Source organism: Flavobacterium sp. MMLR14_040 (genome assembly GCF_033657265.1).
Lineage (GTDB): Bacteria > Bacteroidota > Bacteroidia > Flavobacteriales > Flavobacteriaceae > Flavobacterium.
Genome location: NZ_JAWVWO010000008.1, coordinates 1 through 115,343, shown reverse-complemented (window position 1 = coordinate 115,343; position 115,343 = coordinate 1). Strand labels below are relative to the sequence as shown.

Below are 115,343 nucleotides of genomic sequence, written 5' to 3'. Positions count from 1 at the left end.
ATTTTAATTAAATCCTTAAAATTAACAATACATAAATGAAGTGTTATAAAAATCCGGATACAGCTGATTTTCAAAAAATTATTAATTTATAAATTTAGCATAAAAAAAACCATTATAAAAATGGTTTTAAAAAAGTTAACAGTTCACAGACTAATAATCGTTATCGTCCGGAATATATCCCTGATTATTTCCTGGCTGCGTCTTTGGTTTTTCTTCGTCTTTTTTATTCGGTTTCTTTTTATCCTTCTCTTTTTCTTTTGAACTTGAAAAATTCATATAATCGGGATTTACATAAGAATCCGGCAAATCATCAGGAGAAGTTTTTAAGGCTTTCTCTAATTTATGGTTTTTGAAAATTTTATTGACCAGTTCACTAAAAGTATCAAAATCTACTTCATACGAAATACCAACTCCTTGCGTGTATCCAATTCCCTGCCCTACATAATTAATATCATTTTCTTTATTGAATAAACGAAGGTTCATAGATCCGTCTTCATTTACGCGATAAAGAATTTCAATATCTCCCACAATTGCAGATTCGTTTACACCTCCAACCGGAACTCCAAGTTTTCCGTTTATGGATATTTTTTCATTAATCTGAGAAGATATATTAGCAACAAACTGACCGTCGGCTTCCTGACCAATTCGTTTGTCTGCAGATACAAAATTCAAATCAATATTAAATTTATCATTATCTGATTTAATAATTCCGCCCAGTAAACTTGCGGCAGTTTCTGCAAATGTTCCGGATAAATCACTTTGATTAAATCCATCCGGGCTCATAAACGAACCTGTTGACAATAGATACAATGCCTGCGTTTGGCGCACATCTTTATCGTCTAACTTATATTGTATTTCTGATTTTAAAACATTACTTACAGATGGAAACTGAATATCAAAATTAGGTTCCGGGCTTGTTAAATCTCCTCTTAAACCAATAACAACTTCTACCGGCACTTTTTTATTAAAAGAGGAATTATCCAGTAATACAGCCGGATTTGCCGTGGTTCTATAAACGGCTTCTAAATTCAACTGGGCTTTCATCGGGTTACCTTCCCAAATAATAGATCCACCTTTTTTAACGGCGAATTTTTTATCGATTAAACCTCCGTACTTAAAGTTATAAGTTCCTTCGTATGCCTGGAAATCTCCCCACATATTAAATTTACCCAAGGTATTGATCTTAAACAATAACGAACCGTATCCTTTTCCTTTCATACCATGACCGGAATTTCGATCCAGGATTACTTCTACTTCGGCATCGGGCGTGATATCAAAATCAAATTCCAGTTCAAGTCCGTTATAATTACGGGTTCGCTCAACAATACCATTTGCTAGATTATATTTTTCTTTTGGCGTCACGAAATGTATCCAACTGCTCTCTCCTACACTTTGTACATTATTAATAGGTATCTTAACTTCTGTTCCTTTTTCAGATTTAGCATCTACCTTAATAAATAAACTTTCTGTTGGTCCTTTTATACTTGCTGTACCATTAATAAATGCTGTACCAAAATAAGCGGCATCGTCACTGTCTTTTGTATCAAGTGCCAATAATCTTTTGGAAGTTATGGTTAAATCTAGTTTCCAATCACCAAAATTATGATGCTCAATACTTCCGTTCAGTAATCCTTTTGTACCGTATTTAGTATCTGTTAACTGATTATTTCTAAACAAAAACTTTTCATCGGTTAAATCAATAACTGTTCGGTCACTTAATTCATAATCTGTATTAAGGTACGGAATTGTCATTCCTGCTTTTTCTACATATAATCTACCATTGATTTCTGGTTTTTTAAGATTCCCTACAACTGCAGCATTTCCAGATACACTTCCTCTAACATTCGACAAAACATCTCCTCCTACCGTTCCTAAAGTTGCCAGATTAAATCCTTCGAGTTTTAGCTTTAAATCAAGAAAAGTCTCTTTGTTTTCGATCGCAAAATTTCCGTTGGCACTAAACGATTCCGTAAAACCATTTTGTATCGACGAACTTATGGTGAATTTTTTTAGGCTCTCATCTCCGGAAATATCGAAATTCAATGTTCCTAATTCCGTTTTATTTAAGTTAAGATGATCAATAACAATAGACGCCGTGGGCTGATAAACATCTTTGTTCTGTTTAAAATTGACTCTTCCGTTCAAATTACCATTAAACACAAACTTCGAGGTGAGCGGCGTAATTTTATTGATATCAACATCTTCAAAATTCAGCACCAAATCTTTATAATCGGTGCCTTTTATAACTCCGTTTAAGTCAATTTTCTGATCTTCGTGCGACAGAACAATATTGTCTATATTAAAATTCCTGAAGTTTTTATCAAAAACAATCTGATTATCCGATCCGTCTTCTTCATTTAAATACCATAAATAATCTTTAAATTTCATCTCCGATTTTTTGATACCCACAATATTATTTTTGTTTTTATCAATGGTATGGTACAAGTTCATATTAAAATAATCGTTGCCCTTTTCGCCTCCTTTAAACTCGGAGCGAACAAATAACGTATCTTTTGAAGTTACGTTGATTAAATTAAAATCACGGATTTTATAATAAGGCGTTTTAATACTATCCAACTCTATAAATGCATTATAAAGCGGATTTTTATTATCGATATTGATTCTGATATTATCAAAAGTATTTTTTGCCGCCGTAATTTTTTGCGATTTAAATCTAAACTTAAATTCATTTAAATCGGCATCAATTCGTCCGCGCACCACAGTTGATGAATCGATATTAATTTCAGGATAAAGCATTTCGACAACTTTATCATAAACATGAAAATTGAAACGCAAAAACTGTCCTTTTTTAATTTTATAAGGCTTATAATTGGTATAAAGACTTCCTACTGAATTCATCACCAATTTATCTAACTGAGCAAACTGAAATTTACCTACAATTTTACCGTTTACTACATCCGTAGAATTTATGGTTATGGTACGCAATTTATCAGCGTCAAAACTAGAATTGATTGTTACTTCATCAAAAGCATAAGTAGACTTTGGATTTTGATATACAGCATCTTTTATATAAATATTTCCCTGAAGATTTTCGATAGAATTTCCTGTAACTTCAACAACTGCATCACCTTGAAAATGAGAAATAGAGTCGTTTACAAACTTCAGTTTTTTCAAATCAGCGTTTTCAACATTGATGTGGAAATCATATTTACTTTCACGCTTGCTCAAATCGACTAAACCATCAAATGTTAAAGTCAAATTAGGGTCGTTTACAGAAATTTGTCCTTTATAATAAGGCAATTTAAAATTACCATTTACTACAATATTATTATAAGTGTATTTATTATAATCCAGTTTTGCAATATCACCTTTTATGATTGTGTTTAGATATTTCTCTGTAAAACCAACACCATCAACATCTAAATTTAAAGTAGTTTTACCCAGATCCTTTCGCTGTAATAATGCGCCAACATCGAAATTATCCAAAATAATGTTTCCCGAATAAGAAGCTTTATCAATAAAATCCATGTTGTTCAGATGCAAATCTACCTGACCATTTCCTAAATCTGTCGCAATTTTAAAATCACTTTCCAATTCTGTTGTCGAAACATTTGCTTTTCCAACAATATTAAATTTACCAATTCGCTTAAGCTCTTTAGGAAGTTTTTTTCCTAAAACAATTGGCATCAAAACCACTAAATTATCATAGCTGGAAGTTAATCTGTCAAACTTTCCCTCCATGGCAAACTTTTGCTCTTTTGTACCTAAAAGATTTCTGAAATTAATGTTTCCGATAATTCTTGAACCGTTTGTGTCCGAAAGTCTAAGCTTTTTTAAATTAAGATTATTAAGCGTTCCTTTTATCTTAGATCTAAGTTTAAAATGTTGGTTTTTACCTAATCCGTCATAAAAGTAACGAATATCATTGGTAGCAATCGAGGCCGAATCGACCGCAACATCAAACTTAACTTTATCTGTAAAAGCAAGAAAATCTCCTGGCTTGTAATTTAAAATTGCTTTACCATAAATTGATGATCTTTTGGTTTTTATGGCTAAATTTTCAAGCTTAATCTGTTTTTTGGTATAACTGAACTTCGCCGCCAGATTAGAAACATACAAACCTCGATGATCCAGAAAAGAAAACCTGTGAATGGTCGTATTTACATCCGGACCATATAATTTGAAATCACTGATGTAAGCATTAAGCTTTTTAAAATCAAGAAAATGTGGGTTTTTCTTATTTTCATCCACAACCGAGAAAGTACCTTTTGAGATATAGGCATTTTTGGCTGTTAGTAAAAAATGCTTATTGGTTTTTGAAGGCTTATCAGAATCAAATAAGCGAATAAATTTATTGATATTGTTTTCGTTTTCGCCTTTGTAGGTTTTCAAATTAAAAATCAAACCTGTTAAACGAAGATCGCCGAAAATCAAATCACCATCAAGAAGTCTTTTAATACTTAAGATATCAGTACTGATAATGTCCGAATAAATTAAAGTCTTTTTGTGATGATCGCGAATCAGGACCGTTTTTAGCTTAACTCCGCCAAAAATATTGATAGCAACTTTATCTACCGTAATATCTGTTTTAAAATCTTCGTTCAAAGAATTTGTAACATATCGTGCAATTTTAGTTTGCACAATAGGCAATGAGAGTGTTATAGCCAATGCCAACAAAAGTAAAATTAACCCAATTAGGGTTCGTGATATTATTTTCTTTACTTTTTTGATAGCTCTTTAATTTTAGTTTTCTTTTAAATTTACTTTGAACAGACAAAGAACGACTGTTTTTGATAAAAATTCTTTAATTTTGGCTTCTACTTCAATCAAAGAAATTTAAAAATTTGATTTGTCAAATATAATCCAAAATTCGTGCCTTTATATGCAAAATTCAGAGGTTTTTATTCTTGCCATCGAAAGTTCTTGCGATGATACTGCGGCTGCAGTTTTACATAACGATAAAGTACTTTCAAATGTTGTGGCTAATCAGCTAATTCATAACCAATACGGAGGCGTTGTTCCTGAGTTGGCTTCGAGAGCACATCAGCAAAATATCGTTCCTGTAATTGATGCTGCACTTCGCAAAGCAAATGTACAAAAAGAACAATTAACTGCCATTGCCTTTACACAAGGACCAGGATTGATGGGTTCTTTATTGGTAGGAAGTTCTTTTAGCAAATCACTTTCATTAGCATTGAACATTCCGCTAATTGCTGTAAATCATATGCATGCCCATATTTTAGCCCATTTTATTGATGAAGAAGGTTTTGATAAGCCCGAATTTCCGTTTTTGGCCCTGACCATTAGCGGCGGCCACACGCAAATTGTAAAAGTGAATGGTTTTTTTGATATGGAAATTATTGGTGAAACCACTGATGATGCTGTTGGAGAAGCTTTTGACAAGAGCGCTAAAATTCTCGGACTTCCTTATCCCGGCGGACCTTTGATCGATAAGTATGCCAAAGAAGGAAATCCAAAAGCTTTTGCTTTTACAAAACCAAAAGTGCCCGGACTGGATTTTAGTTTTTCTGGTTTAAAAACAGCCATTTTATATTTTATTCAGAAGAAAAAATTAGAAAACCCAAATTTCATCGAAGAAAACCTGAATGATATTTGTGCTTCTATTCAACATACAATTATCGAAATTTTGATGGACAAATTAAAATTAGCGGTAAAAGAAACGGGAATTACACAAATTGCCATTGGCGGCGGTGTTTCGGCAAATTCGGGAATCAGAACGCGTTTGAAAGAAAGCGAAAGCAAATACGGCTGGAAAACTTTTGTTCCGAAATTTGAATACACTACAGATAATGCTGCCATGATTGGAATTGTAGGATATCAAAAATATTTATCAAATCGCTTTGAAACTCAGGCAGTAGTTTCAAAAGCACGAATTCAATTTTAATTATGCAATTATTTTACAATCCCGATATAGATGAAACGACTGAAACTTTTTCTTTTGATAAAGAAGAAAGCCGTCACATAATAAAAGTTTTACGCAAAAAAGACTCTGATATTCTTCACGTTACAAACGGCTTAGGTTTAGTGTTTGAAACTGAAATTACACTGGCTTCAGACAATAAATGTATCGTTGAAGTACTTTCAATAAAAAAATCTCCGGAGCCAAAATTCCGTTTGCACCTTGCGGTCGCGCCAACCAAAATGAACGATCGCTTTGAATGGTTCTTAGAAAAAGCTACAGAAATTGGCATTCAGGAAATCACTCCTGTTTTTTGCGATCGATCTGAAAGAAAAGTAGTTAATAAAGAACGTTTCGAAAAAATCATCCTTTCGGCGATGAAACAATCTAATGAAACTTATTTGCCGAAATTAAACGAGGCAATTTCATTTAAGGAATTCATCAAACAAAAAAATGAAGGTTTACAATTGATCGCACATTGCGAAGAAACTGATAAAAAATCATTGAAAGAAGTTTTAAAACCAAACGAAAACGTAACAGTATTAATTGGTCCCGAAGGTGATTTTTCTGAAAAAGAAATTGCATTGGCCATAGAAAATAATTTTCAGCCGGTAATGTTAGGAAATACACGTTTACGTACTGAAACGGCTGCTGTCGTGGCGTGTCATAGTGTGGTGTTTTTTAATGAAGTTCCTAATTAAATCGTTACTAATCGTATAGCTTTGTCATTTCGAGAAACGAGAAATCACACACGTGGCTCGACAAAGATTGAACACAATCTTGTCATTTCGACGAAGGAGAAATCTCCGCAAGTAGCTCCGTTTCAAATATTTCCAATCTTTGTCGAGTTTCTAACGGAGATTTCTCCTCCGTCGAAATGACAAAAATGTCGTAAATCATTTATAATTTATAATTACATGAAAAAAATATTTTACTTATTATTCCTTATTTCCCTTCCCTCGTTTTCACAGGAAATTGCTTTGCTAAAATACAGCGGCGGAGGCGATTGGTATGCAAACCCAACCTCTTTGCCTAACTTAATTCAGTTTTGTAATTCAAACATCAATACAAGAATAAAAGCGAAACCATCAACGGTTGAACCTGGAAATCCTGATTTGCTTTCGTATCCTTTTGTACACATGACGGGTCACGGAAATGTGGTTTTTAGCGATGCTGATGTCGAAAACTTAAGAAATTATCTCACGGGAGGAGGTTTTCTTCATATTGATGATAATTACGGAATGGATCAATATATTCGAAAAGAAATCAAAAAGATATTCCCAAATAATAATTTGATTGAGATTCCTGCCAATCATCCTATTTTTCAAAAACCATTTCCTTTCCCGAATGGTTTGCCAAAAATTCACGAACACGATGGGACACGTTCTCAGGCTTTTGGCATTTTTATCGAAAACAAACTGGTTTTATTATATACTTATGAATGTGATTTGGGTGATGGCTGGGAAGATGCAGAAGTACACAATGATCCGCTCGCAGCAAGAGACAAAGCGCTAAAAATGGGCGCCAATATTATCAATTATATTTTTACCAATTAATAGATAAAATGCAGCTTACTCCCATGGCTAGCACGGTTTCACATTTTTAATTCTCAATTTTTAATTTTTAATTCTTATAAAGTGCAGCTTACTCACGAAGAAAATCAATTTGAGCGAAAAACATTTCCCATAACTTTGGTTTGTGATCATATTTATTTTCAACAAAATATTGGTTCTCTTTTTAGAATTGCCGAAGCTTTTGGCGTAGAAAATATTATTTTTTTAGGAAAAGATATTCCGCTGACTCCGCGAAAAATCAATAAAACATCAAGAAGCACACATCTTCATGTACCGCATACTGTAATCGAACAAACAACGGATGTTGTTGATTATTTAACTTCAAATAACTTCGAAATTATTGCCCTCGAAATTGCAAGCAACAGCAAACCTCTTAAAGAAGTTACAATTCTTGACAATCAGAAAATTGCATTGATTGTAGGAAGTGAAATTGACGGAATTTCGAATGAACTTTTAAAAATTTCGAATCAAATTGTACACATAAATATGTTCGGAAAGAACAGTTCGATGAATGTTGTGCAAGCCGCAAGTATAGCTTTGTACGAAATTACTTCTTAATATTTTTTGTTAAATTTTTGTAAGAACTAGATTATATAAGGGATTGTAAAATTCTCACAAATAATTATTTGTAAATATTTTGCTACGTAAAACTTTTGTTATAAAATTGTGATATTGTTTAACTAATCAACAATATTATAACAAAAACCCCTATTATTATGAAAAAAGTTTTTTTATCCGCAGTTACAGCCCTGTTGCTGTTTTCTTGTCAAAATGACCAAACAGAATCAGGAGATTCAAATGTAAGTGCAATTGCCCACAGAGGATGTGCAACTCAGGAAGTTTTAGAAGCACAATTAAAAGCTGATCCTACATTAGCTATTAGAATGAATGAAATTGAAGCTTTTACAAACACAGCTTTGCTTACAGGCAAACTTGTAAATGGTAAAGTTCAAATTCCGGTTGTTGTAAATGTTTTATACAGAACTACTGCTGAAAACATTTCGAATGCACAAATTCAAACACAAATCGATGTATTAAACAAAGATTTTAATGCCTTAAACTCTGATTACGGAAGTGTTCCTACATTATTTGCTGGTGTTAAAGCAAATGTTGGTATTTCATTTGTTTTAGATCAGGTAATCAGAAAATCGACTACAAAAACATCTTGGGGAACAAATGATGCCATGAAAAAAACGGCTCAGGGAGGTCTTGCACCAACTTCTCCAACTACAAAACTTAACTTATGGTCTTGTACTATTGGTGGAGGAATTTTAGGTTATGCACAATTTCCTGGCGGATCTTCTGCTACAGACGGAGTTGTAATTGATTCTAAATATTTTGGATTGTCTGGTTCTGCAAATGCTCCTTACAATTTAGGTAGAACTGGTACTCACGAAGTGGGTCACTGGATGAATTTACGTCACATTTGGGGAGATGCAACTTGCGGAAGCGATTTAGTATCTGATACTCCAACGCACAATACTGCAAACTATGGTGTACCTGCTTACCCTCATTACAGTACTTGTTCTGGAACTCCTGTAGAAATGACTATGAACTACATGGATTATACAGATGATAATGCAATGTATATGTTCTCTAACGGACAAAAAAGCAGAATGGCTGCGATCTTCGTAACAGGAGGTCCAAGAGCTGCATTTGGAATCTAAAAATATATCCTTACGGTATAATTAAAGCGAGATAGACACTATCTCGCTTTTTTTGTTTTACCGGCAAAATCCCAAAGCTTTTTCCTATATTTATAATCTAAAACTGAATCATGATCACATCAAAAATTATTTCTAACGGGATATTACGCGCTTTAACCACTATCTTAGTTGTTGGTATAATTTTATATTTTTTATACGAAATTCAAACTGTAATTGTCTACTTATGTATTTCACTGATATTGTGCTTGATTGCAAATCCGTTAGTACAATTTTTAAAAAATAAACTAAAATTTGGCAACTCGTTGGCGGCAGCAGTAACCATTATTGTTTTTATTTTAATGATGGTGGGCTTTATCTTTTTATTTGTGCCGTTAATAATTGCTCAAGCCAATAATTTATCTCTTCTGGATACCAATCATTTACAAGCACAATTTCTGGAAGCTGAACAAAGCATTGAAGCTTATTTTAATATTCCACATGTAGATTTAAACAAGGTTTTGAAAGATTCTAAAATAACATCCCTGTTTAGCTTTAGTTATTTTACAGGATTTATTAATTCTATTTTAGGCTTTTTGGCCGATATGGGAATGGGATTAGTTTCTGTATTTTTTATTACTTTTTTCTTTATTAAAGATCAGGATGATTTTAAAGCGACAGCCAGAAAAATTTTACCAGATAATAATGAAGATAAAATCATCAACTCTGTTACTAAAATCAATCACTTTTTAACCCGTTATTTTATTGGTTTACTGCTTCAGTTAACGGTTGTTTTTATTTTGTATTTGATTGTATTAATGATTTTTGGAAACAAAAATGCCTTTGTAATTGCTTTTCTGTGTGCTATTCTAAATATCATTCCCTACATAGGACCAATTATTGGAACTGTTTTGGCAGGACTTTTAACGATGATAAGCATGATTGGAAGCGATTTTCAAACAGAGATTTTACCAAGAACAATTTATGTAATTATAGGATTTTTGATTGTTCAGGCAATTGATAATAATATTAGTCAGCCGATAATTTCGTCAAAAAGTGTAAATTCGCATCCGTTAGAAATATTCCTGATTACTTTAATTAGCGGAATTACTTTTGGAATAGTGGGAATGATTATCGCTATTCCGGTTTTTACAATGGTGAAAGTAATTTTGAAAGAATTTTTTCCTGACAACAAAATTGTCTCTGTATTAACTGAAAGAATTTAGAATTGAACACTTCTATTTTACAACTCAATATTCAAGAATTTATTACCCAAAATAGTGGTGTATCGATTACAAAATTAGCGCTTCAAAAAAACCCTTTTCCTGAAGTAGAATGGATTTCAATTTTAAATCAAATTGAAGCCAAATCAAAAGCAAAAGACAAATTACCAACTTGGTTTTCAACAGAAAATATAATTTATCCGAGCAAAATTTCGGTAGAACAAACCTCATCTGAAAAAACTGCGGCTTACAAAGCTTCTTTAATTTCGGGTGAAAGTTTAATTGATCTTACGGGAGGTTTTGGTGTTGATGATTATTATTTTTCTAAGAACTTTAAAACGGTTGCACATTGCGAAATAAACGAAGATTTATCTGAGATTGTAAAACATAATTTTGAGCAGTTACAAGTAAATAATTGTACATTTTATGCTGATGATTCTTCAACTATTTTAAAAAATTCAGAACAAAAATGGGATTGGATTTATATTGATCCATCACGAAGAAATGATGCAAAAGGTAAAGTTTTTATGCTGAAAGACTGTTTACCAAATGTTCCGGAATCTTTACATTTTTACTTCGAAAAAAGTGATTCAATTTTAATTAAAACAGCACCTCTATTAGATATTTCGGCAGGTTTATCTGAGTTGAAATTCGTAAAAACCATTCATATTATTGCTTTGGAAAATGAAGTAAAAGAATTGCTTTTTGAAATTCACAATCATTATTTTGGGGAAATAAGGATAAAAACAGCGAACATTTTAAAAGATAAAACTGAAACTTTTGAATTTGTTTTGGGCGATCAGTTAGATTTGCCTTTTTATCATTTACCACAAAAATTTCTGTACGAACCCAATTCGGCCATTATGAAATCTGGTGGTTTTGATGAAGTTAGTACTTCTTTCGAAATAAATAAATTGCATAAACATTCTCATTTATATACTTCTGATGAATTGATAGATTTTCCGGGAAGAGCTTTTGAAATCGAAAAAGTAATTTCATACAGCAAAACTGACATGAAAACAGAACTCTTAAATCAGCAGGCCAATATTACCACGAGAAATTTTCCGGACACAGTAGAAAACATCAGAAAAAAATGGAAAATAAAAAATGGAGGAAATTTGTATTGTTTTTTTACAACAGATAAAAATGATAACAAAATAGTTTTAATTTGCAGAAAAATAACTGAAAAATGAAACAACTAATTACATTAACTTTTTTTCTATTAACCTTTACTGCTTTTGCCCAAAAACCATGTGAATACAGTGCAAATGTATCTGATTCTATTGGTACTTACAAAGTTACAAACGAATACATGATTAGCGAGAAAAACTTTGGAGGAACTTCAAATTATGTATTTTTTTCTCTGGCGCAAACTGATGGTTTGCCAACCTTAAACCTGCAATTGATTCAAAAAAGCAAAGATTTTGTAAAAGCAAATTGTTTTGACAAAAACTCAAAAGTATTTTTACAATTACAAAACGGTAAAATTGTAACGCTAATTCATATCGATCAGGAAAACTGCGGAACTCTTATTCGAGATAAAGAATATAACAACAGGGTAACTACCGGAATTTTTATGTTTATGAAAGATAATTTTGAAGAACTAAAAAAATCTCCTGTTACGATTATGCGAATCAAATATTTAACTGATATCGAAGATTATATCGTAAGAAGCGAATTAACTTCTGAAATGAACAAAAAAGTATATCATCCGGATACGTACTTCATGGAAAACATTAGATGTGTTGAATAACTATTCGCTATTTCTTATAAAAAAACCATTCCGCAAAACGGAATGGTTTTTCAATTTTAGCCTGAATTTAATTTAATAACTTACTTTTTTTGTCTCAGTTCGATTATTATCTAAAACAACTTTCACTATCAAAATCTGATGACGGTTACTCAAATTATCTATAACCAATTTTGAATTGCCAATTTTCTCTTTTTTGTAGAGTAAACTGCCAGACATATCATAAACAAGAACCTCATCGATATTTTCATTCAACGTTTCAACGTTAATCACTTTGTTTTTAGAAGCTATTGAAATTGTATTGTCTGCCGATATAGTGCCTTCTGGTGCAAAAAATTGATAAGGAACTCCAACTGTTATTACCTGTGAACAACCTAGATCTGAAGTTACAGTAAAAGTATAAGTCCCGGATGACAGATTATTAGTAACTAAAAAATCATCTGATCCGTAAACTGTTGTGCCGGGATTAATTGCCACTGACCAATTACCTGCAGGTAAGTTTTCTAGAAGAACAGTTCCCATAAATTCAGATGTTTGCGGTTTAACATACGTAACTGTAGCTGCCGGCACTGCATTAATTGTAACAGCAAAAAGTGAGCCCGTACTTATACCTCCATTCGCATTTTTCACAGTCAATGTTCCGTTATAGGTACCGGCAGCAGCTCCTGCAGGAATAAGAATCTTGATTGGATTGACAGGTAATGCTGCATCTGTAACAGCTGCAAAACTATTTGCTGGAGAAGAATCCCAAACAATACTATAAGAGACAGGAGATCCCGTTGTTGCACTGTAGCTTAGCGGTGTTCCTTGCTCATCACCACTCGAACAAACAGTATTTGCTGATTCTGCAAGCGTTATTGTTGGTTGTTCAACATCATTAACTACTATTGATACAGCCCTAGATACTATACAAGCGCCGCTATAAATCGTAATTAGTCCGATATAAGTTCCTGGCGGTACATTTGGAGCTACTTCGATTGTATTTATTACACCTCCGCCTGGAGCAGAAATGAATGGAGTTATACCCTGATTTTGCATTGGACTGTTACTTGAAAGAATTTTCCAATTAATAGAATAGTCTGTAGGATTTCCTGTCACTGCAGTATATGCTAATGATGTTGTTTGCGAGCTGGTACTTGTAAAAACCGGAGTGATTTCTCCATTTGTTATAAATACAGGAGGTGTATTTACAATAACAGTAAAAGTTGAACCTGTACTTGCAACACCGTTCGTATCTTTCACAGTCAATGTTCCGTTATAAGTTCCGGCAGCAGCTCCCGCAGGTACAGTAATCGTGATTGGACTGGGTGGTAATATTGCATCAATAACATCTACAAAGGTATTTCCAGGGAAATAATCCCAAGCAATACTATAAGAGACTGGAGATCCAGTTGTTTCAGTGTAATCTAAAGTTGTGAATTGCTCATTAGCACTTCTACAAACCGATGGTGCTGATTCTGCTACTGTTATTGTTGGTAATACAGGGTTAATAACGATTGATATTGAATGAGCGTCAATACAATCTCCACTATCAATATATAATTCACCAAAGTAAGTTCCCGCTGGTACATTTGCAGGTATCTCTATATTATTTATAACACCACCGCCTGGTGATGAAGTAAATAAAGTAAGGGGCTGATTTGTTAATAGTGCAGCATTAGCTGTCGAATCCCATTCAATGAAATATTTTGTGGGATTTTCTATACTTGAAGAATAGGCTAATGTAGCATTTTGTACGGTAGTACTTGTAGTTACCGGATCAATTACACCTGTTGTAACAATAGCAGCTTTTCTGCTAACACTTACAGTGAAAACTGAACCTGGACTACTAACAGCACCGCTAGCATTTTTTACAGTCAGCGTTCCTGAATAAATTCCGGTTGCTGTTGTGTTTGGTAATCCAATATTAATATTAACATTAGCGAATAAATCTGCATCGACAACCGGAGCAAAACTATTTGCCGGAGAGGAATCCCAAACTATACTGTAAGTTAAAGGCGATCCCGTAGTTCCTGAATATCCTATTATTGTGTATTGTATAGGGCTATTATTAATTTCAGGATCTAAACAGAGGCCAAATGCGCTCGAATCTAACGCTATTGTTGGCAAGTCCTCTACAGTTACAGTTGTTGGCTCTGAATTTACAACCGCACAGCTGCCATTTTGTACAACCGCTCTAAATTGTGTAGTTTCTGTTAATGCATCTGAAATATAAGCGGGACCTATATTTGGGATATCAACCCATGTTGTAAACGGACTTACAGAAGACTGCCACTTAACAACGAATCCCGTGTGATCGTGTAAAGTCAATAAACCACTTGTTTCCCCTGAATTAATTGTTGTTCCTCCGTAAACTGTACCACCAACAGTCTCCTGAAATATTGTTATGGTTACCGGATATTCAGCACTGCAAAGTCCGTTATCTATTGTAAATGATCCATTATAGGTTCCCGGCAAAACATTTCCTGGTATTGTGATTTGGATTTTTCCTCCATCTGGATCAAAAAAAGGAAATGAAGTATCAGGAATATCAGCTAAGAAAGCTGCATTTGCTGTGTTATCCCAATCAATGGCATAACTCGTAGGATTTCCAGAAGAAGCTGTATAAAATAAAGTTGATATTTGCGAAGAACCGTTTGCACAAATTATAGAAAATTCTCCATCTGTTGTAATTGTTGGAGTTTGATTTACGGTTACAGTAAAAACTGAACCAGTACTTACACCACCGTTTGAATTTTTTACTGTCAATGTTCCGGTATAAGTTCCCGGAGCGGTTCCGGCGGGAACAGTAATATTAATTGGACTAGGTGGTAACGCTGCATCTGTAACAGCTGCAAAACTATTTGCAGGAGAAGAATTCCATACTATGCTATAGGTAACTGGAGATCCACTTACTACACTATAAAATAATGTGGTAGATTTTTCATTAGCACTTGAACAGAGACTAAATGCATTTACTGACTCTAAAACAGGTAACGGTACTACTGTTACGGTGGTCGAAGCAGAATTTGCTTCCGCACAAGCCCCACTTTGAACAACTGCTCTAAATTGTGTAGTTGCAGTTAATACCCCTGAAGTGTAAGTTGTATTTGTATTGGCAATATCTACCCATGTTGTAAACGGACTCACAGCCGACTGCCACTTTACAACAGATCCTGTATGACCAGATAAAGTTAGTAAACCACTTGTGTCTCCTTCGTTAATTGTTGTTCCGCCAGTTACTGTTCCTGCAACTGTTGCAGGCGAAATAGTTACTATGGCTGTATTATTAGAACTAATATTGGTAGAACAAGTCTGAGAAGTTATTTTGGTTACTGTTATTGTACTAGAACCTACAGTATTTAATCCTACTGCTGTAAAGACACCGGTTCCTGCTGTACTCACTGTTAAATTTGCTGTTAATGCTGTAGCACTGGGATTGCTTCTGTTATACGTCACTACATAATTACCAACCGGTAGTGAAGCTGCACCAGAAGTTAAGGTTACTGTTGATGTTGTACCACTAGCAGCACAAACATTAGTGGCTGTTGTACTGGTAACGTTATAAGTTGGGCACGTATAAGTAATAGTTAACTGACCTGCCGCACCAGTTCCTCCAATTTGAGGCGCACCTAATGCTGAATTTATTGCCCCACCGCCACCGCCACCTGGAGATGAACCAGGATTTCCGGGCGCAGTACCCAAAATTATACTCGATAACGCGGCACCTCCAGTGCCTCCTGCGTTAGCCCCCGCACCACCAGGTCCTGAAGAAAGCAATAATGATAGTAGTGCTGAACTACCATTGCCGCCCGATAAACCAGCAAAACGAACTGTTCCTTTAGAATTGGCAACTGTTCCTCCAATTCCTCCAACAGGTGTTCCGCCCGCATTGTTTGCTGCTCCACCTGAACCACCAGAGGCCAAAAATAAAGATTCATAACCTGTAATAGTAGAATTGCCTCCTGCTGACCCATTGGCTCCGGAAGCTCCCAAAGTTTGACCTGCCACCACTACATTTAAAGTAGCTCCGGGAGTAACTGTAAGTGTTGAGCTTGCAAAGGCACCTCCGCCTCCACCGGCAGCGCCTCTTCCTAAAAGCAATCCGGCACCGCTCGCACCTCCGCCGGATCCGCCTCCGCCCCATGCACTTACATTAATAGAAGTTACACCATTCGGGACAGAAAATGTTCCGTTGGTGACAAATGTTTTCGTGGTCTGCGCCCAGGAAAAAGTAATAATAAAAACGAGCAATAAACATAATTTTAGTCTCATAATAATAATTTTTTAATGGTTAAAAAAAAACTTTGTTAATAATGAGGCTTGTACAAAAACAGAAGCGTATCTGACTACAAGGAATTAGTCAACGGCATTCTTACAATGGGGTATAATAAATATAACTAACTAATAGATAACTAGTTACAAAAACAGAATGATGAAATTAACCAAAAAAAACTTATCGATAAAACATAATTCGGTATATTATTATGCACTTCGACAGATAAACTAAGATTATTCTTTCTTTTTTAACATTTTCAATAATAATTTATTAGAATTAACTTTTTCTACATCTCTAATATATAGGTTTTATCTTATATAAATAAAGATCAAGTTATTACATTTTCAAGTTTTGTAAAGAGATGTGTACCATGACAAAGAATACAAAAAAGAGAAATACAGGAATTGTATGGAAAACAATTTTAAAGAAACTAAAAATTGCTGCTACGATTATGCGAGTTGTATATCATAATAACAATTACATCTAAGAGAAATAACTTCTTAAATACATAACAAAAGTAATTTAGGGAAATTGGATATTTGAATAGTTATTCGCAATCCCATTTTTGATTGGAGACCTTGTCTTTTAGACCGGTTTTTAAATTATAATGCCACCATTCTGAATCGAACGAGTTAAAGCCATTGGCAATCATTACTTTTTTAAGATAAGCACGATTTGATTTTATTTTACCCGAAAGCTTGGTATAATTATGGCTCGCTTTAATTCCGAAGAAATCAAAAGGAGTTCCCATATCAACTTCTTTTCCATTAGCGTCAACTATAGAAATATCAACCGCTCCTCCTCTATTATGGATAGAACCTTTTTTGGGATCTGCAACATACTCCGGATTTGATACAATTTCCCACATCCTTTTTTGTATAAATAAAGGTCTGTAACAATCGTACAGTTTTATTTTATAGCCTTTTTTCATAAAATCTTTATTGGCAGCAACTAGCGCCTGCACAGTTTTTAAGCGTAAAACACATTCGGCGCAATCATATACTTTGGCTTTCAGAAAATTATCTTCGGTTGCATATTTCATGTCGTAGATAAAATCTTTGCTGTAATCTTTTAAATTCACAAAAGTCGTATCTGCAACATTCTGTTGTACCGGACTTGAATAAGTTTCATTTTGAGCATTTATAGCAATTGCAGAGAAAAAAAATCCAAAAATGAATGAGAATTGAGTATTTAGAAGATTTATTTTCATTGCGAAGATTTTTATTGTGCGAAGTAAATATAGTCAAAACAGCTTAGAACAAAAAAACTGACTCTAAAATCAAAATTAATTAAGCTTGAGCTTTAATTGTAACACTTTTCAATAATTGTTGTCTCTTAATTAAAATTCATTTATCTTTCAAATTATGTGCAACAAAACAATCCTATTATTTATAAGTTTATTTTTAGCGGTTATCAATTTATCGGCCCAGCAAACAAAAGCTACAAAATTAGCCAGCCAAACAAGCGATTATGATATTCAGGACAGCATCTCGGTAAAAACCCGTGATGGGGCCATTTTATCAGCCATAATTGTTCGCAAAAAAGAAGATAATACTCCGAAACCGGTAATTCTTCAATCTACTATTTATGTCAGAGACAAAGGCAGGGATTTAAAAACCTTAAAAGAAGCTGCAGATCATGGTTATGTTGGTGTTATCGTATACAGCAGAGGAAAACGGTTTAGCCCAAATGAAATAAATCCGTACGAGAATGAAAGCAGCGATGTTTATGACGCCATCGACTGGATTAGTAAACAAAAATGGTGCAACGGAAGTGTCGGAATGTTTGGCGGCAGTTACAATGGCTTTACACAATGGGCGGCTTGTAAAACAGTTCATCCGGCCTTAAAAACAATTGTTCCTTATGTCGCTAACAGACCCGGAATGGGTTTACCAATGGAAAATAATATTTTTATTAATCCAAATTACGAATGGGCTTTTTACGTGAGCAACAACAAATATTTAGATACGGTTTCGGGAAATAACAGACAGCGTTTTAGAACAATGCAATCGAAATGGTGGGAATCCGGTGCAGCCTACAAAAAACTGGACAGCATTGATGGAGAGCCAAACCGATTGTTTCAAAAATGGATAAGTCATCCTGCATTCGACAATTACTGGCAAAAAATTGCTCCGTATAAATTAGATTTTGCACAAATAAATATTCCCGTTTTAGCTTTTGATGGCTATTATAATGATTCTCAAAATTCAAGTTTATATTATTTACGAGAACTTCAAAAATACAATCCCAACACTCCGTCTTATTTAATTATTGGTCCATACGGGCATTTTGGAACTCAAATTGGCGGTGAAGCGGTTATAAATGATTATAAAGTGGATTCGTCGGCATTAATCGATATCAAAAAAATCACGTATCAATGGTTTGATTTTATTCTGAAGAACGGAACTAAACCTGAAGTTTTAAAAGATAAAATCAATTATGAAGTTATGGGCGCAAACTCATGGCGAAGTGCTCCTTCTATAGATAAAATGCACAACGGCTTTCTTACTTTTTATTTAACAAATACCAAGTCTGGAAATTTTTATACAGCAAGCTCTAAAAAATCCGGTAAAAAAGATTTTCTATTACAACAAATAGATTTTGCTGACAGACAAAAAAGCAACAATAATGATTATTATCCGGATCCGATAATTAAAAAAGAAATGGATACAACGAGTGGATTTCGTTTTATAAGTGATCCATTAAAAGAACCTGTAATTGTAAACGGTTCTTTTTTAGGAGAATTAAAAATAAGTATCAACAAAAGAGATATTGATTTGGGAGTAACTGTTTATGAAGTATTACCAAATGGCGAATATTTTCATTTGTCTTATTACATCGGCCGCGCCAGTTATGCCAAAAATATTGAAATAAGACAATTACTCAACCCTGACACCATTGAAACAATTTCTTTTTCGAATACGCATTTAATAAGCAAGCAATTAAGCAAAGGAAGCAGATTGCTTATTGTTGTTGATGTAAATAAAAATTCGTTTTCTCAATTAAATTACGGAACCGGTAAAGAAGTAAGCGATGAAACTATTAAAGATGCAAAAGTGCCTTTGCAAATAAAATGGTATACCGATAGTTTTGTAAAAATTCCTGTTTTGAGATAACAAACTCAAATCATTTTATGGCGGATTTCCTTGTATTTAGATCGGCCTACAGGCAAAAGTTCGGCGTTTTTAAGTAACATACTGTATTTTCCTCCGGGTTCTACAATGAGTTTATCGGCTTCATGCCAACAGACAATAAACGATTTATGTATTCGCTCAAAAGTTGAGGGAAGTAATTTTTCCAGTGATTCTAAAGATTTATCATGAAGTTCAATATGATTATCAGATAAATGCAATTCGGTATAAATTCCCGCGCCTTTTATATATCTTATATCTTTGATTCTTATTAATCTAACTGCTTTTCCTTTTTTTACGGCCAAAAAACTAATATCCTCATTTAATTGTTTTCCTGGTGTTGTAAAGCGCATAAAAGCCTGTGTGAGTCTGTTTTCGTCAAATGGTTTCGGAACAAAATCCAATACTCCGTAAGCAAATGCCGTAATTGCCTTATCTGTATAAGCAGAAATAATTATGGTATGAAAAGACCTTGCCACAAAAGCCTGCAGAATCTCAAATCCATCTTCGCCATTTAAATTCAAATCCAGCAACAGCAAATCTATCTCATGCTGATCGATAGTGATTAGTCCGTTTTCAAGTGAATCGGCAAGTAAAATCTGTACCTCTTTATCAAAGAAATTTCGGGTCATTCTCTCTATTCGCTTAGCAATTCGCGCTTCGTCTTCTATGATTAAAATCTTCATCTTTTATCAAAAATTTTAATAGTGGTTTGCCAGCCTTCTTCTACAGCAACAGAATCAAAAGACCAATTATCGCCATAACTTTCATTTAATCTGGCTTTTATATACTTAAAACCTGTTCCGTGCCCTCGATCTTTCCTTGTCTTTCTGTTTTTTGCAAGCGTTAATAAAGTATATTCTTTATAATGTTCGTTTTGTGCAAAACTTAGACAAAAACGAATGCATCCTTCTTTTGGCGGCAGGCTATGGGTAATTCCGTTTTCTACAATGGTGTGTAGAATTGCGGGCGGAATATTTTCATTTTCATCTATAGTACTTTCCTCCCAGTCGTAGCAAATTTCTTTTCGAAAAGACATTACCTGCAAATGTTTTTTGCACAATTCTATCTCTTGTCTTATCGGAATAAGGGTATCTTCGGAAATGGAATTCATAATGTCAAATTCATCTGCCAGTGCGCGAATAAATACAACGCCTTGCTGTGGTGATTCTTCAACCCAATCGATCAGTGAGGTTAAAGTATTACGAAGGAAATGCGGCTGAATATTTTTCTTGATCAGTTCTAACTGCAATCTTGACGAAAGTAATAAGGATGCGTTATGAGCTTCTTCAATAGCTTTTGCCCGAATGGTATGCAAATAAAGCATAGAAAGTACGATGATGGTAAAAGCAATAAACAATCCAAAATCATAGAAAATATAACGATTTACAACGACACTTGCCAGTAAGCCCGCGACAACAATCGATCCGCCTTTGATTTTTCGGAATGTGGCATTTGCGGCTATAATAATAGAAACAAGACACATGGCATAACTAAAATAAATGGCCGTTCTATCATAATGTCCGTAATTAGTAATATAGATCACAATAAGACTGGTAAACAAAAGAAACAAGAATAATCGCTTTTTTTTGAAGTCAAACTGCAACATAAAATACCACGGAACCAGAATTGAAATAGCAAAGGTAAGCAAGCCTACGATTTGTAAACGCGTATAAAATTGGGTATACGGAATGTCTATATAAAATTTGACATATTCTATAATTAGCAAACAAAAGAAAAGCAGACAAATTATACCAAAAACCAAAACAGTTGTTTCTTTACGAGTGCTGTTTATGTATAGAAAAAAATAATAAATAGCAGCAATAAGAAAAGCTCCCGCCATGAGATTCATAAAAGACATTACAATAAGCGGTGCGCGATGAAGTCTTAAAAAGCTTTCGAGTCTTATATCAATTCCCCGTTTTGCTTCTCGCAATTGGGTTTGTGTTCCAATAATAGTGATCATGTGCTTTCCAATATTGCCTCTTTTTTCTGGGATTTCGTAATACGTCGTTTCAGTGCCAGCTACTTCGGGCTGACCAGATTTGACCATTTTACCGTTGCTTCCCACAAAAATACCATCCCAATAAACATCAAAAGCACCAAAACCATTGATCTGTAAACCTAATGGTCCGGCATTATTATCACGTTTAATCAGCTTTACCGGTATTTGAACTTTAAAAACATCTTCTGCCGATTTACCCAGATAATCTTGTACACGATCTTCATTAACATAGTAGGAATAAGATGCATCCGATTTCACATAATCAGTATACTGTTTACACGAGGTAAACAAAAGCAGAACAAAAGCGGTAAAAAAGGTCCATCGATACATAAGATAAAGATAAAATAAATATCGAATTGAGAAATGCATTTCAAAAGCTCTTGGAGCCGTTTGCATGTTTTAAAAGGTCTTATTTTATTTTATCAACTAATCTTGTACTATAATAATCAATCAACATGAAAACCTTAATAACCAGTATTTTAATTTTGTTATTTCATTTTTTAGCGAATGCGCAGCAAACGACTGTTTCCGGCAAAGTTCAGGACAATAGCACCAAAGAAGTATTGCCGTATGTAACAATAGCGATAAAAGACAGCACCCAAAAAACAGTACTAATTGGAGTTACAGATGAACATGGCATTTTTAGTTTAGAAAAATTACCAACAGGAAAAATGACCATTTCGTTTAGTTTCATGGGATATCAAAATTATACCCAGTCATTGGAGATTATTTCGGGTAAACCAAAAATGGATTTAGGAACTATTGGTTTATCTGGTGATGCAGTTCAATTGAATGCCGTCGAAATTAAAGGACAAAAACCAAACATTAGTTTAAAACTGGATAAAAAGGTTTTTGAAGTTGGCAAAGATGTGCTTTCGCAAAATGGCTCGGCCAATGATGTTTTAAATGGAGTACCTTCTGTAGCGGTTAGTCCAACTGGCGGAGTTAGCCTTCGTGGCAACAGCAGTGTATTGGTACTTATTAATGGACGACAATCCGGTCTTACCCAAACCAACGCACTTGATCAAATTGCTGCCGATCAAATTGATCGTATAGAAGTAATTACAAATCCTTCTTCAAGATATGACGCTTCCGGTTCTGCAGGTATTATTAATATTATATTGAAAAAAAACAAAAAAAGTGGTTTTAATGGTCAGGTACGACTGGTAGCCGGCTCCCCAAATGATAGTCGGCTTAATCCAAGTATCAACTACAAATCAGATAAAATCAATATTTTTTCAAACTTCAGCATTCGTTCCTCTGATTATGTTGGTTTGTACACAACAAATCAGTCTACTATTAATAATGGTATACCAAGTTTAACGAACCGTGTGCAAAATGAAGACCGCCACGACGATGGAAAACTGATGTATTTGGGCGCTGATTACTTTTTTGACGATCACCACACTATTACCGCAGCTTTTTTAAAGAATGCCACACATGACAATGATAAAACTCATTTAAAATATGATTACAGCAACGATACAAGCTTGGACAGCACTTTAATAAGAGAAGGTAAATCACTGGAAAAAAGAGATTATAATCAATTGGAATTTAACTATACACAAACATTTAAACAAGAAGCAAAAAAATGGACTATTAATGTGCAATACGATTGGTGGAACAGCGATAAAAACTGGAATCTTTCAACACAGCGTTTATTTCCAAGTCTTGTGAATTATCCTGGCATTAGAACAAAATCAATTGGAAATAGTAAAGATTTACTTATCCAGAGTGATTTTATACAACCTATTGATAGTGTTTCGGTTTTTGAATTTGGCATAAAAAGTGAGATTCGCAAAGTCTCCAGTGATTTTTTGGCCGAACAGCAACAAGAAAATGATTGGGAAATTTATCAAAACATTCATAATAATCTGAAATATACCGAGAACATTTCCAGCGCTTATGCTCAATTTAGTGACAAAGCAGGCCAATTCAATTACATGCTGGGTTTACGTACAGAACTAACCCAAATTTCGATTACAGATATTAAAAACACCTACGACGACAAGAAAAATTACGCAAAACTATTCCCTACCGTGAATATGAGTTATAAGTTTGAAGCTTCGACTTTGCAGCTTAATTACAGCAAACGCATTAACCGTCCGGCTTTGTACGCTTTATATCCGTTTAATGAACTGACTGATTTAAATGCGCAATATATTGGAAACCCGGATCTTAATCCGTCTTATACCGATGCATTTGAACTGGGTTTTCTTAAAACCTGGAAAAAACTAACCCTGAATCCTTCTGTTTATTATCAGAGAGAAAAAAATTATATTCAGGATTTTACTTACCGTGAGAATGATATATTTTATACAACACCAATTAATATTGATTACGAAACGCGCACTGGTTTTGAACTTTCTACATTATACAATCCATTAAAATGGTTACAGATAAATCTGGAAATGAACTTTTACAGTTTTGTACAAAAGGGAGATTATCAGGAAAAAAACCTTGATTATAAGGGCGAAACTTTTACGGGACGTTTAAGTACGCAGATTAAATTGCCGGCCAAATTTAGTTTTCAGGGACGCTATAACTTTCGTGGAGAACAGCAAAATGCGCAAACCACAAATGCAACACTACAATCAATTGATTTTGGTTTGAGCAAAACTTTATTAAAAGACAAAGCAACAATTGTATTTGATGTAAGCAACGCTTTTAATTTACGCCAAAACAAAAACACCACAACTGGAACCGATTATTTATTTAAAGAAGTGAGCATACCTAACGCGGCCCGATACCGACTGAGTTTTGTTTATCGTTTTAACCTGACCGATCCAAAAGTAATCAGACAAGCTAATAGCGCTAATCGTAATTAAACACGAATTTCACTAATTTACACTAATTCTATAGTTGGCTTAGTTTGTGAAATTAATTTCACAAACTGAATTAGTGTAAATTAGTGAAATTCGTGTTTATCTATTAAATTTAAGCTGCTGGTTAATCAAATGAAATCCGAATGGTTGTAAAAAACATAAAACACAAAACCACTCGATCTGAGTGGTTTTTCATAAAATGCAACCTTATATCACATTATCCTTTTTTCAATGCAAACCAGCCAAAGGCCCGGATTCTTATTTTAAAAAATGAATCTTCTACTACTTCATCTACTTTTTTCCAGGCCTCCTCTACAAGCTCTTCTGCTTCCTGCCTACAGGCGGCAATGGCACCACAATTTTGTAATGTAACAATTACAGATTCTATAATCACTCTGTCTGTAGGCATTGTTTGAATTATTTCCCAAACATATTCACGTTTATCCAAAGGCAATAAACCCATTGCTTTGGCAACAGGCATGGTTATTTTTCCCGCTGTAATATCTTCTCCTTTATCTCTGTTATTGTCGTACCCCTGCAAATTCAATACATCATCCATTATTTGATAGGCGACACCAATGGCTTCAAAAAAAACACCAAGCGCATTTATTTCTTCCGGTTTGCCTCCTCCTAACAGTGCTCCCATTTTGGCCAATGTACATGAAGAGGCTGCTGTTTTTAACCGGTGTATCGTATAAATCCTCTTTTCCAATAATGTGTTATCGCCACTATTTACTGCATCTGGCATGAGATAATGAAGCCCGCTAATATCCATTGCCTGGCCTGCATGCCCAGCACGCATCATTCCAAAATAAAATTCATATACCTGCAGCCGGATATGTTCTGGAAGCTTCGGACTATGCATCATCAATTCTCCAATAAAATAACAGGCATTGCCCGCATTAATTGCAAGTGCTTCTCCGTACATCAAATGCAAAGCGGTGCCTCCTCTGCGTGTATCAGACTTGTCCTGCACGTCATCTACAATTAATGATCCTGTATGTATGATCTCTAGCATGGCGAGCCAGTCGACAAACGGCTGGGAGTTTCCGCCAACAACGTCTATACAAGCTAAAAACACATAAGACCGCCAGGATTTTTTATTACGATCAACAACTTCCCTGATTGGTTTGATAACAGTCGAAACATATTGTTCTTTATCAGCAGTGTTAAAAAAAGAAGTTCCCAGCGAACTGTTTACCAATCTGTAAAACTCATCGTCAGTAGGGTCAAAAGGCAGTAATGATTCTATCGCCTTTTGCGTTGCCTTACCAACATTTTTTAAGAAATTTTCAATATTTATAGTAGTATTAAATCCGTTTATTTCAATATATCCAGGGCCGGAAACTTCTGCTGCCATAAAACTTCCTGTAGCATTTACACATCCTTCCCAAATTGCCGGCGGAGAGAGAATCGTAATAAACTCTTGTTCCGGAAATTCAGCTTTAACAGAAAGAGAAATATTAAATTCTGGGATTTCCAATCTCCAGGAAACCGGATACGAAATAAAAGTTTGAACGCTTGTCCAGTAATCTTCAGGAGTAAATGAAAAATCTTCTGTTCTGTTTATTTCACCATCCGGAGCTATCATAATTACTATACCTCCAGCATGTGCACCATTAATTTTATTATCAAAAAGATTATATCCGGATATCTGGCAGCCATTATCCAGCTGGAGTGCTATCCAGTTCCAGGCCAGATCATGCTCAAGGTCAAAGTTTGGGTTTTCATCTACAGACCTGCCGAATTCATGATCATACCAACCACTGCCCTCTACATTGTAAACTGTATTATCGATCAGGATCTCCCCGCTTACGTCACATTTTGGAATAAAATAATAAAACAGATCTTCTCTTCCTATACTGCTCCCCACTCCATTGTTTCCATGTCTTACCGGATTTGTTAATGGAACAAAATCAAGCCTGCAAGTGATTCCTTTCGATGGGTTTTCCAGATTTAAATGATAGTTGCCCTGTTCCTCTTTCTTAAAAGAATTCTCATCATATTCAAGTGAAAGATTCTTCGTCCCTACAGTAACAGTTTTTTTAAGAAATCTGTCAGGCAGCGGCACATTTCCTTTCTCATACACCTCTTTTAATGCACGGCGAATCCATTTGGTTCCCACATTTTTTTCGTCGTATTTCTTAATCATTTTTAATGCTTCACTTGGTAAACTTCTATCTACAAGAGAGTCCGTATAATACTTTTTCCCGTCGATGTCTGATAAGGACCAGATTACAGAATGTGTATGGCTTAAATTTCCTGTATACTCGTCTCTTTTTGCCGCCCTGAAAAAGGAAGCGAATAAAGAAAGCCGTTTACCATCTTTAGAAGTCAAATGACAATTTTGATACCACCATTCGATTCCGGATGCATCGTGTGGAAGGTCATGAATATCTAAATCGATCGGGCCATCAGCGGGCCATGTGGAATCATAATCAGGTAAAATAATTTTTAAATCTTTTTGTTGAGCGTCGGTTTCTTGTTTCATAGTCTTAGACATATTAGTTATTAGTTATTATTAAATAATATATTTACCTCCGCTCTCCAAAGTCTCTTCTCGATAGCGAAAATAGTATTAGAAATTAAATGCTGTGCATCTCAATACAGTCTAAAACTGAAAACAGGAATAATGAATTCAGAAAATAATATAATTGGAGAGGTATAATCAATCATTTTGTTAATGTAAAATACTTAACATTTCTATCTTCTCTCATAAATTTCTAATACTGTAAATGAGTCTAATTCTATAAAATATGGCTTGTAGTTTAAAGGCAGAATATGCCTTCTTTGGATATATTCTCTGACTGGACCCAAACCGCCAGCGCTCTTTATTTATGCGTTATCTGTTTCTGTAGTATACAAATTCCTGGAAAATCAGGATTATATAAAAGTAAATTTTATAAGAATAAAGATACTAAAATTAATTTATCAACCAAATAGTATATAACATATTTAACTGACTTATAACCACTTATACATTAAAGCAATTGCAAATCAGTAAAAAAAGATATTTTGTATTTTTGTTGTTGTAAGATGAAAAAACTGGATAATACCTGAAATGCTTTTATTGCAAACAAGGAATATCTTTGTACTTCGTTGGTTAAAATAAAAAGTACAGTGAAATATAAAGTAATTTAGAAAATGCCCATATTTTCAGGTTTGATTGTAAATCCCAAACGAATCATGCTTTTGTGTTCCTGATAATCAATCAAACTTTCTGTGTAGCCCACAAACCACTGTAATGTGAGATAATAATTTTCATTTTTGTAGGGTCTCCAGTTTACCTGTGTCTGTAGCGATCCGTAATTGATAAGGCCGCTTCCTTTTCTAAAAAGAACATCTGCGCTCCATCGTCCCGGCTTTATCTGGTAAGTTGCACTTGCTTCGCCATAGCCTACATATTTGGTAAGTCCGGGATTATCTTCCTTATCGACAAGCGGAATCCATCCTCGCAACCCAACTGTCCATCGTGGGGAAATTTGTGATTTTAATGAAAAGGCCAGCATATTCCATGTTCTGGAATAAATAGAATCCCTTCCATTTGATTCGTGTTCTAATGAAATTGTTCCGTAAGTTAGTCTTCCTCCCTTTAAATAAAACGGTCGAACAATAGCCACACCGGGATTAAAATTAATTTCAGCAAATGGTTTTGAGTTGGCATAAATATCCCAAAACGCTTTTTGAGTATATAATAAATAGGGATAAAAACCTGCGAATACAGGTTTTGAGTACAATCGTAACTTAAAACTAACCTGATATTTTACATCGGCAGAATTTTTAGTTATTGGAGCATTTATTGGCACACCCGTTAAAAAATAATTATCTCTATGAACAGAAAAACTATTTTCCTTTAATAAGGAATCTGCTGCGCGAAAATTTTTTTTATCTTCTACAATTTGTGAATTTGCATTTAGTGAAAACAAAATGAAAAAGATCAATAGGTATTTGAAATGCATTTATACGGATTAAATTGAGGTAATTTATTAATTTCTATAAATATCCATGATTTTAATAAGCTCTATTAACTCAATAAAAACGAGAGTTAACTCAAAAAATGCAAAAGTATATTTTGTTTAAAATTCTTTTAGGTATAAAGAACTTATAATTTTTCAAAATAAAGATAATTGGTGCTGTCAGTTACATCACGTAACCTTATTTGGGAATTATTAAATTCAAACAATTTCCAATTACAACTTAATTTACCTAGTAATTCTGAACTGAAATTTATTTTTAATTCCGTAACATTATTCACCACCGTACTTTCCCATGTTCCTGTTTCTGAAACTGCTCCTTTTGTAGCAATTACCGATTTGTCATTTTTAAACATAAACCAATAACCGTTATAAGCAAGAGTTTTTTCTGAATCATCAAAATAATAAGGTATTTTCCAGTAACCGTTTGTTAGTGCGGTTGTAAAATCAATTGTTACAACGTTATTTTCCGGGCAGTAATCAATCGCATATTTTATAGCATTTTCGAACTCTAAATTATTAGTAATCCCCTTTACCTGATTATGATAATCTACTACAGAAATTGGATAATTTAATGAAATATACTGACCGTCATTCAGGTTTTTTATAAAATTAAAAAAGGCCTCATCACTTATAATTGACTGAGAACTGGCGTATTGACTGGCGCTGTTATAGCTATTAATCGTGATAGGATAATTAATATTTAACCCATTAATTTTAGATAAAAGATCAGGGTAAAGATTCCAATAATCAATTAAAGCATTAAAATCATTTTCATTCTCAATTAGTTTTTGTACGTAATTGTAGTAAACCATGGTTACCGGAAAATCTATTTTTACAATATCATCATCGTAAGTACTTGCGTTGATATTATCTATTACTTTTTGATAATCAGCAGTTGTATTAACCGCAATTTGCTCATTATTAACAGTAACAGTATAAGGAAGTTTTATAGTACAGTAAGTAGATCCGTCGATTACATTATCCTGAACCGTTGGTACCATTGCCACTCTTTGCAAATAAGTAGTAAGAGGAGAAACACTTGTAATTGTTCCCTGCCCATTATTTCCCTGCTCATCTCTGTCGTTTTGACAAGACAATAAGACTAAAAGGACTGCTATTGATAAATATTTTTTGAAAGAGAACATACTTATATTTTTACAAAGGTAATAAAATTTAAGAAACTGTTTTTTAATAAATCCGGCATTAATGGTTTCTGTTTCACTTTTTTAAATCGTTAATTATCATAAGAAAATTATATTTCTTACTCTATAAAACAATCAGCTTTACTTTTACCCTACTTAAAGTAAAAACAAATACTTTTGCTACTACAAATTGAAAAATCCAAATGCCAAATAAAACCGAATCAAATACTTGTGATGAAATAATCTTTTCGTCTTTTTTTAAAAGTCACGTAAAAGCACTTCGAAATTTTCTTTTTTACAAATTTGGCAATGTAGATCAGGCAGAAGATATAACACAGGAAGCATTTGTGAAACTTTGGCAAAACTGCGCTTCGGTACCTTTGGAAAAAGCAAAATCGTACATCTATACGATTGCAAACAATAGCAGTCTTAACGAAATTGCGCACCAGAAAGTGGTGTTGAAATATGAAAAAAACTTCACAGGCTTAGACAAAACAAATGAAAACCCGGAATATATTTTAGAAGAAAAACAGTTTCAGTCTAAACTTTTGAAAGCTATCGAAAACTTAAACGAAAAACAGCGTGTTGCCTTTTTAATGCATCGAATTGATGGAAAAAAATACAGCGAAATTGCCATTGAATTAAACATTAGCGTAAAAGCTGTCGAAAAACGTATTCATCTGGCATTGTTGAGTCTTCGTAAAGAAATTGATCTATAAAAGTAGGGTAAATTAAGTTACAATTGTTTTAATATATAATAGTAGTACAATGAAAAAGAATCGCTTATTAGCAAAATGGCTCAACAATGATTTGTCGGAAGATGAATTAGCTGAATTTAAAGCAAGTCCCGATTTTGAAAAATACCAAAAAATAAAAAACTATACAGAACATTTGGAGATAAGTGATTTTGATGAGAATGCTATGCTGTCGAACATTCTTAATCAGAAAAAAGAAACTCCAAAAGAGATTTCTTTATACAAAAACTGGATGTTTAGAGCTGCAGCTATTTTTGTTCTGGCACTTGGAATAACATTTTTGCTGAAATTTTTTGTACCACAAACGGAAACGGCAAGTTTTGGAGAAAAAACAACTTTTTCATTACCTGATAATTCTGAAGTTGTATTAAACTCAGGTTCTGAAATAAATTATAAAAAATGGAACTGGGACAATAACAGACGTCTTGAATTAAAAGGAGAAGCTTATTTCAGGGTTGCCAAAGGCCGACGTTTTGAAGTACAGACCAATTTGGGAAAAGTATCGGTTTTGGGAACTCAGTTTAACGTAAAAGCCAGAAAAAACAGGTTTGATGTAGTGTGTTACGAAGGTCGTGTAAAAGTAAATTACGCAAACTTTCAAATTTTATTAACGCACGGTCAAAGCGTTAGTTTCGAAAACGGAAAACAAACCAAATTGACAGTACGTTCCTTAAAACCGGAATGGACAGAAAATCAAATATGTTTTTATAAAGAAAACATCAGAACGGTATTAGACGAAGTTGAAAGGCAATATAATATTAAGATCGAATTAAACACAAAAGATACAGTTTCCTTATTTACAGGAAAATTACCCGCTAAAAACCTTGATATCGCTTTGCAGATTATTAGTACAACGTATCATTTGGAGGCTAAAAAAGTCTCAAAAAATAAAATAATTTTTGACGAAAAATAAATGTTCTTCCCCAAACAATTTCATTTTTTGTTTTTTCTTTTTTTCCTTGTCCTGAATCTTTTTGCTCAGGACAAAGGGAAAGTTATGCCTTTTAAAAAAATCATAATTGATATTGAAAAACAGCATGAGGTTAGTTTTAATTATACGGAAGACAATATTGACAACCTGCAATTAGTTCCGCCAAAGAGATCACTTTCCTTAGATCAAAAATTGCACTATTTAGCCAAAAACACCCATTTATCTTTTGAAAATATAGGAAACAAATTCATTAATATTTATAAAAAAGAGATTGAATCTCAAATAATCTGCGGCTATATTTTTTCTAAATACGATAAAAAGCCTATTGAAAACGCTAATATTAGTTTAGCTAATAAAAACCAAATTACAACTGATTCAAACGGTTATTTTGAATTTAACGGAGAAGATAAAAATGCTGTCCTGATTAGTCACATTGGCTTTATACCCAAAAGATTTGTGTTAACTAATTCCGATTCTAAAAATTGTATTCAAATACTATTAGATCCTGAAATTACAGAACTTGCAGAAATTAAAACGAGTGCAATTCTGGCTTCGGGAATTTCAAAAAACACGGATGGATCGTTTGAAATTAAACCCAAGAAATTTGGAATTTTGCCAGGACTTATCGAACCGGACGCCTTGCAGACCATGCAGCAAATTCCCGGTGTAAACAGCATCGACGAAAGTGTATCGAGCATCAATGTTCGCGGCGGTACACACGATCAGAATTTATTTTTGTGGAACGGAATACGAATGTACCAAACGGGACATTTTTTTGGTTTAATATCGGTTTTCAATCCCAATTTGGCTCATACGATTTCTATTTATAAAAATGGAAGTTCTGCCTTTTTTGGAGAAAGTGTTTCGAGTGTCGTAGCGATTTCTTCTACTCCAGAAATAGCAGAAAAAAATGCTTTTAGCGCAGGAATAAATATGATTAATGCCGATGTTTATGCAAAGTACAATCTTTCGAAAAAGAGTTCTATCGAAATTTCAGCACGTAAATCCATTACCGATTTTGTAGAAACACCAACTTATAAGGAATATTTCAATAAAGTATTTCAAAACACAACGATTACCGATTTTTCACAAAACCAAAATATAGATTATCAAAGTGACAAAAAATTTGGCTTCTATGATGCCACGCTCAAATATGCTCAGAAAATTGGAAGTAAAGATCAGATTATATTGGACTTAATTACCATTAAGGACAATCTGGAGGTTTTTCAAAGTGCGATGGTGTATGATATCAACAGATCTGAAAACAACATTTTACGACAACAAAATTACGGCGGAAATTTATCCTGGAAAAGAAACTGGAACCGTTTCAATACTACTAAAATGAATGTTTATAACTCTGCTTATGAACTTTTGGCCAATCAAAGAACTACTATTGGAAACCAAGTCGTTATTCAGGAAAATACGGTTAACAATAACGGAATTAATTTAGAGAACAATCATATTATTACCTCCAGATTTAGTTTTAATGAGGGCTATCAGTTTAATGAAGTTGGTATTTCTAATTTAGAAAAGGTAACCAATCCTGATTTCTATCGTAATGTAAAAGACGTTCTGAGAACTCACGCCCTGATTCTGGAAGGAAAATTCAATGATACAATTTCCAGAATATATTTTAAGGCTGGAACCCGAATTAATTATATAGAAAAATTTAAAAAATTTATTGTAGAACCGAGAATGCAATTTGGTTATAGCATCAATAAAAATCTAAATTTAGAATTGCTTGGAGAATTAAAAAGTCAAAATTCGCAACAAATCATTGATTTGCAAAAAGATTATTTTGGTATCGAAAAAAGACGTTGGATTGTATCGAATAACACCACAATTCCTATTCAAAGAAGCAAACAAATCTCTTTAAATTTATTCTATAAAAAGAATGACTGGTTGCTGGATATAGAAAATTTTTATAAAAAAGTAAACGGAATTACGACTTCCAGCCAGGGTTTTCAAAACCAGTTAGAGTTTGTTAGAACGACTGGAGATTATGAAATTTGGGGAGCAGAGATGCTAATTCAGAAAAAAATGAGTCACTTTCTGACTTGGCTAAGCTATACGTATAATCATAATAATTACCATTTTGCTAATTATGAGTACCCAACTTTCCCTAACAATTTTCAGTTAATGCACACGATTTCATGGGCGGGAATTTATGAGAAAAACAATTTTAAAATTGCTTTGGGTACAAAATGGTCTTCCGGCAGGCCAAAAACTTCTCCTGATTTTTCTCAAATTGACCTTTCAAATCCTCAATTGGTTTACAACAAACCTAACAATACCAACCTGCATATTTTTTCGCAGGTTAATATTTCCTCTACTTACAAGTGGGAAACCGCAAACGGAATTCAGTACAAATTAGGAATTTCAATCTTAAATATCCTCAACAGAAAAAATGAAATCAGCGAATATTATAGAATAAGTTCCTTAACAAATTCTATTGAAGAAGTTGAAACATTCTCATTGCAAAGAACTCCAAATGTGAGTTTTAGAGTTTCACTCTAACCTTTTTTCCTTCAAGATTTGTAACCTCTTTCTGTCTCTTTTTTTTATTTTTTAATAAAATTACAATTCTTTGGTAGGGTAATCTGCATTAAAGCTGTTTTACTTCTGAATCTATCAGAAGAAGAAAAATGGCTCCCCTACAAAACGTAATACTGAATTTTAATGACAGTTCGTAACAATAACCAATCTGGTTATTGAACGAAATGTTCATGAACTACAATCAAACAACAAAATGCTTTACTGTTTTTGTAAAGTAGCTTTTCCCCCTTTTTCTATAATTAATCAAATACAAGAAACAATGAAATTAAAACAAATTAAATTCGCTTTAGTTGCTTTTGCAGCAACAACATTTTTCCTAAGCTGTAGTAGTGATAATAACAACGATGAGACTCCTACTACGCCGGAAGTAAAGACAGAAGTTAAACTTTCTACAAGTACAACATTAGGCTCATACCTTTCTGATAAGGATGGAAAATCTTTATACTTTTTTTCAACAGATGCCAACGGTCAAGTTTCTTGTACAGGAGGTTGTGAAGCTGTATGGCCACCTTTTATAGTAGATAATTTAACTGCAGAAAAAATAGGTACAGGATTAACATTCTCTGATTTTGGTACTGTAACTACTGCCTCTGGTAAAAAACAAGTAACCTATAAAGGATGGCCTTTATATTACTATGCACCAAGTGTAAACGGAACCAACACAGCAGAAGCTGCCGGTGCAACAACGGGCGACGGAGTTGGCGGTGTTTGGTTTATTGCAAAACCGGATTATTCGATTATGATCGTAAGAAGCCAGCTTGTAGGCCATGATGGTAAAAACTACAAATCAGATTATACTGTTGGAGATGGACAGACTACTTATTTTACAGATGCTAAAGGATTGACGCTGTATGTTTTCAAAAACGATAATTTCAATAAAAACAATTTTACCAAGGCTGATTTTTCAAACAATGCTGTTTGGCCAATATATGAAACTGATAAAATTGTTGTGCCTTCGACACTTGACAAAACTAAATTTGGTGTTATCACAGTATTTGGTAAATCTCAATTGACTTACAATGGCTGGCCTTTGTATTATTTTGGACAAGATGCAAGCGTAAGAGGTGCCAATAAAGGAATCAGTTTCCCAAGCCCTGGAGTTTGGCCTGTACCGGTAAAAGATTTGCCACTTGCTATATAAACTATCGTTTTTGTAAATCATACCATTTCAAATTAGTCCAATACAAATTGGGCTAATTTGAAATAAATTGAAATGAAAATTCTGGTATTCTACTTCAAAATACCTGGACAAAATGCATTTAAACTCCATCTATGAAAAGAAAAAGAATAACATTAGTCATTGTGGTCTTGCTGTTGCTGATTTCTGGGGGCATTTATTTTTATTACGGATTTCTTTTTAAGGAAGCGCGCAATATAGAATCAGAAATGCCTGAATACACTCTGACAGCAGCAAAAATGAGTGAAGATTATAACTCAAATCCACAAAAAGCAGATTCCCTTTATCTCAATAAAACAATTGAAATAGTGGGTCTGGTAACAAAAGAAACAGACTCTGTTGTCATACTTGAAAACACTATTTTTTGTCTGTTTACACAAAAAGTAAAAGAAAAACTTATCAATAATAAGGTAACAGTAAAAGGCAAATGCATTGGTTATGATGAGCTTTTTCAGGAAATAAAACTAGACCAATGCAGCATTAATAAACAAATCAATTAATTCAATTTTATGAAGAAATTTTTAATCTCAATCTGCCTTTTTTTGGCTACTATGGCATATTCGCAAGACGATTTGCTTAAGGATCTGGATTCGACTCAGGTAGAAGAAAGTTATTCTACAGCAACTTTTAAAGCATTACAGCTGGTAACCCTGCAGACAACAAAAATGCCTGCAAAAAAAGAGTTCTATTTTGTAGTCTCGCATCGTTTTGGTACTGTTAAAGACGGTTTTGACAGTTTTTTTGGTCTCGATAATGCGACTACAAAACTGGGAGGTATTTATGGTGTTACAGACTGGTTATCGGTAAGTCTTTCCAGACATACATTGAATAAAATGTATGAGACCGGATTGAAATACAGACTGGCAAGACAAAGCGCCAATTTTCCTGTTGATGTTGTAGGATATAGTGTGGCCGATATTAATACTTTTTTAGAAAAAGAGCAATATCCAGGCTTAGAATTTAAGCACCGCATGACTTATGTACAGCAATTATTGGTATCAAGAAAAATTAGCGAGAGGCTTTCTCTTGAGCTTGTACCGTCTTTTTTGCATAAAAACCTTTATAATCCTGCTATCGAAAATGATAATCAATTTTCATTTGGCGGCGGCGGGCGCTATAAAATCACCAAAAGATTATCGGTCAATCTAGAATACATGCACAATTTTGATACGCCGGGCTTTTATGAAAATCCTCTCTCTGTAGGTCTTGATGTAGAAACCGGAGGACACGTTTTTCAATTGATATTTACCAATTCACAATCGATGAGCGAGAGCGGATACCTTACCAATGCTACAGGCAACTGGGGCAAAGGAGACTTCTTTTTCGGATTTAACCTTTACAGAGTATTTTAAAAACTATAAAAAAAACAAACTATGAAGAAATTAATAATAATGACAATTTTAGTAGCTGCCGCATTTACAAGCTGTAGTGATTCTGATACCTATCAGGATATCGAAACACCACCTGTAACAGGAACTCCTGATCCAGATCCTGTTGTTGCGGCGACTTATTCAAAAAACGTAAAATCAATTATTGATGCCAATTGTATAGGCTGCCATCAGACAGGAAGATCTGCAGGTTTCAGACCTTTAACTACTTACGCTGAAGTAAAAAATGCTGTTGAAAATGCCGGTCTTTTGAACCGTATTCAATTGCAAACCGGACAGCAGGGTATTATGCCTCAAGCAGGAAGAATGTCTCAGGCAAATATTGATGCAATTGTAAAATGGAATACTGATGGACTAAAAGAAAATTAATAATTATGAAAAAAATACATCTAAATTTCTTTGTACTACTGCTCCTTATTGCTGCGGGTACAAATGGATTTGCGCAAAAACTAATCACAAAAACAGGAAGCATCAAGTTTCAGGCTTCAATGCCTTCTTATGAAGAGGTTGCTGCCGAAAATAAAAGTGTATCTGCTGTTTTAGAGCAATCAACCGGAGATTTTGCTGCTTTGGTTCTAATAAAAGGTTTTCGTTTTAAGGTATCCCTTATGGAAGAACATTTTAATGAAAACTACATGGAATCTGAAAAATTTTCAAAAGCAACTTTAAAAGGTAAAATAGAAGATTTTGATAGTGCTAAAATCACAAACACAGCTAAAAATTTTACTTTAAAAGGAGATCTTACCATTCACGGAAAAACAAAACCAATAAATGTAATCGTGAAAGTTTCTAAAGCAGCCAACGGAGTCAATGCTGTTGGTTCATTTGAAGTAAAACCAGAAGATTTTGATATAGAAATCCCAGGCATGGTCAGAAAAAAAATTGCTGATAAAATAAAAATCAATTATAATTTTTTATTGGTGAAATAAGACTTTAAGCGAATTTAATATTTAGCTGCTAAATTACCCATTGCATTTTAGCGAATAAAATTTTTTGATTTGGAAGATCATTAAACATGACTACTATTTGAGGTCAGTTGCATATCAGGCTGGCCTCTTTTTTAATAACCTTAACTAAACTTAAATGATCTGCAAAAATTATGTTGTCGCCGGAGAAGATGTAGATGATGTTATGGTAATGGAAAGCAATGCTTACATTTCATACACTCTTAGATTATTACATCATTTTTTGTTTAATAATGGATTTTCAAAAGAGAAACTCAATGCTTTGCATTTGGGTCTACAAGAAGGAAGTCATGTTTTAGTTTGTTACAAAAATCTAATGTTTACCGAACCTTTTTTTGTTGAGATGCAACATTGTTCCATAGAGGACAAAATCAACATTAAAAGTTCTTTCTTCAATTCAAAAAAAGAATGCTGCGCAGAGGTTACCAAAGAAATGGAATGGTTCGATCCTATTCGAAGAGAAGTTATAGCAGCACCTAAGCAAATACTAAAGCATTTTAACTCAAATATTAGATCGTAAAAAATCACATACTTCCAATTCAAAATAAGCATTCGGTTTTGGTTTAAATCAGTTAAATCCCATTTCCGAATTAAATCATAATTGATTCTCTTTTAAAATACATTATAGGGCCTCAATGAATGAAATCAAAAAATCTCATTTATAACTATTCTGTAAGTTAGATGCTCATTTCAAATTGAAAATAAGTGACATTTTATAAGAAGATTATTTTATTCTAATAATTACTTTTCCCTTCGCACGTCCGCTTTCTACGTAAGACAATGCTTCGTTTGTTTTGTCAAAAGGAAAAACTTTATCTAAAATTGGTTCAATTATTCCGGCCTCAATAAGTTTGGTAATTTCATTTAACTGTTCGCCATCAGCTTTCATCCATAAAAAAGAATAATCCACATTTTTAGCCTTTGCTTTTTTGCGAATGCCTGAGCTTATTAAAGAAAGAATTATTTTTACAAACCAGGGCGCTTTGATTTCTTTGGCAAAATCCGGAGTTGGCGGCCCTGAAATAGAAATTAGTTTTCCGCCTGATTTTAGTATTCGTAACGATTTTTCAAGCGTTTTTGGATCTTGGCTATTCAATACAGCATCATAATTACTCAGCCTGTTTTCAAAATCGCTATTCTTATAATCAATAACAATATCAGCTCCAAGTTTTTCAAGTAAATCAAAACTTTTGGCACTTGCTGTTGTAGCAACTGTAGCCCCAAAATGTTTTGCTAGCTGAATTGCAATTGTTCCAACACCTCCGGAACCTGCCTGAATAAATGCTTTTTGTCCTTTTTGGATTTTTGCTTTTTCAACCAAAACCTGCCAAGCCGTTAGCGCTACTAACGGAATAGATGCTGCTTCTTCCATAGAAAGATTTTTAGGTTTAAGTGCGGCATCCGCTTCATTTATGGCAATAAATTCGGCAAAAGTACCAATGCGTTGATCTCTTACTCTGGCATACACCTCATCACCAACTTTAAACTTTGTTACATTTTTTCCGACTTTAGTGATGACACCAGCAACATCATGTCCTAAAATTAACGGAAGCTTATAAGGCAAAATGAGTTTAAACTCTCCCGTTTTTATTTTAGAATCCAAAAGATTAACCCCTGCTGCGTGTATAGCAACCAAAACATCCTGGTCTTTTACTTCCGGAACATTCACTTCGGCAAGCTGTAAACTTCCGTTTTTACTATATTTATTAATTACAAATGCTTTCATTTTATAAATTTTAGAATTTTAGTTATTGTTTCAGGCTTGCGTAAATCTTTTTAGGATTTACTAAATTGAAAGCCAATTGCGGAAAAAACCTGTTTACTATATTAAGTAATTTTGCATCGCCTACCCTAATCGTGAACTTATCTTTTTTAATTCCCGAAATAAGCTCTTTTACCAACTGTTCCGGGGTCATTTTTTTATCATTTCTGTTCGCTGTCATTTCTGTTGCCACAACAGGCGGAAGCAGTTCAAATACTTTTACTTTGCTGCCTAAAATTTCTAAATTTTTTCTAAGAGTTCTGGTATAAAAACTTAAAGCTGTTTTTGTTGCTGCATAAGTTGGTTCTTCTAAAGCAGGTACAATGCTCAAAATAGAAGTTGTATTGATGATAGCCGCTTCTTTTCTTGATTTCAGCATTTCTATAAAAAGGTTGTTTAACCTTATAACACCAAAATAATTAATATTCATTTCGTAAATCGCATTGTTCAAAATTTGGTCATTTGCAATTCCCAGATTAAGTGCCGGACTTCCCACCCCAGCATTATTATATAAAATATCGATCCCGCCCAAAGAAACTACCTGATCAAAAAGTGCAATGGCATCTTCCTGATTTTCGACATCACTTTTTATAATAGTTATTGATGGAAGCAGCTTTTTTGCAGCCTCTAATTTTGCCTGATTTCTACCCGTAATGATGACTTTGGCCCCTTGTTCTAAAAATTGTTTTGCAGATTCTAAACCAATTCCGGAGCCTCCACCGGTAATCAATATCGTTTTACCTTTTATATTCATTGTCTGGTTTATTTAAAGAGTTTAGTTGTTTTCATTATATATTTTTTGAATTTTCTATTGTTTTTTATTTAATAAATCATTTCATTTTAGACTTTTTAGTTTATTTTAAAATATACTTTTTAGTTTATTTTAAAATAAAAAAAATTTAGATGACGTATTGTTCCAATTCAGACTTTAAGCTTTTAATCAGTCCTTGCATTGGTTTTGCGGTATCCATAACCCGGCACATTACAATCCCGCCTTCTACAGAAGCTACTAATTTGAAAGCAAAAACAACAGGATCAAGAGATTTGGAAAACTCACCATTATTGATTCCTTCCTGAAGCAATGCTGTTAATTCCTGCTGGCCAATTCTGACTACTTTAGCCACTTTTTCTTTTATAAAAGGATAATTATCATCTGCTTCTACAGCTGTATTGAATATCGGACATCCACCGGAAACATACGTTTCAATAGGGTTTTTATAAAAATCTAAAAATGCAAATATTTTACCTTTTATCGTTTTTCCTTTATAAACTGCGGCCCTGATTTTCTCAGAAACCATCTTAAGCGATAAGTCAATTACTTGTGCAGACAAATCTTCTTTGTTTTCAAAATGTCCATACAAACATCCCTTCGTAAGTTTTGTAGCTTCAAGGATATCATCAATATTAACTCCCGAAATACCTTTCTCATTATAAAGAGGTATTGCAGTTTCAAGTATAAATTGTTTGGTTCTTTCTGCCTTTGTAAGCATGGTACTTTTTAAATTAGACGACAAATATACTAAAAAGTATATTTTAAAATACAGAAATATTGAAATATTTTGTTTTTATATCTAATTACAGGTCCAATCAGCAATTTGGCAAAATTGTAGTTACTGTTTAATTCAAATTACAAACTAAACAAATTCAAAAAGACTTCATTTGTAATGATGTCTTTTTGAATTTTTCCAAATAAATATTTAGCGAATCAATTTGTTAATCATTCCATTAAAAATAAAACCGTGAAAAGGCAAAACCGAATACCAATATAATTTTCCCCATATTCCCTGAGGTCTAAAAGTCGCAGCCTGATACAAAGTATTGTGAATGATTTTAAATTCAAGCCAGGCTTCACCGGGTAATTTCATTTCGGCATATAAAATCAGTTTTCCCTGTTTTTTATCAGCGTAAACAACTCTCCAAAAATCTAAAACATCACCAGGAAAAATCGTTTTTTTATGCGTTCTTCCTCTTCTTGCTCCTACTCCGCCAAAAATTTTATCCATAAAGCCGCGCATACTCCAAAGCCAGTCTGCATAATACCAGCCTGTTTCTCCGCCAATCGACCAGATTTTTTCAATTGTAAATTCCCGATCTAAAATTTCTCTTTTTCTTCGGTCTATAAAACAGTCTTTTTTAGGAACTTTTAGATAATGTGCCAGATTTCCTTTAAATCTTCCGCTTATTAAAGAATCCTTCCAGCTCGAAACAATATTATCTTCATTTATTTTGATCAAAGCCCTGTCGAGTGCCTGTTTGTAGCTTATGGGTTTTACGTTTAAAAGATTATTAATTCTATTATCCTTGCAAACGACTTCTACTTTCATGCTGCTAACCAATGCCGATGCCAGTTTAAAAGAAGTTGATGTAACAAAATAAAGCCAGTATGAAGATAATTTTGGTGTCATGACCGGAATTGTAAAAATATATCTTTTCAGTTTTTTTGCTTCTGCAAATTGAAGCAGCATTTCTTTATAAGTCAGTACATCCGGCCCTCCAATATCAAAACTCTGATTATACGTTGCCGGATTCAGTAATGATTTTGTCAAAAATTCTAAAACATCCGTAATAGCAATGGGCTGGCATTTGGTATTGAGCCATTTAGGGGTAATCATTACAGGCAGTTTGTCAACCAAATCCCGAATTATTTCAAAAGAAGCACTTCCGGATCCGACGATTATTCCGGCTCTTAAAGTCGTAGACGGAATTGTTCCTGCCATCAGAACATCTTCTACGGCTTTTCTCGAAGATAAATGTTTAGATAAAGATTTGTCATTTACAATTCCGCTTAAATAGATGATTTGTTTAGCCGTTGTTTCGTTCATTCTTTCGACAAAATAATTCGCCGAAATACTTTCGAGTTCATTGTAATTGGCTGCTGCGCCAGACATCGAATGAATTAAATAATAGGCAGCATCAATATCTAAAGGAATATTAGCGAGCGATTCCGGATTTAGAAAATCGACCTCGATAACCTGTACATTCTGTGCGACTGTCTCAGGAAAATAAAACCTGTTTTTATCCCTTACGCAACAAATAACATCATGCCCCTGATCGATGAGCAGCGGCAAAAGTCTTTTACCGATATAACCCGTTGCGCCTGTTAAGAGAATTTTCATGATTTTTTTTTTATAATTTAAAACTTACCAATCCGTAATCCATCTCGAAAACTTGCCCGGAAATGGATCCTGCATTTTCAGAAATCAGATAATTCGCCATGTGCGCGACTTCTTCCGGCTTTAGATAATTTTTCATCGGATGCCTTTCTATCATGTTTTCCTTCATTCGGTCATTTCGCAAAATCGATGCAGACAAAGACGTTTCGGTAATCGTGGGCGCAATCGCGTTGATGCGCACAACACTTGCAAGTTCTGCGCCAAGCGATTTCACAAGTCCTTCTACTCCAGCTTTAGCAGTTGCTATACTGGCATGAAATGGCATTCCTAATTTTGCAGCAACGGTACTGAATAATACAATAGAGGGCTTTTTTGCCTTTTTTAAAGCCGGCAAATACTTCTGAATAACCTTTACAGCTCCAATGACATTAATTTCAAAATCATTTCTAAAGTCGTCAATACTTAAGTTTAAAATGGGTTTAAGATTAATTGACCCCGGACAATAAATTAAGGAATCTATAGCATCAATATCCGGCAATTCATCCTGCAGTACATCTATAGAAAAATGAACTAAATTAGGATGAGAAACTTCAGGACTGCTTCTGCTGATATTATATACCTGATTATTTTCGAGCTGCTGTTGTAAAATAGCGTTACCTATTCCTTTACTTCCTCCAATAATTAAAATTTTATTCATCGCTTGAATGATTTTCCAATTTAAAAAAACAACATTTTACCCATTTAAAGATACTAAATTGTTTAATGATTTTTAAAAAATACTAAACAAAAATATATTTTAATTACCTTAGCCTTTAAAATGAAAAGTCTCATGAAAAAGGAAAAATATAATTTCTCTGCCATAGAATTGGACCGCATTATCGAAATGGCCTGGGAGGACAAAACAACTTTCGATGCCATAAAATTTCAGTTTAATTTATCTGAAGCTGATGTAAAAGTTTTAATGAAAAAAGAATTAAAATTTAGCAGTTACAAATTATGGCGCAAACGTGTAGAGAACTGTAAAACAAAACATTTAGCGACGCGCGTTCCGGGTATTAATCGATTTAAATGCAATTTACAACGTGCGATTTCTAATAATAAAATTTCTAAGAGGTAATTAATAAAACAGAAACATTCATCTGATATAAAACAAAAAAGCCACTCGTTAGAATGGCTTAATCTCAAAATTATTTATTTTATTCCTGATCTGCAAGAAGTACAACTTTGCCGTTTACACCGCCAGCCGTTAAAAAATCCTGAGCTATTGCGGCGTCTTCAAGCTTAAATGTTTTAGAAACAATTGTTTGGAATTTCCCCGCTTTTATCAAATCAATTCCATTTTGTAAAGTCTTGGCAGAGATGTCCGAAACCACAAAAGAAGCTTTTACATTGTATTGTTCTGCCAGCTCTTGCGATGTCGGCATAGCGATACTCAAAAGTTTTCCACCAGGTTTTAAAACCTGAAAAAGTTTTATCTGCGCTTCTCCTCCGGCTGTATCTGCAACTAAATCAACATCTTTTGCAATACCTGAAACGTCCTGCAATTTATAATCGATCACTTCGTCAGCACCAAGGCTTTTTGCCAATGCCACACCATTTCCAGAGGCTGTTGCAATAACGTATGCACCGGCTGCTTTTGCCATTTGAACCATAGCACCGCCAACTGCACCAGCACCGCCCTGAATTAAAACTTTTTGACCTTTTTCTAATTCCCCTTCTGCAAATAAAACCGATTGAGATGTGCCAATATTAACAACTATTGAAGCTCCTTCTTCAAAAGACAAGCCTTCCGGTTTCAGCAAAACAAAATTTTCGTTTGCCGTTGCATATTCTGCGTAAGCGTTTTTCCAGGTAAGAGCAATAACCTCATCTCCAACTTTAAATTTTGATACGCCCCCGCCAACGGCAACAATTATTCCTGCAGCTTCACCACCTGGTATAAACGGCATCTCCACAGGACGGATTTCTTTCATTAATCCCATTCGTATTTTCATATCTATTGGGTTCACGCCTACTGCTTTAACCTGAATTAAAACATCATTTTCGTTTTGAATTGATGGTGTCGAAACCTCAACCAGTTCAATCACAGCTGAACTTCCGTAATCTTTGTATTGAATTGCTTTCATTATTTTGAAGTATAAAGTGGATAATCTGTATAACCTGTTTCACCCGGAGAATATAATGTGCCGAAGTCTACATCGTTGAGCGAAAGATTTTTTTCAATACGTTTTACAAAATCGGGATTAGCTAGAAATCCGCGCCCAAAGGCAACAAGATCTGCAGAATTGTCCAATAGTTTTTCTTCGGCTGTTTCTGCTGTAAGTCCATTACAAATTATGATTGTATTGGTAAATACGGCACGGATTGCTTTATATGTTTTTTCCGGAATTTCAGGATTGGTAGAAAGATGAATGTACGCGATTCCTAATTTATCCAGTTCACTGCTTAGATAAGTATAGGTTTGATGCACTTCTTCTGTATCATACGATGCCTGATCACTTAATTGAGAAAACGGAGAAAAACGAATTCCAACTTTATCCGGACCGATTGCTGCTGCAATTGCTTCAGAAATTTCTAAAACAAGTCGGCTTCTGTTGATAAGATTGCCACCGTAAAGATCTGTCCTGTTATTTACATTTGGATTTAAAAATTGTTCCAGCAAATACCCATTGGCACCATGAAGTTCTACACCATCAAAACCGGCAAGAATTGCGTTTTTAGAAGCATTTACAAAATCTTCAATAACACGCGTTATCCCATCTAAACTAAGAGCCACCGGAACGGAATGTTCCTGCATACCCAAAGAATCAGTAAAAATTTCACCTGCCGCCTTAATATCCGAAGGTCCTACGGGCTGAATTCCGTTTGGCAGATTGGCAACATGAGCGATACGCCCGGTATGCATTAACTGCAGAAAAATTTTTGATCCGTTTTGATGCACGGCTTCTGTAACTTTTTTCCAGCCTGCAACCTGCACTTCAGAATAAATTCCGGGAATACGCGGATATCCCAATCCTTCGGGACTTGGCGAAGTACCTTCGGTAATAATCAAACCAGCACCAGAGCGTTGTGCATAATAGTTTGCCATGAGTTCATTTGGAAGATTGTCTATAGCTCTGCTTCGGGTCATCGGCGCCATTACCAAATGATTTTTAAATTTTATGAAGCCTTTCTCAAAAGGCGTAAGTAACTTTTTCATTTTGTTCTATTTAATTATAGGAACAAATTTAGAAGTTAATATATGGGTAAAATAACCAAAAAAGACACAAGAATAGTCCTATCCGACAGTTGCATTTTTAATATCGAAGATGAAAAGGATACTTATATAGTATAAGAAAACTTTTTGGGTGTAATGCCGTATTGCTTCTCAAATAATCTGCTGAAATGACTAAGATTTGAAAATCCCAACTCGTAACCAACTTCAGAAACGGAATGTTTGGCTTGTTTTAACAGAAAAGCCGCTTCTTCCATCCTTGCTTTCTGATAATAATTATAAATGGTATCTCCAAATGTCTGTTTGAAGAGTTGCTTGAGTTTCGTTTCGCTCATTGAAGCAATTATAGCTAATTCACTTAAAACCGGCGGAGTACTAAGATCGTTCAGTATTTCGTTGCGAATGATTAGAAGTTTTTGTGCATCGTTACTATTTATATTCTTAAAAGTCGTGTTCTCCCTAAGCGATAATTTACTAAAAAGCAAATACATTAATTCCTGTACTTTAATTTGTACATAAAAATTATTCATAGAATTATTCATATCGACTGATACAATATTTTTAAGAAGCAGCTGCATTTCAGGATCCAGATTTTCGAAAAAAAGAAAAGAAGCATCTTCGGCAGTAATGGTTTGTATTGTAGTGTTAGGCTTTTCTATAGATAAAACGGAATGCAATCTGCTGGCAGTAATACCCACTACAACATACTGAATATTGCTTCCGGCTGGAAAACGAATTTCTGTTCGCAAATCATTTGTAGAAAGAATTATAGAAGAATCATTCTTTTGAAAAAATGGGATATTTTCCTCGTTATTACATTTAACTTCAAGATCTTCTTTATTATTATAAAAGAAAATAGTTCGCACATTATTGGCTTTTACAGCCGGATTGCGTTTAAGAATTAAGTCTTCCTTTAATATATACCGATGAATCGTTAATTTAAAATCATCTCCAAACCCAACCTTACGCACATAACCTTCTCCCAGACTTTCAGGAATTTGCAATACATTATCTCGCACAGGAACATTTATTTGTTTTGAAAACAAAGTTATAAAGTCAAAACCCGGTGCTGCTGTAAATTCAAAAATCATAGGAAGCTATAGAGAATACTAAATTACTGTAAATAATTATATTTTACTCTTTATAAACTCATTTTATAATTGGAGTGATTAGTAAAAACCAAATTGTAAAAATGTATCACGTCTTCCCACTTTTGTATAAGTACTAACGATGACCCGTGTTCTAAATTTGCCTCATTATTAATCATATAAAGAATAAAATGAGCAAAACAATTTTAATCACAGGAGCATCTTCAGGTTTTGGATTGATGCTGGCTAATGACCTTCACAAAAAAGGGTTTAACATAATTGGAACAAGTCGCGAACCGGAAAAATACAAAGTTCCGTTTAAATTAATGCGTTTGGATATTGACGACGATAATTCTATAAATGAATTTAAAGAAAAACTCTCTAAAGAAACCAAACAACTGGATGTTTTAGTAAACAATGCCGGTTTTATGATAACGGGTATTGCAGAAGAAACACCTATTGATGTAGCCAGAAAACAATTTGAAACCAACTTTTGGGGAACAGTCAAAGTTACAAATGCAATTATACCTTTTTTCAGAAAACAAAAATTTGGGAAAATCATTACCGTAAGCTCGATTGTTGGGTTGATTGGCCCACCAAATTTATCGTACTATTCTGCTTCGAAACATGCTGTCGAAGGATATTTTAAATCATTGCGTTTTGAGTTGAATCAGTTTAATATTAAAGTTAGTGTTGTAGAGCCTGTATGGTTTAAAACGAATTTAGGGCATAATGCCATTTCTTCAACAGGAAATATCGCAGATTATAATACCTACAGAGAACTTGTCAATGCTGCTACTCAAAAAGGTTTAGACGAAGCAGAATCTCCGGATGCAGTGGCTAAAATTATCACTAAACTAATTGGCACAAAAGAACCTAAATTCAGTAATCCGGTGGGTAAAATGTCCGGTATGATCGTTTTTCTACAGCATTATGCACCAAAAATGTTCGAAAACTCGATACTAAAAAGTATTAAATAAATAATTCTGACAAACAAACACAAATTACTAAATGTACAGTTGGAATGTTTAAGATTGTTTAGCATTCCAATTTTATATTAAAACAATAAAAATGAAAAAAATAATAACAAACGCCGCCCTTAAAATAGATTCTCAATTTATTAATGAAGCACTTCCATTGGCCATCGAAACCAGAAATCAAATCCTGCTTGAAGAAGGATGCGAAAATTTCATATTGATGAGAAAAACGGATGAACCAAATATACTCGTAATTTTTGCTGTTTATACCTCAAAACAAACTTATGACTGGCATCTTGAGCAGCATTACGTGAAAAGCTTTTTTGCATTTTTGAATGGAAAACTGACGGACGCCCCGGAAGTAACTTATCTTGAAGAAATTTGAGTAATGATAAACTTTTAAACGTAGATTTATAATGTATAAAACTGTAAAGCATGAAAAATTACAAAACGATAAGTGAACTCTATATTTCCAATGGATTTCCTCCCCCTGAAAATCCTTTGCTTGGTTTAGTAACTTTTGAAGAGTTAAAAGGCTGCACGTTTGTTGAAACAGAATTTACGATGGACTTTTATAAAATAGCTTTAAAGAAAGTAAAGTCAGGAACAATTTTATACGGAAAAACCAAATACGATCACGACAATGGTTCGATGGCATTTGTAAAACCGGGTCAGAAAATTACAATGAGCGATATTGAGCTAACAGAAAAAGGCTTTATGATTTATATTGATGAAGATTTTTTAATGAATACCAATCTTTATTCGGAAATAAAAAAATATGGCTTTTTTGATTATGAAGTAAATGAAGCTTTGCACTTATCTCCTAAGGAAGAAGAAACCATCTGGGATTTGTTTCATAAAATAAAACTGGAATATTACAACAATCAGGATGATTTTAGTAAAGATATCATGCTGACTCATATTGACTCAATCCTAAAATATTCGCAACGCTATTATAAACGACAATTCTTAAACAGAACCTCAATATCGGGAACAATAATCACCAGGTTTACAGAGATTCTAAAGTTTTATTTCGAAAGTGGAAAACTTCAAAAAGAAGGATTGCCAACCGTAAAATATATGGCATCAAAATTATCTTTATCTGCCAGATATCTAAGCGATTTACTGAAGCAGGAAACTGGCAAAACAGCTTTGGAACACATCCATATTTCTCTGGTTACTGAAGCCAAAAATCTGTTGGTAAGTACAGACAATACAATAGCCGAAACAGCCTATCAGCTAGGTTTTGAGAATCCTCCTTATTTCTCCAGATTATTCAAAAAAGAAGTTGGATTAACGCCAACAGAATACCGTGAACAATTTTTGAATTAATGAGGGAAATCTTCTTTGATTTTATTAGAAACAAAAAAGCCACTCGATTTGACTATTTTTTTATCCGAAGAACAGAAAAATAAACTCAAAATCAAAAGCTATTTTCAAATTTCTTTATTTCATTTGAGAGATGTGTTTCATACTGATTTTTCATGAAATTCCTAAAAATCCCAATATCCTCTTTTTCTCTTGTATCAATTAACGCCTGAATATATTCCTGTTTATCCTCACTATTAACAATTCCTAAAGGCAGGCCATAAAAAGCCTGAATATAATTCATAAGCAAACGCGAAGTTCGGCCGTTTCCATCGTAAAATGGATGAATACTTACAAGATTAAAATGCGAATCAAAAGATAGATTTAATTTTTCATCTACCGATAAATCACTATTAATTTGTTTGTTGATAGACATCACTAACTCATTTGTTAATCTTTCTACCTTATCATAATTTGGAAAATAAGAACTGCCAGCTGTAACATTTCCTTTTCTAAACATGCCTTTACTTGCATCAACTTCACCAAGAATAGTATTGTAAATTCCTCCTGTACTTTTCATTACATAAGAATTAATTTCTTTAATTAATTCGACACTCACAAGTGTTTTATTTCTTGCTTTACCAATAATAAAATGCAATGCCTTAAAATGATCTGTAACCATCAAAGTATCGTTTACAGGTTTTCCTTTTGGAGTTAAACCGTCGTCAAGCAAAATTTGAGTTTCTAATTCGGTTAAAGTAGATCCTTCTATTTTTGTTGAATGATGACTGATAGATATTAAATTGAATTTCTCATAATGCAATACATCGCTAATTCCTAGGCTTTTATATTTTGTTATTAGAGACTCCATTTATGATGATTTTAGAAAAGTTCAGTATAAAAATACAATTCTAAAATCAATATGTGGATGTGTAATTATAAAAATATTAATTACATTTTTTCTGAATTGATTATAGAGTGTATACAAAACAAAAAAGCCACTCAAATGAGTGGCTTTTGATGTGATCCCAGAAGGATTCGAACCTTCGACCTACGCATTAGAAGTGCGTTGCTCTATCCAGCTGAGCTATGGAACCAAAATAAGTTTTTTTTAAGAACACTTAAAAAAAGTCGGGGTGGCAGGATTCGAACCTGCGGCCTCCTGCTCCCAAAGCAGGCGCGATAACCGGGCTACGCTACACCCCGAAGGCAAAAATTAAGCGGAGAGACAGGGACTCGAACCCTGGCGACGGTTACCCGTCGACAGATTAGCAATCTGCTCCATTACCGCTCTGGCACCTCTCCAAGCTCAAGGAACGTGTCCTGTTTTGCGGTTGCAAATGTAAGACAACATTCCATATCTCACAACTATTTCTGCGCTTTTTTTAATCTTTTTTCAATCTTTTTTTTAAACCTCTTCACAATCAAACAAATAGAATTAACAAAAAATTGATATTAAATTTAAAAACCAATGAAACTCATACAAATTGATACAAAATTTGAAATTATTTAAATAAACCGTAAATTTGCTAGATTAACTAATATTAACAGAAAATGAACAAAAGAGTTGTTATCGTTTCTGCCGTTAGAACACCTATCGGAAGTTTCATGGGAGGTTTATCTACCGTACCCGCACCAAAATTAGGTGCTGCCGCTATAAAAGGCGCACTTCAAAAAATTAACCTTGACCCAAAATTAGTTGATGAAGTATTCATGGGCAACGTAGTACAAGCCGGAGTTGGTCAGGCGCCAGCACGTCAGGCTGCGCTTTTTGCCGGTTTATCTGAAGAAGTTGCCGCTACAACTGTAAACAAAGTTTGTGCATCCGGAATGAAAGCTGTAATGTTTGCAGCACAGGCTATTGCTTGTGGAGACGCCGAAATTGTCGTAGCCGGAGGAATGGAAAACATGAGTTTGATTCCGCATTACGTGCAAATGCGTAACGGGAACAAATTTGGTCCTGCAACAATGCTGGACGGAATGCAAAAAGATGGGTTGACAGATGCTTACGATAACAACGCAATGGGAGTTTGCGCTGATTTATGTGCATCTGAATACAAAATCACCCGTGAAGAACAAGACAATTATGCCATTCAATCTTATGAAAGAAGTGCAAAAGCCTGGGATGCCGGAAAATTCGATAACGAAATTGTTCCTGTAGAAGTTCCGCAAAGACGTGGCGAGCCCGTGATCTTTTCAAAAGATGAAGAATATACTAATGTCAAATTAGATAAAATCCCTTCATTAAGTGCCGTTTTCACAAAAGACGGAACAGTTACTGCTGCAAATGCTTCAACAATAAATGACGGAGCTGCCGCTTTGGTTTTAATGTCTGAAGAAAAAGCAAATGCATTAGGATTAAAACCTTTAGCTTACATAAAAGGATATGCAGATGCTGCGCAAGAGCCAAAATGGTTTACAACAAGTCCTGCAAAAGCATTACCAAAAGCATTAGACAAAGCAGGAGTTTCAATTGGCGATGTTGATTATTTCGAATTCAACGAGGCATTTGCTGTTGTTGGTTTGGCCAATTCAAAAATCCTTAATTTAGATAACGAAAAAGTAAACGTAAATGGTGGTGCTGTTTCACTAGGTCATCCTCTTGGATGTTCAGGAGCAAGAATCATCGTAACTTTACTGAATGTTTTAGAACAAAATAATGCCAAAACCGGAGCTGCTGCAATTTGCAATGGCGGTGGTGGTGCTTCGGCAATTGTTATCGAAAGAGCTTAAACAAATATTGAATTAGGAGTTGTTTATTAAAAAAATAACTCCTAATTTTCAACTTATAAATTACCTTAAATGTTCGGAATTTGCAATCTAGCCATAGTACCTGTTCGATCTGAGCCAAGTGACAGAAGTGAAATCGTTACACAACTTTTGTTTGGCGAACATATCGAAATTTTAGAACGTCAAAATCAATGGGCGCGAATAAAGATTCAGTTTGATGATTATGAAGGCTGGGTAGATTCGAAACAATATCAGGTAATTTCGGAGGCAAATTATAACCAATTAAGCAAAGAAGCCATAATTCTTAATGCTGATTTGATTGATTATATTAGTGCACCCGACAACTTATTATTACCAATTCCGCTTGGCGCTTCCTTGTCGTTTTTAAACAATACCGACATCAATACTGCAAACTTTGATTTCGAAGGAACAAAAACCAGCGGCATTAAACCTAAAAGCGCTTTAATAAATACCGCTTTTATGTATTTAAACGCTCCCTATCTTTGGGGAGGCAAAACACCATTTGGAATCGATTGTTCCGGTTTCACTCAAATGGTATACAAATTAAACGGATACAAAATTCATCGCGACGCTTCTCAGCAGGCACTTGACGGCGAGCCATTAAGCTTCATCGAAGAAAGTGAGCCAGGCGATTTAGCCTTTTTTGATAACGAAGAAGGAAACATCATTCACGTTGGCATCATAATGGAAAATAATTACATCATTCACGCCAGTGGAAAAGTGCGTATTGACCGTTTAGATCACTTAGGAATTTATAATCCCGAATTAAACAAGCACACGCATAATCTTCGTGTAATCAAAAAGATTATTTAATATTTTCTGCAATCCTTAAAAAATACACTTTGACAAAACTTTCATTATCTAAAACAGATTTCACAATTAACGATGTTTCCTTTCAATTTCCAATTGATATAGATAATTTAAAAAAGGTTTTGGGAGAATGTCGACATTTAAAAAAACAACATAACCATATTTATACCTGGGACGATTTTGGCATTATTGCATTTTCTAAAGAAGGAGCAAAAGCAGAAAATTTATTACTAGATCTTAATTATGGTAATTACGATTTTTGTTCGAAAAACCCATTTGCAGGTGAATTTATTTTTGAAAATCAAGAACTATTTCAATTTTATAAATCCAATAAAAATCAACTCGTAAAACTTTACAAGGGAGATGACAGCGGTGCCTTTATTCTTAATGGCATAAGCGTGTGGTTCAATAAAGAAGATGACAAAATAACTGCACTTGATATTTCTGCATACGAGGAAAAAGAAAAGAAAGCCAAAACACCTGTCGATCCCGAATTTAAACAATTTGAATCATTATGGCAGGAATGGATTTCAGAAATTAATAAAATTGTCGCAACTGATAATGATTACTACAACCTTACTGATGGTATTTCTCCAGAAGATTTAGAAGAACATTCTACATTAGAAGATGAAATCACAATTCCGCCAGCGCTTCAAAACTTTTACAAAGTTCAAAATGTAGAATATGATGCAGTAACTTCTGCTTTTCAATTTTTAGCAGGTGATTGGACGTACGATCTTATTCCGTTTGAAGACATTGCAGAAGAATGGAATTCGATACAAGATTTACAATTTGACGAAGATGATCTTCCGGAATTGGAAATAGATTTCGAAAAAATAAAAACCAACAATTACGCAAATCCAAAATGGATTCCGTTTGCGACAGGAAGAAATGGAGATTATTTACTATACGACACAGATCCTGCCGAAAAAGGAAAATTTGGTCAAATCATAGAACTTCAAAACGAATCCTGGGAACGAAATATAGTAGCCGAATCTTTAGAAGAACTTCTAAAAAATGAAATCAACAACCTAAAAACAGGCAAAACAGAACATTTCGATTTTATAACCGGCAAAGAAAATCAAGATTAAAATCCGTTCAATCTAAAATAAAAAAATCCGCCACAATCCGCGTTTTCGCTTGAGAATCCGTGTCATCCGCGTGCCAATTCATCACGCGCTAACACGAATCGTTCTCCTAAACTCAGAAGGACTATTCCCTCTTTGTTTCTTAAAGAATTTATTAAAGTGACTTTCATCCGTAAAGCCAAATTCATACGCAATTTCGTTGATTCGCTTATCGCTAAATTGCAAACGATGTTCGATCAGTTTCGTTTTATAATTGCTAATATATTGCTGCATCGTTTCGTTAGCATGTTTTTTGAAATAACGACCTAAATACGTATTCGAAATCCCAAAATAATCACTTATCGATTCTGCTTTTATTCTTTCAGGATAATAAATATTATTTTGAATGTATTGCAAAATATCCATCGCTTTTGCCTCACAACCAATATTTACCTGTTCCGGCAAATACTTGGCAATATTTCTCGCAACCACAATAATCAAAGTATTTACCAATTGCTGAATCAACTCCTGATTATAAACATCTTTATCCTGATGTTCGCGAATAATGGCTTCAACCATCACTTTTACCAGACATTTATCAGCATCATTTTTTAAAATACAACCCGGCTGATGATTAGCATTTTGCAAAATATATTCTAAACGCTGAATATTCTCATTTTGCAGGCTTGAGTTTTTCAAATAAATATCATTAAATCTCAAAAAGAAAAACTTCGTTTTGGTCTCAATGGTAAAATTATGACAATCCTCCGGCGTTAATAAAAACATATGTCCGGCATCATATTCAAAAATATTTTTGTTGATGCATTGTGAACCCGTTCCGCCCAAAATATAGACCAATTCAAAGAAATTATGACGATCTCCAACATCCGGATATTCATCCAGAGTTTCAAAAGAAACCGAAAAAGGCTCGTATAAATTTTCTTTTTTCACAACGATAAAATTATTTGAAGCTGCAAATTTACATAAAAAAGACAAATATATACAAGTTATCACTCGTAAAAATGGTATAATTTTGCCAAGTGAAATTTAAGATTAAAAATACAACATTATGGAATATAGAAAATTAGGCAATAGCGAACTCAAATTATCAACTATTACATACGGCGCATTTGCCATTGGCGGAAACATGTGGGGCGGAAATGAAAAAGCAGATTCAATCGCATCCATTCACGCATCAGTCGACAACGGCGTTACAACAATCGACACCGCTCCTTTTTACGGATTTGGTTTAAGCGAAGAAATGATCGGCGAAGCCCTAAAATCTCACGATCGTTCAAAAGTACAGTTATTAACAAAATTCGGTTTGGTTTGGGACGGAAGCAATAACCAAAAAGGCGATTTCTTTTTTGATGCCGACGACAACGGAAAGAAAATTCCAATTTATAAATACGCTTCAAAAGCAAATGTGATTAAAGAAGTCGAAGAAAGTTTAAAACGCCTTCAAACCGATTATATCGACCTTTTACAAATTCACTGGCCAGATTCTACAACGCCAATTCACGAAACAATGGAAGCTTTGGAAACCCTTATACAGCAAGGAAAAATTAGCGCGGCCGGAGTTAGCAATTATAGTGTTTCACAAATTCAGGAAGCACAAAAAACAATAAAATTAGCTTCAAATCAGGTTCCGTTTAGTATGCTGAACCGTAAAATTGAAACCGATTTAATTCCGCTTACGCTAAAAGAAAACATCGGAATCATTGCTTACAGCCCGATGGAAAGAGGTTTATTGACCGGAAAATATTTCACCGACAGCAAACTAAAAGACAACGATCATAGAAATGGTTATTTCGGGCAGTTCGATCTTCAAAAAGTAAAAACGTTGGTCGAAGAATTGAGTTCACTTGCAAATTCAAAACATATTTCGATCTCGCAATTGGTTTTACGCTGGACCACTTTACAAAAAGGAATCACCATTGTTTTAGCCGGAGCCAGAAACGCCGAACAAGCGATTTCAAATGCAAAAGCAATGGATTTTGATTTATCGGATTCTGAATTAGATTTTATCAATCAGGCAATTGCGAAAGTAAAATAATCCTACAGAAAATATTCAAACACATAGAAACATAGCCAATAACAATGCATAAAGGCGTTTCACTTGTTTTAACAAACATAGTCAGCACAATATTGTCATTTCGACGGAGGAGAAATCTTCGCGAGAAACTCTACAAAGATTGACAAATCTATGTGTGAGAAACTAGTTTCTTTTTGCATTCTTTTAAAAGCAAACAAAAAATCTATGTTTCTATGTGTTTAAAATTCCACGCAACAAATTAAAAAAAAACAATAAAAATAATTAGGGTGTGTTCGCCGCGGCGAATCGGGCTTTCGGCTATATCTTTTGTTCCGTTCCACTTCACAAAAGGATACCGCCTCTATCCCTCACACTCACAAATTCATAAGAAAATTAAAGACATGAAGAAAATATTTATCATAAACGGAAGTCAAAATTTTGCACATTCAGGTGGAAAATTCAACCAAACCGTTACCGACTGGACCATCGAATATTTAACAAACAGCAAACAATTTGAAATAAAAACAACCGACATCAAACAAGATTTTGATCTTGACGAAGAAGTCGAAAAATTCGTTTGGGCCGATGTTGTTGTTTATCATACGCCAGTTTGGTGGTTTCAATTACCAAACCTTTTCAAAAAATATATCGACGACGTTTTTACAGCCGGACACAACAAAGGAATCTACAAAAGCGACGGAAGAACCAGAACAAATCCTGACATTAATTACGGCACCGGCGGACAATTGCACGGACGTAAATACATGCTTACCACAAGTTGGAATGCGCCTGCAACTGCTTTTACACTTCCGGGAGAATTCTTCGAAGAAACATCGGTAGATGAAGGAGCTATGTTTGGTTTCCATAAAATGAATAAATTTGTAGGAATGGAAAAATTAAATAGTTTCCATTTTCACGATGTTGAAAAAGGTGCCACCGCCGAAAACATTGACATCTTTAAAGAAAACTACACAAAGCATTTAGAAAAAACTTTTAACTTCTAACCCTTAACACATCACAATCATGATCTCAATTACAGCCATTATCAAAAGTAAACAGGAAAACATCGAGCAAGTTCGAAATATGATTCATCATTTGGTTACCGAAACCAGAAAAGAAACAGCTTGCGTACGTTACGACTTGCATACAACCGAAAATGTTTTTATCATTTGGGAAGAATGGAAAGATCAGGCTGGTCTCGATATTCACAATAATCAACCGTATTTAGTAGATTTTGTAAAACAAAGCGAAAGTTTAGTCGCCTCTCCTATTTTGGTTTATAAAACAACACAATCTTTATAAATAGTTACAATAATTAGATTTCAAAAAGCTAACTTGCTTCATATAAATATTTAAACATGAACCAATATCATCTTGCCGAAATCAATATCGCAAAAATGAAAGGCGTCGATATTAATGACCCAATCATGAAAGAGTTTGTAGACAATTTAGATCTTGTAAATACCCTGGCCGAAAAAAGCGAAGGATTTGTATGGCGGCTAAAAGACGAAAGCTCTAATGCAACAAATTTAAACCCATACAATGACGAGCAAATAATTGTGAATGTTTCTGTTTGGGAAAACATCGAAACCTTAGAACATTACATGTACAAAACGTTTCATAGTGAATTTTTAAAACGTCGAAAAGAATGGTTTTTAAAATTCGGAAAAGCCCACACTGCAATGTGGTGGATTCCTGCAGGTCAGGTTCCTACTCTTAAAGAAGCTGTAGAAAAATTAGATTATTTACAGCAAAATGGTCCTTCGGAATTGGTTTTTGATTTAAGGAATAAATTTCCTTCTCCAGAATTGGAAAACAAAGGATAAATAAGTTTTAACCACAAATTATACAAATTTTCACAAATTAAAGTTTTGTTCATCATCTGCAATAAAAGCAAAGCTTTTATTGCAGAATAAAAAATTTGTGAAAATTTGTGTAATTTGTGGTTAAGCCATTTTTACTTAATCCCACCAAAAGCACCAAAACACATATTCTTGTGTAAAATTTCGACACTTTTAAAACCCACTTTCTTCATCAAATCCAATTGGTAATTCATTGATCTTGGCGTGTCTTCTTTTTCTACATAATCCAATACTTTCTGGCGATATTCCGCACCACCAATTCCCTCTAAATAATCACCGTAACGCTGCCATGTATATTCATTTAATAATTCTGTGTCTTGCGTTATTAAATCCGAAATCATGAAACACCCTCCTGGTTTTAGTAATTTAAATATCTTCAAAAAAGTCGTTTCCCAATCCTGATCATCACGCAAATGATGCAAAACTGCTCCGGCCAAAATAATATCAAAACTATTTTCTTGTAAATCAACTTCGCGAATATCGCCTTGCTTCACTTCTACTTTACCGTTTGTTTCATTTGAAACTCTTTCAAAAGCACGATCCAACATTGGCAAACTTAAATCGACCAAAGTACAATTCAAATTTGGAACTTTCGATAGCATTTTTAATGTATAATTCCCAGCGCCACAGCCAATATCCAAAACATTTTTCGCATCAGGAACAATCCTTTTTGATGCTTCTGTAATTAATTCTAAAGAAATTGTTGCGTCGATTGTGGCAACTTGTCCGGTTTCTAAGTTCGAGAATCGTTCGACATCATTATCAAAACGTTCCCTGATTTCTGCAATAGTTGATTTTTTCATAGTTTTCTGTTTTTTATGGCACACGGATGACGCAGATTAAACGGATTTTCACTGGTTTTTTCTTTAAAATCTTACTCTTTTATTTTTTGCCATAGATTAAAAGATTCGCACAGATTTTTTTTAAAGAGCAATCAAAATTGAATTTTTCAAAATCATCTTAATCCTTTAATCTGTGGCATTACCTTTTTTAATTAAAAAACAATCTGCGTAAATCCGTTTAATCTGCGTCATCCGCGGCCCATATATTTTTTTGTAAAAGTATTTCTTTCATATATACTTCAAAAATACTTATTTTGTCAATTATCAATACTTAATAGGTATTTATGGAATTACGTCATCTTAAATATTTTTTGGCTGTAGCCGAAGAATTAAACTTTACCAAAGCTTCTGAAAAACTTTTCATTTCTCAGCCGCCTTTGAGCCGTCAGATTATGGAGTTAGAAGAAGAAATCCAGGCACGTTTATTCATTAGAAATAATAAAAAAGTTGAACTTACTGAAGCCGGAAAATATTTTGAAAAAGAAGTAAGAGTACTTTTTCAGGATTTGGAACGTATTTCTATCAAAACAAAAAAAATAGCCGAGAATGTTTCGGGCGAATTCAGAATCGCTTACATCAGTTCGATTTATGCTGAAGTTATTTCAGAATTAATAAAACATCTTAAAGAACAATTTCCGTATGTGAATTTCAAATTATTTGAAGTCTCCACAACAAAACAAATTGCAGCTTTGGAACAGGGAAAAATTGAATTGGGAATTATCCGTTCCCCAATAAAATCTCCTAAAATAAAAACACAATTGTGGTTTCAGGACGGATTTTCGGTGGTTTATAATAAAAGTGTAATCCAAATTAATTCTGAAACAGAAATCCCGAATTTAAAAGACGAAACCTTTGTGTTTTTCAACAAAGATTACGCCCCGCATTATCACGAAGTTTTACTGCAACTTTGTGCTTTTTATGGCTTTACCCCAAAAGTGGTTCACGAATCAAACAATATAAATTCGATTGTACAATTGGTTAAAAATGGTTTAGGAATCTCGATTGTTCCGTCTAACATTGCAAAAAACAATCAGGATCCGGAAATTGGTTTTGTTGAATTAAAGAAAGTCAATTTATTTACAGATGTTTCTTTAATTACTTCAAAAGAAGATGAATCTGAAATCACAAAAGCTGCTGTTGAATTTTTGTTGAATTTTTCTAAATAGTTTGCCACGAATTTCACGAATTTTCACGAATTAATTTAAAACTATGGAAATCCATAAAACTAAAAAACAAAACCGCTTAAATTGCATTAACAAGGAAAAAAACGTAAACTAATTAGTGGAAATCCGTGTAATTCGTGGCAAAAAAAGTTACAATTTATCACACATGGATTCCCCAAAAAGAACGAACTTTTAAATACCTTAGCAAATTATAATTCTAGTAAAAAAAATCAATAAAAAATGGCTGAGCAATCTTCAATTCAGTGTCCAAATTGCGGAACACCAATCGACGTAAATGATGTTTTAAAACACCAGTTAGAAGATAGTATCCGTAAAGAATTTCAACAAAAGGCCAATGCTCAAAGCAGAGAATTGGAACTTAAAAACGAGCAATTCGAAAAAGCCAAAGCCGAATTTGAAGCCAAAAAGAAACAGGAAAACGAACTTTTTGCAGAACGTTTGGAACGTGAGAAAAAGACGGCTGAAAAAGAAATTACCGAAAAACTAAAAACAAAACTCGAAGAAGAAAATAAAGACCGTTTGCTTTTAATGGAGAAAGAACTTTCTGAAAAATCAGAAAAACTTCGGGAACTCAATAAAATGACCGGCGAAATTGCAAAATTACAGCGTGAAAAACTGGAAATGAAAGAAGCAATTGAAGCCGAGGCTCAAAAACAATTGAATGCTACTTTGGTTTTAGAACGTGATAAAATCCGTAAACAGGAAGAAGAAAAAAACGAGCTTAAAATAAAAGAATACCAAAAACAATCTGACGATCAAAAAAAGCTGATCGAAGAAATGAAACGCAAACAGGAACAAGGTTCGATGCAATTGCAAGGTGAAGTAATGGAATTGGCGATTGAAGAATGGCTGGCAAATAATTTTCCGTTGGATAGCATTGACGAAGTCAAAAAAGGCGCAAACGGTGCCGATTGTCTTCAGATTGTAAACACACGCGAACATCAAAATTGTGGTTGTATTTATTACGAAAGCAAACGTACAAAAGCTTTTCAGCCGGCGTGGATTGAGAAATTTAAAAATGATATCAGACTAAAAAGAGCCAATATTGGGGTTTTGGTTACCGAAGTAATGCCCGCAGGAATGGACCGTATGGGAATGCGAGACGGAATCTGGATTTGTACTTATGAGGAATTTAAAGGTTTGAGTGCTGTTTTGCGTCAGTCTTTAATTCAGGTGAATCAGGCGGTTCAGGCGCAGGAAAATAAAGGCGATAAAATGTCGATGCTGTATGATTTTTTAACCAGCAATGAATTCCGCTTACAAATTGAAGGAATCGTAGAAGGTTTCACGCAAATGCAAGGCGATCTTGATGCCGAAAAAAGAGCGATGCAAAGAATATGGAAACAACGCGAAAAACAAATTGAAAAGGTGGTTCACAATACTTTAGGAATGTATGGTTCGATTCGTGGCATTGCAGGAAATGCTGTTCAAACAGTAAGAGCATTGGAACTTGATTTTATTGAGAAAGACGAAGATGAAGATCCTAAGGAATTGTTGTAACATTGTGGGATAGAACACGGATGACGCGGATTCGCTAAAGCGAAGACGCGGATTTGCACGGATTTTTTTGTCCTTGCGAGGAACGAAGCAATCTCACTTGCTGAATATACAAAGTGTTTTAGTCGTGTGATTGCTTCGTTCCTCGCAAAGACAGAACAAATAAAAAGGCTTCGAATAATCGAAGCCTTTCGTTTTTTAGTCTCTTTTTAATTACCCTTTCTTGAAAGACATTGTCAATCCAAATTGGTTTGAAAGGAATAATTTATTATCCTTAATAGAATAACCTGAATTTGTTCTTAACAACTGCAAAAACTCACCTTCTTTTTTTGCATCACATTTTTTAGTTTCTGAAGTAAGATTTAAAAACTGAATTTGCCCTTCGCCTTTTGATAATAAATTCCCTTTGATTGCGTTACATCCGGTTGAACCTGAAAACGTTGCAGGGTTCATTACAATTTTTGGCAGGCTTGAAAAGTCTTTTTCAGTAACAACTTTACCATTTAAATTCTCCAAAACCCAGCTTTGCTGCAATTTCTTTTCAATTGCCTTTTCATTAGTCGATACGGTTGCATTTGTTTCTTTAGCAGATTTACAGCCAAAAGCCAATGAACCTGCAATAAATAACATTAAAATCCTTTTCATGTAAAATATTTTTTATAAGTTTTATTTTACAAAAATATTCTGACTTGATAGGATCTTAGAATAGCATAAGGTTTTTTTAAAATATATTAAGACATATAAATTAATCTACTTTTTTAAAAACAAGGATTTTTCCCGAAGGGTTTGACAGCGTTAATTTGTTATCGCCAATAGAATAAGTGGTTACATTTTGAAGCGCTTTTGCAAACTCACCTTCTTTATTTCCGGGCGCGCAAGCCATTAAAGTCGAAATCACTTTTGAGAATTTTAGCAAATCCTTTTCGTAAAATATAGTACCGCTAATTGCATTGCAACCGCCATAACCCATAAATTTATTTTCTGCAGAATTAATTTCAATTCTTGGCAATTCTCTTTGAAAATCAGTTAGAAAAACTTTGAAACCGTTTAATTCTTCCAAAACCCAAATATCATGAAGTCTATAATCTGTATTATATTTTCCGCAGCCGCTTAATTTTTTTGTTTCTAATTCGGAGTTGTTTTTAATTTCAACTGTAACTTTATAAGGAGAAATTGCTCCCGACATTGAATTCTGACACTCCAGTTGCTGAATTGTAATTGTCGCGGTCGAAGTTTCATTACTTACTTTATACATTTTTACATTGGCATCCATTGCTTTTATGACTTCAACAGAAGGAAAAATAATTTTTTCTTTTCCGGTAATCAACGAGGTGAAAACAATTTCATCATTTCCCATTTTCAATCCCCAAAAAGGTTCATTTCCGGTTGCTGTAAAATAATATTTCATCTCATCTTCCTGAGTTCCATACTCAGAAATAGTTTGTGGGTCTGAACTTTTGCCTGCAATAGATTTACAGCTCACGATTAAAGAAAACAATAACAACAGTGAAATTATATTTTTCATAACGATTTTATTAAGAATATTTGCTTATCGAAAAACATATATAAAATTCTTATCAATTTACGATATTTTTTTGAAACTCTTATTTAGAATGTTTTCAAATTTTAAATAATTTCTATTACAATAATTCACCCGAAACGCCCACTACGTAAAAGATTACGACTAAATACGTAATTATCTTAAAGATATCGTACTTAAAAAATTAACATCAATACGTACTTTTATAAGTATAAATACTTATATTTGCGTAGTAATACTTAATTAAAGAAATCATGATAAGAGTAATAGTAGTTGGAAACGGCATGGTTGGTTATAAATTTTGCGAAAAATTCATTGCAAAATCAGGACAGGAAAAGTATCAGATTACCGTTTTTGGTGAAGAACCAAGGCGCGCTTACGACAGAGTTCACTTAAGTGAATACTTTGGAGGCAAAACAGCAGATGATTTATCGCTATCGACCAGCGAATGGTACGCAGAAAACAATATAACTCTTAATACATCAGAATTAATTACAGATATTAATCGATCTGAAAAAACAATTCATACTCATTTAGAAAAAACACATACGTACGATTACTTAGTTCTTGCAACTGGTTCTTCGGCTTTTGTACCGCCAATTGATGGTGTAGAGAAAGAAGGTGTTTTTGTATACAGAACTATCGAAGATCTGGATGCCATCATGGCTTACGCTAAAAAAATAAAACAAAAAGGCGCGACAGAAGCTGCAGTTTTAGGTGGAGGCTTATTAGGATTGGAAGCTGCAAAAGCAGTAAGAGATCTGGGTTTGAATCCGCATGTTGTGGAATTTGCACCTCGTTTGATGCCGAGACAATTAGACAAAGGCGCCAGCGATATGCTGCAATCTAAAATTGAAGAATTAAATATTGGCATTCATCTTAACAAAGCCACACAATACATCGATGGAAAAGAATGCATCACGGGAATGATGTTTGCAGATGACGAATTGTTAAAAGTTGACATGTTGGTTATTTCTGCCGGAATTAAACCTCGCGACGAATTAGCTCGGGTTTCAGGACTTGAAGTCGGTTTACGAGGCGGCGTTGTGGTAAACAATCAAATGCAAACATCAGATCCTTCTATTTATGCCATTGGCGAAGTAGCATTATACAATCAAAACATTTACGGGCTTGTTGCTCCAGGTTACGAAATGGCCGATGTAGCTGCCGAGCAAATCTTAAATGGTACAAAAACCATGAGAGAAACCATCGATATGTCGACACAATTAAAATTAATTGGTGTTGAAGTGGCGAGTTTTGGTGATCCTTTTATCGAAAATAATGATGTAACCGCTATTGTTTATGAGAATAAATTAAGTGGAATTTATAAAAGAATCAATGTTACTAAAGATTCTAAAACCTTATTAGGCGGAATTTTAGTTGGAGATGCCAGCGATTATAATTCACTTTTTCAGATTTACAGCAACGCGATGGCTTTGCCAAAAAATCCGGAAGACTTGATTTTAGGTTCGCGTGATGGATCTGAAGGTTCAAGTTTAGGAAGTGTGATGGATTTACCGGACACCGCCGTAATTTGTTCTTGCGAAAATGTGACTAAAGGTGCTATTTGCTGTTCGCTTCTGGACGAAACCTGCTCTAGTTTTTCTGATGTTGTAAAACATACCAAAGCCACTTCTGGCTGTGGAGGCTGTAAACCAATGGTTTCTGATTTGGTAAAAGCCACTCAAAAATCACTTGGAAAAGAAGTAAAAGAAGTTATTTGTGAGCATTTTAGTTATAACCGTCAGGAATTATTCGATTTGGTAAAAATCAATAAATACGAGAATTTTTATGATGTAATTGATCATCACGGAAAAGGCGACGGCTGTGAAATTTGCAAACCGGTTGTAGCTTCTATTTTCTCTAGTATTTACAACGATACTGCCAATAAACACGTTACAACTCAGGATACAAACGATAGATTTTTGGCAAATATTCAACGAAACGGAACTTATTCTGTTGTGCCAAGAGTTGCCGGAGGAGAAATTACTGCAGAAAAATTAATTGTAATTGGAGAAGTTGCCAAACAATTTGACTTGTACACTAAAATAACAGGCGCTCAACGTGTTGACTTATTCGGGGCACATTTGAGTGATCTGCCAAAAATATGGAAAATCTTAATTGACAACGGTTTTGAAAGCGGTCATGCTTACGGAAAATCGCTTCGTGCCGTAAAAAGCTGTGTTGGAAATGCCTGGTGCCGTTACGGAATGGACGACAGCGCAGGATTTGCTATTGAACTGGAAAACAGATACAAGGGAATTCGTTCTCCGCATAAATTAAAAGGTGGTGTTTCGGCTTGTATTCGCGAATGCGCCGAGGCTCGCGGAAAAGATTTTGGATTGATCGCTGTTGAAGGCGGATGGAATTTATACATTGCCGGAAATGGTGGCGCCAACCCAAAACACGCTGTTTTATTAGCCGAAAAAATTGATAAAGAAACGGTTATCAAATACATGGATCGCTTTTTAATGTATTACATCCGCACGGCTGGTCCGCTGATTCGAACTTCGACCTGGTTGGAAAAACTAGACGGAGGTTTAGAATATCTGAAAGAAGTAATTATCGAGGATAGTTTAGGAATCTGCGAAACGCTGGAAGCCGAAATGCAGACTCTGGTAAATACTTTTGAATGCGAATGGAAACAAGTTCTTGAAAAACCAAGATTATTAAAACGTTTTAACCATTTTGTAAACTCAGACGAGAAAGATGACAATGTTGTTTTTGTTCCGTTACGAGATCAAAAAGCGCCAAAAGCGTGGTCTTAAACTTTATATTTTATTTAAACAAATTAATTCAAACACATAGAGACATAGCTTTTAGGAATACATAAAGGCATTTCACTTAGTTTAAACAAACATAGCTATGTGTTAGAAACTAGTTTCTTTCAACAAACTTTTTTCTACAAAATAAAAAATCTATGTTTCTATGTGTTAAAAAAAACAGCTCCAAAAAAAGAAAATAAATATCAAAACGTTTGCTGTCCTCTTACCCTCTTTTTTACTGCGCCATCATAACTCTCATGATTGTAAAAAGAGGGATAAGAAACAGGAACAAAAAAATTATTAAAATGGAAGAAATCTTAAATCAATACGAAACCGTTCATCCAAGCGATGCTACAATTTGGTTCAAAGCCGGAAAAGTAGAAGATTTTCCAACTAATCGCGGCGGCTGCATCAAATACAAGAACAAGCAAATCGCCATTTTTAATTTTGCACGCCGTAACGAATGGTACGCTTGTCAAAACGCTTGTCCGCATAAAATGGAAATGGTTTTGGCGAGAGGAATGACAGGATCAACAGATGATATTCCGAAAATTGCCTGCCCGATGCACAAAAAAACATTTTCGTTGGTTGATGGTTCAAATTTAAATGGAGATGATGATTTAAAAATTGCAACATATCCAATTAAAATCGTTGACGATCAAGTATTTGTTGGTTTTGTGGATTAGTAATATACTCAATAACGATTAGTTAATACGCAATATTGTCATTCCGACGCAGGAGGAATCTCCGCAAGTAGCTCCGCACAGAAAACCGCCAATCTTTGTAGAGCTTCTCGCGGAGATTCCTCCTCCGTCGGAATTGACAAACTAGACGGAAATATTCTTATGAAAATGATTGCCCTAGCCCCGATAGAAGTGGAAATCCTTTTATTTTTTTTCTTTAAAAAAATAAAAGATTGTAACGGATAGCGGGATTAGCTCCTGAAAAAAACTAAGCTTTAAAACTAAATTCAGTATATTTGAATTCTATTATCTACCAACAATGACTACACCTTTTCAAAAAGCAAGCGAATGGATTGATGCCGAAAACGCTCAGGATCCGAATATCGAAATCGATCAAAATACTGAATATCCTAAGGAATTATTATATTCTAACAGGATGTATGAAAGATTGATGCAATTTGAACCCGAGGCTTCAGAAGAAGTGCAAATTGCTTCGAAAGCGCAGCATATTTGCCGATGGAAAGTAGCACGCGAATCTTACCCGATGGATCGTGTTGGTTATTTGAAATGGAGAGAAGAATTGAAGAAATTTCACGCCAAAACTACTGCCGAAATTTTAGAAAAAGCAGGATACAATCAAGATTTTATTGATCGTGTTTCTTTTTTAATTGAAAAAAAACTGCTTAAAAAAGACAACGAAACCCAATTACTTGAAGACGTTATTTGTTTGGTTTTTTTAGAATATTACCTGGATCCTTTTGTGCATAAACACGACGAGGAAAAACTAAAAAATATCATCAAAAAAACCTGGGACAAAATGTCTGACAAAGGACATCAGGAAGCTTTAAAAATCAATTATTCTGAAGAAAATTTAAATTTGATAAAAGCGTCTTTAGGGTTGTAAATTAGTATAATGAAAAAAAACAATCAGGAAACTGCAGATAAAATTACTTTCAAAAATTTACGCCGTCTGTATTTTTTTGCTCTTCTAACTATTGCAGTAACTATTATTGTTAGTCAGGTTTTGGTTCAATACAATCTAAACCAACAATTAAGCGATTCTAAAATCATTAATATTTCCGGAAAGCAAAGAATGCTGAGCCAGAAAATAGTTAAAGAAGTTCTGATTCTTCATTATGTTGCCGATACTGTTTCTGCCAAACAAATTTCACATTTAAAGAATGTTTTATCGCTTTGGAAAAACACACAAAACTCATTGGAAAATGGTAGTGATAGTTTGGCTTTTCCAAAAGAAAAAAGTGAAACACTTGCTAAATTATATGTCGAAATAAAACCCAATTTTTCGAATATTGCAGCAACAACAGATTTGTTTCTGTTGAATTTGGCGCAAAAAAACAACATAGCCGACAATCAAAAACTGGTAGATATTATTCTGAAAAACGAAGGTGTATTTCTTTCGAAAATGAATCAAATTGTAACGCAATACGATCTTGAAGCACACGAAAAAGTTACAGAACAACGCCGAATAGAATATTGGATTTTTGGCTTCACTTTACTCATTCTTCTTTTGGAATTTTTCTTTATTTTTAAACCTACCAATAAAAAAATTGAGAGATTGATTGCCAAGCTTTTATCATCAGAAAGGAAAGCTTTAAAACTGGCCTACGACACTGAAATTATAAGTGAGATAAAAGAAAACTCGGTAAAAGAATTAAAATCATTGAATTACGCCATGGAAAATACGCTGCTTTATTGCCGTATTGCACCCGATGGTTCGATTATACATATTGGAGAAAAATTTGCCAAGCTTTTAAACTACACTAAGTTTTCATCTAATAAAAAATTCTCTGAAGTTTTAACGACCGATGAAAAAGAACAGCTTAATATCGATCGCATTATTTTTGAAAAACACAGAAGCGGCTGGCAAGGCGAAATTAAAATCATCAATAAAGAAGCACAAAGCATCTGGCTTGATTTATCAATGGTTCCTGTAACCATAAAAAAAGACGAACTCGAACTTTTAATTGTTTGTTTCAACATTACCGAACGCAAAAAAGCACAGCGCGAAGTAGAGCGTCTGAATATTGAAAACAGCACCGAAAAAATCAATCAACAGAAAATTATTTCGAGCAAAATTGTCGAAAATCAGGAAAATGAACAAAACCGAATTGCGAAAGAAATTCACGACGGAATTGGTCAGATGCTTACAGGGTTAAAGTTTAGCTTAGAAAGCATTAATCTGGACGACAAGGAAAAAGCGGCTCAAAAAATTGAATATCTTAAAAAATTATCATTGGATATTATAAAAGGAGTCCGTACAGCAACTTTTAATTTAATGCCGCCGGAATTAAGCGATCACGGTATTGTTTCTTCTCTGTCGAAACTTACACAGGAACTTTCAAAACTTACAGGTAAAGAAATTCTGTTTTACAACAAAACCGATTTCAGCCAGCGTTTAGATTCTTTAATCGAAATTAACATCTATCGCCTCACACAAGAAGCGATCAATAATGCCATAAAATATGCTGAATCATCGCATATTATTGTGCAGCTTTCACATAGCGACACGCTTCTAAGTATTATTGTGGATGACAACGGAAAAGGTTTTGATATTCACACCGTAGATAAAAAACGCAACAGCGAATCCGGTATGGGATTATTGTTCATGAAAGAAAGAATTCAATACATTAACGGACGCGTTTTTATTAAATCGATTCCGGGTGAAGGAACGAGGATTACTTTTAATATTCCGGTATAAAATTAGATAATGTGTCAATTTGATAATTTGTCAATTTAGATAATTAGATAATTCCCGTTGTATATTTCAATGACACGCGAAAGTCGTAATCAATTTGTCAATCTTTGTCGAGCTACTAGTGCAATCCTTCCTCCGTCAGGATGACAAAATTGCAAAAAAAAAACAATTAACAACGTTGTTTTACATCATCAAATTATCTTAGTGAGACGTTTTTCAATTATCTAATTATCTAATTGATAAATTATCTAATTAAACAATTGGCACATTTTCTAATTGACACATTTTCTAATTTAAAAAATTACGTATCTTAGCCTAATATTTATAGATGAATATACGTAAAAATTTAGAATCAAAATTAAGTAAATCATGAGTAATACTATTCGAGTTGTTCTGGCAGATGATCATGTATTTGTAAGAGATGGAATAAAATCTTTATTAGAAAACGAAGCAAACATCGAGGTTGTAGGCGAAGCTATTGATGGTGCTGATGCTCTTGAAGTGGTTGCAAGCAATAAACCGGATTTACTTATAGCAGATATTCGCATGCCAAACCTTACAGGTATCGAACTAGTAGAAAAACTTAGAAGCGAAAATAATAACGTAAAAATTATTATGCTTTCCATGCACGAATCTGAAGAATACGTACTAAAATCTATTAAGGCCGGAGCCGATGGATACTTATTAAAAGGCTCAAGCAAAGAAGAATTTTTAAAAGCACTCCATATCGTTGCCGGTGGTGGAAAGTATTTTAGTGGTGACATTTCCTCAATATTAATCAGTCAGTTAACCAATTCTTCAACGTCATTAGAACCTAAACAAAATTTAGGCGAAGAAATGATGATTACCAAAAGAGAAAAAGAAATCCTGACGCTTTTATTATCAGGAAAAGGCAACAAAGAAATCGCCGAAGCCCTTGAAATTAGTAAAAGAACTGCCGAAGTACATCGCTTTAACTTAATGAAAAAGCTGAAAGTAAAGAACCTAATGGAACTTTCCAATAAAGCCACTGAGTATTCTTTATTATAAAAAACTACGTATAATTACGTAATTATTTTTCAAAAACTGCGTTTTCGCAGTTTTTAACTACGTTTTAGTACTTATTTTTGTTAAAAAATATAAGTGCTATGAAAAATACAAACTCACTTTCGCAATCACACAAAATTTTATTCTTAAATACTCTGGCTTTCACTGTGTGTTTCGCCTGTTGGACATTGAATGGCGTTTTAGTAACCTTTTTAGTTGATAATGGAATTTTTCACTGGAGCGTTGTTCAGGTGGGCTGGCTTCTTGGAATTCCGATTCTGACCGGATCTGTAATGCGTTTGCCAATCGGTATTCTTACGGATAAGTTTGGAGGAAAATATGTTTTTTCACTTTTGCTGCTACTCTGCTCTATTCCTTTATTTTTACTGCCTTTTGCAGATAGTTTTATAACATTTGCATTATTGAGCTTTTTATTTGGAATGGTGGGTACCAGTTTCGCAGTCGGAATTGGATATACATCGATTTGGTATCCAAAAGAATGGCAGGGACGCGCTTTGGGAATCTTCGGAATGGGAAATGCCGGTGCTGCCATCACCACTTTTTTAGCGCCTTCATTATTAAATCATTTTGCTATCGAAGATCCACAAAATGGCTGGAAAATACTTCCGGTAATTTATGGTGCAGCGTTGGTCGTTATTGGAATTGCCTTTTTAATTTTTGCCAAAAACAAGAAAATAGAAAACAATACAAAGAGTGTTTCTCAAATGCTTCAGTCTCTTAAATCTGCTCGGGTTTGGCGTTTTGGAGCTTATTACTTTTTAGTTTTCGGATGCTTTGTAGCTTATTCGCAATGGCTTTTACCTAATTTCATGAACGTTTATCAAACCAGTTTGGTTATGGGCGGACTGTTTGCTACACTTTTTAGTTTGCCATCGGGCGTTATCAGAGCTTTTGGCGGTTACTTATCAGATAAATTTGGTGCCAGAAAAATCATGTATTGGGTTTTAAGTTCATCCGTAATTTTAAGTGCATTATTAATGATTCCGAAAATGGAAATTACAACAACTGGACCTGGTGTTTTGGCTACTAAAAAAGGGACTATAACCTATGTCTCAAATGAAAATATTAAAATTGGAGACACTGAATTTCCTGTTACACAGAAGAAAGAAAACACTAATGAAAATGCTATTTTTCCAACCAAAACTTCATGGCAGCAAGTTGTTGTGAATCAAAATCAAACCGTAAAGAAAAAAGAACTTCTCGCCAAAGGCATTACCGTAATTAAATTTGATGCTAATATGTGGGTTTTCCTTGTTCTTGTAATCCTAATAGGTATTTCATGGGGAATTGGCAAAGCAGCAGTTTACAAACATATTCCGGAGTATTTCCCTCAGGATGTGGGTGTTGTAGGTGGAATGGTTGGAATGATTGGAGGACTCGGCGGATTTTTCGGACCAATTATTTTTAGTTACCTGCTTACTTCAACCGGAATCTGGTCGAGCTCGTGGATATTCATCTTAGTTTTTTCTCTCATTTGCTTAATATGGATGCATTATACAATCACAAAAATCATGAATGAAAAACAACCAATATTATCAAAAGTAATTGATAGACAATAAGCTAGAAAAGAAACAATAAAATGAATAAATTTGTATGACTTTTATCACAAAATAAAAACTGACAACCTTTTACATTTGCCTCGTATTTAAAAATTCAGTTATGAAAAAACTAAGAATAATCATCCTAATAATAATAGGTACAATTAGTGCAGATATCCAGGCACAGGAGTTAGATGTGAACTTACAAATTAGACCACGTTTTGAATACCGAAACGGCTATAAAACATTTTTACCGGAAGGTCAGAAAGGAACCTCTCAGATTTCGCAACGTTCAAGATTAAATTTTAACTATAAACAAGATGAGTTAACTGTAAAATTAACTTTGCAAAATACGAGAACCTGGGGTGATGTAACACCAGCGACAACAACAGATAAAAATGGAGTGGCTGTTTTTGAAGCCTGGGCACAATATAATTTTACAGAAAAATGGAGCGCCAGAATGGGGCGCCAGGTGCTTTCATATGATAACCAGCGTATTTTAGGAGAAATGGACTGGGCACAGCAAGCGCAAAGTCATGATGCACTTACTTTGAGTTATCATACTGAAAAGCAAAAGCTTGATCTGGGAGGCGCTTATAATTCGACTGCCGAAAACGTTATTCAAACACCTTACACAGTTCCAACTTATAAAACTTTACAATATGCCTGGTATCATAATCAATTTAACGAGGCTTTTGGTTTGAGTTTCTTATTATTGAATACGGGTTACGAATATGCTCCTAATCCTAATCCTGATAACAAATTATTAGTAGATTACAAGCAAACTTTTGGAACTTACCTTGGGTACAAAAAAGGTAAGATAGACAGTAATTTTTGGCTTTACGGACAAACTGGAAAAAGTGATGATAAACAAGTAAGCGCATGGAATGCTGCAGCAAATTTTAATTACAGCATAACAGATTCTTTTAAAGCTGGTTTAGGCTATGAATTTCTATCAGGAAAAGATACAAACGACGGAAGTACTGTCATTAAATCATTCAATCCGATTTTTGGAACTAACCACGGTTTTAATGGTTATATGGATTATTTTTATGTAGGTAATCATTTAAACAATGTTGGTTTGCAGGATGCTTTCTTAAAATTGAATTACAATGTAAAAAAATGGCAATTTGCATTAATGCCGCATATATTTTTAGCTGCTGCTGATGTAGTTACTCCGTTAAACGAAAAACTTGATTCTTATTTAGGAACTGAAATTGACTTTACTGCAGGCTTTAATTTCAAAAAAGAAATTACATTAACAGGAGGATATTCACAAATGTTCGGATCTAAAACTTTAGAATTCATAAAAGGCGGAGATGCAGGACATACCAACAATTGGGCATGGCTGATGATTTCTGTAAATCCAAGAATTTTTAGCTGGAAAAAATAGTTTTTCCTCAAAATTAACTCCTAAATTTTACCCTTTTCCCATTTCGGAAAAAGGGTATTTTTTTTGTCTTTCCAAAAACTTGTTATGTACTTTAATTAGTTATATTTGAACCGAATACGAATCCCAAATTCTATCCTAAATGAAACAATTTTTAAAACTATCAATGTTAACTTTCATTGTAAGTCAAACCGGTATTGCTCAAAAATACAATAATGCATTAATTTCAAAAGATTCTGAAATAAATTTTGCAAAAACACAAAAAAGAGGAATCAAAAAAAACAACATTATTTACTATGTTGAAAATGACTTACAAACCATATCTGCCTACAAAAGAAGCAAATTGAAATGGCAAACCAATGTAATTTCTGTTTGTGGAGAACCAAAACGTGGAGAACCTCAAATAAGATATGTAGGATATAATGCCAACAAACTTCTTATCGTTATGGGAAAACATAATTTTGCAGAAATTGACATTAATAGTGGTGTAACAAAACTTGTTGGTTAAGGTTAAAGTATAATGCGATATTTATTTTAAATTCGCATATACATTTAATCTAATGAAACTCATAGCCTGGAATTGCAATATGGCATTCAGAAAAAAAGCAGGGTTTATTCTGGCTTATAATCCTGATATTGCCGTAATTTCAGAATGTGAAAATCCTGAAAAACTCAAATTCACAGGCGATACAAAATTACCAACTGATATTCTTTGGTATGGCACAAATCCGCATAAAGGATTGGGTGTTTTCTCTTATAGTGATTATCGGTTTCAATTATTGGATTGCCATAATCCACAATTCAAAAACATTCTGCCAATTGCAGTTACTGGCGGAAAGGTTGATTTTACTTTATTTGCAATCTGGGCAAATAATCCCCAAGATAAAGACGGACAATATGTAACTCAGGTTTGGAAAGCTATTCATTATTACGAAGATTTAATCAAGGAAGATAAAACTATTTTAATTGGTGATTTCAACAGCAATACCATTTGGGACAGACCGAGAAGAGAAGGAAATCATACTACAGTTGTAAATAAACTGGGATCTAAAAAAATCCTGAGCACCTACCATCAATATTTCAATCAAATACAGGGCAAAGAAGAACATCCAACTTTGTATCTTTATCGTCACCAAAACAAACCGTATCATCTTGATTATTGTTTTGCTTCAAACGATTTTATCGAAACTTTAGAAAGCGTTGAAGTGGGAACTTATCAGGATTGGACTATGCACAGTGACCATAAACCATTAATAATCAATTTTAATATATAAATAATGAACAACTGGACTCAAAGATGGGACGACCGTTATAGCAACGAAGAATTTGCCTACGGTGAAGAACCCAACAATTTCTTTAAAGAAGAAATAGAAAAACTAAACGCAGGAACTATTCTTTTACCTGCAGAAGGCGAAGGCCGAAATGCCGTTTATGCCGCAAAATTGGGCTGGAAAGTTGCTGCTTTTGATATTAGCGAAGAAGGAAAAAATAAAGCTTTAAAATTAGCCGCAGCAAATAATGTTTCGATAGATTATCAGGTTGGCGAATTAGAAACTTTAAATTATCAAGCTGAACAATTTGATACTATTGCATTGATTTATGCACACTTTCCTGCTGAAATAAAATCTTCAATCCATAAAACACTTGACAAATATTTACGCCAAAACGGAATTATAATTTTTGAAGCTTTCAGCAAAAAACATCTGGAATATCTTGCGTTAAACGACAAAGTTGGCGGACCAAAAGATATTGAATCCTTATTTTCTATCGAAGAAATTCAAGCCGATTTTTCAAATTATGAAATCATCCAATTAGAAGAAACAGAAATCGAACTAAACGAAGGTTTATTCCATAACGGAAAAGGTTCTGTTATTCGATTTGTTGGGAAAAAGAAATAATAAATTCAATTTGACTAATTTGCCTAGAGAAATTATAGTTGTACTAAATCGTAATTTAAAAATACAGCCAAAAAAATATTCATATCCAAGATAATTCGTAAATTTGGAAAAATACTAATGAGATGGATTTACAGACTAGAAAAATAGAATTTGTACAGGAGTTTCTGAAAATTCAAAGTGAAGAAGTAATTTCTCAACTTGAAAATTTATTAAAAAGCAGAAATAAGAAAAATGAAGATGAAAATGAATTTTTCATCCCATTTTCTATTAAAGATTTGAATGGTAGAATTGATCAATCAGAAGATGATTTTAAAAAAGGAAAATATAAAACAACTTCACAACTTCTAGAAAAATATAAGTAATGAAATTGAAAGTTGTATGGTCTGAATTTGCAGAAAATGAAATTGATAAAATCTATAACTACTATCTTCAAAAAGCGGGACTTAAAGTCGCTAAAAAAATCATTAAAGAAATCATTTCTGAACCTAACAAACTTATAAATAATACATTTTCAACACAAGTCGAGGATCTTTTATTAGACAGAGAAAATAAATATTTATATCTAACTTGTAACAATTACAAAATCATCTATTGTATTGACGATGAGAAAAAGTTGATAAAAATTTCAGACGTTTTTGATACAAGGCAAAACCCTAGTATAATTAAACGAACAAAATAGTTGAGACGCACTACGGTGCGTCTCAACAGAACATCTCAACTAAATTTACCTTAATTTTTATACGTCATTCCCATATCTTCAATAGAAAATTTGTCTGTCAATAAATGCAATAATTTATCTCTCAAAGAAATATATTCAGGCATTTTTACGATTTCAATTTTGTTTCTCGGCCTTGGCAAATGCACTTCCACAATTTCTCTTATTGTCGATGCCGGACCATTATTCAACACAACAATTCTATCAGATAAAAACAAAGCTTCTTCAATATCATGCGTGATCATAATGATTGTTTTTTCCCTGTTGTCTAAGTTCCATAATTTCAAAACTTCCAACTGCATCGATCCTTTTGTTAAGGCATCTAAAGCTCCGAAAGGCTCGTCCAAAAGCAATACTCCCGGATTGATTGCAAAAGCTCTCGCAATGGCAACACGTTGTTTCATACCGCCCGAAAGTTGTCCGGGTAATTTATCTTTATGTTCAAATAAATTGACCATTTTTAAGTTCTGAATCACGATTTCGTGTTTCTCCTTTTTCGAGCAATTCATAACCGAATCAACAGCCTGAAAGATATTCTGTTCTACTGTTAACCAGGGCAAAAGTGAATAATTCTGAAAAACAATTCCGCGATCCGGTCCCGGTCCTTTTATTTTTTGACTGGCTAATTCGACAGAACCGCCGGTTGGTGTCAGCATACCGCCAATAGCATTCATAATAGTTGATTTTCCACAACCCGAATGCCCAATTATAGAAATGATTTCTCCTTTTTGAATGGATAAATTAATATCACGAACGGCGACATATTTTCCTTTTGGAGTTGGAAATGATATCTCTAAATTTTTGATTTCTAAATAACTCATGAGTATATAATTTTAGATTGTTGATTTTAGATTTTAGATTTCTGAAGGTTTCAAGTTTCAAGTTTCAGGTTTCAAGTTGCCTACCTTTGTCCCTTTGAACCTTTGCTCCTTTGCACCTCTAATTAAGCTTTGTAAGCCACTTTATTTTCTATGTATGTAAAAAATTTATCGAATATCAAACCAACTATTCCGATGATGATAATGGCTGAAATTACTTTTTCCAGACTCAAGGCGTTCCAACTGTCCCAAACGAAAAAACCGATTCCGGCTCCGCCTGAAAGCATTTCTCCGGCAACAATAACCAGCCATGCAACGCTGATACTCAAACGTAATCCCGTGATAATGTGCGGTAAGCTAAACGGAATTAGAATTTTGGTCAGGTAACGCATTTTTGAAAAACCAAAAGCCTTTGCTACATTTTTATGATCTTGTGGAATAGAAGCGATTCCGAAAGAAGTATTGATTAAAGTCGACCATAACGACGTAATGAAAACGATGAAAATTGTAGCTAAACCGGTGTCTTTAAAAACCACCAATCCAATAGGAAACCATGCCAAAGGCGAAACCGGTTTTAAAAGCTGTACAATTGGATACATAATTTGCTTGCAAATCGCGCTCGCTCCCATCAAAATTCCAATTGGAATTGCCACCAACGAGCCTAACAAAAAGCCCAATAAAACGGTTTTTATTGAATTGAATAACTGCAATCCGATTCCTTTATCATTTGGTCCGTAATCATAAAACGGATCGCTTAACATTTCTTTCAAAACCGTAAAAGTAGCCAAAGGTCCGGGCAATGCATCTTTTGTATAAAGACTCAACAAACTCCAAAAACCAACAAATAGAGCAACTCCGATTCCTGCAAATGCAGTTGATTTTAGTTTAATCAAAACCGAATTTAAAATCAATTTTAATTTCTCATTTCTTCCGTTATCAATCGCGGTATTTTCCATCAAAACTTCTGTTTGATCCGCGATATCGTTAAGCGTTAATGTATCTTTATTAGACATGATATTCTGATTTAAATTAAAATTATTTTTTAACCACTTTTAAATAGCCCGCCGGATTTGAAGGATCAAAAACCGTTTTATCCATTGTTAACGAGAAAGGCTTCATGTCATCATTTGGCACTTTTACTTTCATACTTTTGGCGACCTCTTCGTATAAATCCTGTAAAATCAATTTATCAGCTATTGCTTTATAGTTTGGCGCTTCTTTCAAATATCCAAATCGGACAAACTGCGCCATTGCCCAAATTGCATACGATTTACGAGGATAATTTACCAGACCACCTTTGTAAAACAACATATAATCTTTGGCATAAACTTCCGTTCCCTGGTTGCAGCCCAAATCGTAATTTCCCATTAATCTGTTTTCAATAACATCTGCAGGAGCATTTACATAGGGCGCTTTTCCAATTATTGCAGCCGCTTTTTTACGATTGGCAGGATTATCTAACCAAATACAGGCTTCTAAAACTGCTTTCATCACCTTTACTAGATCAGTTCTTCTTTTTTCGCTGAATTCTTTATTAACAACCAAAGCTTTTTCTGGATGGTCTTTCCAAATATCTTGTGAAGCAACTTGTGTAAAACCAATTCCTTGTTTTACCGCAACACCGCCCCAAGGCTCTCCAACACAATAACCATCCATATTCCCTACTTTCATATTGGCTACCATTTGCGGAGGCGGAATCGTAATAATTTTAGATGTTTTTTGACTTACACCTGCAATGGCCATCCAGTTTCTTAGCCATAAATCGTGTGTTCCTCCCGGGAAAGTCATGGCAAAAGTCACTTCTTTTTCTGCCTTAAGCTTGGCAGCCACAACAGGCGCAATTTTGTTCATTTGTTTGAAACCTACTTTGCCACAAAAATCATTAGAAAGTGTAATCGCCTGACCATTCACATTCAGCATCATGGCGATTTTCATTTCAGAACCTGCTTTCCCTCCTACCCCTGTGTAAACCGAAAACGGCATTGAATACAGACAGTGCGCTCCGTCTAATTCACCGGTTAAAATTTTATCACGAACATTAGCCCATGAAGATTCTTTGGTTACCACGACTTCAACTCCGTATTTTTTAAACAATCCTAATTCCTTTGCCATTACAATTGGAGAGCAATCTGTTAATGGAATAAATCCTAATTTTACCGGATCATTTTGAGCTGAAACTTTTGAAAAAGAAAAAGCTAAAACGAGTATTAATGCCAGTAAGATTCTTTTTAAAACTTCTGTTGTGATTATCTGTATTCTTTTCATTTTTAAGAAATTTAAAAGTTATTTGTTTTTATTTTTTGGCTAAAAAATTGGGTTTGATATTTAGCATTATGTAAGCAAATTGAGGACTTAAATCAGCATTCGCAACATTTTTGACCGCTGCAGAAGCCATAGAGTTTGTTGCTTTCATGAAAGAATAACCAGCTTCAATATTGACGATTTTAGTCAGGTTGTATTTTACCAGTAAATCAAGTTCAGTTCCCAGATAAGAGTTTAGTTTTCCGCCTGCACCATTAGATAAAGTATTTGCCGACTCAAAACCGTGAATATCCAATGCAAAACTTAGATTATCTTTGGCATTATATTTTATTTTGAAGAAGTAATCCAGCAAACCTTGTTTTCCAAAACCGTTCGCAGCATAAAAATAATCCATACTTCCCCAGAATTTATGAGGCGTTCCGTAAAGCGGATCAAATCGATTGTCTTTTGAATCGGCTGTAACTGTTTTGTTTCCGTCATCTCCAGATAAATAATCAACTCCGGGACCAATGAATAATTTTCTTCCTACTTGTAAGGTTGATGTAATCGAAAATAGATTAGCGTTTAATGACCTTCCATCTTTGTTTTTCCCACCTTGATAATAATAACTTCCTGTCAAATTTAATTTTCGTGTCACATTGGTATTGAAGTAAATTCCGGTTGTATTTCTGCTCCAAACTCCTGTTCCGTTTACTTTTGTAGTTACCGCTGGAGTTCCTGCAGCCACTAAAGTATATTTGTTGAAATCATCTTTGAAGAATAAAAAAGACAGATCACCAAAGAAAAATTTTCTGCCCACATATGCATATTGAAATGATTTATACATAGTCCCAATTCCGTTAGTTCCGGCACCATAAGCCGGATTTGTACCATTATAAATTGTTCCTGTATTATTTTCTTTATTCTGATTAAAAGCAGCTCCAACATCTGCAATCCAGCCTTTATTAGCAAATTTAAAAACGATCGCATCATGACGTCTTCCTTGTTGCAACCAGTCTAAACTTCCTAAAACCTTTTGGTCATCATAAGAAATTTCCTGACGTCCTGCTTTTATAGACAAATTTTGAATTGTACTTACGGTATCATTCAAAAAAATCTCAGCCCAGGCTTCGTGCAATAAAATTCCGTTATTAGCTTCTGTTGTTGTTCTGTTAATAGAGGAAGCATCCTGCCCCCAAACGCGAACATCTTGCAGCGCCGTAAAAATTTTAAATCTATAACCGGAATATCCGGCATTTAATCTTGTTCTCTGACTTGTAAATAAAGCCGCTTTATCGCCTTCTTGTTGTAACGTTCCTTGTCCGGCACGCATTTCAACACGGTCTCTTAACTGACCTGTAAACGTAAATTGTGCTTTTGCTTTATAACTTCCTAACAAGGTTAATACAAAACCTAATAAAATAGATTTTGAAAGTTTTGATGTAAAAATAGTGTTGTGGTTTTTTAATATTGGATTGGTTAATTTGCTCATAATAATTTGGTTTGATTTGTATGAAGCAAATTTATATACGTATAAATACTTAAGTACAATACTTATACCATATCAAAACATTTTTTTTAACCCATAAAAAGCGTTTGAAAGTCAATTTGTTTTCTGCGTTTTCGCATGAAGTAGATTTTAAATCGTGTAAAACAAGAGATTTCTGATATTACGTAATTTAACTTAATTGGAGAATTAGATAATGTGTCAATTAGATAATTGTACAGGAAGAAGAGGAATGTGATTTTACGGTTAAGATTGGTAAACCTGAATGATAGAACATAGCCAACGGTTTCAACCGTTGGGAACACGAAATGCCAAACGATACGTCTCCCGAGGTTGAAACCTCGGGCTATATTTGAAAAAACGAATTAATAAACATAGCCAACGGTTTCAACCGTTGGGAGCACGATGCGATTAACGATACATCTCCCGAGGTTGAAACCTCGGGCTATATTTGAAAATGAATTGAATAAAACATAGCCAGCAGTCTTAACCGTTGTGAGCATGAGACGATTAACGATACGTCTCCCGAGGTTGAAACCTTGGGATATATTTGAAAATGAATTGAATAAAACATAGCCAGCGGTTTTAACCGTTGGAAGCATGAAACGCTAAACGATACGTCTCCCGAGGTTGAAACCTCGGGCTATATTTGAAAAAACGAATTAATAAACATAGCCAACGGTTTTAACCGTTGGGAGCATGAAACGCTAAACGATACGTCTCCCGAGGTTGAAACCTCGGGCTATATTTGAAAATGAATTTGATATACATAGCCAACGGTTTTAACCGTTGAGAGCATGAAACGCCAAACGATACGTCTCCCGAGGTTGAAACCTCGGGCTATATTTGAAAAAACGAATTAATAAACATAGCCAACGGTTTCAACCTGAAAGGATCAAAACCTGAAACTTGAAATTGAAACAAAAAACTAAAAATACTTATGTTCCATGATTTCTGATTGGAGTTTCGGAATGGCGAGGATGCCTATTCTCTTTCCTACTGTTTTAATTACAGCTTCTTTTTTTAGACTTGATAGCACACGAATAACTTGTTCCTCAGTAGTTCCGGCAAAATCTGCTATTTCTTTTCGTGACAGTTCGATTTCAATTAGACCGTTTATTTGTCCAAATTTTCGGTGGATGTACAGTAACAAATCGATTACGCGTTCCCGTACATTCATATGGGCAATTTTGCGGATATTGTTTTCGCTTTTATTAAGTTCATCGGCGTAAAACAACATTAAGGCGTATGTAAATTCAGGAACGTTTTGAAGAATCTCCATCATGGTTTCATTACTAAAATTGCATAAAACCGTATCTTCAAGAGCATAAGCACCAATTAGATAGCGCTTACTTGTTCCGAAACCACGAAAACCAATCGTATCTCCGTTTTTGGTGAGACGAACAATTTGTTCACGACCGTTGATTCCCGTTTTAACTGTTTTTACTTTTCCTTTACATATAAAATAAAGTCCCTGAATTGGAGCACCTTCGATGATAAACTGCTGCGATTTTTTACAAACAAAACTATGTTTCTTCTGAACATATTGTTTCATTTGTTCCAAATGCAGATGTTTTTTAATAAAACAGTTCTCGTTGGCGCAGGAATAACAAATGGCTTGCTCGTCTTTCATAAGTTCTAAAATTTAATCGATTTAAAAACTAATTTGTTGTTCCTCATTTATTTTCATCAAAAATAGAAAAATAATTCCGAAAAATAAGTATTTATACGTAAAAATACTTATTTTTGTCTAAGTCAAATACGTGAGGCATTTACTACTGGGCATAATTACTATAGTTGTATTTAAAAAAGAAGCTGTAATGCAAAATACCAAAATCAAAACTACCTGTTCATATTGTGGCGTCGGCTGCGGCATTATCGTTACCAACGATGCTAAAAATGGCGTGATGGTAACGGGCGATAAAGATCATCCTGTTAACAAGGGAATGTTATGTTCGAAAGGAATGAATTTGCATTATGTGGTTAACGATACTTCAGACAGAATTTTATATCCAGAAATGCGCGGCAGTAAATCTTATCCGCTGGAACGCGTGAGTTGGGATACAGCTTTGGATCGCGCAGCTGCTGTTTTTACTTCAATCATCAAAAAACACGGTCCGGACAGCGTCGGTTTTTATATTTCCGGACAGTGTTTAACCGAAGAATATTATCTGGTAAACAAACTCGTAAAAGGATTTCTGAAAACTAATAATATCGATACCAATTCCAGACTTTGCATGAGTTCGGCAGTTGTGGGTTATAAAAAAACTTTCGGAGAAGATTCTGTTCCAATTGCTTATGATGATATTGAATTGGCAGATACTTTCCTGATTACCGGCGCAAATCCGGCTTGGTGTCATCCAATTTTATTTCGAAGAATAGAAAAACACAAAGAGAAAAATCCTAAAATAAAAATCATAGTAATTGATCCGAGGCGAACCGATACAGCAGCTTTCGCCGATTTGCATTTGCAGATTATTCCAGGATCTGATATTATATTGTATCATGCAATCGCAAGACGCATTATCGAAAAAGGGCACGTTGATCATGATTTTGTAAAAAACAATGCCGAAAATTTCAAACAATATAAAGATTTAGTTTTAGGAACTTCATTAGAAAAAGCTTCAAAACTTTGCGGAATTTCTGTAAACGACATTAAACTTGCCGCAGATATTATTGGTAAAGCAAAGGGATTTATTTCGCTTTGGGCAATGGGACTGAATCAAAGTGCCGTTGGCGTTGATAAAAATACGGCTTTACTAAACTTATCATTATTAACGGGGCAAGTTGGTAAACCGGGTTCGGGACCATTTTCCTTAACCGGACAACCCAATGCAATGGGCGGAAGAGAAGTGGGCGGAATGGCAACACTCTTGGCCGCACACAAAGATATTGCAAATCCGGAACATCGTAAAGAAGTTGCTGATTTTTGGGGCGTTGACGAAATCTCAGACAAACCGGGCTTAACGGCAACAGAAATGTTTGAAGCATTGGAATCTGGAAAAATGAAAGCCGTTTGGATTATCTGTACCAATCCTTTAGTAAGTCTGCCGGATTCACGCCGCATCGAAAAAGCGTTGCAAAATGCCAAATTTGTTGTAGTTCAGGATATTTCGCATAATGCGGATACTTCAAAATATGCCGATTTATTATTACCGGCTGCAGGCTGGTTAGAAAAAGAAGGTACAATGACCAATTCTGAACGTCGAATATCTTATTTACCAAAAGGAATAAACGCTCCCGGAGAAGCACTTCCGGATATTGAGATTTTAATTCGCTTTGCTAAAAAAATGAATTTCAACGGTTTCAATTTTAATAGCGCCGAGGAAATTTACAAGGAACATTGTGCATTAACCAAAAACACCAATATTGATATTTCATTTTTAAATTACCATCGTTTAAAAACCGAAGGTACTTTTCAATGGCCCGTTCCGGATTACGGGCATCCGGGAACTCCCCGCCTTTTTACAGACAAAAAGTTCTATACGCCATCGCAAAAAGCAATTTTTAATTTACCAACAGTAATTGAAAATACTTCAGAACAGCCAAGTCCGCAATATCCATTTATTCTCACAACAGGCAGGGTTCGCGATCAATGGCATACAATGACAAAAACCGGAAAAGTATCGCGATTAATGACGCATACACCAAGTCCTGTTTTAGAAATCAACCCGATCGATGCGTATAAAAATGATATTAAAAATGGTGATATTGTTACCGTTTCGAGTAAAAACGGAGAAGTTAGGGTAAAAGCAAAGGTCACGGATGCCATAAAAGAAAAAGTACTTTTCCTGCCAATGCATTGGGGGAAACAACTCGAAAATGACTTAAACAGAACCAATAATCTAACCAATACGGTTGTTGATCCGGTTTCAAAAGAACCTGATTTTAAATATACTACGGTTGCGATTACCAAATATGTAAAACCTTTTCAAAAAATTGTTATCGTAGGCGCAGGAGCTGCTTCTTTTCGATTCATTCAAAACTATCGTGAATTCAATTCCATCGACGAAATTATTGTTTTTTCGAATGAAGTAAACCCGTTTTACAATCGCGTATTGCTTCCTGAATATATGACGGGCGAATTTACCTGGGAACAGCTTTTAAAAGTAAAAGATGGAGAAGCTTTAAACAAGCTAAAAATTACCATGAATGCCGGCGTGGCAATTGATAAAATAAATGCGAATGATAAAACGGTTTTAGACAATCTGGGCAATCTGCATACTTTTGATTCTTTGATTATGGCGACCGGAAGCCGTCCGTTTATCCCTGAAAATGCCCAACTTCATTTACCCGGCAGATTTACCGTGAGACGAAAAGAAGATGCCGATCGTTTAAAAAAATACCTGAACAATACCAATTTGCCTACCGAAGAACAACATGTTGTTATCATTGGCGGTGGTTTACTGGGATTAGAATTGGCAGCCGCCTTAAAACATAAAAAGGTAAAAATTACTATTATTCAAAGGGCTTCTCGATTGATGGAGCGTCAATTAGACCGAATTTCGAGTAAATTACTGGCAGAAGAAGTTCAGCTTCGTGATATACAAATTTACTTTGATAATGAAGTGAGTACGGTTTTTGAAACTGAGAATGACAATGAAATAGAAATTGCTTTAAAAAGTGGGCGAATCATTACCGCAAATGCGATTGTGTATACTATCGGAACAATTCCAAACATCGAAATTGCCCGTGAAACAGGCTTGACTTGTGGTCGTGGTGTTAAGGTAAACCAATATCTACAATCGTCGAATCCTGATATTTTTGCTATTGGCGAAATAGCTGAATTTGATAATAAATTATTCGGAATCACGTCTGCCGCCGAAGAACAGGCTGATATTTTAGCCAACTTTTTGGCTGGCGATATTAGCAGTTATTACAAAGGTTCGATTCTTATGAATATTTTAAAATTAGAAGATATAAACCTGTGCAGCATTGGCGATATTGAAATTCCCGAAAATGATGATTCATACGAAGAAATTATTTTTGCCGATTTGAAAAAACGTTATTACAAAAAATGTATTGTAAAAGATGATTTGCTTGTTGGCGCGATTTTAATGGGCGACAAAAATGAGTTTGCCGAATTTAAAACGATGATTGAAAGCAAAATCGAATTATCAGACAAACGTAATTCTCTTTTGAGAGGAAGCTCAAACGCAAAACCTGTTTTAGGAAAATTAGTTTGTTCCTGCAGTCAGGTTGGAGCCGGAAATATTGAAGAAACAATTAAAAGCGGTGTGAACAATTTTACCGATTTATGCAAAAATACCGGCGCAGGATTGGGTTGCGGAAGTTGCAAAACAGAAGTAAAAGAGATATTGGCAAAATGTAAAGTTTAGTTTCAAGTATGATTTGTTTCAAGTTACTTTACTTTGAAACATAAATTTTACCATAGAGGTCACAAAGATTTTCCGCAAAGTTGCGCAAAGGCTTATATACTGCTTTTGAGTTTATTTTCTATCGAAAAGAGTTCACAAAGCTTTGAGAACTTTGACTACTTAGTAACATAAACTAAAATCTTTGCGAAACTTTGCGAAAAATCTTTGTGACCTCTGTGGTTAAATCAACAATCCGACCACCTGAAACAAACAAAACAAACCTGAAACAAAAGAAACCTGAAACAAGAAAAGAATATGGAACTAACAAGACTTATAGTAAAAGGAGGCGTTATTTCGCCGGGAGAATTGCGGGAAGTGGTTAATATCGCTATGGATCAGGGTTTAGATTCGATTTCCTTCGGTTCCAGACAAGATATTATTTTCCCGAAAGGGTTAAAATCTTCAGATAAAGAAAAATTGGGTAAACATCATTTTGTTTTTCCCGATCAAAAAAGCGGTAACAATATTGTTTCATCCTATGTTTCTACTGATATTTTCAGGAATACAAACTGGCTTACGGGCAATAGGTTTTTATATATTTTAGAGCAATTTAAGGAACAGCCCAAATTAAAAGTAAATATCACAGATCCTAAACAACAGTTGGTTCCATTGTTTACAGGCCATCTTAATTTTATTGCTTCGGAGCATGAAGATTATTGGTTTTTATATATTCGTTTGCCAAAATGGGAACGTATGGAAGTTTATCCCGTATTGATTTACAGTTGGGACATTGCAAAATTCTATTATGAAATCGAGAAAATCGTAAGCGAAGAATCATACGGAATTGATATGATTTTTAGTTTGGTCAGTGAAATTTTAGACACCAACAACAGAACAATTGACAAACCTTTAAATGTTCCGTTTTATCCTTTTCCGTATTATGAAGGTATGAACCGAATGGGAATTGACCAATATTGGCTGGGTTTATATTGGCGAAATAATTTATACGATCTGGATTTCCTGAAAGAAATGTGTAATTTGTGTTTTGACTGCAAAATTGGAAAAATCTGCATAACTCCCTGGAAATCATTTATTATAAAAGGAATTCCGAAAGACCGAAAACTGGAATGGGAAAAATTCCTGGGTAAAAAGGGAATTAATGTTCGACATTCTTTACTCGAATTGAACTGGCACTTACCTGTTGCGATGGAATGGGCTTTGAATCTTAAAACATTTTTAGTTCGTACGTTAGATCAATTTGATATCAGTACATATGGATTAACGTTTGGAATATCAGAATACAATCGCGATGGCCACTATTTTACTTCGGTTGTGGTCGAAAAAAATGACTTGCCAAAAGATCTGGAATCTATAAAAATTAGAGATACTTATAATGTTTTGTTTGCGAAGAACTTCGATCCCAATACCAGAGAATATATCGTGCATTCACAAGATATTGACAAACTCGAATTGCCCACTATTTTAATTGAATTGAGCCGAAAATATTTCGATGAACTCGGAAATTCTACAGTTGAAACAGCAGAAAATCCGCAGAAAAAAGAGAAAACACAATTGGACATCTATCAATGCCAGGAATGTCTAACACTTTATAAATCAGAATACGGAGACGAAAGCCAAAATATTCCGAAAGGCATTTTATTTACTGATTTACCACAAAACTATTGCTGCTCACTTTGTGATGCCCCAAAAAGTAATTTCAGGATTTTAGAAATTGTAGAAAATTAAGGACCACATCTTTAACTAAAGCAATTATAATAAACGACTTATAAAAACCTTAACATTCTTGTATTTAATTATTGCTTAAATTTAACTAGCTAAGAATTTATCTATTGATGAAATAACAACTTCATTTCTCTTAGTGAATCAATTTACTCAACTAAAAATACCATTATGATAAAAAGAACACCAAGAACATCAGCCGTAAAAAACACAGATATTCCTGCAGAAGAACCAGTTGCGCCAATTACAGAAAGTAGTCCGGAAACGGATAAACCTCTGCTAAAAACGCCCGTGAAAAGAGCGCCAAGAACTGCAACAAAAGCACCTGCGGCTACAGCAAAAACGCCTGTAAAACCAGCTTCTGCAAATACTCCAAAAGCAATTATAAAAAGAACGACAGGATCAACTGCAAAAACGGGAACTATAACTCCTGAAATTATAGAAATCTCTACAATTGATAAAAAAGGCGACGAACAACAGCCAATTGAAGATCAAGAAGTAACCGTTTTTAAGAGTATAAAAGATAAGTTGAAAGATGCTAAAAACAAACAAAAGGAGAAAAAAGAAAAAGCAAAAAGAAGAGAAAAAGAGATCAAAGCCGTTATAAAAAAGCTGGAAAAAGAAAAGAAAGCAAAGCTGAAAGCTGAAACAAAAAAGAAAGACAAAGCGAAAAAAGAGAAAGAAAAAGCTAAGGCGAAACTAAAAAAGCTTGAAAAAAAGAAAGATAATAAATCGAAATCCAAGAAGAAAAAATAAGAAATAGAAAGGTTTGACTTAATGGAGTTGAGCCTTTTTTTTGCAATCAGAAAACGTCTGGTCTGTCATTTCGAGGAACGAGAAATGACAAAACTACCCCCCAATCGCAATCATACTGCGATTATCAAAATGCAAAGAAGGATCATCCATTTCCTCAATCGTAACCATTCCGGCTCTGACTTTCTTTTTATTTTTGATCGATACGGAAATTAAATTTTCGATGGATTCACCGTTTCTAAAAGGTGTCAGCAAATCAGTTTCTGAATTAGAAAAAAGGCAATTTTTAATTTTCCCGTTTGCCGTCAGGCGGATTCTGTTACAGCCATCACAAAACGGGTTTGTAATAGAACTTATAATTCCGAAATCACCCTGAAAACCTTTTATTCTGTAAGTTCTCGCTGTGAAGTTTTTTTCGTCTTCCAATTTTTGAATTTCTTCAGATGAAAAATTATCATTTACCTGAGATAAAATCTCGTTTTGAGAAACCATTTTGCTTCTGTCCCACTCGTTTCCGGCAAAAGGCATAAACTCAATAAACCGAACTGATATTGGCAAAAACTGGGTTAATTTAATAAAATCTATAATTTCATTATCATTAAAACCCTTCATCAAAACTACATTAACTTTTACCGTAAAATCATGATTTAAAAGTAAATGCAAATTAGTAATTACTTTTTCAAACTGATCTCTAAGTGTTACAGAATGAAATTTTGATGCAACCAAAGTATCCAGACTCAAATTGATTTTTTTGATGTTAGCCTGCTTTAAAGCCTCAATATGGCGATCAATTAAGATTCCGTTTGTGGTAATCGAAAGTGACATTTTTAAAGTTGATAATTTCGAAATAATCTCCGGAAAATCTTTTCTTAATAAAGGCTCGCCTCCCGTTAATCTGATTTTATCAACACCATTTTCTACGAAAATTTGGGCTAAGGCAAAAATCTCATCAGCAGTCATTAAACTGGCTTTTGGAGACAATGCGATCCCGTCAGCAGGCATGCAATACGTACAACGCAAATTGCATTTCTCTAGTAACGAAATACGCAAATAATTGTGTTTTCGCCCAAAATCATCCGTTAAAATGGTTTTAGAGGGTGTCATGATTTTTTCCTTTTAAAATATGAAAAACGTGCATTACATGCGGAAAAACAGCGTCCATAGATTCTCTGGCTCCGTTTGTTGATCCCGGCAAAGCCAAAACCAAACTTTTTCCTAATGTTCCTGCAACGGTTCTTGATAACATTGCGTATGGCATTCTTTGTTGTCCGTAATCGCGAATTGCTTCTTCTATTCCCGGAATTCTGCTTTCCAGTAATGGTGACAATGCTTCGGGCGTTACGTCTCTTGGTGATAATCCGGTTCCTCCGGTAAAAATCACCAACTGATTTTCTTTGGCAAAAGCCTTCGTTTTTTCCTGAATAATATCAATTTCATCAGGAATAATTTCGTAATGTGTGGTTTCAACTCCGTAAGAAGTTAATTTTTCAACAATAATTTTTCCGGAACGATCTTCCTTTTCGCCCGCAAAAATCGAATCGGAACAAACAAAAACCGCAGCTTTTATTGTGTTTGGAAATTTATTTTTAAAGGAAGATTTTCCGCCTTCTTTATTCACTAATTTGATGGTCGAAATTTCAATTTCTTTATCGATTGGTTTTAGCATATCGTACATCGTCAACGCCACGATAGACGCGCCGTGCATGGCCTCGACCTCAACTCCGGTTTTGTAAACGGTTTTTACATTGAAGATAATCTGAATTGTTAAACCTTCAATTTTATATTCAACCGAAGTAAATTCAATCGGAATCGGGTGACAATCCGGAATCGACAAATGTGTATTTTTTACAGCAAATAATCCTGCTGTTTTTGCCATTTCCAGCACATTTCCTTTCGGAACCAAATTATTCACCACAGCATCAATTGTTTCCTGTTTGCTAACTTTGACAATTGCTGTGGCTGTTGCAGCTCTTAACGTGCTTATTTTATGCGTAATATCTACCATTATATTTTGTTAGGTATTTTGTTTCCAGGTGAATGTATCGTTTTCAAACATTTCTTTACCAAAAATGGGCACATCGGTTTTTATCCAGTTTACAATAGCTTCTGTCGCTTCATAAACCTGTTTACGTCGCGTTGCCGAAACAAACACGAATAAACAAATTTCACCTGCTTTTACAACACCCAAACTGTGATAAATATGCATACAGGTTAAATCGAATTTAGCGAAAGCCTTCTCACGAATTGCATGCAAAGCCTCATTTGCCATATCGGTGTAAGCCGAATAATCGATCGCAACAACAGTATTATCGTGAATCACATCGGCACGAACCTGACCCAGAAAAATATTGTGCGCACCAATGGTATGTTTCGATTGGTGTTTCGCAATAGATTCTGCTATAAATTCAGGAGCAATTGGCCCTTCCACAAATACATTTTTACTCATTTGTTTTTTATTTTTTTGCCACTGATTGCACAGATTTAAATGATTTTTTTCTGCCACGAATTACACTAATTTTCACTAATTTTTTAATTCAATTTTACAATTCGTGAAAATTAGTGTAATTCGTGGCAAACATTTTTAATAATCATTTTAATCAGTGAAATCTGTAGCTATACTTTTTCTTTCAATAATTGTTTCATTGCTAAAACGCCTCCGGCAATACTTTTTACATTTTTGAATTCTTTTTTCTGAAGCAATTCAACTGCTATTTTACTCCGAATTCCGGATTGACAAAAAACATATATTTTTTGATTCGGATTCAGTTTTTTTAATTCGATTTCTAAATGCAGCAACGGAATCTGAATACCATTTTTAAAATTAATTTTTGGAACCTCATCTTCATTTCTAACATCCAGAAAAAGAACTTCGTGATTATCAATTTCATTTAAAATTGCCGACGCAGCAATTTCTTCAACCTGATTTTCATCTACTTTATACTTTTCTTCAAAAGCTTTTTTATTCAATACAACAGCAGTATTCTTTTCAAAGTCATACTTTTGCTGTTCGTTATTCAAAATATTATAAACCAGTATTTTACCACTCAACACTTCTCCTATTTCCAGAATCATTTTGATCACTTCGTTTGCCTGAAGCATTCCAATAATTCCAACCGAAATTCCGATAACTCCGGCATCTTCACAATTTAAAGATTGCGTATTTTCATCAGGAAACAAACATCTGTAAGTCGGTCCGTTTTGATAATTGAAGACGGAAACCTGTCCCTGAAACCTGAAAATAGAACCGTAAACCATTGGTTTATTAGTAATACAACACGCATCATTTATTAAATATTTGATCTCGATATTATCGGTTGCATCAACAATAATATTATATTTTTCAAATAACGAAATCGCATTTTTACCAGACAATTTTTCTGAAATCGCATTTACTTTTATTAACGGATTCAATTCAGAAATCATCAATTTAGATTCATCTACCTTGTATTTTCCAACAGCCGAACTTTTGTAAATTACCTGACGATGCAAATTCGAAATTTCGATAACATCATCATCTATAATTCCGATTTCGCCAACGCCTGCAGCCGCCAAATAAGGCAATACGGCAGCGCCTAAGCCACCCGCGCCAATTACCAAAACTTTAGATTTTGATAATTTTTGCTGTCCTTCTTCTCCAATTTCCGGAAGAATTATTTGTCTGTTATAGCGTTCAAATGCATTCATAAATTCAATTTATCCTCCCGCAAACGGAGGCAATAAAGCAACTACATCACTTGTTTGCAATTTGTAATTACTTGCTTTCTGTACTATTTTCTGGTTTATTGCTACGCTAAAAGACAATGCTTCAAATTGATATTTATCTTCTAAATCCTGCAATAATTCCTGCAGTGAAATTTCAGAAGAAGATATTTTTTCGAAAGTACATTTTGTTTTTTCAGCGACAGCTCCAAAATATTTAATCTCAATCATTCTTATAAATTTAAATTCTGAAAAATAAATTCGTCATCAAAATGCTCCTGAAAATAAGAGGTTAATTTTGAGGTATTTTTCACTACTTCGCCAATGACAATAATTGCCGGCGAAGAAATTTTATTTTCTGATACCAATTTAGCAATAGAACTGATAGTTCCAACTACTTTTTGTTCACTATTTTTTGTTCCGTTTTGGATAATTGCAATTGGCAAATCATCCGTTCTGTTTTCTTTATAAATAGAAATAATTTCTTCTAATTTATGCATTCCCATCAAAATAACCACGGTCGCAGCCGATTTTGAAGCCAAATGAATGTCTTTAGACAATTTATGATTTGAAGTTGTTCCGGTAATTACCCAAAAACTTTCGGCAATCTGGCGTTGTGTCAAACTGATTCCAACCGAAGCCGGAACTCCCAAAGCAGATGAAATCCCTGGAACAATTGCTGTCTCTAAACCTAATTTTTCGACATACTCGATTTCTTCACTTCCTCTTCCAAAAATAAACGGATCTCCGCCTTTTAAGCGCACCACATGACCGTAGCGATTGGCCATCGAAACGATTAATTCGTTAATCTGGTCCTGCGTATAAGCGTGACAACCTAAACGTTTGCCTACAAAAACAATTTCTGCTTTTGTCGCATACTGCAATAATTCTTCATTTACCAATGCGTCATACAAAACCACATCGGCATTTTCTAAGGCTTTAATCGCTTTTAAAGTAATTAATTCAGCGTCACCGGGACCTGCGCCTACAATCGTTAATTTTGGTGTTTTTGAATTTCGCATAACTTTTAACTTAAATTGATATTCAGATCGTTTAATTCGTCTGCCGAATTAATATTAGTTAAATGAAAGTTTTCACTTTCGTCAATTTTGATAATCTGATGCGGAACATTCGCTATTAGATTCATCATTTTTAAATCGTTGTTATCAATTGCGCTTTTGATAACAGATAATACTTTTTTTGAATAAATTCCGATTAACGGATGCAATCTGCTCTCTGAAGCAAAAACCGAAATTTCGGCTTCATCATTCTGTTTTGAAATTAATTCTGACAATAATTCTGTTGAAATCAAGGGAATATCACAACTTAAAATCAAATTAAATTCAGAGTCAGAATTCGATAATGCTGTGTAAATTCCTCCCAACGGACCTTTGTCTGTAACAATATCCGGTATTTTTGTATACGGCAAATAATCGTATTCTTTTGTATTTGTAATTAATGTAATATTATCTGTAATAGGCAAAATTGCCTGAATTATATGTTCTATAAAAGGTTTATTCTGAAACAAAACCAATCCTTTTTCTGATTGCATTCGAGAACTTTTTCCTCCGCAAAGAATAAAAACTTTTAATGTTTCCATGGCTTTTTTTGTTTCAGGTTTCAGGTTTTGCCAATCTTTATCCCGACGGTTGAAACCGGCGGCTATGTTTTATATAGCATTTTTTTTTTCGTTTTTCAATATAGCCCGAGATTTCAACCTCGAAAACAATCGTTTCTCATCTATCCCCAACGGTTGAAACCGTTGGCTATGTCAATAACGTTGTTTATATTCATTTTTCAACATTGCCTACGGTTTCAACCGTGGGGTTCGTTATGTACATATTTTCAATTTTTACGGAAAAATCAATTTTATGCTTGCCATTAAAATTACTGCTCCCAAAACCATTTTTAATGTTTTGTTTGAAAATTTACCACTCCCGTAAAATCCGCCCAAAACTCCTCCTATCACTGCAATTGGCACTAAATAAAAACTCTCCATCGAAACTGTTTTTCCTCCTAAAAAGAAACCTAGCATTCCCGCAAATGAATTCACAAAAATGAACAAACTCGAAATAGCCGCCGATTCTTTTACCGAAGCCCATCCCAAAAATAATAAAATCGGACTCAGGATAATTCCTCCGCCAATTCCTAACATTCCGGACAATAAACCAATTGCAAAACCTATCGCTAGTGCAAAGGGCAATTTTATTTCTACTGCTTCTTTTTCTTTAAAATTAAAAATACCAAACAATCTAAGTGCTGCAAAAACCAATACAATTCCTAAAATGATCTTATAAATTGTATTATCTAAAGTTACAAAGCCACCTATAAATGCGGCCGGAACTGAAGTTATTGCAAAAGGATAAAAAAGTTTTGGTTTGAAATAATTCATTCTGTAATAAAAGAAAAATGAAATACTCGAAACAAACAAGTTCAACAGCAATGCCGAAGGTTTCATAATTGCCACCGGAAAAGCAAAAATCGTCATCAAAGCCAAATATCCTGATGCACCGCCATGCCCAACACTAGAGTATAAAAACGCAATCACGATTAAAGCGAAGCTAAACAGAAGAATATTTTCGGAACTAAGAAGATTCATTATTTAAATTTGTTTCAGGTTTGTTTTGTTTCACGTTTCAGGTTTGCTATGTTTTATTTTACATACCGCATTTTACAATTCCTATCTAATTATCTTATTTTCAAATTATCTAATTCTAATTTATTGGCAACAAAGTTACCTGTTCACCTTTTTTAAGGGATTCTTTATCATGTGGAACAATTAGCAGACTATTAGCTATAGCAAAGGTATTTAGCATTGCTGAACTTTGTCCTTCCAGAATTGTTACATTGGTTTCATCGTAAAGCGCTTTTAGAAATAATGTTTTTCCGGTTGTATTTATAAATCCTGTATTCAATTTTCGAACCAGTTTTGGCAAATGAATGTCCGAAAATCCCATTCTGTTTTTAATTGCCGGATATACGTAAATATAAAAATTAGTTAGCGATGAAGCCGGATTCCCTGGCAAAGCAAATACTAATGTTTCATTTTTTGAACCAAAAAACATTGGCTTTCCCGGTTTTTGATTAATTTTATAAAATAACTCTTGTACTCCGTTTTCTAGTAATGCTTCTTTTACAAAATCATAATCGCCAACAGAAATTCCACCGGAAATTAAAACAATATCAAATTTTGGAAGAATATTTTTTAAGGCTTTCTTCGTTGCTTTAAGACTGTCTTTTACTTTAAAACTTTTCGTTTTTTTAATTCCGATAGTCTGAAGAGCTGCCTGCAGCATTACCGAATTACTTTCGTAAATTTTTCCTTTTGGCAATTCCTTACCTGCTTTTACCAATTCGTTACCTGTTACTAAAATTGCAACTTTAGGTTTTTTATAAACTTCAATTTCTGTAATTCCCAAACAGGCTAAAAATCCAATTGCAGCGGGTGTAATCAAAGTATTGGCTTCAAAAACAACATCTTCTTTTACTATTTGTTCTCCTTTTGCCCTAACATTTGTAAATTGTTTGGGCATATTGGTAATCAAAATTGAATTTTCGTTTGCCAAAACATGTTCCTGCATTACAACGGTGTCAGCATTTTTAGGAACAAAAGCGCCGGTAAAAATACGTACGGCTTCGTTTTCTTTTAATTTTATATCAGCATGATCTCCTGCCTGCGAAATACCAATTACATCATATTGATGTTTTTCGCTGTGAATAAAAGCGTAACCATCCATTGCAGATTGTCGAAAAGGCGGCATATTGATTGGCGAATAAATGGTTTCGGCCAAAATATATCCTAATGCCTTTTGCACTGAAATTTTTTGAACTGGCATTGTACTGCTGTTCTCTGCAATAATTGATAAGGCTTGTTCGACTTGAATCATGGCTGCTATTTTATACACAAGCAAAATACTTATTGCAAATATAAGTATTTTTACTTAGTTTTATTAATTAATAATCTAAAATTTAAAAAGATTATAAATTTAAGCTTAATTCTTCTAATTCTTTTAGAAAAACTAATCAAATAGCTTTCACATGTTATTTAAATCGTGAAACATCAAATTACTTCTTTTGGAAATTTCCTTTGGGAAGATAATACATCCAGGAAAATCCAATAAAAAATAAAATCGCAGATGCTATAAAAGCGGGCAGCAGAATCTCTTTATTATCTTCTAATGCGTTGTTTAACGATGCATATAACAACCAAATCTGAATGCTGACATTTAAAATTAAAATAAAAATAAGTGTCGAAAGTATGTTATTCAGCTTATTGGGATTTACACGATTCTGACTTCTTCTAAAAGTACTCATGATAATTGTTTTTAGTTGATATTAACTTTCTTTTTTCTGAATCATTGCTTTTACATAAACCGCATTTTCTTTAAAAAACACTTCCAGTTGTGGCAAAGCTCTTGGTGGTGGTCCTGCAATTACATCGCCGGTCATAGCATCAAATGATCCTTCGTGGCACGGACAATGTATAATTCCGGTTCCGGGTTTATAAAAAACGGAACAGGATAAGTGAGTACATTTTTGTTCGTAAGCTCTGAAATCGCCACTTTCAAGATGGATCAAAATATATGGAATTGTACTTCCTTCGATTACAAAACCTCTTGTTCCTCCTACCGGAATTTCGTTTTTATCACAAATAAAATGCTCGCCCTGTACCTTTTCTTTTGGCAATAAATAAGCTTTGGCGGCAACAAATCCGCTTCCTATCATTAATCCACCTGAAACAAACGTAAGGTATTTAGCAAAATCTCGTCGGCTTACCTGTGTTGATTCCTGCTTTTTTATTGGGAAATCTTTTTTCCAGTTTTGATTTAAATTATCTTCTTTTGACATGGATTTAGATTTTAATATATTCTTAATTCATTACTGCCTTTTGGCATCATAATATTTACTTTGGTTTTTACGGTTTCCTGTCCAAAAATGAAAGTATTAATTGGCGAACTATTGGGTCTCATTTCTTCAATTTGTTCTCTTGTACCGTAAAATAATGCTCCACTAGGACAAACTGTCGCGCACATTGGCTTTTTACCAACGCTTGTTCTGTCGTAACACATGGTGCATTTCATCATTAAATCGTACTCTTCCATTTTTTTAGGAACCCCAAACGGACATGCCATAACACAATTCGAACAGCCAATACATCTTTCGGTATTTGCTGTGTGCACAACACCAAATTCATCTTGCGAAATTGCATCGGCGGGACAAACATTGGCACAAACAGGATCTTCGCAATGCATACAAACCTGTACCGTTGTTTGAATTGTTGAGGAACGTTCGACATAATTAACGCTTATCAACGATTCCTGCCCGTTTGTTTCACATTCTGCACAAGCCATTTCACAGGCTTTGCATCCTATGCAGCGCTGCAGATCTACAAAAAACTCTTCATTTGTATTAAAATTAGTTAAATTCATAGTTTCGTTTTTTAAGATTAAACACTTGCATAAGCTTCTGAGTCTTTGGATGGAGGTGCCATTTTTCCTAATGGATTCAATGAACAGGCACACACTTTAAACTCGGGCATTTTAGAAACCGGATCTAATGTTCCGATTGTCAATTGATTTGCTGATTTGGCTCCAGGCCAATGGTAGGGTATAAAAACAGTATCTTTTCTGATGGTTTCTACAATATTTGCCGGAAAAACTCCTTCTCCTCTTCGCGTCACAACCCGAACTAATTCGCGTTGTTTTATTCCGTATTTCAGGGCCAGTTCCGGGTGAATTTCTAACAATGGTTCCGGAATTTGGTCTACTAATTTTCCGATTCTTCGGGTTTGGGTACCGCTTAAATACTGAGAAACTACGCGTCCTGTCGTTAAGGTTATCGGATATTCTTCATCTGTAACTTCACTTGGCAGTTTATATGGAGCGGGATTAAAATGCGCTCTTTTATCTGCTGTAGCAAATACTTTATCTTCCCATAATCTTGGTGTTCCGGGATGATCATCTGTTGGGCAAGGCCAGAAAACGCCCATATTATCTTCTATCTTTTTATAAGATATTCCAAAATAATCTGCAGTTCCTCCTTTTGATGCTACTCGCAATTCATTAAAAATTGCTTCGCTATTTTCATAAGTAAACTTATCTTCTTCTCCCAGTCTTTTGGCCAGTTCTAAAAATATAGAGGTATCTGTTCTCGCTTCTCCCGGAGGAGTAACGGCTTGTCTGATCCTGATAACGCGGCCTTCTGCTGATGTTGTTGTTCCTTCTTCTTCTTCTTGCAAAGATCCTGCAAGTACAATATCGGCGTGACGGGCAGTTTCATTCAAAAAGAAATCGATACATACATAAAACTCCAGTTTTTCAAGTGCTTCTCTTACATAACTATTATTGGGAAGCGATACTATTGGATTAAAACAAATCGAAAGCAAACCTTTGATTTCTCCTCTATGAATTGCATCAATAATTTCATAAGCCGAAAGTCCTTTTCCGGGCATGTCTTTTTCATCAATTCCCCAAACTTGAGAAATGTATTTTCTATGTTCCGGATTTTCGATATCGCGGTTACCCGGCAATTGATCACATTTATGGCCATGTTCACGACCGCCTTGTCCATTTCCTTGTCCGGTTATAGTGCCGTAGCCACAATAGGGTCTGCCAAGTCGTCCTGTTGCCAAAACAAGATTGATACAACCCACCACATTATCAACTCCTTTAGAATGCTGTTCGATACCGCGTGCATGAAGTAAGAAGCTTGTTTTGGCTTTGCCCCATAATTCTGCAGCTTCTTGTATTTTGTATTTATCAATGCCGGTGATTTCTTCCGCCCATTCTAAGGTGTAATCTTTTACAGCATCAATTGTTTCCTGAAAACCTGATGTATGATTATCAATAAAATCATGATCGAGCATATCGTGATCTACCAGATATTTTAGCATTGCACCATATAAGGCTGAATCTGTTCCTGGCTTTATATCTAAATGAATATCTGCCGTTCTTGCCAGCGGAATCATTCTTGGATCGATAACAATTAATTTCGCACCACGATCTCTGGCTTTCCAGATCCAATGGGTTAATGTTGGAAAAGTTTCGCTGATGTTTGCTCCGGTAACAATAATCACTTCTGCATATTCTAAATCCGAATAATTATTGGAAGCCCGGTCTAAACCAAATGCTTTTTTATTTCCTGCTCCGGCACTTACCATGCAGAGTCTTCCATTATAATCAAGATTTTTTGTTTTTAACGCTACACGGGCAAATTTTCCAACCAAATAACTTTTTTCATTGGTAAGTGATACACCTGATAACATCGAAAAAGCATGTTTACCGTATTTCTCCTGAATTCTTTTTATTTCAGAAACCGTTTTATCCATGGCTTCATCCCAGGTTGCTTTCTCAAAACCTTTTCCTTCTACTCTTTTTAGTGGATGCAAAAGGCGGTCAGGATGATTATTCTGCAAATAACGCTGAACTCCTTTTGGGCATAAACGACCTTCATTAAAAGGAAACTCCATCCAGGGTTCAAAACCTACTACTTTATTATCTTTTACTGATAATTGAATTCCGCATTGCATTCCGCAAAAGCAACAATGTGTTTTTACCAATTTATCTGGTTCATCTCTACCTTCGTAACCATCTTTTGGTGCATAATTTAAATGCGGACCAAAATCTTCAATAATCTTTTCAGTTGATACAGGTAATTTTGCCATGTCTTTCTATTTTGTTTTGTTTCAAGTTTTTTTTGTTTCAAGTTTCAGGTTACTATAGCTTGTCTATAAACTAAAGTTTACATACAATGGCAACCTGAAACTTGAAACAAAAAAACTTGAAACTCTTTTTACTATCCAAATAAGCTTCCGCCACTTTCTAATCTTGCTTTTAAGTGTGCTTGCGCCAATCTTGATCTTTTTCCTTCGGGACTTAAATCGAGATGCGATGTTCCGTCTTCATGTGTGAAATCAAAACCTAATTGTTTGGTTACAATTTTTAAATCGTCAATATGAAGTTGTGTTGCGAATTCTTCTCCGGTATGGGGACAAACTGCCATTCCTTTTTTTATTCCTTCTTTTTTATAAATATGCGCCCCAATTTGTCCCGGACGCTGAATGATGTGAAAGAATTTTCCAAAGGGTATCCATATCAAAAACATAATTACGGTTACGGCATGAATTACGGCCAGAAAATCATATGCAAATCCTTTCATGAACTGATACGAATAAGTAAGGCATAATCCGGTGACGGAAATCGCAATTAATAAAATTAACGGTAATAAATCGCCTTCAAAAGATTGAGTTGCAATTAATCCCGGATTTGTCAATCGTCTTCTTAAGTAATAAACAGATCCAATTATAACCAGCCAGGAAGACCAGTTAAGAGCGTGAAAAATTAGAAATGCAAGAAAAGACCCTATTGTAAAATCCATTATTTTGAAACCAAAAAAATGGGCTTCGTAAATAGAAATAGAATTAGGCGCCAATGTAAAATGAATCCATCCAAATGTTAGCGGTATCGTGATTGCAAAAGCCGACATACAGCCCAAAGCGATACAAAAATGAGCAAACCATCGGTATTTACTTCTTGGATAAATAAATTTTTGAACCACAATGTTCTCAACAGATTCTTTTCCTAAAAACCACAAATGTTCAAAGATTTTTCCGGTAAATAAAAACTGGAAACTTCGTTTGAAATACATCCATGTAGGCGGACGCTGCAACCATACTGTATAACGATATACGATTCCGAAGAAAGCGAATACTGTTCCGAATAAATACGTAATTAATGCAGCGTCAAAATTTTGTAATTCTCTGGATCCGTAAAAAACCAATACAATAGTCAATACAGAAACCAGAGTTGCTATAAGTAACGCTTTGGTATTAAATGTTTTATTTTTCATCCTTAATTCAATTTAATGATTACTTATTTAACTTGGTTTCTCGCAATTTTTACGATTGTAAAACCACCAATTGATTCCTGTAGCTAAAACCGTGAAAACCGCAACTCCGATAAAAAATTGATTTACTGTACCATTAGCCGATAAATTATTACCTATTAATTTAGAAAAGATAAACGGCCCAAATGCTGCGATTGCTGCTGTCCAGCCAATTACTCCGGCTGCCTGACGTTGGTTTTCTGCAAAAATAATTGGGTATTGTCTAAATGTTCCCGCGTTTCCAATTCCTGTAAAGAAGAACATTCCCAGAATTACGGCAACAAAAAGAGGAAACTGTTCCATACTTGCTGGCGCTACTAATCCTTCGGTAACGAGAATAATCGATCCTGCTAAAATTCCCAAACCAGTAATTGTTGTTAAGATTGCTCCTCCCACTTTATCGGCTACAAAACCAAATGCAATTCTGCTTGCTGAACCAATAAGTGGTCCGTAAAAAGCATAAACTAAAGGATCGGGAGCATTTGGAAAATCTCCATATAAAAATTTAATCATTAAAGGAAAAGCTGCCGATAAACCTGCAAAAGTTCCAAAAGTCATCACATATGTTATAGTACAATACCAGGTATGTTTATTGGAGAAAATATCCATCTGTTGCTTTACAGATGCTTTCATTGGAATACTTCTAAGGTAAAACCAACTTATAATTGATAGTAATACTAAAAATGGAATGTACCAAAAGGCTGCCGATTGCAAATAGATTTCTTTATTATTAACTGCAGTATTATTAGCGCTGATATCATTTAATATTTTTTCAGCCATCTTTGGGTTTGCATTGGCTATCGCTTTTGCTTTTGCTTTTAAAGGTAATGAAGTAAAAAGATCCACTTTATCCTCTGATTTGATAGCAGTACTTACAGAGTCGATAATTGTTTTCTTAACGTTTGTCAATATTCTGGCCTGTACATCTGGATCCAGGGCTGCAAAAACCTCATGTTGTTTTTGAGTACTGGCATTTTGAAAAACAACTATTGCTTCTTTATGATCAATACTTGTAAATTGGGATGCGGCACCAAAAATACTGACACTTATAATAAGGGGAGTAACAAATTGCGCTACTGATACTCCAAAATTTCCTATTCCGGCTTGTATTCCAAGTGCTGTTCCTTTAAGTCTTTTAGGAAAAAATAAACTTGTACTTGGCATGTAAGAAGAGAAATCACCTCCGCCAAAACCTGTTGTAAATGCCAAAAGTGCAAAAACCCAGAAAGGCGTATTTACATCCATTACTGCAAAACCAATTCCGATTACCGGAATTAATTTAATGGCGGTTGCAAAAGAAACCACATGTCGTGTTCCGAATATTGGTAAAATAAAAGTGTGAATGATTCTTAAAAAACCTGCAGCCAAACCAGGAATTGCTGTTAACCAAAAAAGCTGATCTTTTGTAAAACGAAACCCTAATCCCGGTAATTTAACAGCAATAACGCTCATCATAAACCAGGAGGCAAATGATAATATAAGGGTAAGCGTTGTTATTATTAAAGTTCTCCAGGCAATTTTGCTTCCGTTAGAGTTCCAAAACGTATCATCTTCAGGTTCCCATTTGTCTAACCAAGTTTTCATATTTATTCTTATTTAATTTTTAGTGATTGTGTTCTATATCTCTGGTAAAATTTGGTGATTTTGTTCTCATCACATTGATGATTGTTCGGTGCATCCATAATAAACAAAGAACGGATACGACGAAAATAAAAATACAGGAACTCGTCCAGAGTCCGGTATAATTTAAGAGATAACCAAAAATAATTGGCCCAACAAAACCACCCAGACCGCCTATTAATCCTACCATTCCGCCTACAACACCAACTTCGTTAGGGAAATATTCGGGAATATATTTGTATACAGCGGCTTTTCCTATTCCCCATGAAATTCCGATAAGAATGACCAAAACCACATAAACCCAAAGATTGGCGCTAAACTTAATTTGTGTAACACCCTGAGCTAATAATTCTTTCTTTTTAACTTCCTGATTCTGTTTTACAACAATTTCCTGCCATGAATTTTTTACCGGAAAAATTGCCGTATCATCATTATTTGAAATTTGCTTTTCGTTAATTTTATGTGTTTTTCCGTTTACGGTAATTTCATTTGCAGAAATGGTTGTGACAACACCATTTGCAGAAGACAAAACTCCGGGACCTGCCGTGAAAATTTCCATTTTTGGAAACATCAGTAAAAAACTAATTACTATTGATGAACCTAGAACCCAATACATTACTTTTCGGGCACCAAATTTGTCTGATAAATACCCGCCAAAGGCTCTTATAATTCCGGAAGGCAAACTAAACATCGTAGCAAACATTCCGCCCATTACCAATGTTGTATGATACACATTCATAAAATTGGGAAGCAGCCATTGTGAATAAGCCACAAAAAATCCAAAGACTAAAAAATAATAGGCTCCGAAACGCCAAACGCGAATGTTTTTAAGAGGAGACATCAACTCATTCATTGTTTTTGAAACACCCTGATTGGTTTTATTTTTAGCAAAAACAACAAACAATATTCCTATAATAACCAATGTTGCTCCATAAATAACAGGTAACATTTTCCATCCGTTTACAGGATCTTTTTCTGATAAATGATTTAATAAAGTTGGAGCAACAAAAGTAGTAATGGCCGCACCGGCATTTCCCATCCCGAAAATACCCAAGGCTCTTCCCTGCCATTCCTTTGGATACCAAATTGAGGTATAGCCAATTCCCACAGCAAAACTTGTTCCCACTAATCCGAAGAAAAAACTTAATACGGCAAAACTCCAGAATGATCCGGCAAAGGGAAGCAGAAATAGCGGAACGGAACAAAGCAGTAATAAAATCGAAAACACGATTTTACCGCCGTATTTATCTGTCAAAATACCAATAGGAAGCCGGAATATTGAACCTGATAAAATCGGAATTCCTAAAAGCCATCCTGTTTCTACCACTGTCCAGTTGAATATTCCTTTGTCTACAAGATAAGTAACCAAAACGCCATTTAGTGTCCAACATGCAAAACATATTGTAAAAGCGAGTGTATTTAGAAACAAAATTTTGTGAGATTGAGATAAATTACTCATAAAAAGACTATTTATAATATGTATTTAGAATAAATCATTATTGAAGAAAATTGCTTTTTTCTAATATTGAAATACAAAATTGAATAAATAAATTCTGACGCAAAATGACATTTGTCATATAGCAAGATCTCGCCTTTGTTGGGTCAATTTTTAATAGTGAGTGTGGAGAAAAAACACTTAATGTGTATTAGGCAGATAAATCCGGTGTAGTAAATAAAAATAAGCGGTGCTCGTATTTTTATATAAATTTAGTAATAAAATTCTATCTAAAATAATTTAATTTTTATTTTTAAAGACTTAAACCATTCATATACTATCAATTACATTTTATACTAACCTATAAACTCCTTCTCTTTTGATAACGTTTAGTAGAGTATTATTTGGTCTTTAAAATCAAAAAAACATTTGACTTTCAGTTGAAACTAAGTGTTGAAAGACGGTTTTGAACAGTTTAGAGAATATCGGAAGTAATTAAAAATGAATAAATTAAGTATAAAATACTACATTTTTTTGATGCCAAAATATTTTTTTAACATTTGTAAAAATTCAAAAATACAACATTAATAAACTGAAAATCAAATATTTAAAAAATAAAAAAACTCCATATTCCTAATTATAAATCATTCCGTTTAAAAAAAAACATATTTTTTTTTGGTTTTTATTATATTAAAATTAACTTTGTCTATAGGATTAGTAGAGTTTAAAATAATATTTCAAACCATAAAGAACTAAATTTTGAAAACAACAGAAAGCATATCGTATTACATCTTTCCTAAAAACCACACAAATAACAATTTCTGTTATATGTGTTTCTGCTGTTGTTAATCTCTCGACCTTAAATCGTTTATGTTGATTTCCTTTAAATCAAATATAGAAACGAACCTTTTTAAAATTCACCAAAGCATAGCTTCAAATTTTCCAAAAATCTATTTGATACATTTATTTGTGTCAATATGATTCTTGAAACTATACCTGTAAATCCAAAAAAAAATAATTAATAACTAAATAAACTAACAATGAAAACAATGCACAACTGCTGTAAATAAATAAAAAAAGCCATTTCTGCGGCAACAGAAATGGCGAGGCTTAAAGAAAATTTATCGCTAAATAAAAGTAACCTGTAGAGAGTTGAAAAATCAACTTTCAAGGCTCCTTGTTAATTACTAAAAACCAATACAAAGAAATGAAAAAATATTTAAACATATACTCATTACTATTTCTCCTGTTGCTTTCGGCAGGAATAAACGCCCAAAATACAACCCCGCTTATACAATCAAAACTCGACGGAACAGTTGTCGATGATGCTACAAATCAGCCTATTATTGGAGCATCTGTAGTTATTAAAGGTACTACTCACGGAGTACAGACAGATGCAGAGGGAAAATTTTATTTTCAAACAGGTCAGAAATTTCCATACACCTTAATTGTAAGTTACATTGGATATAAAAAAGCCGAAGTCATTGTAGAAAAAAATCCAATTACTATTAATTTAAAAGAAGAACGCCAGGAACTTGATGAATTAGTTGTTGTAGGTTACGGTTCTCAAAAGAGAAAAGATATTACGGGTTCTGTAGCTTCGGTGCCAAAAGCAAATTTATCTCAGGTCACTTCATCAGCAGATAATTTATTGCGAGGCGCTATTTCAGGAGTTGTAGTTACACAAAGTTCAGGTCGCCCCGGAGCATCTTCAAGCGTTCGTATTCGTGGAGGAAACTCTATTACTGCAGGTAATGAACCACTTTATGTTGTAGACGGAATTTTAATCTATAATGACAACAATAACAGTTCTGCAGGAGTTTCGTTTGCCGGAGCTTCGGTGAATGTTTTATCCACTATTAATCCTGCTGATATTGAATCTATTGAAGTATTAAAAGATGCATCGGCAACAGCCATTTACGGATCACGAGGTGCCAATGGTGTGGTGATTATTACGACAAAAAAAGGAACAAAAGGTCAGGATAATATTTCGTATCAGGGTTATTTTGGAGTTCAGTCGGTTTCAAAAAAGCTGAACTTAATGAATGCTTCACAATGGGCAAGTTTGCGTAATGATGTTCAGGCAAGTATTGGTCAGGCTCCTTCTTTTTCGGCAGAACAAATTGAAGCTTTCAAAACTTCTGGCGGATCGGACTGGCAATCGGCTGCTTTTGTTAGAGCGGCTCCGGTTCAAAATCACCAATTATCATTTTCCGGCGGAGATGAAAGATCAAGATATGCAATTTCTGCAGGTTATTTTGATCAGGAAGGAACTGTAATTGGTTCTGATTTTAAACGAATTTCGCTTCGTGTTAATTACGAAAAAAATTATTCGCAAAATTTCAAATTTGGTGTAAATGCTAATTACACTAATTCTATAGCGAATGGTGTAGGAACAAATAGTGCTGGCGGAAGAAATCCAAACCCATTAGTGAGTGTTGCACTTACGGCTCCGGTTGTACCCATTAAAAACGAAGACGGAAGTTATAATGTTACCAATAATCCTTACGCAACTTCTGTAAATGGTTATGTTCCAAACCCTATTAATGATTTGGAAAATACTATCAATGAAACTAAAATCAACAGAATCCTAACGAGTTTATTTGGTGAATATAAAATAACCAAAAAACTAACGGCTAAAGTGGCAGTAAGTGGCGATGTAATCAATACGAAACAAAATTATTATGCGCCTTCAAATACTTCAAATGGTGCAGGAACAAAAGGCTTGGCTTCTGTTGGAGACAGATTAGTAAGTTCTGTTTTGAATGAGAACACTTTGAATTACAATACTACTTTCGGTGAAAACCATAAGTTTTCGGCTTTAGGAGGATATACATTGCAATATACGCAGGGAGAAACGGTAAATGCAGGTGCAAACACTTTTGTAAATGATGCAAATAGTTATAACTCTATACAAGATGGTGTTCCTGTAAAACCTTATAGTGATGCTTTTGAAAGTGTATTAAAATCATGGTTAACTAGGGTAAATTATTCATACAAAGGAAAATACAACTTCACATTATCTGCGCGTGCGGATGGGTCTTCGAGATTTGGTGCAGAATCACTTTGGGGTTATTTTCCTTCAGCAGGATTTTCATGGAATATTACCGATGAAGAATTTGCTAATAATATTAAAGGCGTAACCGAAGCCAAACTTAGAATTACAGCGGGAACAACAGGAAATCAGGAAATTGGAAATTATCTCTCTTTAGCACAAATGGGTTCTGTTAATTACTCTTTTGGAGGCACATTATATACAGGACTGGCTCCTACCCGATTGGCAAATCCGGATTTGAAATGGGAAAAAACCAATCAATATAATGTTGGTTTAGACTTATCATTATTAGACAGAAAAGTAAATTTTGTTTTTGATGTGTATTACAAAAAAACAAACGATTTATTAATAAACGTTCCGGTTCCGTTGACTTCAGGATATGCGACTGTACTTCAAAATATTGGCGGCGTTGAAAATAAAGGGATTGAAATTGGTTTGACAACAGAAAACGTGAGAACAAAAAACTTTTCATGGAATTCCAACATTGTTTTTTCTGCAAACAAAAACAAAGTAGTTTCTATAGGAAATGGTGTTGATCAGTTTTTTCCGGTAGTACCAAACGGATCTTTATTACAGCAACAGCCTGTAACCGTAAAAGTTGGATTGCCTTTAGGAACTTTTTGGGGATACAGAACAAACGGAATTTTCCAGACTCAGGAAGAAGTAAATACACAGCCTAAAATAAACAGTTTGGCCAACACAAAAGTGGGAGACAGAAAATATGTTGATACCAACGGTGATGGTGTAATTACGGCGCTTGACAAAGGCAATCTTGGGAGTTCTCAGCCAAAATTTGTTGGAAGTTTCACTAACACAATTTCATACAATGATTTTGATTTGAATTTCTCTTTCCAGGGATCTTATGGTGCTAAAATATTCAATGCCCTAAATCAGCAATTAGAAATTTCAACTCTGGGAACAAATGCTGCTGCAACTCTTGTAGATCGCTGGACACCAACAAATCCTAGTAATGAAATTCCGAGAGCGTCAAGTTCTCCGGTTGGAATAGTTTCAGAACGTTATGTCGAAGATGCTTCATTTTTGAGATTGAAACTGATCACTTTGGGATATACTTTACCTAAAAGCGTTTCTTCAAAATTAGGGGCAAAAAGTGTCAAGTTTTATGTATCTGCAGAAAACCTGATTACATGGACAAAATACACAGGCTATGATCCTGAAGTAAGTTCATACGAACAAAATAATTTATATCCGGGAATCGATTTTGGTTCTTATCCAAATTCAAGAACCTTCATTTCAGGACTGAATGTAACTTTTTAAGCAAAAATATAAACGATGAAAAATATATTTATAACAACAATATTAAGCGCCACGCTGCTTGTATCGTGCGCAGATTTGGAGGTAACACCAACCTCTTTTGTAACCGAAGACAATTACTTTAAAACTCAGGACGATGCTGTGGCAAGTGTAACGGCTGTTTATGCTTCGTTAAGCCTTGATCCGGGAGAGCAGAGTTTATTTGGCCGAAATTTATATTTCCTTACCGATATGGCAACAGATTATGCATCGGCAGGAGTTTCTGCTACAAACCCGCAGGTAAGAGCATTGAGCAGTTTAACGCATGATGCCACTTCAGACCGTGTTCAGGTAGCGTGGAGACAAATTTATGCCGGAATCAACAGAGCCAATGTTGCTATTGATAATATTCCGAAAGTTTCTGGTTCTGAGGTTGTAAAAACCAGATTAATTAATGAAGCGAAGTTCATCAGAGGTTTATTATACTTTCAGGCAGTTCGCCTTTGGGGAGGTGTTCCAATTGTTTTGCACGAGCCAACTTCTATACAGTTAGAAAGTTTAAAATCAAGAAGAGCGACGGTTGATGAAGTGTACAATCAAATTATTCTGGATTTAAAAGATGCCGAAAGTCTGCCTGCAACTTATACCGCTGCAGATGCGGGACGTGCCACATCAGGAGCTGCAAAAGCTATTTTGACAAAAGTATATCTGACCAGAAAAGATTGGCCAAACGCGATTGCAAAAGCCAATGAAGTAATTAATGGCGGCTACGGATATGCGCTTTTTGAAGATTTTCAGGACATCTTTACCAAAACAAAAAAGAACGGAAAAGAACATATTTTCTCTGTTCAGTTTGAGCCAAATCAGGCAGGAAACGGATCTAGCGGAAGTACTTTTCAAGGAACCTCTTTTACAGGATTTACAGCAACAGAACCGGCTGATATTATCTCTGATGTTGCTTTGTTTTATGATATTTATACGGCAGGCGATAAAAGAAGAGATGTAAGTTATGCAAAGCAATTGCTAAATCCTACAACGGGAACACTTTATACTTTTCCGAAACCAATCTTTAAAAAATATTTGGATTTAAGCAATTTGGCAACTCCGGGAAATGTGGCTATTAATTTTCCTGTAATTCGCTATGCCGATATCCTTTTGTCTTTGGCAGAAGCCATAAACGAGCAGGGAGCACCAACACCGGAAGCGTATGAATTAATTAATCAGGTGAGAAGAAGAGCTTTTGGAAAACCAATTACGACACCAGACCCAACGATTGATTTATCGGGCTTGACCCAGGACACTTTTAGAGCAGCAATTCAGGAAGAACGCAAAAAAGAATTTGTTCAGGAAGGTCAGCGTTGGTTTGACTTGGTACGCTGGGGAACTTTGGTTACCGAAGTGAAAAAAGTAACGGCTAAAAACTCGGTTTCAGAAAAAAATAATTTATATCCGATTCCGCAAAGCGAAAGAAATATTGATCCTGTTGGATTGCCACAAAATCCGGGTTACGGAAATTAATAAAAGGTTTATATACAAGTAAATAAAATGATTAAAAAACTGTTCCTACTTGCCCTATTGGTTGTTGTACAATTGCAGCTGTTTGCACAGAAAAAGCAACCTAATATCATCGTCATTTTGGCAGATGATTTAGGTTTCTCAGATATTGGTGCTTTTGGCTCAGAAATTAAAACGCCAAACCTGGATAAACTCGCTACAAACGGGCTTATTTTCAATCATTTTTACAATGCAGGTCGTTGCTGTCCTTCACGCGCTTCATTACTCACGGGTTTGTATTCACATCAGGCAGGTATTGGAGACATGGTGCAGGACAAGGGATTTCCCGCGTATCAGGGCTATTTAAACGAGCATTGCATTACCATTGGGCAAGCACTCAAAGAGGCAGGATACAACACAATTGTTTCCGGAAAATGGCACGTTGGTTTAGTTCCATCAGCCTGGGCGGTGAATCGGGGATTTGATGATTCTTTTACTTTACAAAACAACGGAAGCAGTTATTTCAACTCAGAACCTTTGTATAACGACGGAAGGAAAGTTACTTTTTTGAAAGGGGATCAGGAAATTATCCGCAAGGACACTTCGACTTATTTGACTCAGGAAATTACCAATTTTGCTCTTAATTCTTTAGAAAAACAGCGAAATCAGCAAAAGCCTTTTTTTCTGTATGTTGCTTATAATGCTCCACACTGGCCCATTCAGGCATTGCCGGAAGATATCGCAAAATACAAAGGCAAATACTTGGAAGGCTGGGATAAATTAAGAGCAAGCCGTTTTAAAAAATTAAAAGAACAAGGCATCATTGATAAAAACTGGGACTTGTCAAATCGTTTTGAAAAAGTGCCGGATTGGGAAAAACTAACTGCCGAAGAAAAAGACAAATGGGATACCAGAATGGCAATTTACGCTGCGATGATCGACCGAATGGATGCCGGAATTGGAGAAATCCTGCAAAAAGTGAAGTCTTTGGGAGAAGAAGATAATACGCTTGTTCTCTTTCTTTCGGATAATGGCGGAAGTGCCGATGATGTAAAAAACTGGAATTACGTGACACAAAAAAATGGAACACCGGGTTCGGTGGCGTCTATTGATAGTTACGAAAGTCCTTGGGGGAATGTGAGCAACACCCCTTTTCAATTATTCAAAAAAAATACCCACGAAGGCGGTATAGCTTCTCCTTTTATTGCTTATTACCCAAAGCATATTAAGGCAGGCACAATAAGCAACAGAGTAAGCCATTTGATTGATATTTTTCCAACTTTTCTGGAGTATGCGGGTTTTCAATATCCTGATATTTTTCAAGGAAAAAAACTCACACCCCTAGAAGGCATTAGCTTAAAAAAAGAATTTGAAGGACAACAATCTGAGCCACATGAAGCTTTGTATTGGGAACATGAAGGCAGCAAAGCGGTAAGAAAAGGCCAGTGGAAAGCGGTAGCCGAAAACAACCAGCCCTGGGAATTGTACAATCTTGCAACTGACAGAACAGAAACAAAAAACCTGGCAAAATCAGAACCAAAATTGTTACAGAATCTGATTGAATTACATCAGCAATGGTCAGTAAAAGTAGGTGTCGAAGATTGGAACAAAATAAAATAAGCCGTTGGGTTTAATACAATAAAAATTAATTAAACACATAGAAACATAGATTTTATGTTTCTGAAAAAGTAAATCAAAAAGAAACTCGTTTCTCCCACATAGCTATGTTTGTTAATATGAGTGAAACGCCTTTTTTGAGTTCAATAATTCTATGTCTCTATGTATTAAACATAATTATACCCAACGGGCTAAAATAGTATAGTAAAATAAGATTACATGTTAACCAAGTGAATATAAGTTTAAACAACTAAAATTTATTACTTAATCAACCATAAAACTATTTAAAATGAAAAAAATTAATCATAACAGTATAATCAACAGTCCAAAAAAAGGGCTTTTGATTACTGCCCTTCTGGTAACACAACTAGGAGCGGTACAAGGATTTGCACAATCAAATCCTGATCAGGAATTTAAAGGTACAATTGGAAAAACCACAGCCGATTCTAAAGAGTATTGGCCTGATCCGGTTACAGCGCCAAAAGGTGCACCAAACGTAGTCTGGATATTATTAGATGATGTTGGTTTTGGAGCTTCAAGTTCCTTTGGAGGTTTGATTCAGACACCAACATTTGATGAACTGGCCAATAATGGTTTACGCTATACCAATTTCCATACAACAGCGATTTGCGCTCCTACCCGCGCCGCTTTATTAACGGGAAGAAATTCAGGACGAGTACACGTTAGCGGTTTCTCTCACACGGTTTTATCTGCAGGTTTTCCGGGTTGGGATGGCAGAATTCCATCTGATAAAGGAACAATTGCAGAGATTTTGCGTGACAAAGGTTACAACACTTTTGCCGTTGGTAAATACGGTTTAACGCCAGATGAAGAAGCCTCAGACGCGGGACCGTTTGACAGATGGCCAACTGGAAAAGGTTTTGAACACTTTTTTGGTTTCTTAGGATCTCAAACAGATCAGTACAAACCTGATTTAGTAGAAGATAACACACATATCGTTCCTGACGGAAGGCACTTAACAGAACAAATTACAGACAAAGCGATTACGTACATCAAAAATCAGCATAAAGCCGCGCCAAATAAACCTTTCTTTTTATACTATGCGCCGGGAGCGGTTCACGCACCTCATCAGGTGGAAGAAAAATGGAGCGATCCATACAAAGGAAAATTTGATGATGGCTGGGATGCTTACCGCGAAAAAGTATTGGCAAACCAAAAGAAATTGGGCGTAATTCCTGCGAATGCCGTTTTACCGGAACGTAATCCGTTGATTGCCGACTGGAAAAAATTAACGCCGGATCAGAAAAAAGTGTATGCCCGTTTTATGGAAGTTTACGCCGGATATCTTACCTATACCGATTATGAAATTGGAAGAGTGGTTAATTATTTAAAAGAAACCAATCAGCTTGAAAATACTGTGATTTTTCTTGCCATTGGTGATAACGGAGCGAGTAAAGAAGGAACAACACAAGGTGTAATCAACCAAAATCTTTTTGCCGGCGGTGTATCTGACGAGAAAAATCTTCAGGATAATTTAAATAATATTGGAGAAATTGGAACTGCAAAAGGTTTGAATACTAATTTTCCTTTAGGTTGGGCACAGGCTACAAATTCACCTTTCAAAAACTGGAAACAAGACGCACATTCTGAAGGCGGAACGCGCAATCCGTTGATTGTTTATTATCCAAAGGGAATTAAAGAAAAAGGCGGCATTAGAAATCAATACAGCCACGTAACCGATTTATTGCCAACAACATTGGAGATTGTCGGAATTACAGCTCCGGAAACGATTCGTGAAATCAAACAGGATAAAATTCAGGGTTCTACTTTTTATGCTTCTTTAAATGATGCAAAAGCGGAATCGCTTCACAAAGTACAATACTATTACATTTTCGGAAACAGAGCGATTTACAAAGATGGATGGAAAGCGGCGGCAGCACATCTTCCGGATTCTTTTGCCTTGAAAAATAATCTTGGTAAAAACGAAAAACCCGCTCCAAGTAATTTTGATGCTGATGTTTGGGAGCTATACAACTTAAACGAAGATTTTAACGAACGTAATAATCTCGCGACAAAATATCCTGAAAAACTGGCTGAATTAAAGCAATTGTTTGAAGAGCAGGCAAAAGAAAATAATCTTTACCCGCTAATTGACTGGCAGGATGTATTTAGCAGAAGAATACATAATAACGGAACTGATAAAGGTAAAAATCTTCAGGAGTTAATTCGTCAGGCTAACAAACCGGCTGGTACTACCAATTAAAATTAAATTAAATTAAATCAACTTAACCTGCAAGGTTTTCAAAACCTTGTAGGTTTAAAATCATATTCATTACGATTGTCATTTTTAAGATCATACCTACAAGGTTTTGAAAACCTTGCAGGATTACGTTAAAAATAATATAACAAAATTTCAAAAAAATAATTAATTAATTCTACTAAATCCATAGAATTAAAAGAATTTATTTTTTATTTTTGACAAACAAGCTAATCCACTGAATTTCAAATACAAATTTTGAGATTCAAATCAAATAAATAATAACACAAAACACAAGATAATGAAACGAGTAGACTATGAAATTATCGGAAAAAAAATTATCGTGGGTATAATTTTATTTTTAGTTCCGCTGGCGATTCTTGCCGGAGGTTTAACCTTAATAAATCAATTTTTAAAATAAAAAATTATGGCAGCAACACAAAATTCAAACAGTAAATTGACAAGAGATTTGAGTATTAGTCTTTTGATATATTCATTGCCGGTTGTGGCAATTTTCCTTTACTTTAAATTAAGCAACGGACTTGTAGCAGAATCTCATGTTACGATACCCTCATTTTTAGAATTTGCAAAACCTGCGTTTCAAAATATCCGCACCTGGGGATTAACCGTTTTCATGCTGGTTTTGGGAGCGATAGAATTTGGTGCCGGTTTATACGACGATCAATGGACGGGCGAAGAACGCAAGATTGACATTGTAAGCTTTCTGGCTCCAAAGTTAATCCTGCCTCCTATTATTGCTTTTTTCAGCTTAACGGCTTTGCCATATTTAATTCCGAATTTGGCTAATTCACTTTCATGGGTTCCGTTTTGGGGAGGTTTTTTCCTTATCGCAATTGCCGATGATTTAACGCAATATTGGTACCACAGACTTCATCATCAGGTTCCGTTTTTATGGCGTTTCCATAGAACACACCATTCGGCTCCATACATGGGAATGGCGATGGCGTCGAGACAAAACTTTATTTACACCGTTTTCTTTTCTCAAATTTATTTGACAGCTACTTTAACTTATTTAGGTTTAGGTTTACCTGCACTTTTTGTTTTGGTTATTAAAAGTTTCATCACTTTGGGCGCACACTCAAGCATTGCATGGGACAAACCATTTTACAAATACAAAGTTTTACATCCAATTGCATGGGTTTTAGAAAGATTGATTTCAACTCCTGCAACGCACCACGCGCATCACGCAGATACAAGCGGAGACGGTGTTGGACATTTCAAAGGAAACTTCGGAAACATGTTTTTTATCTGGGACATGATCTTTGGAACGGGTTTAATTACACGCAAATTCCCAAAATCATATGGAATGAAATCATACAAACAAGAAGAATGGTATGCGCAGTTTTTGTGGCCAATATTCAAATCTAAAAAAGAAGGAAGTGCTTTGGCAGAAGGCGTTTTGGCCGTTCCTTTAAAACCAAAAGCAGAAGAAAATCTGGCACCAAGTCCGGTGTATTACGACGAGCCTGCTCAAGTATAAAACCACTAAAAATAAATCAAATAAATCTGTTGGTGCAATTGTTTAACACATAGAAACATAGAATATTGAACTCAAAAAGGCGTTTCACTTGCATTAATGCACATAGCTCTATGTGTGAGAAACTTGTTTCTTTTTATACTCTTTTCTTTCAAAAATAAAATCTATGTTTCTATGTGTTTAATTAAACTTTTGTCTATTAAACTCAACGTGATAAATAAGAATTGGCAGTGTATTCGAAAATAATCACGAATACACTGCCAAACTTATGCAAAAACCAAAAATTTATGAAAAATAAAATACTCAAAAACAGCATCATAACCTTTATGCTGCTTTTTACAATTGCAGGTTTTTCACAAGGAAACAGTGCCAATATATTGTTGGATGCTTTTTATTCGAAAATTAAAAATCAAAAAAATCCGCAGATTGTTGATGCCAGAGGTTCCGACGAATTTGCCTTAAATCATATTGAAGGCGCTGTAAACTTCAACCTGAAATCTGAAGATTACGAAAAACATGTTGCAGCTTTAAATCCGTCGCAACCTGTATTTATTTATTCAATTGCTGCCTACAGAAGCGGACTTTTATCTACTGATTTAGCCAAAAGAGGTTTCAAAGAAGTCTATATTCTTGAAGGCGGAATTGCCAGCTGGATTGGTGGCGGAAAACCATTTTACAGCAATTTAAAAAGCAAATTATCAATAGCCGAATACAAAAAAATACTTGCTGATAATCAATACGTTTTGGTAGATATTGGTTCCAAATATTGCGCCACCTGTAAAACTGTAAAACCTATTTTAGAAGATCTCAGATCGCAATATGGCGAAAAACTCAAAATTATCGAAATTGAATTAGAAGAAAGTCCGCAGGTTATTGCCGATTTAAAAACCGTAAAAGTCTTCCCTACTTTGATTTTATATCAAAATGGAAAAATCATTTTCAAAAAAGATGGTTTAGGAAATCTTAAAAGTGATGTTGATGTGGCTTTGGCTTCAAAATAACCGTAGTTATTGTCTTTTCGACGAAGGAGAAATCTTCGCAAGAAACTTCGTAAAGTAGCTTCAAATCTTTGTCGAGCTACTAACGAAGATTTCTCCTTCGTCCTTTAGATTTGTTTTTTGAAATTTGATTAGATTTATGATTGAGAAAGGAAGCCAAGGTAAACTATTCGTTCGTCCGAGTTCATGACTCATATTTCGATTAAGACTTT

Annotated in this window: 95 protein-coding genes and 3 tRNA genes; 53 read left to right on the top strand and 45 right to left on the bottom strand. The window is 34.5% G+C overall.

The genetic code is table 11. The annotated features are described in order from the left end of the window. Nucleotides 1–150: 150 nt before the first annotated feature. Nucleotides 151–4,638 carry a translocation/assembly module TamB domain-containing protein gene (locus tag SD960_RS12610; protein ID WP_318803569.1) on the bottom strand — a complete coding sequence of 1,496 codons (4,488 nt, stop codon included), beginning with the start codon at nt 4,636–4,638 and terminating at the stop codon, nt 151–153. A 205-nt stretch (nt 4,639–4,843) separates the two neighbouring features. Here SD960_RS12610 and tsaD point away from each other — a divergent pair, with 205 nt between their 5' ends. The 8 genes from tsaD (at nt 4,844) to SD960_RS12570 (ending at nt 12,074) form a co-directional block, all read left to right on the top strand. After that, nucleotides 4,844–5,866, top strand: coding sequence for a tRNA (adenosine(37)-N6)-threonylcarbamoyltransferase complex transferase subunit TsaD (gene tsaD / locus SD960_RS12605; RefSeq protein WP_318803568.1), 1,023 nt, complete (start codon nt 4,844–4,846; stop codon nt 5,864–5,866). Between the two features lie 2 nt (nt 5,867–5,868). Continuing rightward, nucleotides 5,869–6,582: a 16S rRNA (uracil(1498)-N(3))-methyltransferase gene (locus SD960_RS12600; protein ID WP_318803566.1), complete on the top strand. Its 714-nt coding sequence runs from the start codon at nt 5,869–5,871 to the stop codon at nt 6,580–6,582. Between the two features lie 216 nt (nt 6,583–6,798). Next, nucleotides 6,799–7,437, top strand: a complete 639-nt coding sequence (locus SD960_RS12595; protein WP_318803563.1) for a DUF4159 domain-containing protein — start codon at nt 6,799–6,801, stop codon at nt 7,435–7,437. Nucleotides 7,438–7,518: 81 nt separating this feature from the next. Then, nucleotides 7,519–8,013, top strand: a complete 495-nt coding sequence (locus SD960_RS12590; protein WP_318803560.1) for a TrmH family RNA methyltransferase — start codon at nt 7,519–7,521, stop codon at nt 8,011–8,013. A gap of 158 nt (nt 8,014–8,171) precedes the next feature. Beyond that, complete coding sequence (locus SD960_RS12585; RefSeq protein WP_318803558.1) at nt 8,172–9,122, top strand: zinc metalloprotease; 951 nt, start codon at nt 8,172–8,174, stop codon at nt 9,120–9,122. 110 nt (nt 9,123–9,232) lie between these two features. Further along, nucleotides 9,233–10,324 carry an AI-2E family transporter gene (locus tag SD960_RS12580; protein WP_318803556.1) on the top strand — a complete coding sequence of 364 codons (1,092 nt, stop codon included), beginning with the start codon at nt 9,233–9,235 and terminating at the stop codon, nt 10,322–10,324. Nucleotides 10,325–10,326: 2 nt separating this feature from the next. Then, a complete protein-coding gene (locus SD960_RS12575; RefSeq protein WP_318803553.1) occupies nt 10,327–11,514 on the top strand; it encodes a THUMP-like domain-containing protein in 1,188 nt (395 codons plus the stop codon). Beyond that, nucleotides 11,511–12,074, top strand: coding sequence for a hypothetical protein (locus SD960_RS12570; protein WP_042565064.1), 564 nt, complete (start codon nt 11,511–11,513; stop codon nt 12,072–12,074). The genes SD960_RS12575 and SD960_RS12570 overlap by 4 nt, the downstream gene beginning before the upstream one ends. Before the next feature lie 72 nt (nt 12,075–12,146). Here SD960_RS12570 and SD960_RS12565 read toward each other — a convergent pair whose 3' ends face one another. Both SD960_RS12565 and SD960_RS12560 read right to left on the bottom strand, forming a co-directional pair. Further along, nucleotides 12,147–16,325: a T9SS sorting signal type C domain-containing protein gene (locus SD960_RS12565; RefSeq protein ID WP_318803550.1), complete on the bottom strand. Its 4,179-nt coding sequence runs from the start codon at nt 16,323–16,325 to the stop codon at nt 12,147–12,149. 551 nt (nt 16,326–16,876) lie between these two features. Beyond that, nucleotides 16,877–17,539 carry a M15 family metallopeptidase gene (locus SD960_RS12560; RefSeq protein ID WP_318803549.1) on the bottom strand — a complete coding sequence of 221 codons (663 nt, stop codon included), beginning with the start codon at nt 17,537–17,539 and terminating at the stop codon, nt 16,877–16,879. 154 nt (nt 17,540–17,693) lie between these two features. Here SD960_RS12560 and SD960_RS12555 point away from each other — a divergent pair, with 154 nt between their 5' ends. Continuing rightward, entirely contained in the window at nt 17,694–19,445 is a 1,752-nt protein-coding gene (locus tag SD960_RS12555; RefSeq protein WP_318803548.1) for a CocE/NonD family hydrolase, read from the top strand. Between the two features lie 5 nt (nt 19,446–19,450). Here SD960_RS12555 and SD960_RS12550 read toward each other — a convergent pair whose 3' ends face one another. Both SD960_RS12550 and SD960_RS12545 read right to left on the bottom strand, forming a co-directional pair. Further along, nucleotides 19,451–20,146 (bottom strand): LytTR family DNA-binding domain-containing protein, encoded by a 696-nt coding sequence (locus SD960_RS12550; protein WP_318803547.1) that lies wholly within the window; start codon nt 20,144–20,146, stop codon nt 19,451–19,453. Continuing rightward, nucleotides 20,143–21,861 carry a histidine kinase gene (locus tag SD960_RS12545; protein WP_318803546.1) on the bottom strand — a complete coding sequence of 573 codons (1,719 nt, stop codon included), beginning with the start codon at nt 21,859–21,861 and terminating at the stop codon, nt 20,143–20,145. The genes SD960_RS12550 and SD960_RS12545 overlap by 4 nt, the downstream gene beginning before the upstream one ends. 59 nt (nt 21,862–21,920) lie before the next feature. On the opposite strand from SD960_RS12545, the gene SD960_RS12540 reads away from it, so the two are divergent. Beyond that, complete coding sequence (locus tag SD960_RS12540; protein WP_318803544.1) at nt 21,921–24,293, top strand: outer membrane beta-barrel family protein; 2,373 nt, start codon at nt 21,921–21,923, stop codon at nt 24,291–24,293. A gap of 214 nt (nt 24,294–24,507) precedes the next feature. Here the strand turns inward: SD960_RS12540 and SD960_RS12535 are convergent, their stop codons facing one another. The 3 genes from SD960_RS12535 to SD960_RS12525 form a co-directional block, all read right to left on the bottom strand. Beyond that, nucleotides 24,508–26,781 (bottom strand): polyprenyl synthetase family protein, encoded by a 2,274-nt coding sequence (locus SD960_RS12535; protein WP_318803542.1) that lies wholly within the window; start codon nt 26,779–26,781, stop codon nt 24,508–24,510. Between the two features lie 646 nt (nt 26,782–27,427). Beyond that, the gene (locus SD960_RS12530) at nt 27,428–28,249 is read right to left on the bottom strand and encodes a phospholipase A (protein WP_318803540.1); all 822 of its coding nucleotides are present in this window, start codon (nt 28,247–28,249) and stop codon (nt 27,428–27,430) included. Between the two features lie 143 nt (nt 28,250–28,392). After that, nucleotides 28,393–29,412, bottom strand: a complete 1,020-nt coding sequence (locus SD960_RS12525) for a hypothetical protein (protein ID WP_318803538.1) — start codon at nt 29,410–29,412, stop codon at nt 28,393–28,395. Nucleotides 29,413–29,612: 200 nt separating this feature from the next. On the opposite strand from SD960_RS12525, the gene SD960_RS12520 reads away from it, so the two are divergent. From SD960_RS12520 to SD960_RS12480, 9 genes are all read left to right on the top strand, one after another. Further along, complete coding sequence (locus SD960_RS12520; protein ID WP_318803537.1) at nt 29,613–30,128, top strand: RNA polymerase sigma factor; 516 nt, start codon at nt 29,613–29,615, stop codon at nt 30,126–30,128. A gap of 49 nt (nt 30,129–30,177) precedes the next feature. Then, entirely contained in the window at nt 30,178–31,077 is a 900-nt protein-coding gene (locus SD960_RS12515; RefSeq protein ID WP_318803535.1) for a FecR family protein, read from the top strand. Nucleotides 31,078–31,104: 27 nt separating this feature from the next. Then, nucleotides 31,105–33,612, top strand: a complete 2,508-nt coding sequence (locus SD960_RS12510; RefSeq protein ID WP_318803533.1) for a TonB-dependent receptor — start codon at nt 31,105–31,107, stop codon at nt 33,610–33,612. Between the two features lie 298 nt (nt 33,613–33,910). Further along, entirely contained in the window at nt 33,911–34,792 is an 882-nt protein-coding gene (locus SD960_RS12505) for a hypothetical protein (protein WP_318803531.1), read from the top strand. Nucleotides 34,793–34,923: 131 nt separating this feature from the next. Then, complete coding sequence (locus SD960_RS12500) at nt 34,924–35,328, top strand: OB-fold protein (protein ID WP_318803530.1); 405 nt, start codon at nt 34,924–34,926, stop codon at nt 35,326–35,328. A gap of 9 nt (nt 35,329–35,337) precedes the next feature. Next, nucleotides 35,338–36,180, top strand: a complete 843-nt coding sequence (locus tag SD960_RS12495; RefSeq protein WP_318803528.1) for a DUF5777 family beta-barrel protein — start codon at nt 35,338–35,340, stop codon at nt 36,178–36,180. A gap of 21 nt (nt 36,181–36,201) precedes the next feature. Beyond that, entirely contained in the window at nt 36,202–36,585 is a 384-nt protein-coding gene (locus SD960_RS12490; RefSeq protein ID WP_318803527.1) for a cytochrome c, read from the top strand. A gap of 5 nt (nt 36,586–36,590) precedes the next feature. Next, nucleotides 36,591–37,145 (top strand): YceI family protein, encoded by a 555-nt coding sequence (locus tag SD960_RS12485; protein WP_318803526.1) that lies wholly within the window; start codon nt 36,591–36,593, stop codon nt 37,143–37,145. Between the two features lie 154 nt (nt 37,146–37,299). Further along, nucleotides 37,300–37,701, top strand: a complete 402-nt coding sequence (locus tag SD960_RS12480) for a hypothetical protein (RefSeq protein WP_318803524.1) — start codon at nt 37,300–37,302, stop codon at nt 37,699–37,701. Between the two features lie 204 nt (nt 37,702–37,905). On the opposite strand, the gene SD960_RS12475 is transcribed toward SD960_RS12480, so the two are convergent. The 5 genes from SD960_RS12475 to SD960_RS12455 all read right to left on the bottom strand — a co-directional run bounded on the left by SD960_RS12475 (nt 37,906) and on the right by SD960_RS12455 (nt 42,753). Continuing rightward, nucleotides 37,906–38,907, bottom strand: a complete 1,002-nt coding sequence (locus tag SD960_RS12475) for an NADP-dependent oxidoreductase (RefSeq protein ID WP_318803523.1) — start codon at nt 38,905–38,907, stop codon at nt 37,906–37,908. A gap of 22 nt (nt 38,908–38,929) precedes the next feature. Beyond that, a complete protein-coding gene (locus SD960_RS12470; RefSeq protein WP_318803522.1) occupies nt 38,930–39,697 on the bottom strand; it encodes an SDR family oxidoreductase in 768 nt (255 codons plus the stop codon). Nucleotides 39,698–39,842: 145 nt separating this feature from the next. Further along, complete coding sequence (locus SD960_RS12465; RefSeq protein ID WP_318803521.1) at nt 39,843–40,433, bottom strand: TetR/AcrR family transcriptional regulator; 591 nt, start codon at nt 40,431–40,433, stop codon at nt 39,843–39,845. Nucleotides 40,434–40,640: 207 nt separating this feature from the next. Beyond that, entirely contained in the window at nt 40,641–42,059 is a 1,419-nt protein-coding gene (locus tag SD960_RS12460) for an SDR family oxidoreductase (RefSeq protein ID WP_318803520.1), read from the bottom strand. Between the two features lie 10 nt (nt 42,060–42,069). Next, nucleotides 42,070–42,753, bottom strand: a complete 684-nt coding sequence (locus SD960_RS12455) for an SDR family oxidoreductase (RefSeq protein WP_318803519.1) — start codon at nt 42,751–42,753, stop codon at nt 42,070–42,072. Nucleotides 42,754–42,885: 132 nt separating this feature from the next. On the opposite strand from SD960_RS12455, the gene SD960_RS12450 reads away from it, so the two are divergent. Beyond that, nucleotides 42,886–43,173, top strand: coding sequence for a TIGR03643 family protein (locus SD960_RS12450; RefSeq protein WP_318803516.1), 288 nt, complete (start codon nt 42,886–42,888; stop codon nt 43,171–43,173). 79 nt (nt 43,174–43,252) lie between these two features. On the opposite strand, the gene SD960_RS12445 is transcribed toward SD960_RS12450, so the two are convergent. The 3 genes from SD960_RS12445 to SD960_RS12435 form a co-directional block, all read right to left on the bottom strand. Next, nucleotides 43,253–44,182, bottom strand: coding sequence for an NADP-dependent oxidoreductase (locus SD960_RS12445; protein WP_318803515.1), 930 nt, complete (start codon nt 44,180–44,182; stop codon nt 43,253–43,255). Further along, nucleotides 44,182–45,255 carry an alkene reductase gene (locus SD960_RS12440; protein ID WP_318803514.1) on the bottom strand — a complete coding sequence of 358 codons (1,074 nt, stop codon included), beginning with the start codon at nt 45,253–45,255 and terminating at the stop codon, nt 44,182–44,184. Before SD960_RS12440 ends, SD960_RS12445 begins: the two co-directional genes overlap by 1 nt. Before the next feature lie 122 nt (nt 45,256–45,377). Then, a complete protein-coding gene (locus tag SD960_RS12435) occupies nt 45,378–46,361 on the bottom strand; it encodes an AraC family transcriptional regulator (protein ID WP_318803513.1) in 984 nt (327 codons plus the stop codon). A gap of 188 nt (nt 46,362–46,549) precedes the next feature. Here SD960_RS12435 and SD960_RS12430 point away from each other — a divergent pair, with 188 nt between their 5' ends. The 3 genes from SD960_RS12430 (at nt 46,550) to SD960_RS12420 (ending at nt 48,667) form a co-directional block, all read left to right on the top strand. Further along, entirely contained in the window at nt 46,550–47,338 is a 789-nt protein-coding gene (locus SD960_RS12430; protein WP_318803512.1) for an SDR family oxidoreductase, read from the top strand. A gap of 91 nt (nt 47,339–47,429) precedes the next feature. Continuing rightward, entirely contained in the window at nt 47,430–47,720 is a 291-nt protein-coding gene (locus SD960_RS12425; RefSeq protein WP_318803511.1) for a putative quinol monooxygenase, read from the top strand. A gap of 50 nt (nt 47,721–47,770) precedes the next feature. Beyond that, nucleotides 47,771–48,667 (top strand): helix-turn-helix domain-containing protein, encoded by an 897-nt coding sequence (locus SD960_RS12420; protein WP_318803509.1) that lies wholly within the window; start codon nt 47,771–47,773, stop codon nt 48,665–48,667. A 91-nt stretch (nt 48,668–48,758) separates the two neighbouring features. Here the strand turns inward: SD960_RS12420 and SD960_RS12415 are convergent, their stop codons facing one another. From SD960_RS12415 to SD960_RS12400, 4 genes are all read right to left on the bottom strand, one after another. Continuing rightward, complete coding sequence (locus SD960_RS12415) at nt 48,759–49,514, bottom strand: Fic family protein (RefSeq protein WP_318803508.1); 756 nt, start codon at nt 49,512–49,514, stop codon at nt 48,759–48,761. Between the two features lie 152 nt (nt 49,515–49,666). After that, nucleotides 49,667–49,740, bottom strand: a tRNA-Arg gene (locus tag SD960_RS12410). A 34-nt stretch (nt 49,741–49,774) separates the two neighbouring features. After that, nucleotides 49,775–49,849 (bottom strand) — tRNA-Pro (locus SD960_RS12405). A gap of 15 nt (nt 49,850–49,864) precedes the next feature. Next, a tRNA-Ser gene (locus tag SD960_RS12400) sits at nt 49,865–49,948 on the bottom strand. Between the two features lie 249 nt (nt 49,949–50,197). On the opposite strand from SD960_RS12400, the gene SD960_RS12395 reads away from it, so the two are divergent. The 3 genes from SD960_RS12395 to SD960_RS12385 all read left to right on the top strand — a co-directional run bounded on the left by SD960_RS12395 (nt 50,198) and on the right by SD960_RS12385 (nt 53,295). Beyond that, nucleotides 50,198–51,376, top strand: coding sequence for an acetyl-CoA C-acyltransferase (locus SD960_RS12395; protein ID WP_318803506.1), 1,179 nt, complete (start codon nt 50,198–50,200; stop codon nt 51,374–51,376). Between the two features lie 69 nt (nt 51,377–51,445). After that, nucleotides 51,446–52,207, top strand: coding sequence for a C40 family peptidase (locus tag SD960_RS12390; RefSeq protein WP_318803504.1), 762 nt, complete (start codon nt 51,446–51,448; stop codon nt 52,205–52,207). 29 nt (nt 52,208–52,236) lie between these two features. Continuing rightward, entirely contained in the window at nt 52,237–53,295 is a 1,059-nt protein-coding gene (locus SD960_RS12385; RefSeq protein WP_318803501.1) for an SMI1/KNR4 family protein, read from the top strand. Nucleotides 53,296–53,376: 81 nt separating this feature from the next. On the opposite strand, the gene SD960_RS12380 is transcribed toward SD960_RS12385, so the two are convergent. Then, a complete protein-coding gene (locus SD960_RS12380; RefSeq protein ID WP_318803498.1) occupies nt 53,377–54,222 on the bottom strand; it encodes an AraC family transcriptional regulator in 846 nt (281 codons plus the stop codon). A gap of 118 nt (nt 54,223–54,340) precedes the next feature. Between SD960_RS12380 and SD960_RS12375 the strand changes: the two genes are divergently transcribed. The 4 genes from SD960_RS12375 to SD960_RS12360 all read left to right on the top strand — a co-directional run bounded on the left by SD960_RS12375 (nt 54,341) and on the right by SD960_RS12360 (nt 57,132). Further along, entirely contained in the window at nt 54,341–55,327 is a 987-nt protein-coding gene (locus tag SD960_RS12375; protein WP_318803496.1) for an aldo/keto reductase, read from the top strand. A 380-nt stretch (nt 55,328–55,707) separates the two neighbouring features. Next, entirely contained in the window at nt 55,708–56,310 is a 603-nt protein-coding gene (locus SD960_RS12370) for an NAD(P)H-dependent oxidoreductase (protein ID WP_318803494.1), read from the top strand. 19 nt (nt 56,311–56,329) lie between these two features. Then, nucleotides 56,330–56,608, top strand: a complete 279-nt coding sequence (locus SD960_RS12365; protein ID WP_318803492.1) for a putative quinol monooxygenase — start codon at nt 56,330–56,332, stop codon at nt 56,606–56,608. A gap of 56 nt (nt 56,609–56,664) precedes the next feature. After that, nucleotides 56,665–57,132 carry a DUF3291 domain-containing protein gene (locus SD960_RS12360; protein ID WP_318803490.1) on the top strand — a complete coding sequence of 156 codons (468 nt, stop codon included), beginning with the start codon at nt 56,665–56,667 and terminating at the stop codon, nt 57,130–57,132. Between the two features lie 131 nt (nt 57,133–57,263). On the opposite strand, the gene SD960_RS12355 is transcribed toward SD960_RS12360, so the two are convergent. Then, nucleotides 57,264–57,971 (bottom strand): class I SAM-dependent methyltransferase, encoded by a 708-nt coding sequence (locus SD960_RS12355; protein WP_318803486.1) that lies wholly within the window; start codon nt 57,969–57,971, stop codon nt 57,264–57,266. 323 nt (nt 57,972–58,294) lie between these two features. Here SD960_RS12355 and SD960_RS12350 point away from each other — a divergent pair, with 323 nt between their 5' ends. Both SD960_RS12350 and SD960_RS12345 read left to right on the top strand, forming a co-directional pair. Beyond that, nucleotides 58,295–59,176 carry a LysR family transcriptional regulator gene (locus SD960_RS12350; protein ID WP_318803484.1) on the top strand — a complete coding sequence of 294 codons (882 nt, stop codon included), beginning with the start codon at nt 58,295–58,297 and terminating at the stop codon, nt 59,174–59,176. Between the two features lie 237 nt (nt 59,177–59,413). Next, entirely contained in the window at nt 59,414–60,694 is a 1,281-nt protein-coding gene (locus SD960_RS12345) for a DUF2130 domain-containing protein (RefSeq protein ID WP_318803483.1), read from the top strand. A gap of 210 nt (nt 60,695–60,904) precedes the next feature. Here the strand turns inward: SD960_RS12345 and SD960_RS12340 are convergent, their stop codons facing one another. After that, the gene (locus tag SD960_RS12340) at nt 60,905–61,336 is read right to left on the bottom strand and encodes an META domain-containing protein (protein ID WP_318803482.1); all 432 of its coding nucleotides are present in this window, start codon (nt 61,334–61,336) and stop codon (nt 60,905–60,907) included. 100 nt (nt 61,337–61,436) lie between these two features. Further along, on the bottom strand, nt 61,437–62,216 hold the full coding sequence (locus tag SD960_RS12335; RefSeq protein ID WP_318803480.1) for an META domain-containing protein: 780 nt from the start codon (nt 62,214–62,216) through the stop codon (nt 61,437–61,439). Between the two features lie 269 nt (nt 62,217–62,485). Between SD960_RS12335 and nirB the strand changes: the two genes are divergently transcribed. The 12 genes from nirB (at nt 62,486) to SD960_RS12275 (ending at nt 74,947) form a co-directional block, all read left to right on the top strand. Further along, entirely contained in the window at nt 62,486–64,999 is a 2,514-nt protein-coding gene (gene nirB, locus SD960_RS12330) for a nitrite reductase large subunit NirB (protein ID WP_318803479.1), read from the top strand. Between the two features lie 302 nt (nt 65,000–65,301). Further along, nucleotides 65,302–65,682 (top strand): nitrite reductase small subunit NirD, encoded by a 381-nt coding sequence (gene nirD / locus SD960_RS12325; RefSeq protein ID WP_073395496.1) that lies wholly within the window; start codon nt 65,302–65,304, stop codon nt 65,680–65,682. 316 nt (nt 65,683–65,998) lie between these two features. Further along, on the top strand, nt 65,999–66,583 hold the full coding sequence (locus tag SD960_RS12320) for a DUF4202 domain-containing protein (RefSeq protein ID WP_318803477.1): 585 nt from the start codon (nt 65,999–66,001) through the stop codon (nt 66,581–66,583). 9 nt (nt 66,584–66,592) lie between these two features. Continuing rightward, complete coding sequence (locus SD960_RS12315; RefSeq protein WP_318803475.1) at nt 66,593–68,398, top strand: ATP-binding protein; 1,806 nt, start codon at nt 66,593–66,595, stop codon at nt 68,396–68,398. 366 nt (nt 68,399–68,764) lie between these two features. Next, a complete protein-coding gene (locus SD960_RS12310) occupies nt 68,765–69,424 on the top strand; it encodes a response regulator transcription factor (RefSeq protein WP_318803474.1) in 660 nt (219 codons plus the stop codon). 98 nt (nt 69,425–69,522) lie between these two features. Continuing rightward, nucleotides 69,523–71,001: an MFS transporter gene (locus SD960_RS12305; protein ID WP_318803473.1), complete on the top strand. Its 1,479-nt coding sequence runs from the start codon at nt 69,523–69,525 to the stop codon at nt 70,999–71,001. A 100-nt stretch (nt 71,002–71,101) separates the two neighbouring features. Next, nucleotides 71,102–72,373, top strand: a complete 1,272-nt coding sequence (locus SD960_RS12300) for an alginate export family protein (protein ID WP_318803472.1) — start codon at nt 71,102–71,104, stop codon at nt 72,371–72,373. Nucleotides 72,374–72,512: 139 nt separating this feature from the next. Then, entirely contained in the window at nt 72,513–72,878 is a 366-nt protein-coding gene (locus SD960_RS12295; protein ID WP_318803470.1) for a hypothetical protein, read from the top strand. A 52-nt stretch (nt 72,879–72,930) separates the two neighbouring features. Then, entirely contained in the window at nt 72,931–73,644 is a 714-nt protein-coding gene (locus SD960_RS12290) for an endonuclease/exonuclease/phosphatase family protein (protein WP_318803469.1), read from the top strand. A gap of 3 nt (nt 73,645–73,647) precedes the next feature. Further along, nucleotides 73,648–74,268 carry a class I SAM-dependent methyltransferase gene (locus tag SD960_RS12285; RefSeq protein WP_318803468.1) on the top strand — a complete coding sequence of 207 codons (621 nt, stop codon included), beginning with the start codon at nt 73,648–73,650 and terminating at the stop codon, nt 74,266–74,268. Between the two features lie 122 nt (nt 74,269–74,390). Continuing rightward, nucleotides 74,391–74,630, top strand: a complete 240-nt coding sequence (locus SD960_RS12280; protein WP_318803466.1) for a hypothetical protein — start codon at nt 74,391–74,393, stop codon at nt 74,628–74,630. Continuing rightward, the gene (locus tag SD960_RS12275; RefSeq protein ID WP_318803464.1) at nt 74,630–74,947 is read left to right on the top strand and encodes a type II toxin-antitoxin system RelE/ParE family toxin; all 318 of its coding nucleotides are present in this window, start codon (nt 74,630–74,632) and stop codon (nt 74,945–74,947) included. Before SD960_RS12280 ends, SD960_RS12275 begins: the two co-directional genes overlap by 1 nt. 50 nt (nt 74,948–74,997) lie before the next feature. Here the strand turns inward: SD960_RS12275 and SD960_RS12270 are convergent, their stop codons facing one another. From SD960_RS12270 to SD960_RS12250, 5 genes are all read right to left on the bottom strand, one after another. After that, nucleotides 74,998–75,804, bottom strand: coding sequence for an ABC transporter ATP-binding protein (locus SD960_RS12270; RefSeq protein WP_318803462.1), 807 nt, complete (start codon nt 75,802–75,804; stop codon nt 74,998–75,000). Between the two features lie 122 nt (nt 75,805–75,926). Next, a complete protein-coding gene (ntrB, locus tag SD960_RS12265) occupies nt 75,927–76,814 on the bottom strand; it encodes a nitrate ABC transporter permease (RefSeq protein WP_318803460.1) in 888 nt (295 codons plus the stop codon). Nucleotides 76,815–76,836: 22 nt separating this feature from the next. Beyond that, nucleotides 76,837–78,066 carry a CmpA/NrtA family ABC transporter substrate-binding protein gene (locus tag SD960_RS12260; protein WP_318803457.1) on the bottom strand — a complete coding sequence of 410 codons (1,230 nt, stop codon included), beginning with the start codon at nt 78,064–78,066 and terminating at the stop codon, nt 76,837–76,839. Between the two features lie 28 nt (nt 78,067–78,094). Next, nucleotides 78,095–79,534, bottom strand: coding sequence for an alginate export family protein (locus tag SD960_RS12255; RefSeq protein ID WP_318803455.1), 1,440 nt, complete (start codon nt 79,532–79,534; stop codon nt 78,095–78,097). A 943-nt stretch (nt 79,535–80,477) separates the two neighbouring features. Then, nucleotides 80,478–81,182: a Crp/Fnr family transcriptional regulator gene (locus SD960_RS12250; RefSeq protein WP_318803452.1), complete on the bottom strand. Its 705-nt coding sequence runs from the start codon at nt 81,180–81,182 to the stop codon at nt 80,478–80,480. 187 nt (nt 81,183–81,369) lie between these two features. On the opposite strand from SD960_RS12250, the gene SD960_RS12245 reads away from it, so the two are divergent. From SD960_RS12245 to SD960_RS12235, 3 genes are all read left to right on the top strand, one after another. Then, nucleotides 81,370–84,888 carry a molybdopterin-dependent oxidoreductase gene (locus SD960_RS12245; RefSeq protein ID WP_318803450.1) on the top strand — a complete coding sequence of 1,173 codons (3,519 nt, stop codon included), beginning with the start codon at nt 81,370–81,372 and terminating at the stop codon, nt 84,886–84,888. 294 nt (nt 84,889–85,182) lie between these two features. Further along, nucleotides 85,183–86,613, top strand: coding sequence for a rubredoxin (locus SD960_RS12240; RefSeq protein WP_318803448.1), 1,431 nt, complete (start codon nt 85,183–85,185; stop codon nt 86,611–86,613). A gap of 165 nt (nt 86,614–86,778) precedes the next feature. After that, on the top strand, nt 86,779–87,363 hold the full coding sequence (locus SD960_RS12235) for a hypothetical protein (RefSeq protein ID WP_318803446.1): 585 nt from the start codon (nt 86,779–86,781) through the stop codon (nt 87,361–87,363). A 93-nt stretch (nt 87,364–87,456) separates the two neighbouring features. Here the strand turns inward: SD960_RS12235 and moaA are convergent, their stop codons facing one another. From moaA to SD960_RS12155, 16 genes are all read right to left on the bottom strand, one after another. Beyond that, complete coding sequence (moaA, locus tag SD960_RS12230; RefSeq protein WP_318803444.1) at nt 87,457–88,464, bottom strand: GTP 3',8-cyclase MoaA; 1,008 nt, start codon at nt 88,462–88,464, stop codon at nt 87,457–87,459. Then, nucleotides 88,451–89,365 (bottom strand): bifunctional molybdenum cofactor biosynthesis protein MoaC/MoaB, encoded by a 915-nt coding sequence (gene moaCB / locus SD960_RS12225; RefSeq protein WP_318803442.1) that lies wholly within the window; start codon nt 89,363–89,365, stop codon nt 88,451–88,453. Before moaCB ends, moaA begins: the two co-directional genes overlap by 14 nt. Before the next feature lie 9 nt (nt 89,366–89,374). Continuing rightward, nucleotides 89,375–89,806, bottom strand: a complete 432-nt coding sequence (locus tag SD960_RS12220) for a molybdenum cofactor biosynthesis protein MoaE (RefSeq protein ID WP_042563010.1) — start codon at nt 89,804–89,806, stop codon at nt 89,375–89,377. 167 nt (nt 89,807–89,973) lie between these two features. Further along, entirely contained in the window at nt 89,974–91,044 is a 1,071-nt protein-coding gene (locus SD960_RS12215; RefSeq protein WP_318803435.1) for a HesA/MoeB/ThiF family protein, read from the bottom strand. Between the two features lie 9 nt (nt 91,045–91,053). Then, nucleotides 91,054–91,290, bottom strand: coding sequence for a MoaD/ThiS family protein (locus SD960_RS12210; protein ID WP_318803434.1), 237 nt, complete (start codon nt 91,288–91,290; stop codon nt 91,054–91,056). 2 nt (nt 91,291–91,292) lie between these two features. Next, nucleotides 91,293–92,081, bottom strand: coding sequence for a uroporphyrinogen-III C-methyltransferase (gene cobA / locus SD960_RS12205; protein WP_318803432.1), 789 nt, complete (start codon nt 92,079–92,081; stop codon nt 91,293–91,295). A gap of 5 nt (nt 92,082–92,086) precedes the next feature. Continuing rightward, on the bottom strand, nt 92,087–92,659 hold the full coding sequence (locus SD960_RS12200) for a molybdenum cofactor guanylyltransferase (protein ID WP_318803429.1): 573 nt from the start codon (nt 92,657–92,659) through the stop codon (nt 92,087–92,089). Nucleotides 92,660–92,911: 252 nt separating this feature from the next. Beyond that, the gene (locus SD960_RS12195; RefSeq protein WP_318803428.1) at nt 92,912–93,658 is read right to left on the bottom strand and encodes a sulfite exporter TauE/SafE family protein; all 747 of its coding nucleotides are present in this window, start codon (nt 93,656–93,658) and stop codon (nt 92,912–92,914) included. 115 nt (nt 93,659–93,773) lie between these two features. Further along, nucleotides 93,774–94,946, bottom strand: a complete 1,173-nt coding sequence (glp, locus tag SD960_RS12190) for a gephyrin-like molybdotransferase Glp (protein ID WP_318803426.1) — start codon at nt 94,944–94,946, stop codon at nt 93,774–93,776. A gap of 178 nt (nt 94,947–95,124) precedes the next feature. Next, entirely contained in the window at nt 95,125–95,373 is a 249-nt protein-coding gene (locus SD960_RS12185; RefSeq protein ID WP_318803424.1) for a DUF6755 family protein, read from the bottom strand. A gap of 21 nt (nt 95,374–95,394) precedes the next feature. Next, entirely contained in the window at nt 95,395–95,907 is a 513-nt protein-coding gene (locus SD960_RS12180; RefSeq protein WP_318803422.1) for a Rieske (2Fe-2S) protein, read from the bottom strand. A gap of 11 nt (nt 95,908–95,918) precedes the next feature. Then, nucleotides 95,919–96,488: a 4Fe-4S dicluster domain-containing protein gene (locus SD960_RS12175; RefSeq protein WP_318803421.1), complete on the bottom strand. Its 570-nt coding sequence runs from the start codon at nt 96,486–96,488 to the stop codon at nt 95,919–95,921. A 17-nt stretch (nt 96,489–96,505) separates the two neighbouring features. Continuing rightward, complete coding sequence (locus SD960_RS12170) at nt 96,506–98,722, bottom strand: molybdopterin oxidoreductase family protein (protein WP_318803420.1); 2,217 nt, start codon at nt 98,720–98,722, stop codon at nt 96,506–96,508. A gap of 131 nt (nt 98,723–98,853) precedes the next feature. Next, nucleotides 98,854–99,906, bottom strand: a complete 1,053-nt coding sequence (locus SD960_RS12165) for an MFS transporter (protein WP_318803419.1) — start codon at nt 99,904–99,906, stop codon at nt 98,854–98,856. Nucleotides 99,907–99,933: 27 nt separating this feature from the next. Further along, nucleotides 99,934–101,526: a magnesium transporter MgtE N-terminal domain-containing protein gene (locus tag SD960_RS12160; RefSeq protein WP_318803417.1), complete on the bottom strand. Its 1,593-nt coding sequence runs from the start codon at nt 101,524–101,526 to the stop codon at nt 99,934–99,936. A gap of 19 nt (nt 101,527–101,545) precedes the next feature. Beyond that, a complete protein-coding gene (locus tag SD960_RS12155; protein WP_318803415.1) occupies nt 101,546–103,021 on the bottom strand; it encodes an MFS transporter in 1,476 nt (491 codons plus the stop codon). Nucleotides 103,022–104,204: 1,183 nt separating this feature from the next. On the opposite strand from SD960_RS12155, the gene SD960_RS12150 reads away from it, so the two are divergent. The 6 genes from SD960_RS12150 to SD960_RS12125 all read left to right on the top strand — a co-directional run bounded on the left by SD960_RS12150 (nt 104,205) and on the right by SD960_RS12125 (nt 115,134). Beyond that, nucleotides 104,205–107,330 carry a TonB-dependent receptor gene (locus tag SD960_RS12150; protein ID WP_318803414.1) on the top strand — a complete coding sequence of 1,042 codons (3,126 nt, stop codon included), beginning with the start codon at nt 104,205–104,207 and terminating at the stop codon, nt 107,328–107,330. Nucleotides 107,331–107,345: 15 nt separating this feature from the next. After that, nucleotides 107,346–108,824 carry a RagB/SusD family nutrient uptake outer membrane protein gene (locus SD960_RS12145; RefSeq protein WP_318803413.1) on the top strand — a complete coding sequence of 493 codons (1,479 nt, stop codon included), beginning with the start codon at nt 107,346–107,348 and terminating at the stop codon, nt 108,822–108,824. A 27-nt stretch (nt 108,825–108,851) separates the two neighbouring features. After that, the gene (locus SD960_RS12140; protein WP_318803410.1) at nt 108,852–110,420 is read left to right on the top strand and encodes an arylsulfatase; all 1,569 of its coding nucleotides are present in this window, start codon (nt 108,852–108,854) and stop codon (nt 110,418–110,420) included. A 286-nt stretch (nt 110,421–110,706) separates the two neighbouring features. Continuing rightward, nucleotides 110,707–112,641: an arylsulfatase gene (locus SD960_RS12135; RefSeq protein ID WP_318803407.1), complete on the top strand. Its 1,935-nt coding sequence runs from the start codon at nt 110,707–110,709 to the stop codon at nt 112,639–112,641. Between the two features lie 421 nt (nt 112,642–113,062). Further along, nucleotides 113,063–114,136 (top strand): sterol desaturase family protein, encoded by a 1,074-nt coding sequence (locus SD960_RS12130; RefSeq protein ID WP_318803405.1) that lies wholly within the window; start codon nt 113,063–113,065, stop codon nt 114,134–114,136. A 284-nt stretch (nt 114,137–114,420) separates the two neighbouring features. Next, entirely contained in the window at nt 114,421–115,134 is a 714-nt protein-coding gene (locus SD960_RS12125; protein WP_318803403.1) for a rhodanese-like domain-containing protein, read from the top strand. The last annotated feature ends 209 nt before the right edge of the window (nt 115,135–115,343 follow it).

Coding starts and splice junctions, on each gene's coding strand:
- SD960_RS12395 (WP_318803506.1), top strand. CDS start 50,198: ATGAACAAAAGAGTTGTTATCGTTTCTGCCGTTAGAACACCTATCGGA.
- SD960_RS12445 (WP_318803515.1), bottom strand. CDS start 44,182: ATGAAAGCAATTCAATACAAAGATTACGGAAGTTCAGCTGTGATTGAA.
- SD960_RS12475 (WP_318803523.1), bottom strand. CDS start 38,907: ATGAAAGCATTTGTAATTAATAAATATAGTAAAAACGGAAGTTTACAG.
- SD960_RS12200 (WP_318803429.1), bottom strand. CDS start 92,659: ATGGAAACATTAAAAGTTTTTATTCTTTGCGGAGGAAAAAGTTCTCGA.
- moaA (WP_318803444.1), bottom strand. CDS start 88,464: ATGACACCCTCTAAAACCATTTTAACGGATGATTTTGGGCGAAAACAC.
- SD960_RS12155 (WP_318803415.1), bottom strand. CDS start 103,021: ATGAGTAATTTATCTCAATCTCACAAAATTTTGTTTCTAAATACACTC.
- SD960_RS12555 (WP_318803548.1), top strand. CDS start 17,694: ATGTGCAACAAAACAATCCTATTATTTATAAGTTTATTTTTAGCGGTT.
- SD960_RS12175 (WP_318803421.1), bottom strand. CDS start 96,488: ATGAATTTAACTAATTTTAATACAAATGAAGAGTTTTTTGTAGATCTG.
- SD960_RS12375 (WP_318803496.1), top strand. CDS start 54,341: ATGGAATATAGAAAATTAGGCAATAGCGAACTCAAATTATCAACTATT.
- SD960_RS12315 (WP_318803475.1), top strand. CDS start 66,593: ATGAAAAAAAACAATCAGGAAACTGCAGATAAAATTACTTTCAAAAAT.
- SD960_RS12370 (WP_318803494.1), top strand. CDS start 55,708: ATGAAGAAAATATTTATCATAAACGGAAGTCAAAATTTTGCACATTCA.
- ntrB (WP_318803460.1), bottom strand. CDS start 76,814: ATGTCTAATAAAGATACATTAACGCTTAACGATATCGCGGATCAAACA.
- SD960_RS12570 (WP_042565064.1), top strand. CDS start 11,511: ATGAAACAACTAATTACATTAACTTTTTTTCTATTAACCTTTACTGCT.
- SD960_RS12145 (WP_318803413.1), top strand. CDS start 107,346: ATGAAAAATATATTTATAACAACAATATTAAGCGCCACGCTGCTTGTA.
- SD960_RS12485 (WP_318803526.1), top strand. CDS start 36,591: ATGAAAAAAATACATCTAAATTTCTTTGTACTACTGCTCCTTATTGCT.
- SD960_RS12305 (WP_318803473.1), top strand. CDS start 69,523: ATGAAAAATACAAACTCACTTTCGCAATCACACAAAATTTTATTCTTA.
- SD960_RS12355 (WP_318803486.1), bottom strand. CDS start 57,971: ATGAAAAAATCAACTATTGCAGAAATCAGGGAACGTTTTGATAATGAT.
- SD960_RS12525 (WP_318803538.1), bottom strand. CDS start 29,412: ATGTTCTCTTTCAAAAAATATTTATCAATAGCAGTCCTTTTAGTCTTA.
- SD960_RS12320 (WP_318803477.1), top strand. CDS start 65,999: ATGACTACACCTTTTCAAAAAGCAAGCGAATGGATTGATGCCGAAAAC.
- SD960_RS12580 (WP_318803556.1), top strand. CDS start 9,233: ATGATCACATCAAAAATTATTTCTAACGGGATATTACGCGCTTTAACC.
- SD960_RS12260 (WP_318803457.1), bottom strand. CDS start 78,066: ATGAAAAGAATACAGATAATCACAACAGAAGTTTTAAAAAGAATCTTA.
- SD960_RS12235 (WP_318803446.1), top strand. CDS start 86,779: ATGATAAAAAGAACACCAAGAACATCAGCCGTAAAAAACACAGATATT.
- SD960_RS12495 (WP_318803528.1), top strand. CDS start 35,338: ATGAAGAAATTTTTAATCTCAATCTGCCTTTTTTTGGCTACTATGGCA.
- SD960_RS12600 (WP_318803566.1), top strand. CDS start 5,869: ATGCAATTATTTTACAATCCCGATATAGATGAAACGACTGAAACTTTT.
- SD960_RS12360 (WP_318803490.1), top strand. CDS start 56,665: ATGAACCAATATCATCTTGCCGAAATCAATATCGCAAAAATGAAAGGC.
- SD960_RS12505 (WP_318803531.1), top strand. CDS start 33,911: ATGAAATTAAAACAAATTAAATTCGCTTTAGTTGCTTTTGCAGCAACA.
- SD960_RS12340 (WP_318803482.1), bottom strand. CDS start 61,336: ATGAAAAGGATTTTAATGTTATTTATTGCAGGTTCATTGGCTTTTGGC.
- SD960_RS12125 (WP_318803403.1), top strand. CDS start 114,421: ATGAAAAATAAAATACTCAAAAACAGCATCATAACCTTTATGCTGCTT.
- SD960_RS12170 (WP_318803420.1), bottom strand. CDS start 98,722: ATGGCAAAATTACCTGTATCAACTGAAAAGATTATTGAAGATTTTGGT.
- SD960_RS12250 (WP_318803452.1), bottom strand. CDS start 81,182: ATGAAAGACGAGCAAGCCATTTGTTATTCCTGCGCCAACGAGAACTGT.
- SD960_RS12290 (WP_318803469.1), top strand. CDS start 72,931: ATGAAACTCATAGCCTGGAATTGCAATATGGCATTCAGAAAAAAAGCA.
- SD960_RS12210 (WP_318803434.1), bottom strand. CDS start 91,290: ATGATTGAGATTAAATATTTTGGAGCTGTCGCTGAAAAAACAAAATGT.
- SD960_RS12450 (WP_318803516.1), top strand. CDS start 42,886: ATGAAAAAGGAAAAATATAATTTCTCTGCCATAGAATTGGACCGCATT.
- SD960_RS12240 (WP_318803448.1), top strand. CDS start 85,183: ATGGAACTAACAAGACTTATAGTAAAAGGAGGCGTTATTTCGCCGGGA.
- SD960_RS12135 (WP_318803407.1), top strand. CDS start 110,707: ATGAAAAAAATTAATCATAACAGTATAATCAACAGTCCAAAAAAAGGG.
- cobA (WP_318803432.1), bottom strand. CDS start 92,081: ATGCGAAATTCAAAAACACCAAAATTAACGATTGTAGGCGCAGGTCCC.
- SD960_RS12365 (WP_318803492.1), top strand. CDS start 56,330: ATGATCTCAATTACAGCCATTATCAAAAGTAAACAGGAAAACATCGAG.
- SD960_RS12280 (WP_318803466.1), top strand. CDS start 74,391: ATGGATTTACAGACTAGAAAAATAGAATTTGTACAGGAGTTTCTGAAA.
- SD960_RS12350 (WP_318803484.1), top strand. CDS start 58,295: ATGGAATTACGTCATCTTAAATATTTTTTGGCTGTAGCCGAAGAATTA.
- SD960_RS12550 (WP_318803547.1), bottom strand. CDS start 20,146: ATGAAGATTTTAATCATAGAAGACGAAGCGCGAATTGCTAAGCGAATA.
- SD960_RS12500 (WP_318803530.1), top strand. CDS start 34,924: ATGAAAAGAAAAAGAATAACATTAGTCATTGTGGTCTTGCTGTTGCTG.
- SD960_RS12285 (WP_318803468.1), top strand. CDS start 73,648: ATGAACAACTGGACTCAAAGATGGGACGACCGTTATAGCAACGAAGAA.
- SD960_RS12180 (WP_318803422.1), bottom strand. CDS start 95,907: ATGTCAAAAGAAGATAATTTAAATCAAAACTGGAAAAAAGATTTCCCA.
- SD960_RS12140 (WP_318803410.1), top strand. CDS start 108,852: ATGATTAAAAAACTGTTCCTACTTGCCCTATTGGTTGTTGTACAATTG.
- SD960_RS12215 (WP_318803435.1), bottom strand. CDS start 91,044: ATGAATGCATTTGAACGCTATAACAGACAAATAATTCTTCCGGAAATT.
- SD960_RS12520 (WP_318803537.1), top strand. CDS start 29,613: ATGCCAAATAAAACCGAATCAAATACTTGTGATGAAATAATCTTTTCG.
- SD960_RS12460 (WP_318803520.1), bottom strand. CDS start 42,059: ATGAAAATTCTCTTAACAGGCGCAACGGGTTATATCGGTAAAAGACTT.
- SD960_RS12465 (WP_318803521.1), bottom strand. CDS start 40,433: ATGCTTACAAAGGCAGAAAGAACCAAACAATTTATACTTGAAACTGCA.
- SD960_RS12425 (WP_318803511.1), top strand. CDS start 47,430: ATGAAAAAAATAATAACAAACGCCGCCCTTAAAATAGATTCTCAATTT.
- SD960_RS12455 (WP_318803519.1), bottom strand. CDS start 42,753: ATGAATAAAATTTTAATTATTGGAGGAAGTAAAGGAATAGGTAACGCT.
- SD960_RS12435 (WP_318803513.1), bottom strand. CDS start 46,361: ATGATTTTTGAATTTACAGCAGCACCGGGTTTTGACTTTATAACTTTG.
- SD960_RS12130 (WP_318803405.1), top strand. CDS start 113,063: ATGGCAGCAACACAAAATTCAAACAGTAAATTGACAAGAGATTTGAGT.
- SD960_RS12255 (WP_318803455.1), bottom strand. CDS start 79,534: ATGAGCAAATTAACCAATCCAATATTAAAAAACCACAACACTATTTTT.
- SD960_RS12565 (WP_318803550.1), bottom strand. CDS start 16,325: ATGAGACTAAAATTATGTTTATTGCTCGTTTTTATTATTACTTTTTCC.
- SD960_RS12420 (WP_318803509.1), top strand. CDS start 47,771: ATGAAAAATTACAAAACGATAAGTGAACTCTATATTTCCAATGGATTT.
- SD960_RS12270 (WP_318803462.1), bottom strand. CDS start 75,804: ATGAGTTATTTAGAAATCAAAAATTTAGAGATATCATTTCCAACTCCA.
- glp (WP_318803426.1), bottom strand. CDS start 94,946: ATGATTCAAGTCGAACAAGCCTTATCAATTATTGCAGAGAACAGCAGT.
- tsaD (WP_318803568.1), top strand. CDS start 4,844: ATGCAAAATTCAGAGGTTTTTATTCTTGCCATCGAAAGTTCTTGCGAT.
- SD960_RS12530 (WP_318803540.1), bottom strand. CDS start 28,249: ATGCATTTCAAATACCTATTGATCTTTTTCATTTTGTTTTCACTAAAT.
- nirD (WP_073395496.1), top strand. CDS start 65,302: ATGGAAGAAATCTTAAATCAATACGAAACCGTTCATCCAAGCGATGCT.
- SD960_RS12245 (WP_318803450.1), top strand. CDS start 81,370: ATGCAAAATACCAAAATCAAAACTACCTGTTCATATTGTGGCGTCGGC.
- SD960_RS12195 (WP_318803428.1), bottom strand. CDS start 93,658: ATGAATCTTCTTAGTTCCGAAAATATTCTTCTGTTTAGCTTCGCTTTA.
- SD960_RS12220 (WP_042563010.1), bottom strand. CDS start 89,806: ATGAGTAAAAATGTATTTGTGGAAGGGCCAATTGCTCCTGAATTTATA.
- SD960_RS12515 (WP_318803535.1), top strand. CDS start 30,178: ATGAAAAAGAATCGCTTATTAGCAAAATGGCTCAACAATGATTTGTCG.
- SD960_RS12595 (WP_318803563.1), top strand. CDS start 6,799: ATGAAAAAAATATTTTACTTATTATTCCTTATTTCCCTTCCCTCGTTT.
- SD960_RS12275 (WP_318803464.1), top strand. CDS start 74,630: ATGAAATTGAAAGTTGTATGGTCTGAATTTGCAGAAAATGAAATTGAT.
- SD960_RS12295 (WP_318803470.1), top strand. CDS start 72,513: ATGAAACAATTTTTAAAACTATCAATGTTAACTTTCATTGTAAGTCAA.
- SD960_RS12300 (WP_318803472.1), top strand. CDS start 71,102: ATGAAAAAACTAAGAATAATCATCCTAATAATAATAGGTACAATTAGT.
- moaCB (WP_318803442.1), bottom strand. CDS start 89,365: ATGGTAGATATTACGCATAAAATAAGCACGTTAAGAGCTGCAACAGCC.
- SD960_RS12310 (WP_318803474.1), top strand. CDS start 68,765: ATGAGTAATACTATTCGAGTTGTTCTGGCAGATGATCATGTATTTGTA.
- SD960_RS12150 (WP_318803414.1), top strand. CDS start 104,205: ATGAAAAAATATTTAAACATATACTCATTACTATTTCTCCTGTTGCTT.
- SD960_RS12440 (WP_318803514.1), bottom strand. CDS start 45,255: ATGAAAAAGTTACTTACGCCTTTTGAGAAAGGCTTCATAAAATTTAAA.
- SD960_RS12390 (WP_318803504.1), top strand. CDS start 51,446: ATGTTCGGAATTTGCAATCTAGCCATAGTACCTGTTCGATCTGAGCCA.
- SD960_RS12160 (WP_318803417.1), bottom strand. CDS start 101,526: ATGAAAACTTGGTTAGACAAATGGGAACCTGAAGATGATACGTTTTGG.
- SD960_RS12165 (WP_318803419.1), bottom strand. CDS start 99,906: ATGAAAAATAAAACATTTAATACCAAAGCGTTACTTATAGCAACTCTG.
- SD960_RS12430 (WP_318803512.1), top strand. CDS start 46,550: ATGAGCAAAACAATTTTAATCACAGGAGCATCTTCAGGTTTTGGATTG.
- SD960_RS12335 (WP_318803480.1), bottom strand. CDS start 62,216: ATGAAAAATATAATTTCACTGTTGTTATTGTTTTCTTTAATCGTGAGC.
- SD960_RS12345 (WP_318803483.1), top strand. CDS start 59,414: ATGGCTGAGCAATCTTCAATTCAGTGTCCAAATTGCGGAACACCAATC.
- SD960_RS12480 (WP_318803524.1), top strand. CDS start 37,300: ATGATCTGCAAAAATTATGTTGTCGCCGGAGAAGATGTAGATGATGTT.
- SD960_RS12585 (WP_318803558.1), top strand. CDS start 8,172: ATGAAAAAAGTTTTTTTATCCGCAGTTACAGCCCTGTTGCTGTTTTCT.
- SD960_RS12535 (WP_318803542.1), bottom strand. CDS start 26,781: ATGAAACAAGAAACCGACGCTCAACAAAAAGATTTAAAAATTATTTTA.
- nirB (WP_318803479.1), top strand. CDS start 62,486: ATGATAAGAGTAATAGTAGTTGGAAACGGCATGGTTGGTTATAAATTT.
- SD960_RS12545 (WP_318803546.1), bottom strand. CDS start 21,861: ATGCAAACGGCTCCAAGAGCTTTTGAAATGCATTTCTCAATTCGATAT.
- SD960_RS12470 (WP_318803522.1), bottom strand. CDS start 39,697: ATGAATATAAAAGGTAAAACGATATTGATTACCGGTGGAGGCTCCGGA.
- SD960_RS12185 (WP_318803424.1), bottom strand. CDS start 95,373: ATGAGTACTTTTAGAAGAAGTCAGAATCGTGTAAATCCCAATAAGCTG.
- SD960_RS12540 (WP_318803544.1), top strand. CDS start 21,921: ATGAAAACCTTAATAACCAGTATTTTAATTTTGTTATTTCATTTTTTA.
- SD960_RS12415 (WP_318803508.1), bottom strand. CDS start 49,514: ATGGAGTCTCTAATAACAAAATATAAAAGCCTAGGAATTAGCGATGTA.
- SD960_RS12560 (WP_318803549.1), bottom strand. CDS start 17,539: ATGAAAATAAATCTTCTAAATACTCAATTCTCATTCATTTTTGGATTT.
- SD960_RS12490 (WP_318803527.1), top strand. CDS start 36,202: ATGAAGAAATTAATAATAATGACAATTTTAGTAGCTGCCGCATTTACA.